100 protein-coding genes and 5 pseudogenes (1 of these 105 only partly in view) are annotated in these 113,479 nt (G+C 70.9%); 37 read left to right on the top strand and 68 right to left on the bottom strand.

Features of this window, described 5'->3' with window-relative positions; genetic code table 11:
* Positions 1-185 precede the first annotated feature (185 nt).
* From ACFYZJ_RS23030 to ACFYZJ_RS23050, 5 genes are all read left to right on the top strand, one after another.
* On the top strand, positions 186-1,535 hold the full coding sequence (locus ACFYZJ_RS23030; RefSeq protein WP_388570865.1) for a ferric reductase-like transmembrane domain-containing protein: 1,350 nt from the start codon (positions 186-188) through the stop codon (positions 1,533-1,535).
* 7 nt (positions 1,536-1,542) lie between these two features.
* Positions 1,543-2,058 (top strand): FMN-binding protein, encoded by a 516-nt coding sequence (locus tag ACFYZJ_RS23035; protein WP_388570867.1) that lies wholly within the window; start codon positions 1,543-1,545, stop codon positions 2,056-2,058.
* Positions 2,059-2,182: 124 nt separating this feature from the next.
* Positions 2,183-3,520: a ferric reductase-like transmembrane domain-containing protein gene (locus ACFYZJ_RS23040; protein WP_388571210.1), complete on the top strand. Its 1,338-nt coding sequence runs from the start codon at positions 2,183-2,185 to the stop codon at positions 3,518-3,520.
* A 30-nt stretch (positions 3,521-3,550) separates the two neighbouring features.
* Positions 3,551-4,354 carry an FMN-binding protein gene (locus ACFYZJ_RS23045; RefSeq protein WP_388570869.1) on the top strand — a complete coding sequence of 268 codons (804 nt, stop codon included), beginning with the start codon at positions 3,551-3,553 and terminating at the stop codon, positions 4,352-4,354.
* A gap of 60 nt (positions 4,355-4,414) precedes the next feature.
* The gene (locus ACFYZJ_RS23050; protein ID WP_388571211.1) at positions 4,415-5,152 is read left to right on the top strand and encodes an FAD:protein FMN transferase; all 738 of its coding nucleotides are present in this window, start codon (positions 4,415-4,417) and stop codon (positions 5,150-5,152) included.
* A gap of 165 nt (positions 5,153-5,317) precedes the next feature.
* On the opposite strand, the gene ACFYZJ_RS23055 is transcribed toward ACFYZJ_RS23050, so the two are convergent.
* The 8 genes from ACFYZJ_RS23055 to ACFYZJ_RS23090 all read right to left on the bottom strand — a co-directional run bounded on the left by ACFYZJ_RS23055 (position 5,318) and on the right by ACFYZJ_RS23090 (position 14,351).
* Positions 5,318-5,854 (bottom strand): arginine repressor, encoded by a 537-nt coding sequence (locus ACFYZJ_RS23055; protein ID WP_388570870.1) that lies wholly within the window; start codon positions 5,852-5,854, stop codon positions 5,318-5,320.
* Between the two features lie 7 nt (positions 5,855-5,861).
* Positions 5,862-7,058: an acetylornithine transaminase gene (locus tag ACFYZJ_RS23060; RefSeq protein WP_388570872.1), complete on the bottom strand. Its 1,197-nt coding sequence runs from the start codon at positions 7,056-7,058 to the stop codon at positions 5,862-5,864.
* Positions 7,055-7,990 carry an acetylglutamate kinase gene (gene argB / locus ACFYZJ_RS23065; protein WP_388570873.1) on the bottom strand — a complete coding sequence of 312 codons (936 nt, stop codon included), beginning with the start codon at positions 7,988-7,990 and terminating at the stop codon, positions 7,055-7,057. The genes ACFYZJ_RS23060 and argB overlap by 4 nt, the downstream gene beginning before the upstream one ends.
* A complete protein-coding gene (gene argJ / locus ACFYZJ_RS23070) occupies positions 7,987-9,138 on the bottom strand; it encodes a bifunctional glutamate N-acetyltransferase/amino-acid acetyltransferase ArgJ (protein ID WP_388570874.1) in 1,152 nt (383 codons plus the stop codon). The genes argB and argJ overlap by 4 nt, the downstream gene beginning before the upstream one ends.
* Complete coding sequence (gene argC, locus ACFYZJ_RS23075; RefSeq protein WP_388570876.1) at positions 9,135-10,163, bottom strand: N-acetyl-gamma-glutamyl-phosphate reductase; 1,029 nt, start codon at positions 10,161-10,163, stop codon at positions 9,135-9,137. The genes argJ and argC overlap by 4 nt, the downstream gene beginning before the upstream one ends.
* Positions 10,164-10,256: 93 nt before the next feature.
* Positions 10,257-10,661: a GtrA family protein gene (locus ACFYZJ_RS23080; protein ID WP_388570878.1), complete on the bottom strand. Its 405-nt coding sequence runs from the start codon at positions 10,659-10,661 to the stop codon at positions 10,257-10,259.
* Positions 10,661-11,638: a glycosyltransferase family 2 protein gene (locus ACFYZJ_RS23085; RefSeq protein WP_388570880.1), complete on the bottom strand. Its 978-nt coding sequence runs from the start codon at positions 11,636-11,638 to the stop codon at positions 10,661-10,663. Before ACFYZJ_RS23085 ends, ACFYZJ_RS23080 begins: the two co-directional genes overlap by 1 nt.
* A gap of 22 nt (positions 11,639-11,660) precedes the next feature.
* Complete coding sequence (locus tag ACFYZJ_RS23090; RefSeq protein ID WP_388570882.1) at positions 11,661-14,351, bottom strand: YfhO family protein; 2,691 nt, start codon at positions 14,349-14,351, stop codon at positions 11,661-11,663.
* 416 nt (positions 14,352-14,767) lie between these two features.
* On the opposite strand from ACFYZJ_RS23090, the gene ACFYZJ_RS23095 reads away from it, so the two are divergent.
* From ACFYZJ_RS23095 to ACFYZJ_RS23105, 3 genes are all read left to right on the top strand, one after another.
* On the top strand, positions 14,768-15,193 hold the full coding sequence (locus tag ACFYZJ_RS23095) for a MerR family transcriptional regulator (RefSeq protein ID WP_388570883.1): 426 nt from the start codon (positions 14,768-14,770) through the stop codon (positions 15,191-15,193).
* A complete protein-coding gene (locus tag ACFYZJ_RS23100) occupies positions 15,190-15,630 on the top strand; it encodes a carboxymuconolactone decarboxylase family protein (protein WP_388570885.1) in 441 nt (146 codons plus the stop codon). The genes ACFYZJ_RS23095 and ACFYZJ_RS23100 overlap by 4 nt, the downstream gene beginning before the upstream one ends.
* Positions 15,631-15,892: 262 nt before the next feature.
* Positions 15,893-16,366: a DUF6314 family protein gene (locus ACFYZJ_RS23105; RefSeq protein WP_388571213.1), complete on the top strand. Its 474-nt coding sequence runs from the start codon at positions 15,893-15,895 to the stop codon at positions 16,364-16,366.
* On the opposite strand, the gene ACFYZJ_RS23110 is transcribed toward ACFYZJ_RS23105, so the two are convergent.
* The 3 genes from ACFYZJ_RS23110 to ACFYZJ_RS23120 form a co-directional block, all read right to left on the bottom strand.
* Positions 16,349-16,936 carry a histidine phosphatase family protein gene (locus ACFYZJ_RS23110; protein WP_388570887.1) on the bottom strand — a complete coding sequence of 196 codons (588 nt, stop codon included), beginning with the start codon at positions 16,934-16,936 and terminating at the stop codon, positions 16,349-16,351. The genes ACFYZJ_RS23105 and ACFYZJ_RS23110 overlap by 18 nt on opposite strands.
* Before the next feature lie 73 nt (positions 16,937-17,009).
* Entirely contained in the window at positions 17,010-17,477 is a 468-nt protein-coding gene (locus ACFYZJ_RS23115; protein ID WP_388570889.1) for a GNAT family N-acetyltransferase, read from the bottom strand.
* A 61-nt stretch (positions 17,478-17,538) separates the two neighbouring features.
* Positions 17,539-18,981: a PLP-dependent aminotransferase family protein gene (locus ACFYZJ_RS23120; protein ID WP_388570890.1), complete on the bottom strand. Its 1,443-nt coding sequence runs from the start codon at positions 18,979-18,981 to the stop codon at positions 17,539-17,541.
* Between ACFYZJ_RS23120 and ACFYZJ_RS23125 the strand changes: the two genes are divergently transcribed.
* Complete coding sequence (locus ACFYZJ_RS23125) at positions 18,980-19,900, top strand: DMT family transporter (protein ID WP_388570891.1); 921 nt, start codon at positions 18,980-18,982, stop codon at positions 19,898-19,900. The genes ACFYZJ_RS23120 and ACFYZJ_RS23125 overlap by 2 nt on opposite strands.
* Before the next feature lie 115 nt (positions 19,901-20,015).
* Complete coding sequence (locus ACFYZJ_RS23130; protein ID WP_388570892.1) at positions 20,016-20,225, top strand: DUF1918 domain-containing protein; 210 nt, start codon at positions 20,016-20,018, stop codon at positions 20,223-20,225.
* Positions 20,226-20,233: 8 nt separating this feature from the next.
* Here ACFYZJ_RS23130 and ACFYZJ_RS23135 read toward each other — a convergent pair.
* Positions 20,234-20,548, bottom strand: a pseudogene (locus tag ACFYZJ_RS23135) (hypothetical protein); the annotation flags it as partial.
* Positions 20,549-20,578: 30 nt separating this feature from the next.
* On the opposite strand from ACFYZJ_RS23135, the pseudogene ACFYZJ_RS23140 reads away from it, so the two are divergent.
* Positions 20,579-20,729: pseudogene (locus ACFYZJ_RS23140) on the top strand (IS630 family transposase); the annotation flags it as partial.
* Positions 20,730-20,801: 72 nt separating this feature from the next.
* On the opposite strand, the gene ACFYZJ_RS23145 reads toward ACFYZJ_RS23140, so the two are convergent.
* The 4 genes from ACFYZJ_RS23145 to ACFYZJ_RS23160 form a co-directional block, all read right to left on the bottom strand.
* On the bottom strand, positions 20,802-21,179 hold the full coding sequence (locus ACFYZJ_RS23145; protein WP_388570893.1) for a nuclear transport factor 2 family protein: 378 nt from the start codon (positions 21,177-21,179) through the stop codon (positions 20,802-20,804).
* Positions 21,180-21,233: 54 nt separating this feature from the next.
* The gene (locus ACFYZJ_RS23150; protein WP_388571242.1) at positions 21,234-21,383 is read right to left on the bottom strand and encodes a hypothetical protein; all 150 of its coding nucleotides are present in this window, start codon (positions 21,381-21,383) and stop codon (positions 21,234-21,236) included.
* The gene (locus ACFYZJ_RS23155) at positions 21,359-21,580 is read right to left on the bottom strand and encodes a hypothetical protein (RefSeq protein WP_388570894.1); all 222 of its coding nucleotides are present in this window, start codon (positions 21,578-21,580) and stop codon (positions 21,359-21,361) included. Before ACFYZJ_RS23155 ends, ACFYZJ_RS23150 begins: the two co-directional genes overlap by 25 nt.
* A gap of 656 nt (positions 21,581-22,236) precedes the next feature.
* A complete protein-coding gene (locus ACFYZJ_RS23160; protein WP_388570895.1) occupies positions 22,237-23,493 on the bottom strand; it encodes a glycoside hydrolase family 10 protein in 1,257 nt (418 codons plus the stop codon).
* Positions 23,494-23,665: 172 nt separating this feature from the next.
* Between ACFYZJ_RS23160 and ACFYZJ_RS23165 the strand changes: the two genes are divergently transcribed.
* A complete protein-coding gene (locus ACFYZJ_RS23165; RefSeq protein WP_388570896.1) occupies positions 23,666-24,526 on the top strand; it encodes a 3-hydroxybutyryl-CoA dehydrogenase in 861 nt (286 codons plus the stop codon).
* A gap of 192 nt (positions 24,527-24,718) precedes the next feature.
* Complete coding sequence (locus tag ACFYZJ_RS23170; RefSeq protein ID WP_388570898.1) at positions 24,719-24,976, top strand: hypothetical protein; 258 nt, start codon at positions 24,719-24,721, stop codon at positions 24,974-24,976.
* Between the two features lie 20 nt (positions 24,977-24,996).
* On the opposite strand, the gene ACFYZJ_RS23175 is transcribed toward ACFYZJ_RS23170, so the two are convergent.
* The 9 genes from ACFYZJ_RS23175 to infC all read right to left on the bottom strand — a co-directional run bounded on the left by ACFYZJ_RS23175 (position 24,997) and on the right by infC (position 35,214).
* Positions 24,997-25,542, bottom strand: coding sequence for an NUDIX hydrolase (locus tag ACFYZJ_RS23175; RefSeq protein WP_388570899.1), 546 nt, complete (start codon positions 25,540-25,542; stop codon positions 24,997-24,999).
* A 151-nt stretch (positions 25,543-25,693) separates the two neighbouring features.
* Positions 25,694-27,034, bottom strand: a complete 1,341-nt coding sequence (locus tag ACFYZJ_RS23180; RefSeq protein WP_388570901.1) for a transcriptional regulator — start codon at positions 27,032-27,034, stop codon at positions 25,694-25,696.
* Positions 27,035-27,500: 466 nt separating this feature from the next.
* Complete coding sequence (gene pheT, locus ACFYZJ_RS23185; protein ID WP_388570902.1) at positions 27,501-30,014, bottom strand: phenylalanine--tRNA ligase subunit beta; 2,514 nt, start codon at positions 30,012-30,014, stop codon at positions 27,501-27,503.
* Entirely contained in the window at positions 30,014-31,135 is a 1,122-nt protein-coding gene (pheS, locus tag ACFYZJ_RS23190) for a phenylalanine--tRNA ligase subunit alpha (protein ID WP_388570903.1), read from the bottom strand. Before pheS ends, pheT begins: the two co-directional genes overlap by 1 nt.
* Before the next feature lie 140 nt (positions 31,136-31,275).
* Positions 31,276-32,412: an ATP-binding protein gene (locus ACFYZJ_RS23195; protein WP_388570905.1), complete on the bottom strand. Its 1,137-nt coding sequence runs from the start codon at positions 32,410-32,412 to the stop codon at positions 31,276-31,278.
* Positions 32,413-32,462: 50 nt separating this feature from the next.
* Entirely contained in the window at positions 32,463-33,323 is an 861-nt protein-coding gene (locus ACFYZJ_RS23200; RefSeq protein WP_388570906.1) for a TrmH family RNA methyltransferase, read from the bottom strand.
* A 366-nt stretch (positions 33,324-33,689) separates the two neighbouring features.
* The gene (rplT, locus tag ACFYZJ_RS23205) at positions 33,690-34,073 is read right to left on the bottom strand and encodes a 50S ribosomal protein L20 (RefSeq protein WP_388570908.1); all 384 of its coding nucleotides are present in this window, start codon (positions 34,071-34,073) and stop codon (positions 33,690-33,692) included.
* Between the two features lie 113 nt (positions 34,074-34,186).
* Positions 34,187-34,381 carry a 50S ribosomal protein L35 gene (gene rpmI / locus ACFYZJ_RS23210; RefSeq protein WP_103845027.1) on the bottom strand — a complete coding sequence of 65 codons (195 nt, stop codon included), beginning with the start codon at positions 34,379-34,381 and terminating at the stop codon, positions 34,187-34,189.
* A 185-nt stretch (positions 34,382-34,566) separates the two neighbouring features.
* Positions 34,567-35,214, bottom strand: a complete 648-nt coding sequence (gene infC / locus ACFYZJ_RS23215) for a translation initiation factor IF-3 (RefSeq protein WP_103845041.1) — start codon at positions 35,212-35,214, stop codon at positions 34,567-34,569.
* Between the two features lie 370 nt (positions 35,215-35,584).
* On the opposite strand from infC, the gene ACFYZJ_RS23220 reads away from it, so the two are divergent.
* A complete protein-coding gene (locus tag ACFYZJ_RS23220) occupies positions 35,585-35,980 on the top strand; it encodes a DUF1844 domain-containing protein (RefSeq protein WP_388570910.1) in 396 nt (131 codons plus the stop codon).
* A gap of 24 nt (positions 35,981-36,004) precedes the next feature.
* On the opposite strand, the gene ACFYZJ_RS23225 is transcribed toward ACFYZJ_RS23220, so the two are convergent.
* Entirely contained in the window at positions 36,005-36,736 is a 732-nt protein-coding gene (locus tag ACFYZJ_RS23225) for an SseB family protein (RefSeq protein ID WP_388570912.1), read from the bottom strand.
* Positions 36,737-36,887: 151 nt separating this feature from the next.
* On the opposite strand from ACFYZJ_RS23225, the pseudogene ACFYZJ_RS23230 reads away from it, so the two are divergent.
* Positions 36,888-37,833 (top strand): annotated as a pseudogene (locus ACFYZJ_RS23230) (serine hydrolase).
* 24 nt (positions 37,834-37,857) lie between these two features.
* Here the strand turns inward: ACFYZJ_RS23230 and mycP are convergent.
* A complete protein-coding gene (gene mycP / locus ACFYZJ_RS23235) occupies positions 37,858-39,024 on the bottom strand; it encodes a type VII secretion-associated serine protease mycosin (protein WP_388570914.1) in 1,167 nt (388 codons plus the stop codon).
* Positions 39,021-40,727 (bottom strand): hypothetical protein, encoded by a 1,707-nt coding sequence (locus ACFYZJ_RS23240; protein ID WP_388570915.1) that lies wholly within the window; start codon positions 40,725-40,727, stop codon positions 39,021-39,023. Before ACFYZJ_RS23240 ends, mycP begins: the two co-directional genes overlap by 4 nt.
* Positions 40,728-41,016: 289 nt before the next feature.
* Between ACFYZJ_RS23240 and ACFYZJ_RS23245 the strand changes: the two genes are divergently transcribed.
* Complete coding sequence (locus tag ACFYZJ_RS23245; RefSeq protein WP_388570917.1) at positions 41,017-42,219, top strand: amino acid deaminase/aldolase; 1,203 nt, start codon at positions 41,017-41,019, stop codon at positions 42,217-42,219.
* A gap of 30 nt (positions 42,220-42,249) precedes the next feature.
* On the opposite strand, the gene ACFYZJ_RS23250 is transcribed toward ACFYZJ_RS23245, so the two are convergent.
* Genes ACFYZJ_RS23250 through ACFYZJ_RS23260 form a run of 3 tightly spaced genes read right to left on the bottom strand, consistent with a single transcriptional unit; the run spans position 42,250 to position 45,829 of the window.
* Entirely contained in the window at positions 42,250-43,047 is a 798-nt protein-coding gene (locus ACFYZJ_RS23250; protein WP_388570919.1) for a 3-oxoacyl-ACP reductase, read from the bottom strand.
* Complete coding sequence (locus ACFYZJ_RS23255; RefSeq protein ID WP_388570920.1) at positions 43,044-44,447, bottom strand: aldehyde dehydrogenase family protein; 1,404 nt, start codon at positions 44,445-44,447, stop codon at positions 43,044-43,046. The genes ACFYZJ_RS23250 and ACFYZJ_RS23255 overlap by 4 nt, the downstream gene beginning before the upstream one ends.
* Before the next feature lie 11 nt (positions 44,448-44,458).
* The gene (locus tag ACFYZJ_RS23260; RefSeq protein WP_388570921.1) at positions 44,459-45,829 is read right to left on the bottom strand and encodes a glutamine synthetase family protein; all 1,371 of its coding nucleotides are present in this window, start codon (positions 45,827-45,829) and stop codon (positions 44,459-44,461) included.
* Positions 45,830-45,905: 76 nt separating this feature from the next.
* On the opposite strand from ACFYZJ_RS23260, the gene ACFYZJ_RS23265 reads away from it, so the two are divergent.
* Entirely contained in the window at positions 45,906-46,652 is a 747-nt protein-coding gene (locus tag ACFYZJ_RS23265; RefSeq protein WP_388570922.1) for a FadR/GntR family transcriptional regulator, read from the top strand.
* 54 nt (positions 46,653-46,706) lie between these two features.
* Positions 46,707-47,399, top strand: a complete 693-nt coding sequence (locus ACFYZJ_RS23270; protein WP_388570923.1) for a gamma-glutamyl-gamma-aminobutyrate hydrolase family protein — start codon at positions 46,707-46,709, stop codon at positions 47,397-47,399.
* 190 nt (positions 47,400-47,589) lie between these two features.
* Here ACFYZJ_RS23270 and ACFYZJ_RS23275 read toward each other — a convergent pair whose 3' ends face one another.
* A complete protein-coding gene (locus ACFYZJ_RS23275) occupies positions 47,590-48,525 on the bottom strand; it encodes a LysR family transcriptional regulator (RefSeq protein WP_388570925.1) in 936 nt (311 codons plus the stop codon).
* Between the two features lie 70 nt (positions 48,526-48,595).
* On the opposite strand from ACFYZJ_RS23275, the pseudogene ACFYZJ_RS23280 reads away from it, so the two are divergent.
* A pseudogene (locus ACFYZJ_RS23280) lies at positions 48,596-49,745 on the top strand (C4-dicarboxylate ABC transporter).
* Here the strand turns inward: ACFYZJ_RS23280 and ACFYZJ_RS23285 are convergent.
* The 4 genes from ACFYZJ_RS23285 to ACFYZJ_RS23300 all read right to left on the bottom strand — a co-directional run bounded on the left by ACFYZJ_RS23285 (position 49,672) and on the right by ACFYZJ_RS23300 (position 55,266).
* Entirely contained in the window at positions 49,672-50,394 is a 723-nt protein-coding gene (locus tag ACFYZJ_RS23285) for a helical backbone metal receptor (protein WP_388570927.1), read from the bottom strand. The pseudogene ACFYZJ_RS23280 and the gene ACFYZJ_RS23285 overlap by 74 nt on opposite strands.
* A 162-nt stretch (positions 50,395-50,556) precedes the next feature.
* The gene (locus ACFYZJ_RS23290; protein ID WP_388570929.1) at positions 50,557-51,135 is read right to left on the bottom strand and encodes a helix-turn-helix domain-containing protein; all 579 of its coding nucleotides are present in this window, start codon (positions 51,133-51,135) and stop codon (positions 50,557-50,559) included.
* 434 nt (positions 51,136-51,569) lie between these two features.
* On the bottom strand, positions 51,570-54,185 hold the full coding sequence (locus tag ACFYZJ_RS23295; protein ID WP_388570930.1) for an ABC transporter permease/substrate binding protein: 2,616 nt from the start codon (positions 54,183-54,185) through the stop codon (positions 51,570-51,572).
* A complete protein-coding gene (locus tag ACFYZJ_RS23300; protein WP_388570931.1) occupies positions 54,178-55,266 on the bottom strand; it encodes a glycine betaine/L-proline ABC transporter ATP-binding protein in 1,089 nt (362 codons plus the stop codon). The genes ACFYZJ_RS23295 and ACFYZJ_RS23300 overlap by 8 nt, the downstream gene beginning before the upstream one ends.
* A gap of 191 nt (positions 55,267-55,457) precedes the next feature.
* Between ACFYZJ_RS23300 and ACFYZJ_RS23305 the strand changes: the two genes are divergently transcribed.
* The 4 genes from ACFYZJ_RS23305 (at position 55,458) to ACFYZJ_RS23320 (ending at position 60,139) form a co-directional block, all read left to right on the top strand.
* The gene (locus ACFYZJ_RS23305; RefSeq protein ID WP_388571215.1) at positions 55,458-56,396 is read left to right on the top strand and encodes a 5'-3' exonuclease H3TH domain-containing protein; all 939 of its coding nucleotides are present in this window, start codon (positions 55,458-55,460) and stop codon (positions 56,394-56,396) included.
* Between the two features lie 113 nt (positions 56,397-56,509).
* On the top strand, positions 56,510-57,352 hold the full coding sequence (locus ACFYZJ_RS23310; protein WP_388570933.1) for a siderophore-interacting protein: 843 nt from the start codon (positions 56,510-56,512) through the stop codon (positions 57,350-57,352).
* Between the two features lie 228 nt (positions 57,353-57,580).
* The gene (locus ACFYZJ_RS23315) at positions 57,581-59,137 is read left to right on the top strand and encodes an amino acid permease (RefSeq protein ID WP_388570935.1); all 1,557 of its coding nucleotides are present in this window, start codon (positions 57,581-57,583) and stop codon (positions 59,135-59,137) included.
* 60 nt (positions 59,138-59,197) lie between these two features.
* The gene (locus ACFYZJ_RS23320) at positions 59,198-60,139 is read left to right on the top strand and encodes an RluA family pseudouridine synthase (protein ID WP_388570937.1); all 942 of its coding nucleotides are present in this window, start codon (positions 59,198-59,200) and stop codon (positions 60,137-60,139) included.
* Between the two features lie 4 nt (positions 60,140-60,143).
* Here ACFYZJ_RS23320 and ACFYZJ_RS23325 read toward each other — a convergent pair whose 3' ends face one another.
* The 6 genes from ACFYZJ_RS23325 to ACFYZJ_RS23350 form a co-directional block, all read right to left on the bottom strand.
* Positions 60,144-61,661: a cytochrome P450 gene (locus ACFYZJ_RS23325; RefSeq protein ID WP_388570938.1), complete on the bottom strand. Its 1,518-nt coding sequence runs from the start codon at positions 61,659-61,661 to the stop codon at positions 60,144-60,146.
* A 170-nt stretch (positions 61,662-61,831) separates the two neighbouring features.
* Positions 61,832-62,452: an ATP/GTP-binding protein gene (locus tag ACFYZJ_RS23330; RefSeq protein WP_388570940.1), complete on the bottom strand. Its 621-nt coding sequence runs from the start codon at positions 62,450-62,452 to the stop codon at positions 61,832-61,834.
* Positions 62,433-62,849 carry a DUF742 domain-containing protein gene (locus ACFYZJ_RS23335; RefSeq protein WP_388570942.1) on the bottom strand — a complete coding sequence of 139 codons (417 nt, stop codon included), beginning with the start codon at positions 62,847-62,849 and terminating at the stop codon, positions 62,433-62,435. Before ACFYZJ_RS23335 ends, ACFYZJ_RS23330 begins: the two co-directional genes overlap by 20 nt.
* Complete coding sequence (locus ACFYZJ_RS23340) at positions 62,846-63,253, bottom strand: roadblock/LC7 domain-containing protein (protein ID WP_388570944.1); 408 nt, start codon at positions 63,251-63,253, stop codon at positions 62,846-62,848. Before ACFYZJ_RS23340 ends, ACFYZJ_RS23335 begins: the two co-directional genes overlap by 4 nt.
* Positions 63,250-64,875 (bottom strand): sensor histidine kinase, encoded by a 1,626-nt coding sequence (locus ACFYZJ_RS23345; protein WP_388570945.1) that lies wholly within the window; start codon positions 64,873-64,875, stop codon positions 63,250-63,252. The genes ACFYZJ_RS23340 and ACFYZJ_RS23345 overlap by 4 nt, the downstream gene beginning before the upstream one ends.
* 364 nt (positions 64,876-65,239) lie before the next feature.
* Complete coding sequence (locus ACFYZJ_RS23350) at positions 65,240-65,866, bottom strand: TetR/AcrR family transcriptional regulator (protein WP_388570947.1); 627 nt, start codon at positions 65,864-65,866, stop codon at positions 65,240-65,242.
* Positions 65,867-66,121: 255 nt separating this feature from the next.
* Here ACFYZJ_RS23350 and ACFYZJ_RS23355 point away from each other — a divergent pair, with 255 nt between their 5' ends.
* From ACFYZJ_RS23355 to atzF, 4 genes are all read left to right on the top strand, one after another.
* Positions 66,122-66,946, top strand: a complete 825-nt coding sequence (locus tag ACFYZJ_RS23355) for an urea amidolyase associated protein UAAP1 (protein WP_388570948.1) — start codon at positions 66,122-66,124, stop codon at positions 66,944-66,946.
* A complete protein-coding gene (locus ACFYZJ_RS23360) occupies positions 66,943-67,560 on the top strand; it encodes an urea amidolyase associated protein UAAP2 (protein ID WP_388570949.1) in 618 nt (205 codons plus the stop codon). Before ACFYZJ_RS23355 ends, ACFYZJ_RS23360 begins: the two co-directional genes overlap by 4 nt.
* Positions 67,557-71,078 carry a 5-oxoprolinase/urea amidolyase family protein gene (locus tag ACFYZJ_RS23365; protein ID WP_388570950.1) on the top strand — a complete coding sequence of 1,174 codons (3,522 nt, stop codon included), beginning with the start codon at positions 67,557-67,559 and terminating at the stop codon, positions 71,076-71,078. Before ACFYZJ_RS23360 ends, ACFYZJ_RS23365 begins: the two co-directional genes overlap by 4 nt.
* 145 nt (positions 71,079-71,223) lie before the next feature.
* Positions 71,224-72,891 (top strand): allophanate hydrolase, encoded by a 1,668-nt coding sequence (atzF, locus tag ACFYZJ_RS23370; protein ID WP_388570952.1) that lies wholly within the window; start codon positions 71,224-71,226, stop codon positions 72,889-72,891.
* 95 nt (positions 72,892-72,986) lie between these two features.
* Here the strand turns inward: atzF and ACFYZJ_RS23375 are convergent, their stop codons facing one another.
* The 11 genes from ACFYZJ_RS23375 to ACFYZJ_RS23425 form a co-directional block, all read right to left on the bottom strand.
* The gene (locus ACFYZJ_RS23375) at positions 72,987-75,839 is read right to left on the bottom strand and encodes a DEAD/DEAH box helicase (RefSeq protein WP_388570954.1); all 2,853 of its coding nucleotides are present in this window, start codon (positions 75,837-75,839) and stop codon (positions 72,987-72,989) included.
* Between the two features lie 110 nt (positions 75,840-75,949).
* Positions 75,950-76,903: a twin-arginine translocase subunit TatC gene (gene tatC, locus ACFYZJ_RS23380; protein WP_388570956.1), complete on the bottom strand. Its 954-nt coding sequence runs from the start codon at positions 76,901-76,903 to the stop codon at positions 75,950-75,952.
* A gap of 47 nt (positions 76,904-76,950) precedes the next feature.
* The gene (gene tatA, locus ACFYZJ_RS23385) at positions 76,951-77,235 is read right to left on the bottom strand and encodes a Sec-independent protein translocase subunit TatA (protein WP_388570957.1); all 285 of its coding nucleotides are present in this window, start codon (positions 77,233-77,235) and stop codon (positions 76,951-76,953) included.
* Positions 77,236-77,529: 294 nt separating this feature from the next.
* Positions 77,530-77,724, bottom strand: coding sequence for a hypothetical protein (locus tag ACFYZJ_RS23390; protein WP_388570958.1), 195 nt, complete (start codon positions 77,722-77,724; stop codon positions 77,530-77,532).
* An 11-nt stretch (positions 77,725-77,735) separates the two neighbouring features.
* On the bottom strand, positions 77,736-77,996 hold the full coding sequence (locus ACFYZJ_RS23395; RefSeq protein ID WP_388570959.1) for a hypothetical protein: 261 nt from the start codon (positions 77,994-77,996) through the stop codon (positions 77,736-77,738).
* Positions 77,997-78,070: 74 nt separating this feature from the next.
* Positions 78,071-79,099: a helix-turn-helix transcriptional regulator gene (locus ACFYZJ_RS23400; protein ID WP_388570960.1), complete on the bottom strand. Its 1,029-nt coding sequence runs from the start codon at positions 79,097-79,099 to the stop codon at positions 78,071-78,073.
* An 18-nt stretch (positions 79,100-79,117) separates the two neighbouring features.
* On the bottom strand, positions 79,118-80,071 hold the full coding sequence (locus ACFYZJ_RS23405; RefSeq protein ID WP_388570961.1) for a helix-turn-helix transcriptional regulator: 954 nt from the start codon (positions 80,069-80,071) through the stop codon (positions 79,118-79,120).
* A gap of 348 nt (positions 80,072-80,419) precedes the next feature.
* Positions 80,420-80,791 carry an FKBP-type peptidyl-prolyl cis-trans isomerase gene (locus ACFYZJ_RS23410; RefSeq protein WP_388570962.1) on the bottom strand — a complete coding sequence of 124 codons (372 nt, stop codon included), beginning with the start codon at positions 80,789-80,791 and terminating at the stop codon, positions 80,420-80,422.
* A 70-nt stretch (positions 80,792-80,861) separates the two neighbouring features.
* Positions 80,862-81,866 (bottom strand): FKBP-type peptidyl-prolyl cis-trans isomerase, encoded by a 1,005-nt coding sequence (locus ACFYZJ_RS23415; protein WP_388570964.1) that lies wholly within the window; start codon positions 81,864-81,866, stop codon positions 80,862-80,864.
* Between the two features lie 140 nt (positions 81,867-82,006).
* Positions 82,007-83,368: a Pup--protein ligase gene (gene pafA, locus ACFYZJ_RS23420; protein ID WP_019754142.1), complete on the bottom strand. Its 1,362-nt coding sequence runs from the start codon at positions 83,366-83,368 to the stop codon at positions 82,007-82,009.
* A gap of 9 nt (positions 83,369-83,377) precedes the next feature.
* Positions 83,378-84,637 carry an MFS transporter gene (locus ACFYZJ_RS23425; RefSeq protein WP_388570966.1) on the bottom strand — a complete coding sequence of 420 codons (1,260 nt, stop codon included), beginning with the start codon at positions 84,635-84,637 and terminating at the stop codon, positions 83,378-83,380.
* Between the two features lie 193 nt (positions 84,638-84,830).
* On the opposite strand from ACFYZJ_RS23425, the gene ACFYZJ_RS23430 reads away from it, so the two are divergent.
* Together ACFYZJ_RS23430 and ACFYZJ_RS23435 are read left to right on the top strand one after the other, a co-directional pair.
* The gene (locus ACFYZJ_RS23430) at positions 84,831-85,844 is read left to right on the top strand and encodes a LacI family DNA-binding transcriptional regulator (protein ID WP_388570968.1); all 1,014 of its coding nucleotides are present in this window, start codon (positions 84,831-84,833) and stop codon (positions 85,842-85,844) included.
* 142 nt (positions 85,845-85,986) lie between these two features.
* Positions 85,987-86,187, top strand: a complete 201-nt coding sequence (locus ACFYZJ_RS23435; protein ID WP_388571243.1) for a hypothetical protein — start codon at positions 85,987-85,989, stop codon at positions 86,185-86,187.
* Between the two features lie 59 nt (positions 86,188-86,246).
* Here ACFYZJ_RS23435 and ACFYZJ_RS23440 read toward each other — a convergent pair whose 3' ends face one another.
* Positions 86,247-86,903, bottom strand: coding sequence for a hypothetical protein (locus ACFYZJ_RS23440; protein WP_388570970.1), 657 nt, complete (start codon positions 86,901-86,903; stop codon positions 86,247-86,249).
* Positions 86,900-87,721 (bottom strand): ATP-binding cassette domain-containing protein, encoded by an 822-nt coding sequence (locus ACFYZJ_RS23445; RefSeq protein ID WP_388570972.1) that lies wholly within the window; start codon positions 87,719-87,721, stop codon positions 86,900-86,902. Before ACFYZJ_RS23445 ends, ACFYZJ_RS23440 begins: the two co-directional genes overlap by 4 nt.
* 193 nt (positions 87,722-87,914) lie before the next feature.
* On the opposite strand from ACFYZJ_RS23445, the pseudogene ACFYZJ_RS23450 reads away from it, so the two are divergent.
* Positions 87,915-88,310: pseudogene (locus ACFYZJ_RS23450) on the top strand (transposase family protein); the annotation flags it as partial.
* A gap of 339 nt (positions 88,311-88,649) precedes the next feature.
* On the opposite strand, the gene prcA reads toward ACFYZJ_RS23450, so the two are convergent.
* From prcA to arc, 6 genes are all read right to left on the bottom strand, one after another.
* Positions 88,650-89,402 carry a proteasome subunit alpha gene (prcA, locus tag ACFYZJ_RS23455; RefSeq protein WP_388570974.1) on the bottom strand — a complete coding sequence of 251 codons (753 nt, stop codon included), beginning with the start codon at positions 89,400-89,402 and terminating at the stop codon, positions 88,650-88,652.
* 61 nt (positions 89,403-89,463) lie between these two features.
* Positions 89,464-90,309, bottom strand: a complete 846-nt coding sequence (prcB, locus tag ACFYZJ_RS23460) for a proteasome subunit beta (protein WP_388570975.1) — start codon at positions 90,307-90,309, stop codon at positions 89,464-89,466.
* Positions 90,261-90,512, bottom strand: coding sequence for an endonuclease VII domain-containing protein (locus ACFYZJ_RS23465; RefSeq protein WP_388571216.1), 252 nt, complete (start codon positions 90,510-90,512; stop codon positions 90,261-90,263). Before ACFYZJ_RS23465 ends, prcB begins: the two co-directional genes overlap by 49 nt.
* 381 nt (positions 90,513-90,893) lie before the next feature.
* Positions 90,894-91,112, bottom strand: coding sequence for a ubiquitin-like protein Pup (locus tag ACFYZJ_RS23470; protein WP_200421338.1), 219 nt, complete (start codon positions 91,110-91,112; stop codon positions 90,894-90,896).
* Positions 91,113-91,300: 188 nt separating this feature from the next.
* A complete protein-coding gene (gene dop / locus ACFYZJ_RS23475) occupies positions 91,301-92,812 on the bottom strand; it encodes a depupylase/deamidase Dop (RefSeq protein ID WP_388570977.1) in 1,512 nt (503 codons plus the stop codon).
* A 234-nt stretch (positions 92,813-93,046) separates the two neighbouring features.
* Positions 93,047-94,813 carry a proteasome ATPase gene (gene arc / locus ACFYZJ_RS23480; protein WP_388570978.1) on the bottom strand — a complete coding sequence of 589 codons (1,767 nt, stop codon included), beginning with the start codon at positions 94,811-94,813 and terminating at the stop codon, positions 93,047-93,049.
* Between the two features lie 243 nt (positions 94,814-95,056).
* Here arc and ACFYZJ_RS23485 point away from each other — a divergent pair, with 243 nt between their 5' ends.
* On the top strand, positions 95,057-95,362 hold the full coding sequence (locus ACFYZJ_RS23485; RefSeq protein ID WP_388570979.1) for a ferredoxin: 306 nt from the start codon (positions 95,057-95,059) through the stop codon (positions 95,360-95,362).
* Positions 95,363-95,441: 79 nt separating this feature from the next.
* On the opposite strand, the gene ACFYZJ_RS23490 is transcribed toward ACFYZJ_RS23485, so the two are convergent.
* From ACFYZJ_RS23490 to ACFYZJ_RS23500, 3 genes are all read right to left on the bottom strand, one after another.
* Positions 95,442-96,017, bottom strand: a complete 576-nt coding sequence (locus ACFYZJ_RS23490; RefSeq protein ID WP_388570981.1) for a hypothetical protein — start codon at positions 96,015-96,017, stop codon at positions 95,442-95,444.
* Between the two features lie 298 nt (positions 96,018-96,315).
* A complete protein-coding gene (locus ACFYZJ_RS23495) occupies positions 96,316-97,218 on the bottom strand; it encodes a tRNA (adenine-N1)-methyltransferase (RefSeq protein ID WP_103839091.1) in 903 nt (300 codons plus the stop codon).
* Between the two features lie 38 nt (positions 97,219-97,256).
* A complete protein-coding gene (locus ACFYZJ_RS23500) occupies positions 97,257-98,735 on the bottom strand; it encodes a site-2 protease family protein (protein WP_388570983.1) in 1,479 nt (492 codons plus the stop codon).
* Between the two features lie 273 nt (positions 98,736-99,008).
* Here ACFYZJ_RS23500 and ACFYZJ_RS23505 point away from each other — a divergent pair, with 273 nt between their 5' ends.
* Complete coding sequence (locus ACFYZJ_RS23505) at positions 99,009-99,995, top strand: RecB family exonuclease (protein ID WP_388570985.1); 987 nt, start codon at positions 99,009-99,011, stop codon at positions 99,993-99,995.
* Between the two features lie 15 nt (positions 99,996-100,010).
* Complete coding sequence (locus tag ACFYZJ_RS23510; RefSeq protein ID WP_058926326.1) at positions 100,011-100,682, top strand: response regulator transcription factor; 672 nt, start codon at positions 100,011-100,013, stop codon at positions 100,680-100,682.
* Between the two features lie 66 nt (positions 100,683-100,748).
* Here ACFYZJ_RS23510 and ACFYZJ_RS23515 read toward each other — a convergent pair whose 3' ends face one another.
* From ACFYZJ_RS23515 to metH, 4 genes are all read right to left on the bottom strand, one after another.
* Positions 100,749-102,332: an ABC transporter substrate-binding protein gene (locus ACFYZJ_RS23515; RefSeq protein ID WP_388571218.1), complete on the bottom strand. Its 1,584-nt coding sequence runs from the start codon at positions 102,330-102,332 to the stop codon at positions 100,749-100,751.
* A 167-nt stretch (positions 102,333-102,499) separates the two neighbouring features.
* Entirely contained in the window at positions 102,500-104,104 is a 1,605-nt protein-coding gene (locus ACFYZJ_RS23520) for an ABC transporter substrate-binding protein (protein ID WP_388570987.1), read from the bottom strand.
* Positions 104,105-104,524: 420 nt separating this feature from the next.
* A complete protein-coding gene (locus tag ACFYZJ_RS23525) occupies positions 104,525-105,226 on the bottom strand; it encodes an HAD family hydrolase (RefSeq protein ID WP_388570989.1) in 702 nt (233 codons plus the stop codon).
* A gap of 752 nt (positions 105,227-105,978) precedes the next feature.
* Complete coding sequence (gene metH, locus ACFYZJ_RS23530) at positions 105,979-109,503, bottom strand: methionine synthase (RefSeq protein ID WP_388570990.1); 3,525 nt, start codon at positions 109,501-109,503, stop codon at positions 105,979-105,981.
* A 282-nt stretch (positions 109,504-109,785) separates the two neighbouring features.
* Between metH and ACFYZJ_RS23535 the strand changes: the two genes are divergently transcribed.
* The 4 genes from ACFYZJ_RS23535 to ACFYZJ_RS23550 all read left to right on the top strand — a co-directional run.
* Complete coding sequence (locus ACFYZJ_RS23535) at positions 109,786-110,550, top strand: IclR family transcriptional regulator (RefSeq protein WP_388570992.1); 765 nt, start codon at positions 109,786-109,788, stop codon at positions 110,548-110,550.
* Positions 110,551-110,922: 372 nt separating this feature from the next.
* On the top strand, positions 110,923-111,717 hold the full coding sequence (locus ACFYZJ_RS23540) for an MIP/aquaporin family protein (protein WP_388570994.1): 795 nt from the start codon (positions 110,923-110,925) through the stop codon (positions 111,715-111,717).
* A gap of 86 nt (positions 111,718-111,803) precedes the next feature.
* Positions 111,804-113,342: a glycerol kinase GlpK gene (gene glpK, locus ACFYZJ_RS23545; protein WP_388570995.1), complete on the top strand. Its 1,539-nt coding sequence runs from the start codon at positions 111,804-111,806 to the stop codon at positions 113,340-113,342.
* Between the two features lie 6 nt (positions 113,343-113,348).
* On the top strand, positions 113,349-113,479 hold the 5' portion of the coding sequence (locus tag ACFYZJ_RS23550; protein WP_388570996.1) for an FAD-dependent oxidoreductase. Its footprint extends 1,477 nt past the window's final position; the window shows 131 of its 1,608 coding nt (coding positions 1-131); it begins with the start codon at positions 113,349-113,351; its stop codon lies off the right edge, out of view.

Here is a 113,479-nt window from a genome sequence, read left to right on the forward strand (position 1 = left end):
TCGGCGGCACCCCATGACGCGGGCCGCTCTGAGTTCCCTATGAGTGACGGGTCGCGGCCGCCGAGAGTTCCCTGACCAGGCCGCTTCTCCCCCACCACCTTCAGGACAGGCTCAGATTCCTCAGAGCCGCCTCAGAAGTTCCGCCTGCACAGTTGCCGGGTCGATACGCCCGAAAGGAACAGATCATGACCACGGTCCACCAGCAGCAGGCGCCACCCGTGTCGCCGGTCGTCCGGCGCTCCCCGGCGGCCCCGCTGCTGGCCCTGCTGTGGGCCGGGGCGGCCGCCGTGGTCGCCCTGTGGTGGCAGGACACCGGCTCGGTGGTGGGCACGGCGGGCTGGCTGACCGGGGCGGGGCGGATCGCGGGGCTGCTGTGCGGGTACTCCTGCGCGGTGCTCGTGGGCCTGATGGCCCGGGTGCCGCTGCTGGAACGGCGGATCGGCTCGGACCGGGTGGCGCGCTGGCACGCGATGGCCGGGCGGTACACAGTCTGTCTGCTGGTGGCGCACATCGTGCTGATCCTGACCGGGTACGCGGCCCAGGACCGGGCCTCGCTCGTGCACGAGACGGTCACGGTGGTCTTCGACTACCCGGAGATGATCAAGGCCACCCTCGGCACGATCATCCTGTTCGCCGTCGGGATCACCTCGGCGCGCGCCGTCCGCCGCAAGGTCAGCCACGAGTTCTGGTACTACGTGCACCTGCTGACGTACGCGGCCGTCTTCCTCGCCTTCGGCCACCAGCTCGCCCTGGGTGCGGAGTTCACCGGGAACACGGTCGCGCAGACTGCCTGGTACGTGCTCTATCTGGGCGTCGCGGCCCTGGTGGTGTGGTTCCGGATCCTCGCCCCGGTACGGCTGAACCTGCGCCACCGGCTGCGGGTGGAGGCGGTGTACGAGGAGGCGCCGGGCGTGTGGTCCGTCGTCGTCCGCGGCCGGCACCTGGACGAACTGGGCGCCGAGCCGGGGCAGTTCTTCCGGTGGCGGTTCCTCACGGACGGAATGCGCTGGACGTCCACGCCGTACTCGCTGTCGGCGCCGCCCCGCCCCCGCCGGCTGCGCATCACCGTCAAGGCACTCGGCGACCACAGCACGTCGGTGGCCATGCTGCGGCCGGGCACCCGGGTGTGGGCGGAGGGCCCGTACGGGTCGCTGACCGCCGACCGGCAGACCACCGGCAGGTCCCTGCTGATCGCGGGCGGCGTCGGCGTCACCCCGCTGCGCGCCCTGTTCGAGACGCTGCCGGGCGAGGTGACGCTGCTGTACCGGGCACGCTCGGCGCAGGACCTGGCGCTCGGCAGTGAGCTGGAGGCCATAGCCCGCTGGCGCGGCGCCAAGGTGCTGTACGCCCTCAACGACAACGACGGCTCGCGGCCCCGCCTCACCGCCGGCGCGCTGCACGGCGCGGTGCCCGAACTCGCCGACCACGACGTGTATCTGTGCGGCCCGCCCGGATTCGCGGAGGACATGTACGAGGCGCTGAAGGCGGCCGGGGTCCCCGACCACCGTATCCACCACGAGTCGTTCGAGCTGTGAGGCCGTCATGCACGCGTTGAAGAGGAAGAGCCCGCTGCGCCGGATCGTGCTGGCGAGCGCCGCGACCGTCTCCGGGATGGTGCTGCTGCTGTCGATGAAGCCGCACTCGTCGCCCGGTATCGCCGTGGCCGCGCCCGCGCCGTCGAGCAGTGCGAGCGCCTCGGTCGGGTCCGGGGGGTCCGCCGGTTCGGACGGGTCCGGTGGGTCGAGCGGTTCGAGCGGGTCCAGCGGGTCGACCACGACCGGCACCAAGACCGTCACGGGACAAGAGGCCCAGACCCGCTACGGCCCCGTCCAGGTCCGGATCACGGTGAAGAACGGCAAGCTCACCGACGTCACCGCCGTGGAGTACCCCCAGGACAACCCGCGGGACCAGGAGATCAACAGCTATGCCGTCCCGCAACTGAACCGGGAGGCGCTGGCGGCGCAGAGCGCGAACATCGACGTCGTCTCCGGCGCCACTTACACGAGCCAGGGTTACCAGCAGTCACTCCAGTCGGCGCTGGACTCCGTGAAGGGTTGAACGCGCGGCGGCTCCGCCACGTACCTCTGGGCCAAGGGGGCCACTGGCCTCACCCGTCCCATGGAGGAACACGGAGGAGACCGTGTCCACGATCGCCGGTGGCCGCGCCGCGCGGCGCCAGACGATGCGCGCCATCCGCCCACGCCGCTCCCCCGCCGTCCCGCTGCTGCTCGCCGTGTGGGCGGGCGCGGCGGGCGTCATCTGGCTGTGGTGGATGAACACGCCGTCCATCGCCGACAACAACAGCAGAATCCTCAACGCGGGGCGGATCACCGGCCTGCTCGCCGGCTATCTGATGGCCCTCGTGGTGCTGCAGATGGCCCGGGTGCCCGCGCTGGAGCGCCGGGTCGGCTCCGACCGGGTCGCCCGCTGGCACGCCATGACCGGCCGGTACACCATCTGCCTGGTCCTCGCTCACCTGTTCCTGACCATGTGGGGCTACGCCCTGCAGAGCGGCAAGGGGCTCGGTGGGATCGTCCAGCAGACCATCGACTCGATCAACCAGCTGCCGGACGTGGGCAAGGCCACCATCGGCACGGGTCTGCTGGTCCTGATCGGCCTGCTCTCGATCGGCCCGGTCCGGCGCAGGCTCTCCTACGACCTCTGGTACCACGTCCATCTGCTCACATACGCGGCCACCTATCTGTCGTTCTGGCACCAGCTGTCGACGGGCAACGAGTTCGCGGTGCAGCCGGAGGCGAAGACCGCCTGGTACGCGCTGTACGGGTCGGTGACCGCGCTGGTGATCTGGTACCGGATCCTCACGCCGATCCGGCTCAACCTGCGGCACCGGCTGCGGGTGGAGGCGGTCGTCGAGGAGACGCCCGGGGTGGTCTCGGTGCTGATGACCGGGCGGAAGCTGCACCGGATGGGCGCGGAGGCCGGGCAGTTCTTCCGCTGGCGGTTCCTCGCGCCCGGGATGCGGTTCAGCTCGCACCCGTACTCGCTGTCGGCGGCGCCCCGCCCCAACATGCTCCGGATCACGGTGAAGGCGATCGGTGACCACAGCTCCGCGCTGCGGGACCTCGAACCCGGGACGCGGGTGTGGGCGGAGGGCCCGTACGGGGCGCTGACCGCCGACCGGCGCAGCCGGGGCAAGGTCCTGCTGGTGGCCGGCGGTGTCGGCATCACGCCGATGCGGGCCCTGTTCGAGACGCTGCCGGGCGCCCCCGGCGACATCACCCTCCTCTACCGCGCCAACACCACCCAGGATCTCGCCCTGTGGGACGAGCTGGCGCAGATCGCGGAGGAGCGCGGCGCCCGGCTGATGTACGCGGTCAACAGCCCGGACGGGGAGCGGCCGGACATCTCGGCGGAGACCCTGAGCCGAAAGCTGCCGGACATCGACCGCCACGACGTGTTCATGTGCGGGCCGCCCGGCTTCGCGCAGCAGGTGTACGAAGCACTGCGCGGCGCGGGGGTCCCCGCCCGCCGCATCCATCACGAGTCGTTCGAGATGTGAGCGACGGGAAACCAGGAGCCTGGAAAGAAGATGAGGAAGAGCCACCCCGTGCGGCGTGTCGTGCTCGCCACCGCCGCCACCGTGTCCGGGATCGTGCTGCTGCTGTCCCTGAAGCCGGCCTCGGGTCCCGCCTCGGCCCAGGCGGCGGGCGGTGCCGCACCGCAGCAGACCGCCGCCTCCCAGGAGTCGCCGCAGGGCGGCAGCGGGCAGCAGGCCGGTACCCGGACCGTCACCGGCGAGGTCGCCAAGACGCAGTACGGCCCGGTCCAGGTGCGCCTGACCGTGAGCGGCGGGAAGATCACCAAGGCGGAGGCGGTGCAGGCGCCCAAGGGCGGGCTCAGCGACCAGAAGACCGCCATGGCCGTCCCCAGACTCAACCAGGAGGCGGTCGCCGCGCAGAGCGCGCGGATCGACGCGGTCTCCGGCGCGACGTACACCAGCGGCGGCTACAAGCAGTCCCTGCAGTCGGCGATCGACAAGGCGAAGGCCGCGTCCGGCGGCGCCGCGTCCGGGTCCGCGGGTGCCTCCGGGGCCTCGGGGTCGTCGGGGGCGGCGGCCCAGGCGCGCACGGTCACGGGTAACGTGGCGCAGACGCAGTACGGCCCCGTCCAGGTGCGCCTGACCGTGAGCGGCGGGAAGATCACCAAGGCGGAGGCGGTGCAGGCGCCCAAGGGCGGGCTCAGCGACCAGAAGACCGCCATGGCCGTCCCCAAACTCAACCAGGAGGCGGTGAGCGCACAGAGTGCGAACATCGACGCGGTCTCCGGCGCGACGTACACCAGCACCGGGTACAAGCAGTCCCTGCAGTCCGCCCTGGACAAGGCCGGTGGCTGAGTGGCGGACCAGGTGACCGACCCCGAGGCACCGCCTGTGCTGCGCCACGCCGAGGAGGTGATGGGCACCGTCTTCTCCTTCGACGTGCGCGGCGGCGAACCCGAGGCCGTACGGGCCGCGCTGGAGGAGGCGATCGCCCAGCTCCACCGGGTGGACGAGGTGTTCAGCCCCTACCGGGAGAACAGCCAGATATCGCGGCTCGCCCGCGGTGAGGTCGGCGTGGCGGACTGCGACCCGGAGGTGGCCGAGGTGCTCGCCCTGGGCGCGGAGGCGGAGCAGGTCAGCGACGGCTGGTTCAGCACCCGGTTCGAGGGCCGCATCGATCCGACCGGGATCGTGAAGGGCTGGGCGGTGGAACGCGCGGCCCGGCTTCTGGCGGCGGCCGGGGCGGGCGGGGTGAGCGTCAACGGCGGTGGCGACGTGCAGATGTACGGGATGCCGGAACCGCACCGGCCCTGGCGGGTCGGCGTGTCGGATCCGCTGCGGCCCGGCGGGCTCGCGGCGGTGGTCTCCGCGGCCGGCGCGGAGGAGCTGGCCGTGGCCACCTCGGGGACCGCGGAGCGCGGCGCGCACATCGTGGACCCGCGCACGGGGCGTTCCGCGGTGACCGATCTGCTGGCGGTGACGGTGGTGGGTCCCAGCCTGATCTGGGCGGACGCGTGGGCCACGGCGGCGTTCGCGATGGGGTCGCGGGCGGGGCTGACGTGGCTGGAGTCACTGCCGGAGGTGGAGGCGCTGCTGATCACCGCCGGTGACGAGGTGCGGTGCACGGGGGGTCTCGCCGCCCGGCTGGGGTGACCTGAGCTGCGGGCAGTCGTGCCTCCCCGAGAGTTTCAAAGGCGTTTCAACGGCCTGGGGGGACCCGCAGGGGCGGCACGGGTGGGCGCAGCGGCACCCCGTCAGCGCCGGGTGGCGCGCCCCACCCCGGCCCAGCCCCAGCGCCGGTGATGCTCCCGGCGTACCTCAGTGCCCGTTCTGCGCCAGCCGCAGCAAGTGGTCCGCCAGCGCCTGCCCTCCCGTCGGCTCCCTGCTGATCAGCAGCACCGTGTCGTCCCCCGCGATCGTCCCCAGGATGTCGTGCAGTTCCGCCTGGTCGATCGCCGACGCCAGGAACTGTGCCGCCCCCGGAGGGGTACGCAGGACCACGAGGTTCGCGGAAGCCTCCGCGGAGATCAACAGCTCCTGGGACAGGCGCCGCATCCGCTCCTCCTTGGCCGACTCCCCGAGCGGGGCCCGCGGGGTGCGGAAACCGCCCTCGCTCGGCACCGCGTAGATGAGGTCGCCGTCGGTGTTGCGGATCTTCACCGCGTTCAGCTCGTCCAGGTCCCGGGAGAGCGTCGCCTGAGTGACGCTCAGCCCGTCGTCGGCCAGGAGTTTCGCCAACTGGCTCTGGGAGCGCACCGGTTGCCGGTTGAGGATGTCCACGATCCGGCGGTGGCGTGCGGTGCGGGTCTGCGGCACGGCGGGCCCCGTGTGCTCGTGGTCCTGCGCGTGACTCATCGTCGTCTCATTCTCCGGATCGTCCGTCCCCGTTCACTGCCTCGAGGACACCGGGAAGCGCCCGGAGGAACGCCTGCACGTCGTCGTCGCCGAGGTTCAGCGGCGGCATCAGCCGTACGACGTTCGGGGCGGGCGCGTTCACCAGGAAGCCGGCGTCCTGAGCCGCCTGCTGCACCTGCGGCGCGAGCGGCTCGGTGAGCACGATACCCAGGAGCAGGCCCGCGCCCCGGACACGTTCGATCAATGGGTGGCCCAGCGACTCGATTCCGTCCCGCAGCTTCTCGCTCTGCCGCTTGACGTTCTCCAGCAGGCCCTCGGCCGCGATGGTGTCGAGCACGGCGAGACCGGCGGCGCACGCGACCGGGTTGCCGCCGAAGGTCGTGCCGTGCTGACCCGGCTGGAGCAGGTCGGCGGCGCGGCCGAAGGCGACGGTGGCGCCGAGCGGCAGTCCGCCGCCGAGGCCCTTGGCGAGGGTGACGACGTCCGGCAGGACGCCCTCGTGGGCCTGGTATTCGAACCAGTGCCCGGTACGGCCGACGCCGGTCTGCACCTCGTCGAGGACGAGCAGCGCCCCGGTGGCGGCGGTGATCGCGCGGGCCGCCTTCAGGTAGCCGACGGGCGGGACCACGACGCCGTTCTCGCCCTGGATCGGCTCGATGATGACCAGGGCGGTGTCCTCGGTGACCGCGGCGGCCAGGGCCTGCGCGTCGCCGTAGGGGACGTGGGTGACGTCGCCGGGCAGCGGCAGGAACGGCTCCTGCTTGCCGGGCTGGCCGGTGAGCGCGAGGGCACCCATGGTGCGGCCGTGGAAACCGCCCTCGGTGGCGACCATGTGCCGACGGCCCGTCAGCCGGCCGATCTTGAAGGCACCTTCGTTGGCCTCGGCGCCCGAGTTGCAGAAGAAGACCTTGCCGTCCCGGCCGAAGAGCTGGAGCAGCCGTTCCGCGAGGGCGACGGGCGGTTCCGCGATGAACAGGTTGGAGACGTGGCCGAGGGAGGCGATCTGGTCACTCACGGCCTGGACGACCGCCGGGTGGGCGTGGCCGAGCGCGTTGACCGCGATGCCGCCGACGAAGTCGAGGTACTGCTTGCCGTCGGCGTCCCACAGCTTGGTGCCCTCGCCGCGCACGAGGGGCAGCCGCGGGGTGCCGTAGTTGTTCATGAGCGCGCCCTGCCACCGCGCGGTCAGTTCCTGGTTGCTCACGACTCCCCCTGTTCGTCCGGCTTCTCGTCGGGCACGACCATCGTGCCGATGCCCTCGTCGGTGAAGATCTCCAGCAGGATCGAGTGCTGGACCCGGCCGTCGATGACGCGGGCGGTGTTCACGCCGTTGCGCACGGCGTGCAGGCAGCCCTCCATCTTCGGCACCATGCCCGAGGACAGCTCCGGCAGCAGCTTCTCCAGCTGGGAGGCGGTCAGGCGGCTGATCACCTCGTCGGAGTTCGGCCAGTCCTCGTAGAGCCCCTGGACATCGGTGAGGACCATGAGGGTTTCGGCGCCCAGTGCCGCAGCGAGTGCCGCAGCCGCCGTATCAGCATTGACGTTGTAGACATGTCCGTCGTCCTGACTGCGGGCGATGGAGGAGACGACCGGGATACGGCCGTCGGCGAGCAGGGCCTCGATCGCGCCCGTGTCGATCTGGGTGATCTCGCCCACCCGTCCGATGTCGACGGGCTCGCCGTCGATCTCGGGCGTGTGCTTGGTGGCGGTGATGGTGTGCGCGTCCTCGCCGGTGAGGCCGACGGCGAACGGGCCGTGCTGGTTGAGCAGCCCGACCAGTTCCCGCTGCACCTGCCCGGCGAGCACCATCCGTACGACGTCCATGGCGTCGTCGGTGGTGACCCTCAGGCCCGCCTTGAACTCGCTGGCGATGCCGTGCCGGTCGAGGGCGGCGCTGATCTGGGGACCGCCCCCGTGCACGACGACCGGCTTGAGGCCGGCGTGCCGCAGGAAGACGACGTCCTGCGCGAAAGCCGCCTTCAGCTCCTCGTTCACCATGGCGTTGCCGCCGAACTTGATGACGACGACCTTGCCGTGGTGCCGGGTCAGCCAGGGCAGCGCCTCGATGAGGATCTTGGCCTTGGGCAGCGCGGTGTGTTTACGCGTCGTGCCGGACTTGGAGGAAGTGTCGCTCATGACGAGTACGCGCTGTTCTCGTGGACGTAGTCGGCGGTGAGGTCGTTGGTCCAGATGGTGGCGGTCTCGGCACCGGCGGCCAGGTCCGCCACGATGTGGACCTCGCGGTAGCGCATGTCGACCAGTTCGCGGTCCTCGCCGACGGAGCCGTTCTTGCACACCCACACGCCGTTGATGGCGACGTTGAGCTGGTCCGGCTCGAAGGCGGCCCTGGTGGTGCCGATGGCGGACAGGACGCGGCCCCAGTTGGGGTCCTCGCCGTGGATCGCGCACTTCAGCAGGTTGTTGCGGGCGATGGAGCGGCCCACCTCGACGGCGTCCTTCTCACTCGCGGCGTTGATCACCTCGACCTTGATGTCCTTGCTGGCGCCCTCGGCGTCGCCGATGAGCTGCCGGCCGAGGTCGGCACAGACCTCCCGGACGGCCTCGGCGAACTCCTCGTACTCCGGGGCGATCCCGGACGCGCCGGAGGCGAGCAGCAGGACGGTGTCGTTGGTGGACATGCAGCCGTCGGAGTCGACGCGGTCGAAGGTGACCTTGGTGGCGGCGCGCAGGGCCTTGTCCAGGGTCTCGCTGTCGAGGTCGGCGTCGGTGGTGAGGACCACGAGCATGGTGGCGAGGCCCGGGGCGAGCATGCCGGCGCCCTTGGCCATGCCGCCGACGGTCCAGCCGTCCTTCGTCACGACGGACGTCTTGTGGACGGTGTCGGTGGTCTTGATGGCGATGGCGGCCTTCTCCCCGCCGTGCTCGGAGAGCTGGGCGGCGGCGGTCTCCACGCCGGGAAGCAGCTTGTCCATGGGCAGCAGCACGCCGATGAGGCCGGTGGAGCAGACGGCGACCTCGATGGCACCGCGGCCGAGGACCTCGGCGACCTTCTCCGCGGTGGCGTGGGTGTCCTGGAAACCCTGCGGGCCGGTGCAGGCGTTGGCACCGCCGGAGTTGAGGACGACCGCCGAGACCTGACCGCTCTTGAGGACCTGCTCGGACCACAGCACGGGTGCGGCCTTCACACGGTTGGAGGTGAAGACGCCCGCGGCGGCGCGGCGCGGCCCGGTGTTGACCACGAGGGCCAGGTCGGGGTTGCCGTTCTCCTTGATTCCGGCTGCGATGCCCGCGGCCTGGAACCCCTTGGCTGCCGTGACGCTCACGGTGCGACTCCGATCGTCGAAAGCCCGGTGGTCTCGTCGAGGCCGAGCGCGATGTTCATGCTCTGGACGGCACCGCCCGCGGTGCCCTTGGTCAGATTGTCGATGGCGCTGATCGCGATGATGCGGTGCGCGGCGGCGTCGTACGCGACCTGCACCTGAACGGCGTTGGAACCGTGGACGGAGGCGGTGGCCGGCCACTGCCCCTCGGGGAGCAGGTGCACGAAGGGCTCGTCGGCGAAGGCCTTGTCGTAGGCGGCGCGGAGCGACTCGGCGGTGACGCCGTCGCGGGCCTTGGCGGTGCAGGTGGCGAGGATGCCGCGGGGCATGGGCGCGAGGGTGGGCGTGAAGGAGACGGTGACCGGCTCACCGGCGGCCACGCTGAGGTTCTGGACCATCTCGGGGGTGTGCCGGTGGACGCCGCCGACGCCGTACGGCGACATGGACCCCATGACCTCGCTGCCCAGCAGGTGCGGCTTGGGCGCCTTGCCCGCGCCTGAGGTGCCGGAGGCGGCGACGATCACGGCCTCGTTCTCGGCGAGCCCGGCGGCGTACGCGGGGAACAGCGCGAGGGAGGCGGCCGTGGGGTAGCAACCGGGTACCGCGATGCGCTTGGACCCCTCGAGCGCAGCGCGGGCACCCGGCAGTTCGGGGAGGCCGTAGGGCCAGGTCCCGGCGTGCGGGGAACCGTAGAACCTCTCCCAGTCGGCCGGGTCCTGCAGCCGGAAGTCGGCGCCCATGTCGATGACGAGGACGTCGGGACCGAGCTGCTCGGCGACGGCGGCGGACTGCCCGTGGGGCAGGGCCAGGAAGACGACGTCGTGTCCGGCGAGGGCCTCGGGGGTGGTCTCGGCGAGCACCCGGTCGGCGAGCGGCAGCAGATGCGGCTGCAGCGCGCCGAGGCGCCGGCCCGCGTTGGAGTTGCCGGTCAGGGCCCCGATCTCCACCTCGGGGTGTGCGAGGAGCAGACGCAGCGCCTCTCCGCCCGCGTATCCGCTCGCACCGGCGACTGCGGCACGTACCGTCATGGAACCTCCTCCTGGATGGCATGACTATACGTACCGCCGCACGTTTATGCAATCCTGGAGATCGGCCCCACGACGAGCCGTGTGCCGACGCGCTCAGGCGGTTGTTCCCTCCCCCCTGGGGAGCATGATCGTGCGGGAGACGACGAAGGTCACCGGAACAGCCGCGGCGGAGGCGAGCAGCGGAGCGAACCGGCTTCCCGCGTGCAGCACGTCGACGATCACGTAGACGCCCACCGTGGTGATCAGGAAATTGGTGGCATTCGTCAGTGGGAACAGCAGGAATTTCCGCCAGGTCGGCCGCGTCCGATAGGTGAAGCGCGCGTTCAGGAAAAAGCTTCCGACCATGCTGAGGACGAACGCGAGAATATGTGCCGCAAGGTACGGCAAACGGGTGAGGAGCAGCAGGTAGAGGCCGTAATACGTCATGGTGTTGATCACACCGACCACCGCGAAGGTGACGACCTGCCCCATGACCGGGCGCGTGTGCGTGGTGGACATCAGCGAATGAGGTCCCTCGCGGTGTCGCGCCGGGCGCCGGCTTCCGTCCGCTCCACGTTGGTGGCCTTCACCAGGAAGTGCGGGCGGCCCTTCACCTCGTAGTAGATGCGGCCGGTGTACTCGCCGATGACCCCGAGCATGACCATCTGCACGCCGGCGAGCGCCGTCACGGCAGTGATCGTCGTGACGTAGCCGGGTGTCTGCACACCGTGGACGAGCGCGGCGACCACGATCCAGGCGGTGTACAGCCCCGCGCACAGCACCAGCCCCAGGCCCAGGTGGAGCGCGGCGCGCAGCGGCCTGTTGTTGAAGGAGAGCAGTCCGTCGAGCCCGTAGTTGAGCAGGGTCCGGAAGTTCCAGGAGCTGCGGCCGTGTTCGCGTACGGCGTTCTCGTACGCGAAGGTGGTGCTGGGGAAGCCCACCCACGCGAACAGGCCCTTGGAGAAGCGGTTGTACTCGGTGAGCGCGAGGACCGCGTCCACCACGCGCCGGGACAGCAGACGGAAGTCGCCGACGCCGTCCACGAGTTCCACGTCGACGAGACGGTTGATGAGCCGGTAGTAGAGGCGGGCGGTGACGGTGCGGGCGATCCGGTCACCGCTTCGGGTGCGCTTGGCGATGACCTGATCGTAGCCCTGCCCCCGCAGCTCCACCATCCGCTTGATCAGCTCCGGCGGGTGCTGCAGATCCGAGTCCATGACGACCACGCAGTCCCCCGAGGCGTGGCGCAGACCGGCGAGCAGGGCCGCCTCCTTGCCGAAGTTGCGGCTGAAGGAGACGTACCGCACCCGCGCGTCGCGCTCGCTCAGCTGCTTCAGGACGTCGAGAGTGCGGTCCCGGCTGCCGTCGTCGACGTACACGAACTCCATGTCGTGGCCGAGCGGAAGGAGTTCGTCCGCGACCTTCTGAACCACGTCGTGGAACCGTCCGATGACTTCTTCTTCGTTGTAGCACGGTGCGACGATCGAAATGAGCATGGTTTTCTTCCTGAGGACGCGGTCAGAGAGCGTGAGTCGTGCGCTCGAGCGGTCGGTTGGCCGTGGGCGGTGCGGGTCGGGCGGTGGCGCGCCGCCGGCGGACGGCGGTGAGGACGCCGAGCAGGACCAGGGCCAGCAGCGAGGTGGCCCCGACAGCCGTGCCCAGACGCAGCCCGGGCGGATGGAAGGTGCAGGTGAGGCTGGTCGAGGAGCCGTCGAGGGGCACGGCGATCAGCCCGTGGTGATCCCCCGCCGGTGCGGCCGGAGCATCCCCCGTCGCGCACCGCCAGCCGGCGATCCGGGGAGCCGCGACCACGGCGGTCCCCTTGCTGCCTGCGGGTATCCGAGCCCTGATGGTGCCGTCGGAGACCGTCACCCGGGTGGCACCCGTGGCCTTGAGCCCATCGACCGCGGTGCGCAGCCGGGTGGTGTCCAGGCAGCCGACCGCACCGTCCGCGACGACGCTCGTCCAGGCGGGGGACAGCTCGATCCGTACGCGGCCGGACGCCGGTGCCTCGCCGAGCCGCTGCATGGCGGCGATCCTGGTGACGGGGTGGTCGGACGTGAACCGCCCGATCGTGCCCGCCGGGGCCCCGGTCAGCCGTGCGGTGCCCGAGTAGTGCGGCGCCCACAGGTACACCTCGCTGCGCGCCGGGCACCGGGCCGTGATCACGGGCTTCCGTGCGGCGCTCCCGGCCGGCGGCGGGGCGACGACCAGGCCCGGCCGGTCGTCGTGGCTGCGGGCCGGCGTCTTGCCGTCGCCGGTGCGCACGGTCAGCGCGGGCACGGTGTAGACCCGGGTGCCGAGCAGGAGTTCCTGGTTGCGGTACGGCGACGGCCCGAAGGCGGAGACGCCCGTACGCGCCTGATCGAAGGTGCCGGACGGCCGGACCGTGACCAGCGGCGGCACGTCCTGCCGGGACACCGTCACCGGGCCGGGGTGCGGCGGGTTCCACCACTGATGCGGGTCCGGCGGGGAGTGCACCCGCGCGCCGACGGAGAAGATCACGTCCGTGACGGCGTTGTCCAGGCTCTGCAGGCTCCGGCCGCGCGAGGTCCAGCCACCGCCCAGGGCGGTGAGCATGCGGCTGAGGACGTCCGAGGTCAGGCTGCTGTAGTACTGGGCGCCCTGGCCGCCCACCAGCATCGGGTCGTTGGCGACGGTCTGCTCCCGGCCGGGGTCGGTGCGGTACCGGGGCCAGCCGTCGGCCTGAGCGATCGCCTGCGCCTGCTGCTGCCGGCGCGCCCCCCAGGGTGCGTAGTGGTCCAGATGCTCGAGCCGCTTCCGGCTGGCGTCGGCGGAGGTGGCGGCGGCCTCGCCGAACTGCGCGCCGAGGAGCAGTACCGCGGCGAACCCGGCCAGCACGGTGTGCCGCCGGTTGCCGCTCGTGGGGCGCCCGCCGTCCGTGCGGCCGAGCAGGGCCAGCCCGCCGAGCGCGCCCACGACGGCGCACGGCAGCACCCACCAGGTGGCGGACTGCACGAGAGCGCTTCGGCTCGCGACGGCGGTGATCAGTGCGAGCAGCACGCCCGCCGGGGCCAGCGCACGCCGGTCGGGCGCGCCGTACGAGAGCGAGTGCCACGCGGCGATCACCAGCAGCCCGCACAGGACGAAGGCCTGGCGGTACGAACTGCCCTGGGGTTCGGTGAAGGCGTGCCAGGCCAGTTGGGTCGGTCCCCACTGCATCGACAGCACCATCGCGACCACCAGGAGCGTCCAGCCGGTGCGTACCCGCCCGGGAACCTTCCGGTGGAACGGCAGGGCGAGGACGAGCAGCAGCGCCGTGGTGCCCACATAGACGGCCGGTGTGGAGAAGCTGTACGTGGCAGGCAGCAGCCGGGCCAGCAGGTCGCGGCTCGCCACCGGGGTGAAGTGCCCGAAGGTGCCGGGGTAGGCGTGTTCGGTGCCGAAGTACACGACCGTCACCAGGGGCGCGGCCAGGCCCATGCCGAGCGCGACGGTCAGGACGGCGCGGCCCAGCGCCCTCAGCGCCCGCCGGCGCGGAAGGCCGGCGAGCAGCAGCCGGAGCAGCAGCACCAGACCGGCGCCGAGGGTGGCCATGTACGCGGTGTAGAAGTTGGCGGTCCAGGCGAGCGCCACGATCAGCACAGCGAGGATGCGGTGCCGTCCGTTCAGGGCCCATTCGCCGACCAGGCAGAACAGCGGCAGGGCGATGAGCCCGTCGAGCCACATCGGGTTGTACACGGCGGACGCCACGCTCCAGCCGCACAGGGCGTGGGAGGTGCCCAGCAGCCCCGCGGCCCACCAGCGGCCGGGTCGCAGGGTGAGCAGCAGCCAGGCCATGGCGGCGCCGGCGGACGCCGTCTTCAGCACCGTGACGGCGTAGACCGCGAGGTCGATCTCGTCCCGCGGGAACACCGCCACGAGCAGGGCGAACGGGCTGCTGAGGTAAGTGCCGAGGTCGGGCAGGAAGCTGGAGCCGTACCCGGACTGCCAGTTGACGAGGAGTCCTCCGTCGCCCCTTCCGTGCAGCAGGTCCCACAGGTGCGCGTGGAACGGGATGTACTGGTTGCCCAGGTCGTTGACGCTTCGCGTACGGGGCCCGAACGGGTAGCTGCGGGCGACGGCGTCGGCGGCGCAGAACGCGGCGGTGGTGAGGACCGCCGCGAGCAGGGCGCCGGCCGGCCTGGGTCCGGTCGGCCGCGGCAGCCGGAGCCACGCACGGCGGTCGTGGTGAATGGAGACGTTCACACACTGTCCCTGTTCCATCGGCGCCTTGTGTTCCCTTGGGCGCTGTCACGTGCGCCGAGAGAGCCGACCGAGGGAAATACAGCGACTGTCCCGAATACCCGAGAAACGTCCGGCGAACACGCGATGAACAGGGTCGAACACATCATTCTCGGCAGGCTCCAGAAAATACGGACGCACGGCGTCCGACCCGGGAAATCGCTCCCGGGCGTCATCGATTCACCCATTGGACGGACAATGATTCCGGATGGTTGCCGCGCCACCGAAGGAATAAAGAATGAATTCGGAATCTCCTCAAGGTGTCGTACGGGAGTTCACCCGGCGCCGTCCGCGGGCCGCTGCGACGGCCTCAGCCGCGTCCGGGCGTGCCGATCGGGCAGCCTTGACCTGGAGCACGCTCCAGGTTCTACGGTCTTGTCATGACCAGCGGACAGCCCCTCCCGCGGGATCGGGAGCCGACCCTCACCATCGCCCAGGTCGCGGAGCGCACCGGCCTCTCGCACGACACCCTGCGCTACTACGAGAGGGCAGGCCTGATCCAGCGGGTCGGCCGGACCACCGGCAACCAGCGGCGCTACGACGCGGCCGACCTGGCATGGCTGGAGTTCCTGCTGCGGCTGCGGGAGACCGGCATGTCGATCGCGGACATGCAGTGCTTCGCGCAGCTGCGGGCGCGGGGGGATGCCACGGTCGCGGACCGGCTGGCGATGCTGCGGGAGCACCGCGCGGAGCTGGCGGAACGGATCCGCGCACTGCGCCGCAACGCGGCCGCGCTGGACGACAAGATCGATCACTACCAACGGCTGCTCGACGAGCGGCAGCCGGGAACGGATGAGGCGACATGAGCGAGAGCACCACCCGCGAGGAGCGTTTCACCCACGGCCTGGAGGTCCTGAAGCGGGTGGACGGCGAGGCCGGGCAGCGGGTCGTCGACTCGCTCGCCGACATCAGCCCCGAGCTGGGCCACCAGATCGTCTCCTGGGCCTTCGGGGAGATCTACGACCGGCCGGGCCTCGCCCCGCGCGACCGCCAGCTGGTGACGCTCGGCATGCTCACCGCGCTCGGCGGCTGCGAGGCCCAGTTGGACGTGCATGTGAACGCGGCGCTCAACGTGGGCCTCACCGCCGAGCAGATCGTCGAGGCCCTACTGCACTCGGCCGTGTACTGCGGCATACCGAAGGCGCTGAACGCGACCTTCGCCGCGAAGAAGGTCTTCGCCGACCGCGGGCTGCTGCCGCTGGGGCAGCAGCCCGCCGAGCAGGCGCCGACCACCTCTGCCTGATCCGCAGGAAGGTGATGGAGTTCGCCGGGAAGGTGTACGTGAACGCGCCGGCGACCCCGTCCAAGGTGGAGGTGACCGGGGTGACCGGGGTGACCGGGGTGACCGGGGTGACCGGCGTGTCCGACTCGGTGTTCACCGCGTCGGGCGCCGCTGCGAGCGTGGTCACCATCGAATATTGGTCAGCACTTCGAACGGCAAGATGGAGAGGAGGCATGATCGCGTCAATGGTGCGTGCGGGGACAGGAGGGCACAGGCGATGACGGTGGGCACCTTCTGGCCGGTCGAGGACGTGCTGGCCCATCTGACCGGGACTTGGCGCGTGGAACGCGCCGTGCGGGATCTCGCGAGCGGCGAGGAAGGCTGGTTCAGCGGGACGACGGTGTTCTCGCCGCGGGAGGGCGGCGGGCTGCTGCACCACGAGTCCGGCACGTTCGTGTGGCAGGGTGCGTCCCGCCCCGCCGAGCGGACGCTGCTGTTCCTGCCCGGGACCTCGCCGGGCACCTCGCACGTGCGGTTCGCGGACGGCCGCCCGTTCCACGACCTCGACCTCACGACCGGCCATCACATCGCCGAGCATCCGTGTGCGGCGGACCTCTACCGGGGCGAGTTCACGGTGTACGACGCGGACCGCTGGCGCACGGTGTGGCGGGTCGGCGGGCCCGCGAAGGACCTTGTCCTGACCACCGACTACACGCGCGAAGGCCCGCCCCCGGGAACGTCAGACCCGCTGATGTGACGCGACCTCGAGGCACAGGTTCCAACGCCCCCTGTGACCGGCGAGCGTGATGGTCGACAGGGGGCGGACGTCGATGTTCCAGTATGACGACGGCTGCGCCCTCAGCGCGTAGACCAGGGCTGCCCGCACCACCGAGGGCTCCGCCACCGCGACGATACGGCTGCCGTCCTCCACGGGGCGCGTGTCCAGCCAGCCGCCCACACGGGAGATGAACGCCAGCAGTGACTCACCGCCGTGCGGTGCGGAGCGCGGGTCCGCCAGCCAGAAGTCGACCGCCGAGGGCTCCCGGGCCATCGCCTCGCCCAGCGTGAACCCGCGCCAGCGGCCCATGTCGCAGTCCCGCAGCGCCGGTTGCACCAGCGGCGCGTAACCGAGCGCGTCCCCGGTCGCCCGGCTGCGCGGCGTGGGCGAGCAGTAGCGCAACTCGGCCGCCGCCAGCGGCACCAGGTCCGGGGCGACACGTTGCACCTCGTCCCAGCCGGCCTGGTCCAGCGGCCGGTCGTCCTCGAAGCGCTCCGCGAGCAGCGAGGAGCTGCGCGCGGCGGCGACGAACGTGACCCGAAGATGCATGCGGCGATCGTCGGGTGCGCAAGTGCGCAGGTCAAGAGGGATTACTCAGGAGTTACCAAGGGTGCGCTCGGCGTCACGCACGGACCTCGTTCGACTGTTCGAACCAGTGCACCATCCACTGGTCCGGCCGGTCGAGCGGCTCGAACCCGAGCTTGGCGTAGACCCCGTGCGCATCGTTCGTCGCCAGCAGGACGCGGCGCAGCCCGAGCGGGGCGAGGTGGTCGCGGACGGCGCCGACCAGGGCGGTGCCGATGCCCTTGCCGCGCACCGAACGGTCGACGTAGACATCGCAGAGCCAGGCGAAGGACGCCTCGTCGGTGACCACGCGCGCGTACGCCACCTGCTCGCCCGAAGCGGTGTTGTACACCCCGAAGTTGCGGGAGTTCGCGACCGCGCGCTCGTGTTTCTCCCGGGGCCGGTCCATCGCCCAGTACGCGTCGGTCGCGAGCCAGTGGTGGGTGCGGTCGATGTCGATCCGGGCCGGGTCCGCGGAGAACTCGTAGCCGTCCGGGAGGCGGGGCGCGTCGGTGCTGGCGGTCATGACGGCAGACTCGCAAATCGTCGGTGGTGCTGTCGAACCGTTTCGCTCGCGCGGCGTTGCGCTACCGGGTCCGGAACACCCCGTCGCAGGCCGTGCGCAGACGGCGCACGCCCTCGGTGATCTCCCCCTCACCCGCGGCGGCGGCGAAGCTCAACCGCAGGTGCGGGGCCGGGGGTTCGGCGCTGAAGTACGGGCGGCCGGGGGTGACCGCGACACCCGCGCGCAGTGCCCCCGCGGTGAGGGCGGACTCGTCGGTGCCCTCGGGCAGCCGCACCCACAGGTGGTAGCCCCCGGACGGGATGTGCGGCAGGGCGAGTTCGGGCAGGTGCAGACGCAGGGCCGCGGTCATCGTGTCGCGGCGGTGCTTCAACTCGGCGGCGACGGCGCGCAGATGCCGGGGCCAGGCGGGCGAGCCGACGAGTTCCAGCGCGGCTTCCTGGAGGGGGCGCGGCACGAAGAAGGTGTCGACGATCTGGATGGCGCGCAGCCGCTCCAGGACCGGGCCGCGGGCAGCCAGGGCGCCGACCCGGAAGCTGGGCGAGGTCGCCTTGGTGAGGGAGTTGACGTGCACGACGACACCGTCGGGGTCCTCTGCCGCGAGCGGGGGCGGCAGCGGACCGGCGTCCTCGTGCACCAGCCGGCGGACGAAGTCGTCCTCGATCACGAACGCTCCGGCGTCCCGCGCGATGCGCAGCACCTCGCCTCGGCGTTCCGGGGCGAGGACCGCACCGGTCGGGTTCTGGAACAGCGGCTGGCAGACGACGACACGGGCGCCGGTCGCCCGGAACGCGTCGGCGAGCAGGGCGGGCTTGACCCCGTCCGCGTCGACCGGCACGGGTACGGGCCTCGCGCCGGCCGCACGGGCGATGGCGAGCATGCCGGGATAGGTGGGTGACTCGACCAGGACCGGCGCGCCGGGCGGTGCCAGCGCCCGGAGCGCGGTGGTCAGCGCGGACTGGCCCCCCGCGGTGACCAGCACATCGGCGGCGGTCACCGCGCCGCCGATGCCCCGCGCGAACCACTCGCGCAACTCTGCGACACCCTCGACGGGCGGCCGGGCCCAGACGCCGGGGCGGCGGCCGGCCCGTGACAGGGCCGCGGCCATGGCCCGCTCGGGCTGCAGTGTGGGGTGCAGATAGCCGCCGGTGAACTCGATGACACCGGCGGGCGGGGCGGCCAGCGAGACGACGACTCCGGACGCGTCGACGCTGCGCGGAACGAGTTCGACGGCGGCGTCGGCGCTGAGCGCGACCTCCTGCCACGCGGTGTCCCCCACGGCCGGTGCCGCCGCCTGCGGCTCCGCCCGGAAGGCGCCGGCGCCGGGCCGTGTGATCACCAGCCCCTCGGCGGCCAGTTGGGCGAGCGCGCGCGACACGGTCACCGGACTCACCCGGAACCGCTCCACGAGCGCACGACTGGAGGGCAGCTTCTCCCCGGCAGAGTAGCGGATCAGCTCCCGCCGCAGCCGATTCGCCAGTTCTCCGACACTGCTACTCTCTTGCATGAGGACACAGGATAGCGCTACTGCTCCCACGTCGATAGCAGTCACCGAGGCGGACGCGGCCCGGCACCGTATCGGCACCCTCCAGGCCGCCCTCGGCGTCGTCGCCTTCTCGCTCACCTTTCCCGCCACCGCCTGGGGGCTCGAGGGATTCGGCGCCTGGTCGCTCGTGGCCGCGCGCAGTGTGCTCGCCGCGCTCATCGCCGGCGGGTGCCTGCTCGCACTCCGCGTCCCGGTGCCCGCGCGGGCCCACTGGGCGGGGCTCGCGGTGGTCGCGGCCGGGGTGGTGCTCGGCTTCCCCCTGCTGACCACCCTCGCCCTGAAGACCTCGACCACCGCGCACGCCGCCGTGGTCGTCGGGCTGCTCCCCCTGACCACCGCCCTCCTTTCCGCGCTGCGGGTCCGCACCCGGCCCTCCCGTACCTTCTGGCTCGCCGCCCTCGCCGGTGCCGCCGCCGTCATCGCGTTCACCGTGCAGCAGAGCGGCGGCGCGCTGACCGGCGCGGACGCCTACCTCTTCGGTGCCCTGCTGATCTGCGCCGCCGGCTACACCGAGGGCGGCCGACTGGCCCGGGTCATGCCCGGCTGGCAGGTCATCGGCTGGGCCCTGGTGCTGTGCCTGCCGCTCACCGTGCCCGCCGCTGTCGTGGCGCTGTCGTACGAGCCGGTCCACCTCACCGCACACACGGTGGCCGGGCTGCTGTGGGTGGCGGCCGGGTCGCAGTTCCTCGGGCTGGTCGTCTGGTACCGGGGCATGGCCGGGATCGGCATCCCCAAGGCCAGTCAGTTGCAGTTGGCCCAGCCCCTGCTCACACTGGTGTGGTCGGTACTGCTCCTCGGTGAGCACCTCACCCCGGCCGCACCGCTCACGGCCGCCGCGGTCCTCGTGTGCATCGCGGTCACCCAGCGGGCGCGGGGCTGACCGGGGCGAGGGACGGACCGGGACGTCCGGCGGCACCCGCCGCGGCTCGCGGCCACAGCGAGCCGCCCGAATAACGGACCGATACTCCCGCAACGCGACGAGGAGGGCCCAACAGATGCGCGCAACTGTGGGCGACAAGCTGGTGCAGCACGGCAGAATCGTCGGGCAGCACGACAAGGTCGGCGAGATCGTCGAAGTGATGGGCACGAACGGGAACCCGCCGTACCGCGTCCGCTTCGAGGACGGGCACGAGGGCGTGTGCTCACCCGGCCCGGACACCGAGATCCGCCACAAGGAGGATGCGCGCCGGCCGATGGGACATTAGGGACGGAGTCAGCGCGGAGGCTTCGCCGGCTGCCTGTAGTGATCGGCGACCACCCGCGTCATCGCGCCGGTCGGATCCTCGGCCACGTCCTTGGCGGCGAAGAAGACGTGCCCGCGGGCCTGCGGGTAACGCCTGGCCAGAGTGAGATGCAGGGAGAGTTCGGCCGGGTCCTGCCAGGCGCCGGGCTCGGCCGTGGCACCGGCCTTGTACAGCGCCTCACCCACGTACAGCTGTACGTCCGTGCCCTGGGCCACCGCCGCCCACCAGGGCACGAGTTGCGCGTGGTCGGCGGCGGCGTAGCCGATGTTCCAGTAGATCTTCGGTCAGGTGTACGCGAAGTGACAACGGCGCTACGCTCGCCGCACGCCCGCTACCTGCGCTGGCGCAATACCAATGCCCGCCACCCCGACGTACTCACCGCCCAACGCAAGGAACGCGCCCGCGCGCGTCCGCAGCGAGAAGGGCATCCGCTGGGGCGGACGCCCCCTCAACACCGCAGCCTGACCAACCGCGAACCGCAGCCCCCGAGCGCCGAAGGGGGCAAGTTCAGGAGATGGACAGCGACAGAAGGATGACTCAGGAGGTGGACGGTTCGATCTCCCCCGCAAAGACGATGACCTGGTCGATGAGGCTCCGCCGCAGATGGACGACGTCCGTTCCCGCCAGGCGGGGACCTCCATCCGGCGTGGTGAAGACCCACTGATACCGGGCCCACTCGTCAGGCATGTCCACCGCCGAGCAGCGCACCATCGTGCCGGTCCCCGCCGGGTGGCGCCGGATGTCCAGCACGAACCGCTCGACCGCCGCGATTCCTTCGCTGCGACCCAACGGCCCCCAGAAGACCACGTCTGAGGTCAGAGCCTGGGAGAGCAGGGCAGTCACATAGCTGTCGTCCGAGGCGTTGAACGCGGAGATGAACGTGTCGATCGCGGAGCGTGCAATCTCTTCCTGCATGCCCCAGTAATACCAGCCGTTTCGCGTGCGCTCGTCCCGCGAGCCGCCTTCCGATCACGGTGAACCATCCCGGTCACCGGACGCGGCAGTGACGCCCAGCACGAAGCCGCACGAGCCCGAGACCATGACGATCATCAGCGGACCCGTGAAGCGGGCCAACCAGTCGACTACGCCGCGCATCACGCGTGCCGCCAGGTACGCCACGGACGGGTGATGATCTCCCGGAAGGTGTGATGCGACGGATTCTTGCCGCAGTGCTCCAGTACCCAGCTCTGCCCGTCCGCGAAGTCCTCACTACCGTCCGAGGAGTCATCGCACACCGCGCACTCCATCGCGTACGTGGTCGGCTCCGCGTCCGGCTCACGGTCCGGCGTGAGCGTCCACGTCTCATGACGAATCACCGAGCGCACATTCACCGGCCCCGCACCGCACGTTGGCCGCCCTCACACCCGCGCTCAACCGTTCCTCAGGCGTGGCCGGGCGGATGCGAGCCGAGTCAGCCTCCCACTCACGACCGCCGCCCACCGGGCGCAGCAAGACGTACGGACCGGCCTTGTCCTGGTACTCCCCTACCTTGCGTGTCGCCGGGTCGTACACCAGTGCTCCGCGCTCAGGGACGGCCCTCTCTGTTGTTCTGCCTTGAGTCGCCATGCCAATGACGCTACGTAGCGACGGCAACACACCTCAATGGCATGTTGACGGGGTGTCAGGCGGAAGTGCCACACCGCGTCATGTCGGCACTCATGATTCGAGCGTACGGCGAAGGCAGGGCGGCCGGATATCCGTTCGTCCTTTGGTGGGGTCTCTCGTGCCCGCAAGAGGAGCCCAGGACGGCTTCAACCCTTGCCCCGTCTGACAACGACCTTGATGGAAGCTGCCCCAGACCTTCTCCGGGGCAGCGGAGTAACCTCCCCCGGTTCTGCCCGTTGCTGTCGGGGAACCGCCTCAGCTCCGAACAACGCCCCATATATGTGGGCCTGCTCCTGCTCGCTGTGCTGATCAAGGAACTCGGCAAGCAAGGCATAGGGACCGTGGAGTCCCGTACCGCTGCTGTCCGTCATCGCGGCGCCTTCGCTGGCCGCTGGTAGTGATCGGCAACCACGCGAGCCATCGCGCCGATCCGGTCCTCGGCCACGTCCTTGGCGGCGAAGAAGACGTGCCCGCGCACCTCGGGGTGAGCGTCGGCGAGCGTGAGGTGGCGGGCGAGTTCCGCCGGGTCCTGCCAGGCCGCAGGCTGCGCCGGGTCACCCGCCTTGTACAGAGCTTCGCCGATGTAGAGCAGGGTCCTCGTGCCCTTCGCCACCTCCGACCACCAGGGCACGAGGACTGAATAATTCGCCGGAACCTGCTGGTCAAGCGGTTGTGCCAACCAATACAGCTGAGGGCAGATGTAGTCCAGCCAGCCCGACCTCACCCAGGTCCGGGTGTCCGCGTACAGGTCGTCGTACGTCTGCACCCCCGCCCGGGTGTCCGAGCCGCGGGGGTCGGTACCGGCGTTGCGCCACACCCCGAAGGGGCTGATCCCGAAGCGGGCGGCCGGTCTGGTCTGCCGCACACGGCTCGCGGTCTCGCGCACCAGCAGGTCGATGTTGTCACGGCGCCAGTCGGCCCGGCTCGGGAAGTCGTCGCCGTACTCCTCGTACGCGTCCGCGTCGTCGAAGTCCTCCCCGGCGACGGGGTACGGGTAGAAGTAGTCGTCGAAGTGGACGCCGTCCACCGGGTAGCGGCGTACGGCGTCCAGAATCGCGTCCTCGACGAAGGCCCGGACCTCCGGCAGTCCGGGGTTGTAGTAGAGCTTGCCGCCGTAGGCCACGACCCAGTCGGGGTGCTCGCGGGCCGGGTGCCGGGCGGCGAGCCGGGACACGTCGGTGTGCAGGGCGATCCGGTACGGGTTGAACCAGGCGTGCAGTTGCAGGCCCCGCGCGTGCGCCTCCGTGACGGCCGTGCCGAGCGGGTCCCAGCCGGGGTCCCGCCCCTGGACGCCGGTCAGGTACTGGGACCACGGTTCGTACGGTGAGGGCCACAGGGCGTCGGCCGCGGGGCGCACCTGGAAGAACACCGTGTTCAGCCGGCGCCGAACGGCCGTGTCGAGCAGGGCGCACAGCTCGGCGCGCTGCGCCGACGCCGTCAGGCCGGGACGTGAGGGCCAGTCGCGGTTGGCCACGCAGGCCAGCCACATGCCCCGCATCTCCGCGGCCGCCATACCCCGCGTCTCCCCGGCCGCCGCGCCCCGCGCTGCCGCGGCGGCGCCCCGCGCAGTGACCAGGCTCGCCACCGCGGCCACGGTGAACGCCCGGCGTGACAACCGGCTCATCGGCACACCCCCGTACTCTGCGGACCCGCCTCGTCACGGATCGTTCCGGTGCCCCAGCATGCTCCCACCCGGACGATCGATCATCGATACTTGGGAGTAACGTGCACGATCGGAGCAGGCGACCGGAACCCGATCGGACCTGCCACAGCCGTAGATCAGCGAAAGGGACGATGTGACCGACATCGAACGCGTCGGAGTGGTGGGCTGCGGCCAGATGGGCGCGGGCATCGCCGAGGTGTGCGCCCGCGCCGGACTGGACGTGAAGGTCGCCGAGACCACCGGCGAGGCCCTGGAGATCGGCCGGACCCGCCTGTTCAACTCCCTGTCCAAGGCGGCCGAGCGCGGCAAGATCTCCGAGGAGGAACTGGAGGCGACGCAGGCGCGCCTCACCTTCACCACCGACCTCGGCGAGTTCGCGGACCGCGACCTGGTGATCGAGGCCGTCGTCGAGAACGAGCAGGTGAAGACCGAGATCTTCCAGGTGCTCGACCAGGTGGTGACCCGCCCGGACGCCATCCTCGCCTCCAACACCTCCTCGATCCCACTGGTGAAGCTGGCCGTGGCGACCTCGCGCCCGGACCAGGTGATCGGCATCCACTTCTTCAACCCTGCCCCGGTGCAGAAGCTCGTCGAGCTGATCCCGGCCCTCACCACCTCCGAGGGCACCCTGAGCCGGGCGCAGCTGTTCGCGGAGAAGCTCCTCGGCAAGCACGCCATCCGTGCTCAGGACCGCTCCGGCTTCGTCGTCAACGCACTGCTGGTGCCCTACCTGCTGTCCGCGATCCGGATGTTCGAGTCGGGCATCGCCGGGCGGGAGGACATCGACAACGGCATGGAGATGGGCTGTGCCCACCCGATGGGCCCGCTGAAGCTCGCCGACCTGATCGGTCTTGACACCGTCGTCTCGATCGCCAACTCGATGTACCAGGAGTACAAGGAACCCCTGTACGCCGCTCCCCCGCTGCTGCAGCGGATGGTGGAGGCGGGCCGACTCGGCCGGAAGACCGGCTCCGGCTTCTACACCTACTCCTGATCCCGAGCGTCGAACTTCCGGCTCACGCGGGCCCGGCACCGTCGAACGGTGCCGGGCCCGCGCCGTTCACACGGCGTGTGCGCGCCGTACCCGCATATGCCGCTCGCACACTCTCCTCACGCGCCCACCAGGCGAGTTGACTCAGCATGCGCATGCAAGGGATGTGAGACAACCACGGAAAGGAGCGGACTTGTGACCGCCGATCCCGAGCATCCCGTCGTCCATGGAGAACTCGCAGAGTTACGCCGCCGACTCGACGTGGCCTACGCCCGCGTCGAGGGTGGGCTGGCGCTGCTCAGCCATCGCACCGAGGAGACGGCCAAGGAACTGGACGAACTGCACACCCGCATCATCACGCTGGAACACGCACGTTGGCCACTGCCCGCCGTCGCCGCCCTCACGGCGGTGGGCGCGCTGGTGGTGGCCGTCTGGCAGGCTCTGGGCCACTAGCCCGCCGGCCCCACCCGGGGTCAGGGCAGCGCGTCCTGCCCGAGCCTGAGGTGGTGCAGGAGCAGTAACGCGGCCGCCATGTTGGCGGCCGGGACCTCCCCGCGGGCGACCATGTCGGGGACGAGCTTGAGGGGCACCCATTCCCGACGGTCCGACTCGAAGTCGTCCACGGGGTGCCCGACGTACTCTCCCTCGTCGGCCCAGTAGACATGGTGCCGGGCGTCGGTGAGTCCGTTGGAGGGCTCGACGCTCATGAGATGGCGCAGGGGTCCCGGCCGCCAGCCGGTCTCCTCCTCGAGTTCGCGGGCCGCCGCGTCGGCGATGTCCTCGCCGTCCTCGACGACGCCCGCCGCGAGTTCCCACCCCCAACTGTCGGTGATGAAGCGGTGCCGCCACAGCAGCAGCACCTCGTTGGCGTCGTTGACGACGGTGGCCACGGCGACGGGCCGCAGCCGTATCAGGAAGTGGTCGAGGTGCCGGCCGTCCGGCAACTCGACATCCGCCAAGTTGACGCTGAACCAGCGGTTTTCATACACAGTTTGCTCGTTCTGTTTCGTCCACTGCATGGTTCTGCCACCTTCCGCCGAGTAAGGGGCAATATCGCAGCAGGAGCCTCCTCTCAGCAGGCTCACGGCGGCGCACGTCCGGCGCAGCGGCGAGCGCGGTCGTCCGTGCCGGCGGACGGGGCGCGCCTGAAGGCGGTGGGTGGGGCGGTGACTACAGCGGTACGCGCAGGGCCCCGTCGATGAGTTCGGCGGCCTCGGCGGTTCCGGCGCAGCCGCTGCGGACGAGGTGTTCGCGTACCGCCCTGAGTCTGTCGCGCAGTCGCATGGACTCCATTCCGCGCGCCCGCTCGGCCATCTCGACCGCCGTGGCCACCGCCTTGTCGGCGTTGCCCTGGCGCAGTTCGATCTGGCTGAGGATGGCGAGCCGGTGCACCCGGCCCCGGTCGTGCGCGGGTGTGCCGACGGCGGCCGCGGCGTGCTCCCCGGCCGCGGCCAGGTCACCGAGGCTGAGCAGTGCCTCCGCGACCTGGACGTTGACGAGACCGGGCTGGACGTAGCCGGTCTCGTCCGGTTCGTGGCCGCGCCGGATGCGTTCGGCGGCCGACTCGGCCCGCCGGATGCAGGACAGCGCGCCCGAGGCGTCCCCGAGGTGCGCGTACGCCTTCGCCTGCATCGCGTACAGGTCGGAGGCGAGCGCCGGGGTGATCTGCTTGCCCGCGGCGCGCAGCGCGGCCTCGGCGAAGGCCACGGCCTGCCGGTACTCCTTCATGAACAGCGACTGGTTGACCAGCAGGGCTATGACATAAGCGCCGAGCCCCCGGTCGCCGCTGGCCTTCGCCAGGCGCAGGGCCTGGTGGAAGTAGCGCTGGGCGAGGCCGTGGGCGTCGGAGTCGTACGCGCAGATACCGGCGATCGCCACAAGTCCCCCGGTGGCGCGGTGCAGTTGGCGGCCCATCGCGTCGGTGTAGCCGCCGCGCAGCAGCGGTGCCGTCTCGGCGTTGAGGAAGCCGACGATGCGGGCACGGGTGGCTATGCCGCCCGCCTTGCGGTACATCTGCTCGTAGTGGGCGCGGGCGGCGCGCAGCATCTCGATGTCGGCCGGGGTGACCCGGTGGCGGCCGCCGCGGGAGACGTCCACGTCCTCGGGCGGGTTCTCCCACTCCCACACGGGCATCACGGCGGGGGTGCCGGTCACGGCGGGGGCGCCGAGGATGTGGGGGCGCTGCTGTTCGTCGGAGCGCCACAGGGCGGTGGCCCGCTCGACGAAGCCGGAGAGGCTGGAGCCGTGCGGGGTGGCCGGTTCGCCGGGGACGCCGAGGCCGATGTCGTCGAGGGTCACCGGGCGGTGCAGCCGGGCCGCGAGCACCTCGCAGATCAGGTCGGGCACCTGGCCGCGCGGGCGCTGGCCCTTCAACCACCGTGCCACTGCCGTGTGTTCGTATCGCAGCGCGAGGCCTCGCGCCCGCCCCGCCTGGTTGACGTGCGCGGCCAGTCCCGCGTGGGAGATTCCGGCCTCGTCGAGGATCGCGTCGAGCAGAGTGTTGGGCTGCATGGGTGCACTCCGGTGGCTCGGTTTCGCCAGGGTAGTGCGAACCGCTTCACACGGGGTGTGAACGGAGTGCGCGAATCCGCGCTGTGCGTGCGCTGTCGCGGAGAGTTTCCGGGCGCTTGACTTGAAAACCCTCGCAAGAGGCCGGCCGGGCCGTCGGCTCCCCCTCGTACAGTGCGGCGGCCCGCTCCACGCCGTCCGACCGGTTGCCTGCCCGACACTCCGCGGCCGGCGGACGGCGTGGCCGTGCCAGGCGCGTGGCTGGAAGCGCCGGGTGACAGCGGCTCGTGCGCCGGGTGCGGGCTCGTCGTGGTTTCTCGCGCACACGCGGCGGAACCGCATGATGTCGCGGCCCCGCGCCCGTGAAGAGCGCGGGGCCGTATCGATATGCGGCTCCGCCGCGTGAGCGACCGGCCACGGACGAGCCGCAGCCGGCGCATCACCCCCGTTCCCCGACGCTCCAGCGGAACTAACTCCGCAGCACCGCACCCGTGCGCTCAGCGGCCAGCGCGATCGCCGCGTCGCGCGCGGCGGACGCCTCGTCCACCGTGAGCGTCCGGTCGGCCGCGCGGAAGCGCAACGCGTACGCCAGCGACTTGCGGCCCTCGCCGAGCTGCTCGTCGTTCTCGTAGACGTCGAACAGCCGGATGGACTCGAGGAGTTCGCCGGCGCCCTCGCGCAGCGCGGCCTCGACCTCCGCCTGCGGCACCGGCTTGTCGACGACGAGCGCGACGTCCTGCGTGGCGACCGGGAAGGTGGAGATGCCGGGCGCCTGCGGGGTGCCGTCGCCGACCGCCTCCAGCGCGTCCAGGTTCAGCTCCATCGCACAGGTGCGCTCGGGCAGACCGAGCGCCTTCAGGACACGCGGGTGCAGCTCGCCCGCGTGACCCACGACCTGCTCCGCCCCGTCGGCGGCGATGACCAGCTCGGCGCAGCGGCCCGGGTGCCACGGCCCGTACCGGCCCTTGCGGACGATCAGCTCGACCCCGGCCTCATGGGCCACGGTCCGGGCGGCCTCCACCGCGTCGGCCCAGTCGGCCGGGCGGCCCTTGCCCCACCAGCCGTCCTGTTCCCGGGCGCCCGCGAGGACGACGGCCACATGGCGCGGCTGCTCGGGCAGCACCGCGTTCAGCGCGGCGATCTCCTCGTCGGTGGGACGCCGGTCGACCGGCAGATGGGCGGCCACACGACGCTCCTCACGCGGGTGGAACACCAGCCCGGTCTCGAACAGCGCCAGGTCGTGCGAGCCACGGCCGTCGTTGCGGCGCAGCGCACCCAGCAGCCCCGGCAGCAGCGTCGTGCGGAGCGCGGGCTCCTCGTCGCTGAGCGGGTTGACCAGCTTGACGACGCGGCGGGCCGGGTCGTCGGCCTCCAGAGCGAACTGGTCGAAGACCTGCTCGCTGAGGAACGGGTAGTTCGGCGCCTCGACATAGCCGGCCCCGGCCAGCGCCCGGCCGACGCGGCGGTGCAGCCGCTGCCGGCGGGTCAGCCCGCGCCCGGAGGGGGGCTTGGGCAGCGTGGAGGGCAGGTTCTCGTAGCCCTCCAGCCGGATGACCTCCTCGGCCAGGTCGTTCTGGGCGTCGAGGTCGGGCCGCCAGGACGGCACGGTGACGATCAGCTCGTCCTGCCCGTACACGTCGCAGCCGACCTCCTGGAGCCTGCGTACGACGGTCTCGCGGCCGTAGTGGACGCCCGCGACCTTTTCCGGGTGGTCGGCGGGCATGGCGATGGTGTGCGGCGCGGACGGCGCGATGATCTCGGTGACGCCCGCGTCGGCGGTACCGCCCGCGAGCAGCACCAGCAGGTCCACCGTGCGCTGCGCGGCGGCGGCCGCGGCCAGCGGGTCGACGCCGCGCTCGAAGCGGCGGGACGCCTCCGAGGAGAGCTTGTGCCGACGGGCCGTACGTGCGATGGACACCGCGTTGAAGTGCGCGGCCTCGATCACGATCTCGGTGGTGGCGTTCTCCACGTCGTCGTGGTCCGCGATCTCGGTGTTGGCGCCGCCCATGACACCGGCGAGGCCGATCGGGCCCCGGTCGTCGGTGATCACGAGGTCCTCGGCGTGCAGGGCGCGCGTCACGCCGTCGAGGGTGGTGAACTTCTCGCCCTCCTCGGCGCGGCGCACGCCGATGGTGCCCTGGACCAGCTTGCGGTCGTAGGCGTGCAGCGGCTGGCCGATCTCCATCATCACGTAGTTGGTGATGTCGACGGCGAGCGAGATCGGGCGCATGCCGACCTTCTGCAGTCGGCGCTGCAGCCAGATCGGGGAGCGGGCCTCGGGGTCGACTCCGGTCACCGTGCGGGCGGTGAAGCGGTCGCAGCCGAGCGGCTCGGAGATCTTCACCGGGTGGCCGAACGCGTTCGGGGCCGGTACGTCGAGCAGGGCCGGGTCGCGCAGCGGCAGGCCGTAGGCGATGGCGGTCTCGCGGGCTACACCGCGGATCGACAGGCAGTCGCCGCGGTTGGCGGTGACGGCGATGTCGAGCACCTCGTCGACGAGCTCGAGCAGCTCGATGGCGTCCTTGCCCACCTCGGTGGCGGGCGGCAGCACGATGATGCCCTTGGTGCCGTCGTCGCCCATGTTCAGCTCGTCGCTGGAGCAGATCATGCCGCGGGACATCCGGCCGTACGTCTTGCGCTCGGCGATCGCGAAGTCGCCGGGCAGCACGGCGCCGGGGAGGGCCACCACGACCTTGTCGCCGACGGCGAAGTTGCGGGCGCCGCAGACGATCTCCTGGGGCTCGCCGGTGCCGTTGGCCTGGCCGACGTCGACGGTGCAGTAGCGGATCGGCTTCTTGAAGCCCTCCAGTTCCTCGATGGTCAGCACCTGGCCCACGACCAGCGGACCCTTGAGGTCGGCGCCGAGCTGCTCGACGGTCTCGACCTCCAGGCCGGCCGAAATGAGCTTGGCCTGGACGTCGCGCCCGGTCTCAGTCGCCGGCAGGTCGACGTACTCCCGCAGCCAAGAAAGCGGGACCCGCATCAGATCTCCATCCCGAACGGCCGGGTGAACCGGACGTCACCTTCGACCATGTCTCGCATGTCCTCGACGTTGTGGCGGAACATAAGCATCCGCTCGATGCCGAACCCGAAGGCGAAGCCGCTGTACTTCTCCGGGTCGACGCCACAGGCAATGAGCACCCGCGGGTTGACCATGCCGCAGCCGCCGAGCTCGATCCAGCCCTCGGAGGAGCACGTACGGCAGGGCCGGTCGGGGTTGCCGACGGACTCGCCCTTGCAGACGTAGCAGAGCATGTCCATCTCGGCGGACGGCTCGGTGAAGGGGAAGAAGTTCGGCCGCAGCCGGGTCTTCATGCCCTCGCCGAACAGGGACTGGACCATGTGGTCCAGCGTGCCCTTGAGGTCCGCCATGGTCAGGCCCTCGTCGATGGCGAGCAGCTCGACCTGGTGAAAGACGGGGGTGTGGGTGGCGTCCAGCTCGTCGGTGCGGTACACGCGGCCGGGGCAGATCACGTAGACCGGCAGCTCACGGTCGAGCAGGGAGCGGATCTGCACGGGCGAGGTGTGGGTGCGCAGCACGACACCGGACTCGGAGCCGCCGTCGGGCGCCTGCACGAAGAAGGTGTCGGCCTCGCCTCGCGCCGGGTGGTCCGGGCCGATGTTGAGGGCGTCGAAGTTGAACCACTCGGCCTCGACCTCGGGGCCCTCGGCGACCTCGTAGCCCATGGCCACGAAGATGTCCTCGATGCGCTCCGAGAGCGTGGTCAGCGGGTGCCGGGCGCCGGCCGGGACGCGGTCGTGGGGCAGGGTGACGTCCACGTCCTCCTCGATGAGCACGCGGGCGTCCCGCTCGGCCTCCAGCTCGGCCTGGCGGGCGGTGAGGGCCTTGTTCACGGCGCCGCGGGCCTGTCCCACGCGCTTGCCGGCGTCGGCCTTGGCGTGCGGGGGCAGGGCGCCGATCTCGCGGTTGGCGAGGGCCAGCGGCGAGGTGGGGCCGGTGTGGGCGACCTTGGCCTCGTGGAGCGCGTCGAGGGAGTCCGCGGCGGCGAAGGCGGCGAGCGCCTCGTCCCGCATGCGCTCGATCTCTTCCGGTTTCAAGGCCTCGACCTCGACAGGGTCGTACGACTTATTGGGTGCCGACATCTCTTCCCGTGCTTCCGATTGGCTGGCTGACGGTCCCCGTCACCGACTCGTGGACGAGTCGTCTGTCGGATATTGGGACGCAAAGGTGCCAATGGCCGAGTCTAACGGGGCTGAGGAATGCGAATGCGCCCGTGGGTTGCTCAGGCCAGGCAGGCCGGTGCCCCCACGGGCAACGTAAATCGGAACTCGGCGCCGCCGCCGCGGGCGCGGCCGACCGTGATGGTGCCGCCGTGGGCCTCGACGATGCCCTTGACGATGTAGAGCCCGAGGCCCGTGCCGCCGCGCTTGCTGCCCCGCCAGAAGCGGGTGAAGACGCGGTTCATGGACTCCTCCGGGATGCCGGGGCCCTCGTCGCTCACCGTGACCGACGTGCCGGCGTCGTCCCCTTCCCGGGGCGACACCGAGGGCGTGATGTCGATCGTGACGGTTCCCTCGCCGTGGCGCACGGCATTTTCCAGGAGGTTGCTGAGCACCTGGTCGATCTTGTCGGGGTCGGCCCACAGGGCGGGCAGCGGCTGCTCGATGCGCAGCAGGAAGCGGTCGGCGGGCTGGCCCGCGGCGACGTACGCCTGGATGTGCCGTCCGACGGCCGCCCCTATGTCGACGGGCTGGCGGCGCACCTCCAGCCGCCCGGAGTCGATCCGGGAGATGTCGAGCAGTTCGGCGATCAGCCGTGTGACCCGGTCGGCGTCGGCGTCGACGGTCTCCAGCATGAGCCGCTTCTGGTCGTCGGTGAAGCGTTCCCACTTGGCGAGGAGGGTGGCGGTGAAGCCCTTCACGGAGGTGAGCGGTGAGCGCAGTTCGTGGGCCACGGTCGCGATCAGCTCGGCGTGGCTGCGTTCGGTACGGCGGCGGGCCTCGGTGTCGCGCAGGGTGACGACGACGCGGCGGATGGGCCCGGTGGGGTGGGTGCGCACATAACGCGCGGACACGAGGACCTCACGTCCCCCGGGCAGCAGGAGGTTGCGTTCCGGCTGCCGTACGCGGATCGCGAGCCCCCCGTAGGGGTCGGTCAGCTGCCACCAGCGCCGCCCCTCCAGGTCTTCCAACGGCAGGGCCTTGTCGAGCCGCTGTCCGAGAGCAGCGGCGGCGCGGACGGCGGTGATGCGTTCGGCGGCGGCGTTGAAGCAGATGACGCGCCCGTGTTCGTCGGCGACGACGAGTCCGTCGGGGAGTTCGTCCGGGTCGATGCCGAGCTCGACGAGATCGCCGCGCCGGGGCCCGGGGGCGCGGTCCGCGTCCCGTGCCTGCGGTGCTCTGCTCGTGCCGACCCTCATCCCCGTACCCCACCTCTCGTCAGGCCGTGGGCCCCGAGCCCGCCACCCTACTAGCCGTGAGTGACGGAGCGGCACCCTCCGGGGGCGCGCTGTGCACGGGCGGACGCATAGAGACATACGGCCGCGGCGGTCGCGAGGTTCAGGCTCTCGGCCCTTCCGTGGATGGGCACCCGGACGACGGCGTCGGCCAGCTCCCGCGTCTCCTCCGGAAGCCCCCAGGCCTCGTTGCCGAACACCCAGGCGGTGGGCACGCCCATGGTGCCCTTGTCGAGCTCCTCGTCGAGGTCGTGGTCGCCCGCGCCGTCGGCGGCGAGGATGCGTACGCCGGCGTCCTTGAGCCCGGCCACGGCCCGCTCCACGGGGACGCCGACGGCGACCGGCAGGTGGAAGAGCGAGCCGACGGAGGCGCGGACGGCCTTGGGGTTGTACAGGTCGACGGAGGCGTCGGTGAGCACGACGGCCTCGGCACCGGCGGCGTCGGCGCAGCGCAGGACGGTGCCGGCGTTGCCCGGGTCGCGCACATGGGCGAGCACGGCGACGAGGCGGGGGCGGGTCTTGAGGATCGCCTCGAAGTCGGTGTCCAGGAACCGGCAGATCCCGACCAGGCCCTGCGGGGTGACGGTGGTGGAGATGTCGGCGATCACCTGCTCGGTGGCGAGGTGGACGCGGGCGCCGGCGTCTCGGGCCGCCCCCACGATGTCTGCGTACCGCTCCGCGGCGTCCGGGGTGGCGAACAGCTCGACGAGGGTCGCCGTGCCCCCGCCCCGGTGCCCCGCGGCCTCCCGCACGGCCTGCGGCCCCTCCGCGAGAAACAGCCGCTCCTTGCCCCGGAAGTTCCGCTTCGCCAGCCGCCGCGCGGCGCTGACGCGGGGGGAACGGGGGGAGATGAGCTCGGGGGTGGCGGGGGCCATGCGGTTCACCTTCGGGGTCAAGGGGTGTGTGCAACCTCTATCCGCCACGGCGCTCAGCGGCAGCGACGGGTCTCGGCGGTGCCGAACTGTCCGTTGCGACGCGCAGCGTGTCGTGCCGTACCGCAGGGGGCTGTCGCTCACCGGCGCCGGCAGGGGTGCTTCCCCCGAGCTCTTCGAGCGGGGGGGCACCCCCGGCGCCCACCCGTGCCGCCCCAGCGGCACGGGTGGGCGCAGCTCGGCTGCGACCGGCTGCCGCGGCTGCGGCTGCGGCTGCGGCTGCGGCTGCGGCTGCGCAGACGCAACCGGACCCGCAGACCGTCCTAAGCCTGCGGGCCCGGTTCACATCCGGCTAGAGCCGGCGCAGCGTCACGCCGCCTTCGGCGCGTTCACGTCCGCCGGCAGCGCCTTCTGCGCGGCCTCGACGAGCGCGGCGAACGCGTTCGCGTCGTTGACCGCCAGCTCGGCCAGGATCTTGCGGTCGACCTCGATGTTCGCGGCCTTCAGACCCTGGATGAAGCGGTTGTAGGTGATGCCGTTGGCGCGGGCAGCGGCGTTGATGCGCTGGATCCACAGCTGACGGAAGTCGCCCTTGCGCTTCTTGCGGTCGTTGTAGTTGTAGACCAGCGAGTGGGTGACCTGCTCCTTGGCCTTGCGGTACAGGCGCGAACGCTGACCGCGGTAGCCGGAGGCCTGCTCGAGGATCGCCCGGCGCTTCTTGTGGGCGTTGACTGCCCGCTTGACGCGTGCCACTTGTTAACTCCTTGTAGCGGGGCCGTGGGGGTCGTCACACGGCCCGAAACGATTGGGTCCCGGTCCTGACGTACGTACGGCGCGGACTGATCAGAGGATCAGGCGCCGTGGCGTCACTTGCCGAGAAGCTTCTTGATCTTCTTGGTGTCACCCGGGGCCATCTCGGCGTTGCCGGTGAGGCGACGCGTCAGACGGGACGACTTGTGCTCGAGCAGGTGGCGCTTGCCGGCGCGCTCACGGAGCACCTTGCCGGAGCCGGTGACCTTGAAGCGCTTGCTGGCACCGCTGTGCGACTTGTTCTTCGGCATAGCGCCGTTCTCTCCTCGTCGGTGGCGCTCCGGTGCCCGGTCGCGAAACCGGGCACGTCGGAGCGTCGCTCTTGTATCGGTTTACATCCTGGGACTGGCGTCCCGGGTTTTCCGGGGTCCGTACGTCCACCCTGTGGCGGTCGTACGTCCGTACGTCCGGCTCCCCCGGGGCTCACGCCCCGGGATCAGGCCTCGGCGGATGCCTCAGCCGGGGCCTCGGCGGTCTCGGCGTCGGCGGGGTTCTGCGAGCGGCCGGGGTTGGCCTTCGCGGACGCCTTGCGGGCCTCCTGCGCCTGACGGGCCTCGGCCATCGCCTCGGTCTTCTTCTTGTGCGGACCGAGAACCATGATCATGTTGCGGCCGTCCTGCTTCGGGTTCGACTCGACGAAGCCGAGGTCCTGGACGTCCTCCGCGAGGCGCTGCAGCAGTCGGTAGCCCAGCTCGGGGCGGGACTGCTCGCGGCCACGGAACATGATCGTGATCTTGACCTTGTCGCCCTGCTTGAGGAACCGGACGACGTGACCCTTCTTGGTGTCATAGTCGTGCGGGTCGATCTTCGGCCGGAGCTTCATCTCCTTGATGACCGTGTGCGCCTGGTTCTTGCGCGCCTCACGGGCCTTCATGGCCGACTCGTACTTGAACTTCCCGTAGTCCATGAGCTTGCACACGGGCGGACGGGCGTTCGCCGCGACCTCGACCAGGTCCAGGTCGTACTCCTGCGCAAGCTCCAGGGCCTTGGCAAGCGGCACGATGCCGACCTGCTCGCCACTGGGACCGACAAGTCGCACCTCGGGAACGCGAATCCGGTCGTTGATGCGGGGCTCGGCGCTGATGGATCCTCCTCGGTAGCACCTACGGCCGCCTGGCGGACGGCCGCGTATATGTCTGGTTTGACACAAGGACCAACCATCGCGGCGCATGAAAAATGCCCCGGACGGGACACAGGCGGGACTCCGAACTTTCCGGAGCACCGCCGCGGTGTACCGCGGGGCGCGATTTCGGGCGACTCCACCGTCCGTACGGAACGGTGGTGGCCGCCTGACCGGTGACCCGCCGCCCCTCGGGGCGGCCAGGTGGGAGATCGGAGCCTCCACTTGTGGGCCGGGCAACCAGGTGTCCGGCCGGTCGTCACTCAAGGCTAGCAGCTTCGGTCGGCCAGGGCTAATTGAGGCCAACCCGCGTCCGGCACCTATCGTGTGGGGCATGAGTGACACCTCCCCCTCGGAATCCGAGGCTCCCACGGAATCCCCGGCTTCCGCCGAGCATGCCGACTTCGACGCCATGACCCGCGACATCGCGGAGGTGCCCGCGGTCGAGGTGATCGTGACGGTCGCCGTCAACCTGATGAGCGCCGCCGCCGTGAAGCTCGGTCTGACCGAGGAGGGCGACAAGTACAAGGACCTGGACGAGGCCCGCAAGCTGGTGCACGCCCTGGCCGGTCTGCTCGACGCGAGCGCGACGGAGATCAGCTCCTTCCACGCGGCGCCGCTGCGTGACGGCCTGAAGTCGCTGCAGCTCGCGTTCCGCGAGGCGTCGGTCGTCCCGGACGACCCGGGCCAGGGTCCGGGTGAGAAGTACACCGGGCCGGTCTACGGCTAGTCCGACTCACCCCCGCCCAGGAATTCACGAACGCACGAACAGGGGCTCGCCCGGGGGCGTCGCTCCGGCCGGCAGGACTGCCAGGTCGAGGCCGCGCACCAGGCGGGCCCTCAGTGTGTCGTCGCCGGCCATCCGCTCGGCCACCGCGCGCACGGCCTCGGCCGGGCTCGCCGCCGGGTCGAGGACGAGCGCGAGGATGCCGTCCGCCCGGCCCGGGCCCAGGTAGGCACACTGCACGGAGGGCTCGGCGGCCACGGCGTCCCGCACGGCTCCGGTCACGGCCGGGTCGGCGAGCGGGTCGGTCGTCGTACGGCCCTCGGCGAGGGCCAGCAGCGCGGGGCCCGTCAGCTCGAACGGCACCGGCCCGGACAGGTCCAGGACGATCGTGTCGGCCTTCTCGTGCGCGGCGGCCTGCAGGGCCTGGTGCAGCGGGACGGCGACCGGGCGGGCCGCCGGGTCCCAGCGGGCCAGCGAGTCCGTGGAGGTGAAGGCGGGCAGGGCGGTGCGGCCGCCGGCCTTCAGGGTCGGTACGGCCATCTCGCTGGTCTTCTCGCGGCGCAGCCCCCGCTCGTCCTCCTCGACCTCCCCGAGCACGGCCACCACGGGCACCAGCAGCCGTGCGCCCTTGAGCGCCTCCAGGACCGACCCCAGGGCACTGCGGTCCTCGGCCCAGGCGGCGAGCGCCGCGCTCAGCCGGGGGTCGGCCGAGCCGTCGTCGTCGGAGAAGCCGGAGTCGGGAATGTTCTTGTTCGCCACGGTCACCGACCCTATCGGGGGGTCTTCGCCGGGGTCGTGCCGCCCCTGAGACACCGCGGTCGCCGCTCTCCCGGGTTTCTCAGCGTGCCCTGACACAGGTCTGACGCGGGTCCCGCGGCATGCACCGGACAGGCCCCGAGCATCGGCGGCCATGGAATCCCCGGGAACCCGCCGTCGCCACCGCGCCCGCGCATCGCGGCGCCGGTCGGTCCTCTGTACGGCGCCGGCGGCGGCCGTCGTGGCCGACGGTACGGCCACGGGGACGGCGTACCGGGAGGGCGCGGGCGCACGCGGACGCCGTATCGTCGGCGTGGTCGGTGACGCCCTCGGCGCCGGCCTCGACGAGCCAGGAGGCATCGGTGGACCCTGCCGCGGAACCCTCGGTGGACCGGGACGCGCTGCTGCGGCGGGCGATGGCCTCGGTGGCCGTCGAGGACACGGCGGACGTGGCCGTGGCGGTGCTCTCGATGGGCTCCGGGGAGAGCGCCGTGTCCGGCGACGGCACCTTCGACACGGCGAGCATCGTCAAGGTCGACATCCTGGCGACGCTGCTGCTCCAGGCGCAGGACGCCGGCCGGCACCTGACCGCGCAGGAGAAGGCGTACGCCGCCGCCATGATCGAGAACAGCGACAACGCGTCCGCGTCGGCACTGTGGACCGCGATCGGGCGCGCCGACGGCCTGGACAGCGCGAACAAGCGCTTCGGTCTGACGGACACGGTCGGTGGTGACGGCGCGTTGTGGGGGCTCACGCAGACCACGGCGGCGGATCAAGTGACCCTGCTGCGGCAGGTGTTCGGGGGCGACTCGCAACTGAGCCCGGCATCGCGGTCCTTTCTGCGGGGGCTGATGGGCGACATCGCCGAGGATCAGCGGTGGGGGGTCTCCGCCGCTGCGGACGGCTCCGCGTGGGCGTTGAAGAACGGATGGCTGCCGCGGAGCACGACCGGGCTGTGGGACGTCAACAGCATCGGGCGGGTGACGGCCGGCGGGCGCGACTACCTGGTGGCGGCGTTGTCCGACGGGAACTCGACGAAGCAGCAGGGCATTTCGGTGGTGGAGGCCGCGTCGCGCGCGGCCGTGGCCGTGTTCGGCTGAGAGCGCCTGGGGACCGCGGGTCGCCTACGGGGCACTTCTGCGGCCCCTCCACAGCAGTACCGAAGCCACCAGCAGCGCCACGCCCAGGGTCCCTGCCAGGGGCGCCGCCCAGCCCGGGGAGTCCGAGGCGGCGTCGGCCGTGTCCGGGCCGGGGCCGAAGTACTCCTTGCCGTATGCCGTCGCGCGCAGGTTGTCCGGCCTGAGCCCGGTCGCCGCCTTGATGGCCGCCGCGGGGTCGATGAAGCCGAAGCCGCGGGAGTCGTCCCGGCCGCCGGTGGGGGCGTTGCGGGCCGTCTTCTCCAGGAGTTGCTTGATCTGGGCCGGGCTGAGTCCCGGACGGGCCGCCTTGATCAGCGCGACGGCGCCCGAGACGAAGGCGGAGGCCGCGCTCGTGCCCCACCCCTCGTAGTACCTGCGGTCCGGGTCGGCGATGACGACGTCGACGCCGGGGGCGCTGACGGTGGCGTACCAGCGGCGGGTGGAGAAGGAGGCGCGCGTGCCGTAGCGGTCGACGGCGGTGGCGGCGATGACACCCGGGTAGGCCGCCGGGTACGAGGTGTGGTCGCCTAGCTCGCCACCGTTGCCGGCCGAGGCGACGACGGCGACGCCCTTCTTCAGGGCGTACTGGATGGCCTCGTCCTCCGCCGCTTCCGGGTGCGCGGAGCTGGAGTCGTCGCCGAGGGAGAGGTTGATGACGTCGGCGCCGTGGTCGACGGCCCAGCGGATGCCTTCGGCGAGGGCGTTGCCGCGGGTGTTGCGGGCCTTCGTACGGGCGGGGTCGCCGTCCTCGAGGATGACGCGGACGGGAAGGATCTTCGCCTCGGGGGCGACGCCGATGACGCCGTCGGTGTCGTCGACGCCGTGGCCGTGTCCGGCGATGATGCCGGCCATCGCGGTGCCGTGCCGGGCCCAGGCGCGGTCGCCGCGCTGGGCGCCGAAGCCGACCAGGTCCTTGGCGGGGAGCACGTTGCCCGCGAGGTCGGGGTGGGTGTCGTCGACGCCGGTGTCGAGGACGGCGACGGTGATGCCCTTGCCCTTGGTCGTCTGCCAGGCCTCCCTCAGGTGCAGGGCGTCGAGGGCCCACTCCTGGGCACGGATGCCGTCGGCGTGGGCGGCGGTGGCGGGCAGCACGGCGAGGGCGCCGGCGAGGAGGAGGGTGAGCAGGCGCGCGCCGGTGGTGCGGGCGCTCATGAGGGCTTCTCCGTGGCCGAGGTGAAGGTCCTGCGCAGGGCCGCCTCGATGCGGTCGGCGAGGCCGGCCGCGTCGTTGCCGAGTCCCGCCTGGGCGGGGGCCGTGGTGGCGCCGTTCTTCATGGCGTCCTCGGCCGGCTGGGGTTCGGTGACGGTGCGGCCGTCGGCGAAGCCGGAGACGGCGTAGACGACGACGGGGGCGTCGGTGAGGACCGATATCGTCCAGGACGCGCGCTGGGCGTCGCCGAAGCCCGCCGCGACAGTGCCCCTGGCCGCGTACGGGCGGGGCATGAGGTCGGTGCGGCGGTCCAGGCCCTCGTCCTTGAAGCGGCTGGCGAGGGCGCCCATGGCGGCGGCGTCGGCCCGTGTGAACATCAGTCCGACGGTGGTGACCTGGCTGCGGGTCGCGTCGGTATAGGTGGCGCGCAGCAGCCGCAGACAGCCCACCGGGGCGAGGGCCTTGCGCAGAAGGGGGTCGAAGGCGTCCGTGCAGCCGCTGTCGGGGGCGACGGCTATACGGGTCCAGGTGCGGTCGGCGCCGCCGGGCCCGGCGCCCGGGCCGTCGACGGTGGGTGGGAAGAGCCGGTCGACGGGGACGTTGTGCCACAGGGTTCCGGCGACGGCGTACGCGCCCCGCGCCCCGTCCGGTGAGTCGTCACCGGTGAGCCAACTGCCGGTGGCGGCACCGCCGATGAGGCCCAGCCCGAGAACGAGGCAGGCGGCGGACGCGGCGACCCGGGGGCGGACGCGGGCGCCGAAGGGCCGCGGCCGGGAGGTGTCGACACCGCGGGTGTCGGGCTGGGCGAGGGTCACGAAGGGCCGTGCCGGTTCGACGGGGCGCAGCCGCGCGGTGGTCTCCACTATGCCGACGGGGTCCGCCGAGGGGGCGGTGCCGACGGTCGGGGGTGTGTCGGGGAAGCGCGCGGTGGCCGCCGGCGGGGGCGGGCCGGGGGCCTCGGCGTGCCGGTCGAGTCGGACGTCCGAGAGGCCGCGGGACTCGGGGGCGGGCCGCGCCGACGGTTCCCGGTCAGGACCGGACGCGCCCTCGGAGCCCCCCGCGGGCCGCTGGGGCGCGCCCGCGCGGAGCCTGAACGGCCGCGTGCCGGCACCGGTCCGGGCGGCTTCGCCGACCGCGCCGGGACCGGCCGGGGGACGGCTCGCGCCGGAGTGCCCGGGGGCGTCCACCGTGTCCGGCCGGCGGGGGCCGCCCTCCGCACCGGAACGCCCGAAGAACTCGTCGGCACCGGGCCGCACCGGGGCCCCGGCCGTGCCGGACCGGATCGTGGTCTGCGTCCGGGGCGGCTGCTCGGGGTGGGGCGGGGCAGGCGGGACGGACGTACGGGCGGGCGGCGTTCGCCGCGGTGCGGCTGGGGCCTGCGGACCGGACGGGGGTGCCGCGACGGGCGGCTGCTCCGGGTGGGGCGGGATCGTTCCGGCGGAGCCGTTGCGCTGCGTCGTCCGGGGCCGGCCGCCTCCGGCGGCGAAGGCGCCGTTCGCCCCCGCGGGCTGGACACCCGGCGGCGTCGACGGGCGCGGCGGAGGCACGGAGGCGTCGGAGCGGGTCGCCGGGCGGGGCGGGGTCGCCGGCTGGTCCGGTCCCGTCGCCGGACGACGCGCAGGCACGGGGTCGCCCGGCGGCGTGGCCGGGCGGGGCGGTGTCGAGGGGCGCGGAGGGATGGAGGCGCGGTGCGCTTCCGTGCTCATGCACCCCCCGTTTCGTTGTCGCCGGGCCTCCCGGGATGTCCCGGTTGTTCGACCGCCCGGGTGGACGGCCGGTGGGCGTGGTGCGGACGCCCGCCCGTCCTGGGCAGGCATACCCGCGCGAGCGGGCGCCCATCCCAGGCGTACGCGCCCGAGCGGATCAACCGCTTCCCCACGTGCGCGTCACTCTACGGGTTGATCCGCCTCGAACGGGAACCGGTCCATGTCACCGGCGGCATCTGCCCGGATCGTCCCCCTACCCCGCGGTAATCACATCTGGCAGGCTGCGTCCATGACTGCCCGCGCCGCAGACCGGGCCCGCTACGACCGGGCCACCGCTCATCTCGACGCCCCTGTCGCGATCGTGGACCTGGAGGCATTCGATTCGAACGCCGACGATCTGCTCCGCCGGGCCGGTGGCAAGCCGATCCGGGTCGCCAGCAAGTCCGTTCGCTGCCGCGCCCTGCTCGAACGGGTGCTCGCCCGGGAGGGTTTCGCCGGCATCATGTCCTTCACGCTCGCCGAGTCCCTGTGGCTGGCCCGCTCCGGCTTCGACGACGTCCTGCTCGCCTACCCGTCGGCGGACCGGCAGGGGTACGCCGAACTGACCGGCGATCCCAAGCTCGCCGCCGCCGTCACGGTGATGATCGACGACCCGGCCCAGCTCCGCCTCATCGACGACGCCCGTCGGGGCGGCACCGAAGAGGTGCGTGTCTGCCTGGAGTTGGACACCTCCCTGAAGCTGCTCGGCGGCCGGGTCCGCGTCGGTGCGCGCCGCTCGCCGCTGCACTCCCCCGAGCAGGTCGCCGAGATGGCCCGCACGGTGGTCCGCACGCCCGGTTTCCGGCTGGTGGGCATCATGGCGTACGAGGGCCATATAGCGGGTGTCGGCGACGCGGTGGCCGGGCGTCCGGTGCGGTCGCGGGCCATCCGGCTGATGCAGGCCACAGCGCGCAGGGAACTCGCCGGGCGGCGTGCCGAGGTGGTCCGCGCCGTCCGCGCCGTGGCGCCGGACCTGGAGTTCGTCAACGGCGGCGGCACCGGCAGCGTCCAGTACACGGCCGCCGAGGACGCGGTGACCGAGATAGGCGCGGGCTCGGGCCTGTACGTGCCGCGGCTGTTCGACAACTACACGTCGTTCCGCGGGCGTCCGGCCGCGCTGTTCGCCATGCCGGTGGTGCGCAGGCCGGGGGTCGGGGTGGTGACCGTGCTGGGCGGCGGCTACCCCGCGTCGGGCGCCGCGGGCCCCGACCGGCTGCCCGTGCCGTATCTGCCCGAGGGGCTGAGGTACGACCCGCAGGAGGGCCCCGGCGAGGTGCAGACGCCGCTGCTCGGCTCGGCCGCCGACGACCTGCTCATCGGCGACAAGGTGTGGTTCCGGCACGCCAAGGCGGGCGAGCTGTGCGAGCGTTTCGACTCGCTCCACCTGGTCGAGGGCGACCGGGTCACGGCGACCGTGCCGACGTACCGCGGCGAGGGGTACACCTTCCTCTGACCCGCCGGGGTCGAGTTCGCGGGCCCGTCCCTACAGGGGCGTCACGTACGCGCCCGAGATTCCGCCGTCCACGAGGAAGTCGGTGGCGTTCACGAAGGACGAGTCGTCGCTGGCGAGGAACGCGACCGCGGCGGCGATCTCCTCCGCCTCCGCGAACCGGCCGACCGGGATGTGCACCAGACGGCGCGCGGCCCGCTCGGGGTCCTTGGCGAACAGCTCCTGCAGCAGTGGGGTGTTGACCGGTCCGGGGCACAGCGCGTTGACCCGGATGCCCTCCCGCGCGAACTGCACGCCCAGCTCGCGGGACATGGCGAGGACGCCGCCCTTGGAGGCCGTGTACGAGATCTGCGAGGTGGCCGCACCCATCCGCGCCACAAACGACGCGGTGTTGATGATGGAGCCCCTGCCCTGGCGCCGCATGTAGGGGATCGCGGCCTTGCAGCACAGGTAGACGGAGGTCAGGTTGACCTCCTGGACCCGCTTCCAGGCCTCCAGGCCGGTCTCCAGGATGGAGTCGTCGTCGGGCGGCGAGATGCCCGCGTTGTTGAAGGCGACGTCGACGGACCCGTAGGTGTCGTGGGCCGCCTTGAACAGCGCCTCCACCTGGTCGGGGTCGGTGACGTCGACCTTCACGAACAGTCCGCCGACCTCCTCGGCGGCGGCCTTGCCGCGGGTCTCGTCGATGTCGCCGCAGACGACGTTCGCGCCCTCGGCGGCGAGCCTGCGCGCACTGGCCAGACCGATGCCGCTGCCGGCACCGGTGACGACGGCGGTACGGCCGACCAGGCGGCGGCAGATGATGTCAGAGGTCTGTGAGGTCTCTGTCACTGTGCGGGGCCCTCCGTGCTGATGAAGACGTTCTTGGTCTCGGTGAAGGCGGTCAGGGCGTCCGGGCCCAGTTCGCGGCCGATCCCCGACTGCTTGAAGCCGCCGAAGGGGGTCCAGTATCGGACGCTGGAGTGGGAGTTGACGGACAGGTTGCCCGCGCGGACGGCCTGGGAGACGCGCAGCGCGCGGCCGACGTCCCGGGTCCAGATGGAACCGGAGAGCCCGTACGGCGTGTCGTTGGCCAGGCGGATCGCGTCGGCCTCGTCCTCGAAGGGCAGGACGACGGCGACCGGCCCGAAGACCTCCTCGACGGCCACGCGCGCGTGCGGGTCGACGCCGGTGAGGACGGTCGGCGGGAACCAGAAGCCCGGTCCCTCGGGCGCCTTGCCGCGGATCCCTTCGGCGTCCGCGGGGACGTACGAACGGACGCGCTCCAGTTGTGGCCTGGAGATCAGCGGCCCCATCCGGGTGTTCTCGTCGGCCGGGTCACCGACGAGGACCGACTCGACGGCGGGGGCGAGGAGGTCGAGGAAGCGGTCGTGGGCGGAGCGCTGGATCAGGATGCGGGTACGGGCGCAGCAGTCCTGGCCGGAGTTGTCGAGGAACGACATGGGAGCGGCGGCCGCGGCGGCCTCGAGGTCGGCGTCGGCGAAGACGATGTTGGGGCTCTTGCCACCGAGTTCGAGGGTGACCCGCTTGAGGAGTGCCGAACCCTTCGCCAGCACCTGCTTGCCCACGGCTGTCGACCCGGTGAAAACGATCTTCGCCACGCCCGGGTGCTCGACGAGCGCGGCGCCCGCGACCGGGCCGTGGCCGGGCAGCACCTGGAACAGGCCCTCCGGCAGCCCGGCCTCCAGGGCCAGTTCGGCCAGGCGCAGGGCGGTGAGCGGGGTCGTCTCGGCGGGCTTGAGCAGCACCGCGTTGCCCGCCGCGAGGGCCGGGGCGGTGCCCCATGCGGCGATCGGCATCGGGAAGTTCCAGGGCGCGATGACGCCCACGACACCGAGCGGTTCGAGGATGGTGACGTCCAGGCCGCCGGGGACCGGGATCTGGCGCCCGGTCAGCCGCTCCACTCCCCCTGCCGAGTAGTCCAGCAGGTCACGGACGTTGCCGGCCTCCCAGCGGGCGTTTCCGATCGTGTGCCCCGCCTCGCGGACCTCCAACTGCGCGAGTTCCTCGATGTGTTCGTCGACGGCCCGGGCGAACCGGCGCAGCAGCCGGGCCCGGTCGCCGGGTGACAGCGTGGCCCACCGGGACTGAGCCCGCGCGGCCCGCAGGACGGCGGCGTCCACATCGGCCGCGGTGGCGGCGGGGACGGTGGCGAGGACCTCCTCGGTGGCCGGGTTGAGCACCTGCAGATCGGGCTCGTTCGACGCGAAGCTCGACTCGACGTTCGACACGAAAGAACCTCTCACATGCGTTCGAAGGAGCGGCGCAGCTCCCAGTCGGTCACCGCGGCGTCGAAGGCCGCCAGCTCGACGCGGGCCATGTTGAGGTAGTGCGCGACCACCTCGTCGCCGAAGGCGGCCTTGGCGAGGGCGCTGTTCTCCCAGAGTTCGGCGGCCTCGCGCAGGGTGGTGGGCACGTGCGCGTACTCGGCGGTGTAGGCGTTCCCGGGGCAGGGCTCGGGCAGTTCCAGCTTCTGCTCCATGCCGTACAGCCCGGCCGCGACCATCCCGGCGACGGCGAGGTGCGGATTGACGTCGCCGCCGGGGACCCGGTTCTCGAAGCGTGTGGAGCGGCCGTGGCCGACGACCCTGAGGGCGCAGGTGCGGTTGTCGTAACCCCAGGCGACCGCGGTCGGCGCGAAGGAACCCGGCTGGAAACGCTTGTAGGAGTTGATGCCCGGCGCGTACAGCAGCGAGAAGTCGCGCAGGGCGGCCAGCTGCCCGGCCAGGAAGTGACGCATGGTCTCGGACATCCCGCCGGGGTCGTCGGACGTCCCGGCCATGACGTTGCGGCCGTGCTCGTCGGCGAGCGAGAGGTGGATGTGGCAGGAGTTGCCCTCGCGCTCGTTGTACTTCGCCATGAAGGTGATCGAGACGCCCTCCTGGGCGGCGATCTCCTTGGCGCCGGTCTTGTAGATGGCGTGCTGGTCGCAGGTGACCAGGGCGTCGTCGTAGCGGAAGGCGATCTCGTGCTGGCCGGGGTTGCACTCGCCCTTGGCGGACTCGACGGTCATCCCCGCGCCGGCCATCTCGTTGCGGATGCGGCGCAGCAGGGGCTCGATGCGTCCGGTGCCGAGCACGCTGTAGTCGATGTTGTACTGGTTGGCCGGGGTCAGGCCCCGGTAGTTCGCGTCCCAGGCCTGCTCGTAGGTGTCCTTGAAGACGATGAACTCCAGCTCGGTGCCGACCTTGGCGGTGAGGCCGAGGACGGCCAGGCGCTCCAGCTGGCGACGCAGGATCTGGCGGGGGGCGGCGAGTACGGGTGAGCCGTCGTTCCAGGCGAGGTCGGCGATGACCATGGCCGTGCCCTCGTGCCAGGGCACCCGGCGCAGTGTGCTCAGGTCCGGGTGGAGGGCGAAGTCGCCGTAACCGCGGTCCCAGGAGGACATGTCGTAGCCGTCGACCGTGTTCATCTCGGTGTCGACGGCGAGGAGGTAGTTGCAGCCCTCGGTGCCGTGCTCCAGGACCTCGTCGAGGAAGAAGCGCGCGGCGAACCGTTTGCCCTGGAGGCGCCCTTGCATGTCGGGGAAGGCCAGGACGACGGTGTCGATCTCGCCGCCGGCGACGAGGGCGTGCAGCTCCTCCAGGCCGAGCGGGGATGTGCGGTCTGCCACAGGAGGTCTCCTTCGGATCCGCCGGGAGTCATAAGGTATGTGCGAGGACCATTGCTTGGGAAGGGGGCACGGCCAGATGTCGCAGGCTGAGGCCGACGGCGTCGTCGGCGGCGTACGGGACCGGTTGACGCCGGTGCTGCGGCCGGTGCGGGCGGGCAACGGCTTCGAGGAGGCGCTGGAGCAGATCCTCCAGGTGGTCCGCCTGGGGCTGGTGCCGGACGGCGAACGGCTGCCCGCGGAGCGTGAGCTGGCGGAACGGCTGGGGATCAGCCGGGTGACGCTGCGCGAGGTGCTCAAGGTTCTCCATGACCAGGGCCTGGTCGAGTCGCGGCGTGGGCGCTACGGCGGCACGTTCGTCCTGCCACGTGTCGACGCGGGCGGCGAGGAGGAGCTGCGCCGGCGCATCGAGAAGATCGACATCGAGGACGTGCTGCGGTTCCGGGAGGTGCTGGAGGTGGGGGCGGCGGGCCTGTGCGCGACGCACGGCCTCACGGACGAGCAGGCGGCACGGCTGCGGCAGGCCCTGGCCCGCACCCAGGACGCACCGCTGACGGAGTACCGGCGCCTGGACACGCTGCTGCACCTCACCCTGGCGGAGCTCGGCGGGTCACCGTCGCTGACGGCGCAGTACGCGGCCGTACGGGCGACGGTGAACGACCTGCTGGACTGCATCCCCCTGCTGGTGCGCAACCTGGAGCACTCGCAGCGGCAGCACGAGGCCCTGGTGGAGGCGGTGTTGGACGGGGACGCCGACGGGGCGCGGGAGATGATGCGGGAGCACTGCGCGGGGACGGCGGCGCTGCTGCGCGGGTTCCTCACCTGAGCACCGTCGCCACAAAGGTACGAAAGTCAACCATTGAAGCTCTGGGAGGCCCGTATGAGCGGACGGCCGCTGATCGGCGTGAGTACGTATCTGGAGGCCGGGACGCGGTGGGGCGCCTGGGAGCTGGAGGCGGCGCTGCTGCCGGTGGGCTACCCGCGGCTGGTGCAGCGGGCCGGCGGGCTCGCCGCGATGCTCCCGCCGGACGATCCGGCGCGGGCGGCGGCGACGGTGGCCCGGCTGGACGGTGTCGTGATCGCGGGTGGCCCGGACGTCGACCCGGCCCGCTACGGCGCGGAGCGCTCCCCGCGCACCGGGCCCCCGGCGCCGGAGCGGGACGCCTGGGAGCTGGCCCTGATCGGGGCCGCGCTGGACTCCGGCACACCGCTCCTCGGCATCTGCCGTGGGATGCAGTTGCTGAACGTCGCCCTGGGCGGCACGCTCGTGCAGCACCTCGACGGGCACGTGGGTCAGGTCGGCGTGTTCGGCGGGCACACGGTCAAGCCGGTGCCGGGCACGCGCTACGCGGAGGTGGCGCCGGAGTCGGTGTCGGTGCCGACCTACCACCACCAGGCCGTGGACCGCCTCGGGGACGGACTGGTGATCTCGGCGTACGCGGAGGACGGCACCCCGGAGGCGGTGGAACTGCCGGGTGCGGCCTGGGTGCTGGGTGTGCAGTGGCACCCCGAGATGGGCGACGACGACCGGGTGATGCGGGCACTGGTGGGGGCGGCGTCCGCCCGGGGCTAGCACCGCCCCTCAGCCCCGGTCCGTCCCCGTGTCAGTCCTACCCCGTCCCCGCCCCCATCTCCACCGGCACCATCCCCGCACCAGCCCCGACCCCGCACCCATCTCCACCGGCACCATCCCCGCACCAGCCCCGACCCCGCACCCATCTCCACCGGCGCCATCCCCGCGTCGACCCTGACGTCGTCCCCTGTCAGCCCTGGCCCTTGTGCCGGGTCAGGCCCAGCAGGTCCCGTGCCGGCCCCGTCGGCCGGTGGCCCGTGCGCCATACCGCTCGCAGCGCGCGGTCCAGGCGTATGCCCTCGACCGCGACGCCGACCAGGCGGCGGGCCGAGAGTTCCTCGCCCACGGCGAGTTCACTCAGGACCGCGGGGCCCGCGCCGCTCACCGCGGAGGCTTTCACCGCGGTGGTCGAGGACAGTTCGAGCAGGGGGCGGGCCAGGCCGCCCAGGGCCGCGTCCAGTACCTGGCGGGTGCCCGAGCCCTCCTCCCGCAGGATGAGCGGGGTCGAGGCCAGTTCCCCGGGCGTGACCGGTCGCCGGCGGCGCGCCCAGGGGTGGCCCGGGGCCGTCACCACGATCAGACGGTCGCGGGCGACGACGGCCGCGTCCAGGCCCGCGGGCACGGACACCCCCTCCACGAAGCCCAGGTCGGCCTCGTCCGCGAGCAGGCGTTCGGCGACCGCCGCGGAGTTCCCGGCGAGCAGCGACACCGCGGTGTCCGGTCGCTGCGCGCGCAGCGCGATCAGCCAGCCGGGCAGCAGGTACTCCGCGATGGTCATGCTCGCCGCCACCCGCAGCCGTGAGTCCCGTCGGCCCCGCAGTGCCTGCACTCCCGCGTCGAACGCCTCCGCGGCCTCCACGATCCGCCGCGCCCAGTCGGTGACCAGCGCTCCCGCGTCGGTCAGCCGGGAGCCCCTGGGCGAACGGTCCACCAGCGCCACCCCGAGCTGCCGCTCCATCGACCGGATCCGGCTGCTGGCCGCCGGCTGGGTGATCCCCACCTCCCGCGCCGCCCGCCCCAGGCTGCCCAGCCGGGCCACGGCGAGCAGCAGCTCCAGCGCCCCCAGGTCGGGCACCCGGTGCGCCAGTCCGGCCGCCGGATGCGCGCTCCCATCACCTTCTGCCATAAACACAGCTTATGCCCCGACAGAGACAAGGTCCCTGGGGCGGGCGTTCGCGCGGCGGGACCGTGGCCCCATGGTCACCGCAACCCCGCCCCTGGCCCTGCCGGCCCGCCCCCGGCGCGCCGTCGCCGTCCGGCACCTCGGTCCCAACTGGTACGCCTCCGTGATGGGCACCGCGATCGTGGCGACCGCCGGAGCCGGACTGCCCGGCGCCGCGCACGTGCCCGGGCTGCGGAGCGTCTGCGCGGCCGTGTGGGCACTGTCCCTCCTGCTGCTGGTGGCCCTGCTCGGCGCCCGGGTCCTGCACTGGCTCCACCACGGCGACCACTCCCGCGCCGACCTTCTCGAGCCCGCCATGGCCCCCTTCTACGGCTGCCCCGCCATGGCCCTGCTCGCCGTGGGCGGCGCCACCCTGGCCGTCGGCCGGGACTGGATCGGGGTGCGTTCCGCGCTCGCCGTGGACGCCGGACGCCGTCCTGTTCACCGCGGGCACCGTCGTCGGTCTCGTCGCCGCCGTCGCGGTGCCGTATCTGATGGTCGCCCGGCACCGCATCGAGCCGGACCAGGCGACCCCCGTCTGGCTGCTGCCCCTGGTCGCCCCGATGGTCTCGGCAGCCCAGGGCCCGCTGCTGGTCCCGCCCCGCGAGACCCTGCGGTTCGCCTCCCTGGCGCTGTTCGGTCTGAGTCTGCTGGCGACAGTCGTGACGCTGCCGCTGATCCCGGCCCGGCTCCTTGTCACGGGCCCGTTGCCGCTCCCCCTCACCCCGACCCTGTTCCTGGTGCTCGGCCCGCTCGGGCAGTCCACCACCGCCGTCGGCGCCTGCGCCGGTGTGGCCGCGGGTGCCGTACCGGCCCCGTGCGCCGGGGGCTTCGCCGTCCTCTCGGTGCTGTACGGCGTCCCGGTCATGGGCTTCGCCCTGCTGTGGCTGGCTCTCGCCACCGCGTTGGTCGTCCGCGCCCAGCGGCGCGGGATGGGCTTCGCGGTGACCTGGTGGGCGTTCACCTTCCCGGTGGGCACGTGTGTCACCGGGCCGGAGGCGCTGGGCCGGCGCACCGGGCTCGCCGCCTTCGACGGGCTCGCGATCGGTCTGTTCGCGCTGCTCGTCGCGGCCTGGGCCGTCGCCGCCGTCCGTACCGGCCGGGTTGTCGTCAGCGGCGAGCTGCTCGCAGCGCCTCGGCGAGAACCCGCGGCGCCTCGGTCGACGACGGCCCGTACCAGGTGAGGTGACGCCCGCTGACCAGCGCGCACGGCGTTCCGGCGAACGCCTCGGGACCGTCGTCGGCGGTGAAGCGGTACGGCTCGTCGGGCAGCACCACGAGCTCGGGGGCGGCCCTGCGCAGTTCCTCCACGGGAATCCTCGGATAGCGCTCGGCGTGGCTCGCGTAGACGTTGTCGACGCCGAGCCGGGCCAGGACGTCCCCGGCGAAGGTGTCCCGGCCCAGCACCATCCAGGGCCTGCGCCACACGGGGACGACCGCGGTCGTACGGGCGTTGGGCACCGGTAGCCGCGCCCACGCCTCCTCTGCCTCGTCCAGCCAGCGCGGCCGGGCGGGCGCGCCGCACGCGGCCACCACCCGGTCCAGCTCCCGGAAGGCCTGCGGCACGCTGCGCACCTCGGTGACCAAAACCGTCAGGCCGGCCTCACGGAGGGCGGCGAGGTCCGGTTCGCGGTTCTCCTCCTCGTTGGCGAGCACCAGATCGGGGGCGAGCCGGACGATCCGGTCGACCTTCGGGTTCTTGGTGCCGCCGATCCGCACGACGTCGAGATCCGCGGGGTGGGTGCACCAGTCGGTGGCGCCGACCAGGGCGCCGGGCACGGACGCGGCCACGGCCTCGGTGAGGGACGGCACCAGCGAGACGACCCGGGTCACGGCCGCCGGCTCCGGGTGGCGCAGAGGTCAGGCATGTCGGCAAGTATTCCAGCGCGGGACCCGGACGGGTGTCCCCCGAACGGATCGGCCGGAGAGCGCCGACCCGCCGAACAGGATCGGCCGCGGCCCGCAGGCCGGTGTGCGCTCGTCGAGCGGAGCAGGTCAGCGGCGGCGGTGCGCCGGGTCGTCGACCGCCTCGATGTGGTCCGCGACCGCGACCACGATCACCCGGGTGTCCGGCACGGTCGCCCGCCAGCGGTGCCGTACTCCCCCGCTCAGGTACAGCGTGTCCCCGCGCCCGAGCCGGTGTGCCCGGCCCTCCGCCTCCATCTCGACGGCACCCTCGACGACGTACATCAACTCGTCGTTGCGGTGCTGGAATTCGCGTCCCTCGTCGTGGTCCCCGATGAACTCCATCGCGTGCAGCTGGTGGTGCCCGCGCACCAGGGGGCGCACCCGGGCCTGCCCCGGCGGGACGTCTTCGTCGTCGGCGCGCAGCACGTCCACGCTGCACGCCGGGTCGGCCGCGGCCAGCAGGTCGACGGCCGTGGTGCGCAGGGCGTCGGCGATCCGCTCCAGTGAGGGCCGGCTGGGGCGCGCCCGCTCGTTCTCCACCTGGCTCAGGAAGGGCACCGACAGGCCGCTGCGCTCGGCCACGACGGCGAGGGTGAGCTCCAGCGCGCGGCGCCGCCGTCGTACGGCCGCGCCCACCCGAAGGGGCTGCTCTTTGTGGTCGCCCATCGCTCGGCTCCCTCCCTCGCTCGTCGGTCCACTGCTTCTTCTGAGGTGTCTGCACCTTACGCATGTTCGGCAAACCGTTTCATGCGCCCGTCACATCGGTGTCATATACAAGAGTGGTGAAGGCCAGGATTCGCGCCACCGGGCGAGCCGTCCCGCCTCCCCGCGCACGCCGCGCTCACCTGGGCGGAAACGGCTGACCACAGGGGCGGGACGGGTCGCGCGAGGTGCCCCAGGCAGCGCGGCCCGGCCGGGGAAGAGTGCCGCACCTGTCACGATCGGTCCATTGGGCCGTTGCGGGGTTGTCCGGTTTCTTCTCGTGCGGCTTTGGCACTGGGTTCGTACGGGAGTACGGAGCCGCCCGGCGCGGTGAGGGGCGCCGGGCGGCTCGCGGTCCGGGGAGAGTCCCCGGGCGTTGCCCCGGGGTGCTGGGCAGGCTACTGCGGAGTCATCCGCTGCACGATGTCCGGGTGCTGCCGCACCCAGGCGGCCACGGCGGCCTCCTCATGGCCCTGGCCGCGGTTCTTGATCTCGCTCTCCAGGCTGCCCAGCTCCGCCTCGCTCATCCTGAAGTTCCTGATCCACTCGGTGAGCTGCGGGTACCGGTCCGGGAACGTCCGGCTGGAGATGGTGCGGATCGTGTTGCCCGCGCCGAACAGCTTCTTGTCGTCCGCGAGCTTGGTGAGCCCGTACTCGCTGTAGGCCCAGTGCGGCGACCACAGGACGACGGCGACCGGCTTCCTCTGTGCATAGGCGCGCTTCAGCTCGGCGAGCATCGCGGGCGTCGAGCCGTCGACGACCTGGTATTCCTTGTCGAGGCCGTAGCCGGGCAGCACCTTCGTCTTGAGCAGGTTCATCTCGCCGGTGCCCGGCTCGATGCCGATGATCTTCCCGCCGAAGGTGCTCGCCTTGCCCTTGAGGTCCTCGAGGGACTTCACGTCCTTCACGTAGGAGGGCACGGCGATTTCCAGCGAAGTGGGCCGGTACCAGGTGCCCAGGTCCGTGAGCTTGTCCTTGGTCCTGTCCCAGTAGTTCTTCTGGGCGTACGGCAGCCAGGCGTCGAAGTTGAGATCGAGGTCGCCGCCCGCCAGGCCCGTGTACACGGGGCCGACGTCCATCTGTTTGAGGTTCAGCCGGTAGCCGCGCCGCTCGAGGACGTTCTTCCACAGGTACGTGACGGCGACGTCCTCGTCCCAGGGGAACCAGGCGACGTTCAACGGCCGCTCGGCCTCGGCCGGGTTGCCCGCCGAGGACTTCTTCACCGGGGCGAGCTTGTCGACGACGCCCGGGTAATTCTTCAGCCAGGCGCGCACGGCGTCCTGCTGCCTGCCCTTGCCGGTCTTGTTGATCTCGGCTTCCAGGCTGGTGAGCTGCTTCTCGTCCATCCGGAAGTTCTTCAGCCAGGTCCCGACGACCGGGTTGTCCTGCGCGAAGCCCTTGCGGGCGAGCGTGTGCACCGAGTCGCCCTTGCCCCAGGCGCCCTTGGGGTCCTTGAGCTTCTTCAGGTCGTAGTCGTTGTACGCCCAGTGCGGCGACCAGAGCGTGACGACGATCGGCTTCTTCTGCTCGTAGGCGCGCTTGAGCTCGGCGAGCATCGCGGGCGTGGAGCTGTCGACGACCTGGTACTCCTTGTCCAGGCCGTACCTCTTGAGGACGGTGCTCTTGAGCAGGCCCATCTCACCGGCGCTGGACTCGATGCCGGTGATCTTCCCGCCGAAGGCGGCGGCCTTGCCCTTGAGGTCCTCCAGCGAGTCGATGCCCTTCATGTACGAGGGCACGCTCAGCTCCAGCGACGTGGGGCCGTACCAGGAGCCCAGATCGTCGAGCCGACTGCCGTACTTCTTCCAGTACTGCTGGTGCGTCGTGGGCAGCCAGGAGTCGGTCTCGAAGTCGATGTCACCCTGGGCGAGCGAGGTGTAGAGCGGCCCGGCGTCGAACTGTTTGACGTCGACCTGGAAACCGCGCTGCTCCAGGACCTCCTTCCACAGGAACGTGGAGGCGACGCCCTCGTCCCACGGGAGGTAGCCGATGGTGATCTTCTTGCCCTCGCCGACGTTCTGCGCGTCGGCCACGGTGGCGGACTTGCCGCCGCCCGCGAAGACGCCCATCCCGCCGGCGACCAGCGCGAGCACGACCGCGCCGACCACGGCCACGGCGGGCCGGGGCCGGTAGGACCAGATCTTCAGGCCCTTCGCGGCGCGCAGCCGGGCGGCGGCGCGGCGGCCCAGCGGGGAGACCTGGGTGCCCAGGGCACTGGTCATGCGGTCGAGATAGATCGCCAGGATGACGATGGCGACACCGGCCTCGGAGCCGAGGCCCACGTTGAGCTGGCCGATGGCCTCGTTGACGTCGCCGCCGAGGCCGCCGGTGCCGACCATGCCGGCGATGGCCGCCATGGACAGGCCCAGCATGATCACCTGGTTGACGCCCGCCATGACGGTCGGCAGGGCGAGCGGCAGCTGGACGCGCAGCAGTGTGTTGCGCGGGGTGGTGCCGAACGCCTCCGCGGCCTCCACCAGCTCCTTGTCGACCTGGCGGATGCCCAGCTCGGTCATGCGGACACCGGGCGCGAGGGCGAAGATCAGGGTGGCGACGATACCGGCGGGGGCACCGGTGCCGAAGAACAGGATCGCCGGGATGAGGTAGATCATCGCGGGCAGCGTCTGCATGAAGTCGAGCACCGGCCGCACCAGAGAGCTGACCCGGCTGGAGCGGGCCGCCCAGATACCGACGGGCACCGAGACGACGAGCGCGATGAGCGTCGCCACCAGGACGAGCGACAGGGTCACCATCGCATCGCCCCACAGCTGCAGGGAGTCGATGAAGGCGAAGCCGGCGAAGGCGAGGACACCGGCGGCCGCGCCGCGCAGCCAGAACGCGATCACGGCGAGGATGCACGCGAGCAGCAGCGGCTCAGGGGCCTGCAGAACGGTGTTGATGCCGTCGAAGGCGCCCAGGAAGACGGTCTTGCAGAAGTCGAACAGCCACGCCATGTGGTGCAGCAGCCAGTCGACGGCGGAGTTGACCCAGTCACCGAACGGGATCCTAGGCACGCGCGACCACCTTCCCGCCCTCGGAGTCGCGCCGGTTGTCGCAGGGTGCGGGGTCGGCGGCCGCGTTGCCGAGGAAGCCCACCAGCCGCTCGCGCGCCACGACACCGATCAGCCGGTTCCCCTCGTCGACCACGCCGACGGGGTGGGAGAGGCGGGCGCTGATCGCGCACAGCTCGGTGAACGGCGTGTCGGGGGTCGCGGTCTCGCAGCCGCAACCCGGGGCATCGCCGGTGACGGAGGTGTCCATGACCGCGCCGGCGGTGAGCACCCGGGAGCGGTCGACGTCCTGGGTGAAGGAGGCGACGTAGTCGTCGGCGGGCCGCACCAGGATGTCCTCGGCGGTGCCGGTCTGCACGATGCGGCCGTCCCGCATCACGGCGATACGGTCGCCGAGGCGCATGGCCTCGTTGAGGTCGTGGGTGATGAAGACGATGGTCTTCTTCAGGGTCTGCTGCAGCTGCAGCAGCTGGTCCTGCATGTCGCGGCGGATCAGCGGGTCGAGCGCGCTGAACGACTCGTCCATCAGCAGCAGGTCGGCGTCCGTGGCGAGCGCCCGGGCGAGCCCCACTCGCTGCTGCATACCGCCGGACAGCTCATCGGGCCAGGACTTCTCCCAGCCGGCCAGACCGCACAGGGCGAGCGCCTCGTCGGCGCGCTTCAGGCGCTCGGCGCGGGGCACGCCCTGCACTTCCAGGCCGTACGCGGCGTTCTCACGGACACTGCGGTGCGGGAAGAGCGCGAAGTGCTGGAAGACCATGCTGATCTTCCGCGCGCGGACCTCGCGCAGTTCGCGAGGACCGAGCCCGGTGAGGTCCTGACCGTCGAAGCGGACATGTCCGGCGGTCGGCTCGAGCAGGCCGTTGAGCATGCGCAGCAGCGTGGACTTGCCGGATCCGGACAGGCCCATGACGACGAAGATCTGGCCCGGCTCCACCGTGAAGGAGGCGTCGATCACGGCGGCGGTGGCCCCGTCCGCGCGCAGTTCCTCACGGCCGGCCCCCTGCCGGAGCCGTTCCACCGCCAGATCCGGTCGTCTGCCGAACACCTTGTACAGGTGCTCGGCCTCAAGCCTGGAAGACACAGGTACCTCTCGTCTCGAAGCCTTCGAGCCGCTGCAAACGTTGAAACTGCAACCGACATCGCTTCGGGGCGCCCCTGCCCGCGATCGTCAAGGCCAAACGCAGGGGTGGTTCAGTTCACAAGGCGTTTACTTCTGCCACGGACCTGCACAGCACGCCCACGGAAGGGGCACTGTCGGAGCCGTACGGCATGATGCGGAACGTGACGCAGAGAACTCGACGGCTCATGCTCCTCGACACCGCCTCGCTGTACTTCCGCGCCTACTACGGCGTGCCGGAGTCCGTGAAGGCCCCCGACGGCACGCCCGTGAACGCCGTGCGCGGGCTGCTCGACTTCATCGACCGCCTGGTGAAGGACCACCGCCCCGACGACCTGGTGGCCTGCATGGACGCGGACTGGCGCCCGCACTGGCGGGTGGAGCTGATCCCCTCCTACAAGGCGCACCGCGTGGCCGAGACGCACGAGACGGAGCCGGACGTGGAGGAGGTGCCGGACACGCTGTCCCCGCAGGTGCCGGTGATCGAGGACGTCCTGGACGCGCTGGGCATCGCACGCGTGGGCGTCGCGGGATACGAGGCGGACGACGTGATCGGCACGTTCACGGCGCGCGCCGAGGGTCCGGTCGACATCGTCACCGGCGACCGCGACCTGTACCAGCTGGTCGACGACGCGCGCGGGGTGCGGGTGCTGTACCCGGTCAAGGGCGTCGGCACGCTGCAGCTCACCGACGAGGCGGCGCTGCGCGAGAAGTACGGCGTGGACGGGCGGGGCTACGCGGACCTGGCGCTGCTGCGCGGCGACCCCAGCGACGGGCTGCCGGGCGTCGCGGGCGTCGGCGAGAAGACGGCCGCGAAGCTGCTGGCCGAGTTCGGCGACCTGGCCGGGATCATGGCCGCGGTCGACGACCCGGCGTCGAGGCTCACACCGGCCCAGCGCAGGCGGCTCGCCGAGGCACGGCCGTATCTGGCGGTCGCGCCCTCGGTCGTCCGGGTCGCCGAGGACGTACCGCTGCCGGAGGTCGACCCGGCGCTGCCGCGTGCACCGCGCGACCCGGCCGCGCTGGATGCCCTGGAGGCCCGCTGGGGTCTGGGCGGCTCACTGCGGCGGCTGCTCACCACGCTCGGGGCGTGACGGCTGACGGAAGGGAGTGTCATCGCCCTGTGACGGGAGAGTCGGGAAAGAGGTGTTGACTGGCAGGAGATGCTAACTTAGGTGAACCTAACTCAGGGAACCGGGAGGCCGTCATGGCAGAGCGCCCCGCAGGCAAGGCGCGCAGGACCCACAGCGCGCAGGTCGTCCGCACGGAGCGGCTGACCCCGCACATGCAGCGGGTGGTGCTCGGGGGCGAGGGGCTGGCCGACTTCGCGACGGGCGGCTGCACCGACCACTATGTGAAGCTGCTCTTCCCCGCCGAGGGCGTCACCTACCCGGAACCCTTCGACCTGCAGCGCATCCGCGAGGAGTTCCCGCGCGAGCAGTGGCCGGTGACTCGGACGTACACCGTGCGTGCCTGGGATCCGGAACACCGCGAGCTGACCCTGGACTTCGTGATCCACGGCGACGAGGGGCTCGCCGGGCCGTGGGCGTTGCGGGTGCGGCCGGGCGAGACCGTGCGGTTCATGGGGCCGGGCGGCGCCTACGCCCCGGACGCGAGCGCCGACTGGCATCTGCTCGCCGGTGACGAGAGCGCGCTGCCCGCGATCGCGGCGGCCCTGGAGGCGCTGCCCGACGGCGCCCGGGCGCACGCTTTCGTGGAGGTCGCCGGGCCCGAGGAGCAGCAGAAGATCGACTCCGACGTGGAGGTGGTCTGGCTGCACCGCGGGGACCGGCCGATCGGCGAAGCGCTGATCGAGGCCGTACGGGCCCTTCCGTTTCCCGAGGGCCGGGTGCACGCGTTCGTGCACGGCGAGGCCGGTTTCGTGAAGGAACTGCGCCGGCTGCTCCGTGTCGAGCACCGGATCCCGCGCGAGGACCTCTCCCTCTCCGGCTACTGGCGCCTCGGGCACAACGAGGACGGCTGGCAGGCGTCGAAGCGGGAGTGGAACGCGCGCATAGAGGCGGAGCAGGAGAGCGCGTCCGCCGCGTAGGAGCCGCGGGCGGACACCACGCGAAGCGGCGGCACCCCGGGGATGACCGGGGTGCCGCCGCTCTGTCGTGCGGTGCAGGGGGCGCATCCGGCGTGAGGACTTGGGCCCGCACCCGACACCGCCGCGTGACGCCGGTGAAACAGGTGCTCCCTACGTTCGGTCGCCCGACAGCAATTTCTGTCACCCGACAGGAACTCTCGCGCCGCAGTGCGAAAGCAGGTTGCCGCCATGACGAGCACCGCCCCCACCGACGTCCGCACCGACCCGCCGGGCCCCGACGGGGCCGCCGACCTCGCCGGCTTCGGCTACCGCCAGGAACTGCACCGCAGCCTGGGCCGGTACGCCTCCTTCGCGGCCGGGTTCTCCTTCATCTCCGTCCTGACGACCGTCTTCCAGTTCTTCGCGTTCGGGTACGCGTTCGGCGGACCGGTGTTCTTCTGGACGTGGCCCGTGGTGATGGCGGGCCAGTTGCTGGTGGCCGCGTGCTTCGCCGAACTGGCCGCCCGTTACCCGATCTCCGGCGCCATCTACCAGTGGTCCTCCCGTCTGTCGAACGCCGGCTTCGGCTGGTTCGCCGGCTGGATCATGGTGATCGGGCAGATCGTGGTGGTCGCCGCGGCGGCGCTGGCCCTGCAGATGGTGATGCCACCGCTGTGGTCCGGCTTCCAGCTGGTCGGGGGCGACCCGTCAGCCACGTCGCCCACGGGTGCGGCGAACGCGGCGATCCTCGGCGTGATCCTGCTGGCGCTCACCACGCTGGTGAACGTCGTCGACAACCGGGTGATGTCCGCGATCAACCGGATCGGGGTCACCGCCGAGATCATCGGCGCCTGTCTGATCTTCGCGCTGCTCCTCACCCATTCCCGGCGCTCCCCCGGCATCACCTTCCACACCGGCTCCGGCACGGGCGGGCTGCTCGGCGCGCTGCTCGTCGGGTCGTTCACGGCGGCATACGTGATGATCGGCTTCGACAGCGCCGGAGAGATGAGCGAGGAGACCCACAACCCGCGCCGCACCGCACCCCGCACCATCCTCACCGCGCTCGGCGCGGCGGGCCTGCTCGGCGGGCTGATCGTCCTCGGCGGCATCCTCGCCGCGCCCAGCCTGGCGGACGGCCGGCTCGGCACCGACGGTCTCAGCTACGTCCTGACCAGCAGCCTCGGCGACGGGGTGGGCCGGGCGCTGCTCGCCGACGTGGTGGTGGCGATCGCGGTGGCGACGCTGGCGATCCAGACGGCGGCGTGCCGGATGCTGTTCTCCATGGCCCGCGACGACCGGCTGCCGTTCGCCCGGCGCCTGGCACGGGTCAACCCGCGCACGGGAATGCCGAGCGCGCCCGCCCTGGTGGTCGGCGTCCTCGCCGCCGCCCTCCTGCTGCTGAACTTCGCCTCGCCGGACGCCTTCCTGGCGATCGGCACCACCTGCATCGTGATGCTGTACCTGGCCTACGCGATGGTGACCGGACCCCTGCTGCTGCGGCGCCTGCGCGGCGGCTTCCCGGCCGGCGGCACGGACGAGACGCACGCCCCCCTGTTCTCCCTGGGCCGCTGGGGCATCCCCGTCAACGCCCTCGCTCTCCTCTACGGCCTCCTGATGACCGTCAACCTGGCCTGGCCCCGAGCCGCGGTGTACGACCCCACGGGCGGCCACTGGTACTTCCGGTGGTTCACGCTGCTGTTCCTCACGGCGACGCTGGCAGTCGGCGCGGCCTACCGGGCGTACCGGAGGCGTGCCCCCGCCACCGCGCCCGCACCGGAGCCGACGGTGCAGGAGGCGGCCGCCTAGGTTCTCGGCCGCTGCCCAGGTTTTCGGCCTGGTCCCGGCCGCCTCGTACGCTGGAGCCCCATGAGACGCCGACCCCGTACCCCGCCCTCTCCCCTGCCGCAGCGCCGCGGGGTCGATCCCGTGCGGGTGCGGTTGCCCTTCGACGGGGGCTGGGCCACCGTGCGGGAGCATCTCGTGGCCCGGCTGGCGGCCGGGGACGGAGTGATCGACGGCATGCTCAAGGCAGGGCTGGTCGTCGGGGCGGACGGGCGGCCCGTCGCCCCGGACGCGGCGTATGTGCCGGGCATGTATGTGTGGTTCCACCGGGAGCTGCCCGACGAGCCGCGTGTGCCCTGTCCGGTCGACGTGGTGTACCGGGACGAGCACATCGTGGTCGCCGACAAGCCGCACTTCCTCGCCACCACCCCGCGCGGCAGCCATGTGGCCGAGACCGCGCTCGCCCGGCTCCGACGCGACCTGGGTATCCCGACGCTGACCGCCGCGCACCGGCTGGACCGGCTCACCGCCGGGCTGGTGCTGTTCACCGTACGGCCCGAGGAGCGCGGCACCTACCAGTCGCTGTTCCGTGACCGGCGCGTCACCAAGGAGTACGAGGCAGTCGGCCCGTACGACCCCGCGGTCGCCCTGCCCCGCACCGTGCGCAGCCGGATCGTGAAGGAGCGCGGGGTGATGACGGCCCAGGAGGTGCCCGGCGAGCCCAACGCGGTCAGCCGGATCGAACTGCTGGAGCACCGCGCCGGGCTCGGTCGCTACCGGCTCCTGCCGTTCACCGGGCAGACCCATCAGCTGCGCGTGCACATGAACGCGCTGGGCCTGCCGATCCTCGGAGACCCGCTGTATCCGGTGGTGGCCGACCCCGCGCCGGCCGGTGACTTCCGGCGCCCGCTGCAACTGCTGGCGCGGGTGCTGGAGTTCACCGATCCGGTCACGGGGCGCGCGCACCGCTTCGTCAGCGAGCGGGTGCTCCAGGCCTGGTCCTCCTACGACATCTGGGCCGGGTAGCGGCTCAGCGGCGCCGCCACCGGCGCAGCACCCGGCACCACAGTCCCGGCCGGGGCCGCGGCTCGGCGACCGGTTCGGTGGGCGCCGGCACGACGGCCGGCGGCGGGGGCGGAGCCGGCAGCGGCTGCGGGTCGGCAGTCGAGGTCCGGGCAGCGGGCGCCGTCGTGATCTCCCAGTCGGAGCGCTGCGTCGGCACCGGTCGCGGCGAAGGCTGCTGCGTCACGTCCTGCGGTGGCTTCGGCTGGAACCGCACCGGGAGCTCCACCAGGTGCCGCGACGCGATGGACGCACTCCAGCGCAGTTCGTCCTCGTCGCAGTCGAGTTCGAGGTCCGGCAGCCGCGTCAGCAGCGCGTCGATGCCGGTGTCGGCGATGGCACGCCCGATGTCCTGGCCGGGGCACTCGTGCGGGCCGCCGCCGAAGGCGAGGTGGGAGCGGTTGCCCTGCATGTTGGCCGAGAGGTCGGGCCGCACCCGCGGGTCGACGTTGCCGGGTGCGATGGCGAAGAGCAGTCCGTCGCCCTTGCGGATGCGCTGCCCGCCCAGTTCCGTGTCCTGCTTGGCGAAGTAGCCGAGGATGCTGCTGAACGGCGGCTCGTCCCACAGGGACTGCTCGACCGCCTCGGGCACCGTCATCTGCCCGCCCCTCAGCTGCGCCCGGAACCGCGGATCGGTGAGGATCATCCGCAGCACGTTGGCGAGGAGGTTGGCGGTGGCCTCGTAGGCGGCGATGAGGACCACCCGCAGGTGCTCCCGGATCTCGTCGTCGGTGAGCCGGGCCGGGTGGTTGATGAGGTGGGTGGTGAAGTCGTCCTCGGGTTCGCTCCGGCGGCGGGCGACGAGCCGGCCGAGGGCGTCCACGATGTACTGGTTGCTGGCGATCGCGGTCTCGGTGCCCTTGAGCATGTCGCGGGCGGCGTGCACGATCCGGTCGTTGTACTCCTCGCCCATGCCGAGCACCTCGCACATCACCGCCATCGGAAGGTGGTCGGCGAACTGGCCGACGAGGTCGGCCCGGCCCTGTTCACAGAAGCGGTTGACGAGGTACTGCGTCGCCCGGTTGATGAACCGGCGCAGGCCCCGGTAGTCGATGGTCGACATGGCGCCGGTGACCGCACCGCGCAGCCGCAGGTGTTCGTCGCCCTCGGCGTGCGAACAGATGGGCTGCCAGGCGAAGTGCGGGGTGAGCGGGTGGTCGGGCTTGACCTCACCGCTCACCAGCGGGGCCCAGATGCGGCTGTCGCGGGTGAAGTGCGCGGGGCTGCGCACCATGTGCAGGTTCTCCGCGTGCCCGAGCACCACCCAGATCGGCACGTCGTCGTGGAGGAGCGCGGGCGCCACGGGGCCGTGCTCGGCGCGGAGTTTCTCGTACAGGGCTCCCAGGTCCTCCGCCTCGGGACCGTACAGCCGGCGCACTCCGCCGGGGCCGAGGCCGTGGGCCGGGCAGCCGGGCGGCGGGACGGCGGAGGAGGCGTCCGTACCGGTGTGGTCCCTGCCGGTCAGGGAGGGGGATTCAGGCGTCACGATGGTCGCTCCGGAACGTCAGGTCGAACCTGTGTCTTGGGATGGGGATGGGGATGGGGATGGGGCCTGGGACGGGGCCGGCAGACGGGGCCGGGGGGATGGGGATGGGGCCTGGGACGGGGCCGGGGGATGGGGATGGGGCCGAAACAGGGGACGGGGCGCGGGCGACCTCAGGCGGGGGCGCGGCGCATCGCCAGGGAGTGCAGGAAGCGCGTCAGCGTCATCAGGACCTCGCGGCTGGAGGCCCGGCGCCGGGCGTCACACTCCATGATCGGGATCTCGATCGGCAGGTCGAGTGCCCCGCGCAGTTCCTCGATGGGGTAACGGGGCGCGTCGGGGAAGGAGTTGACGGCGACCACGAAGGGCACGCCGCGCTCCTCCAGCCGACCGATGACATCGAAACTGACCTCGAGGCGGCGGGTGTCGAGGAGGACGACGGCGCCGAGTGCGCCCTCGAACAGGCCGTGCCACAGGAACCAGAAGCGTTCCTGGCCGGGGGTGCCGAACAGGTACAGCACCAGGTGCTCGGTGATGCTGATCCGGCCGAAGTCCATGGCCACGGTGGTGGCCGTCTTGCTGTCGGAGCCGTAGTTGTCATCGACTCCGATGCCCGCCTGGGTCATGGTCTCCTCGGTCGTCAGCGGCCTGATCTCGCTGACGGAACCGACCATGGTGGTCTTGCCGACTCCGAACCCGCCCACGATGACGATCTTGACGGCGGCCTGCGTGGTGTGCGGCAGGTGGTCCTCGGGGGGCGGCCCCGGGAGGGTGTCAGAGCTTTTGAAGTCCATGCATCACCGCTTCGAGGAGGGAACGGTCGGGCACCGCCTGCCGGACGATCGGGGCGCGTGCCTGGACCAGTTCGGCCGCCAGCAGTTCGGTGATCAGCATGGTCACCACACTGAACGGCAGACCGAGGTAGGCCGAGATCTCGGCCACGGACAAGGGGGTCTGGCAGAGCCGGAGCAGCGCCTGCTGCTCCGGCGTGGCGGCGGGCGGCGGGTCGGCGCTGGTCACGATCAGGGTGACCAGGTCGATGGGGGCCCGTTCGCCCCCGTCGGCCGCGCCGGCGAGGATGTACAGCCGCTCGGGCTGTCTGCCCTCACCCTCCGCCGTGCCGCCTTCGGTGACAGGCTCCGGGGGAGGCTGTTCCTGGGGATGGCGCCGGCGCCGTTGCGGAGGAGTCATACGGTCTGCCCGGTCCGTCGCGGCGGGCTCGTGAGGTGGTCGCCGATGCGGATGACGAGATCGCGCATGCGGTTGCTCATCAGGCCGGCCTCGGCGACCACGTCGGAGAGAACCGCCAGATAGGCGCCCGGACCGGCCTCCATCATGTAGAAGTAGCCGCCGTCGATCTCGATGATGACCATGCGCATCCGGCCGTCGCTGTCCGGCATCTCGGCCGCGACCGCCCCGGCCAGGCTCTGCAGTCCGGCGCAGGCCGCGGCGACGCGGTCGGCGGCGTCCGGGTCACCGCCGTGGCGGGCGATGCGCAGACCGTCGGCGGAGAGCACCACGATCTGGTGGATGCCCGGTACGCCGTCGGCGAGTTCCTTCAGCAACCAGTCCAGGTTGCCTCGCTGCTGGATCACTTCGGGTCCCCCTCGTCGTCGGCCGGGGCAGCGGCCGGCTCGTCGGTGCTGGCGGTTGCGTGCGGGTGGTCGTCCGGCGGTCCGGAGGAGAAGGCGTTCGGGTCGGGGTCGGCCTTGAGCCCGGCGAAGAACGCCTCCACCCACATGCCGGGGGGCGGCTCGTCCTTCTTCCTGCGTTCGGGCTCCGGCCGGACGGGGGCATGGCTCCTGGCCTGGATGGCCCGGGCGGCGGCTTCCGCGGCGGCGGCCTCGGCGATCTGCTGGCTCAGCGGGATCTTCACCCTGCTGCGGCGCTGCGGCAGACCGTTGGCCGTCCACTCGGTGACCACGGGGACGTCGTCCTCCAGGGACAGCCGCTCCCTGACCCGGGGCCCGGTGGTGGGGCGGCGGGGCTTCTCCTTGCGCTTGGGCCCCTCGACGCCGTCGTTGTCCAGGGTCGGAATGGAGGTGATGCCGATGCCGTGGGCCTGTCCTGGGGCGGGGTCGGTGGTCGTCATGTCGTTCGGGACGACGAGGATCGCGCGGACACCGCCGTACGCCGACTTCCGCAGCGAGACCTCCATGTTGAACATCGACGACAGGCGTCCGACGACGGCGAGGCCGAGGCGCGGGGCCTCGCCGAGCTGCTGGACGTCCACGTCGGCCTGGGCCTCGGCGAGCATCCTTTCGACCTTGGCGCGGTTCTCGCCGCTCAGGCTGACTCCGCCGTCCTCGATCTCGACGCAGACTCCGGTCTGCACCTCGGTGGCGGTGACGTGCACCTTGGTGTTGGGCGGCGAGTAGCGCGTGGCGTTGTCGAGGAGTTCGGCGGCGGCGTGGATGATCGGCTCGACCGACTCGCCCTTGATGTTGACCTTGGCGATGGAGTGCAGTTCGATGCGGCGGTACTCCAGGATCCGGCTCATCGCACCGCGCAGGCAGCTGTACAGCGGCACGGGCTGGGGCCACTTGCGGCCGGGGCGGCCACCGCCGATGACGGCGATGGAGTCGGCGAGGCGGCCGATCAGCGCGTTGCCGTGGTCGAGGCGCAGCAGGTCGTCGAAGACCTCCGGGGTCAGACCGTGGTCCTCCTCCATCTCCCGCAGTTCTTTGGCCTGTTGGTGGACGATGGCCTGGACGCGGCGGGCGATGTGGACGAAGGCACGCAGCGCGGAGTCGCGCCGGGCGATCTCACGGTCGATGACCTGCAGTACCGTCTTCAGCAACCGGCGCTGCGCGGCCGGCATCCCGCGGAACTCCGGGGTGCCGTCGACGAGTTGGGTGAGCACCTGTCCGGGCGAGATGGCTTCGCGCAGCTTGGCGACCGCCCTGGGCACGACCTCGGTGCGGAGGTAGTCGAGGTCGTCGTTCTGGGAGGCGATCCGGCGCTCCAGCAAGGCGGTGCGCTCGGCGCACTCGACGCGCAGGGCACGCAGGGCGCGTTCACGGTGGACGGCCACGGCCGCGACGGCGGTCACCAGGACCGTGGCGATGGCCCCGCACCAGCCGACGGCGGCCCGGGCGGGCCCGGTGAGCACGGCGACGGCGGCCCCCGTCGCCGCGGACATCAGTATCACCGGCACCAACAGCACGCGCGTGTAGGGAAGTTCGTGGCCCGCAGGAGGCGATTGAACACTCACCATGTATGCCCTCTGAGACGGAATCGGCTGGGTCGGGGGGTGCTTACGGGAAGAGGCGGGTAGGTACCGGATCGAAACGGGGTGACATCTGGATCTTCGTCATGTTTGGGAACAGGCGCACGAATACACCGCAACTCGGTGCGCCGCGGGCGAGCTTAGTCCGACCGGATCATCGCCATGTCATATTCAGCAAGCACCTGAAATGCCCATCGGATCAGGAGTACGCTCAGCACTTTTCACACAATGCGCTAGTGTTCGAACACGGACCGTTATCACGAACGGGTATGCGGAACGGATCGCCCGCGTAGGTGAATCCCCTGCGGCGCAGTCGACTTGGGGCTTGAGGAGCTGAGGACCTGAGGAAGCCTCAGACTCCGGCGATACGCAGCGCCGCGTCCGCCGTGGCCTCCGCGAAGGCGGAGACCGGACGCTCCGGGTCGGAGCGGTGGACCAGGATGACGCCCTCGATCAGCCCGAAGACCAGATCCGTCCGCAGATCCAGCTCACCCTTGGCGAGGGCCGAGCCCGCACGGGTGGCGGCGATCAACTGCCGGTAGGCGTCCTTGAGTTCCGCGCGCACGGCATGGAAGCCGGCGAACCGTTCGGAGCGCACCTCGGGCAGCAGGTAGAGACCGCCCAGGTTGTGCGGGCCTCCGCAGAGCAGTTCGACGTCGGTGCGGCACAGCTCCCACAGGCGGTCCTCGGCCGGGGCGGTGTCGACGGCGAGCAGGTCGCGCGCACAGGACAGCGAGGGCGTGACGGTGGACTCCAGCAGCTCGGCGAGCAGTTCCTCCTTGCCGGACACGTAGTGGTACATGGAGGCCTGCCGCATCCCGGCCCGCTCGGCCACGGCCCGGGTGGTGGTCGCGGCATACCCGCGGGTCGTGAACAGCTCGGCGGCGGCCGTGAGGAGCTCGTCGCGCGGCGACAGTCCACTGTCGGGGCGCCGCTCCGCCCGCGGCCTGCCGACCCGCCGCCCACCACCGGTTCCCATGCGGTCGATCCTCGCACATGACGCCGTACGACGATCTCGGCGCGGTACGACGAGGGCCCGCGCCGGCCATGGACCGCGGCGGGCGCCGCCGGGGCCAGAAACAGCACGCCGTACGACGAGGGCCCGCCCGGCGCCCGCCGTGAGGGACCGGAAACCGACCGGCAACACCCGGGACACGCCCGCGACCCCACCGGCGCCTAATTTCTGTCGGGCGACAGAAATCACCGCAGCAGTCAGACCCCGAAAGGTCCCGCGATGGCGACAGCGACCACCTACGGAGCACGCGACCACGCCCGGGCACAGGAGGGTGCCCGTACCGAGGCCATGCCCGTCGTCCCGGCGAGCGCCTGGCCCGCGCCGCCCTGCGAGGCGGGCCACCTGGTGTGGGCGGAGACCGTGGCGGGCGGCAACTACACGCACCGGGTGCTGGCCCGCGGCACCGAGCTGCGGCTGACGGACCTGCGGGGCGACGCTTGCGCCCATCTGCTGCTGTTCGTCGCCGACCGGCCGTGGGAGCGGCTGAACGTCGCCGACACGGTGAAGGTGCAGTGGAACGCGTACCTCGAGGAGGGGCGGCTGCTCCTGTCCGACCAGGGCCGCGTCCTCGCCTCGGTCGTCGCCGACACCTCCGGGCGGCACGACGCGCTGTGCGGTACCTCCACGCTCGCCCGCAACACCGAGCGCTACGGGGACGGCACCCCGCAGTCCGCGTCCCCCGCCGGACGGGAGCTGTTCAAGCTCGCCGCCGCCAAGAACGGCCTGGAGGCGCGCGACCTGCCGCCGTCGCTGTCGTTCTTCCAGGGCGTGGAGATCCGCGAGGACGGCGCCCTCGACTTCACGGGCTCCGTCGGCCCCGGCGGCAGCGTCACCCTGCGCACCGAGCAGGACGTCACGGTGCTCCTCGCGAATGTCCCCCACCCGGTCGATCCGCGCCCGGACTACGTGTGCACCCCGCTGGAGGTCCTCGCCTGGCGCTCGGAGGCGACGCGCCCGGGCGACCCGGTGTGGGAGGCCACACCGGAGGGCCGCCGCGCCTTTCTGAACACCGCCGAATTCCTCGCCGCGAGGGGGCTCGCATGAACACCGCGAAGACCGTCGTTCCGGCCCGCGCCGCCTGGTCGGCCGTCGTCCGCGCCGGGGAGCCGCTCACGATCACCGATCTGCACGGCAACCAGGCCGTCGACTTCCTCGTCTACGACGCACATGACACGTCCGTCCGCTACAGCGCCCCCGACACCGTCCACGCGCAGGGAAACATCTTCCTCACCACGGGCAGCGTGCTGCTGTCCAACGAGCACACCCCGCTGATGACGGTCGTCGCGGACGACGTGGGCCGGCACGACACGCTCGGCGGCGCCTGCTCCAAGGAGTCGAACACACTCCGGTACGGCCACCACACCTGGTCGCAGCACGCCTGCGTGGACAACTTCCTGGCGGAGGGCGCCAAGTACGGCCTCGGCAAGCGGGACCTGGTGTCCAACATCAACTGGTACATGAACGTTCCCGTCGAGAAGGACGGCACCCTCGGCATCGTCGACGGCATCTCGGCACCGGGCCTCTCGCTGACCCTGCGGGCGGAGCGGGACGTTCTCGTGCTCGTCTCCAACTGCCCCCAGATCAACAACCCGTGCAACGGCTTCGAGCCGACGGCGGTGGAGATGACGATCGGGGCCGGCCGGGGGGACGGCGCATGAGCTTCGATGCGCTCCTGGTCGCCAACCGCGGCGAGATAGCCGTCCGGATCCTGCGTACGGCCCGCGAGCTCGGCCTGCGCACGGTCGCGGTGTACTCCGACGCGGACCGCTCGGCACCCCACGTCCGACTCGCCGACCACGCGGTACGGCTGGGACCGGCGCCCGCGAGGGAGTCCTACCTCGATGCGGACCTGGTGCTGAGGGCCGCGAAGGACACGGGCGCGGGGGCGATCCACCCGGGCTACGGCTTCCTGTCCGAGGACGCGGCGTTCGCGCGCCGCTGCGAGGACGCCGGGATCGTGTTCGTGGGCCCGACCCCCGAACAGCTGGAGCTGTTCGGCACCAAGCACACCGCCCGCGCGGCAGCCCGGGCGGCGGGCGTACCGCTGGCCCCCGGCACGGGCCTGCTCGCCTCCCTGGACGAGGCACTGGAGCGAGCCGAAGAGATCGGCTATCCCGTGATGCTCAAGGCGACGGGCGGGGGCGGCGGCATCGGTATGTCGGCATGTCGCTCCGCCGGCGAACTGAGTGAGGCATGGGAGCGGGTGCAGCGGGTCGCCGCCGCCTCCTTCACCACTGCGGGCGTCTTCCTGGAGCGGCTCGTCGAGCACGCCCGCCATGTCGAGGTGCAGATCTTCGGCGACGGCGCGGGGAAGGTCGTCACCTTCGGCGACCGCGACTGCTCCCTGCAGCGCCGCAACCAGAAGGTCGTGGAGGAGGCACCGGCACCGGGGCTCCCGCCCCACGTACGACGGCAACTGGCCACCTCCGCGCGCGACCTGTGCGCCTCCGTCGGCTACCGGTCCGCCGGAACCGTCGAGTTCGTGTACGACGTGGCCCGTGAGGAGGCGTACTTCCTGGAGGTCAACACCCGCCTCCAGGTCGAGCACCCGGTCACCGAGGAGACGTACGGCGTCGACCTGGTCACCTGGATGCTGCGCCTGGCGCGCGGCGACCACGACGTCGTGCGGGACCCGGGGCCGCCCCGCGGCCACGCCGTCGAGGCCCGCCTCTATGCCGAGGACCCCTCCCGCGACCACCGCCCCGGCGCCGGACTGCTCACCCGGGTCGAGTTCCCGCAGGGGGTGCGCGTGGACGGCTGGATCGAGACGGGCACGGAGGTCACCACCTCCTACGATCCCCTGCTCGCCAAGGTGATCGCCTACGGCCCGGACCGGGACCACGCGTTGCGGCGGCTGGACGAGGCCCTGTCCCGCACCCGGGTGGACGGCATCGAGACCAACCTGGGCCAGATCCGGGCGGCCCTCGCGGCCGGTGCCTTCCGGTCGGCCACGCACTGCACGGCGACCCTCGCCGACGTCACGGACCCGACCCCGCGCATCGAGGTGCTGTCCGCCGGGACACTGACCACCGTGCAGGACTGGCCGGGCCGCACCGGCTACTGGCAGGTGGGCGTGCCGCCGTGCGGCCCGATGGACGACCTGTCCTTCCGGCTCGGCAACCGGGCGCTCGGCAACCCGGAGGGCGCGCCCGGCCTGGAGTGCACGCTCCAGGGGCCGACGCTGCGCTTCACGCACGCCACCACCGTGTGCGTCACGGGCGCCCCGGCGCCGGTCAGGCTGGACGGAGCGCCTCTCGCGCAGTGGGAGCCGGTGACGGTGCCGGCGGGCGCGGTCCTGGAGGTGGGGACGCCGTCCGAACACGGACTGCGGACCTACGTCCTGTTCGCGGGCGGCGGCCTGGACGTGCCCGCCTTCCTCGGCAGCGCGGCCACCTTCACGCTGGGCCGGTTCGGCGGCCACGGCGGTCGGGCGCTGCGCACAGGTGACGTCCTGCACGGCGGCACGGTGACGACGGGCACCCCGGTGCCGGCCGCCGATCGCCCGGCCTTCACCTCGTCGTGGCTGCTGGGAGCCCTGGAAGGTCCTCACGCGGCACCGGAGTTCTTCACCGAGGACGACATCCACGACTTCTACGCCGCCGAGTGGAAGGTCCACTTCAACTCGGCCCGCACCGGAGTACGCCTGGTCGGCCCCAAGCCGCGCTGGGCTCGCCCGGACGGCGGCGAGGCGGGCCTGCACCCGTCCAACATCCACGACACGCCGTACTCGGTCGGCGCCGTCGACTACACGGGCGACATGCCGGTGCTGCTCGGCCCGGACGGCCCGTCGCTCGGCGGCTTCGTCTGCCCGGCGACCGTGCCCACCCGGGAACGCTGGAAACTCGGCCAACTCCGCCCCGGCGACACCGTCCGCTTCGCACCGCTGGCCGACGACGGCGCGCCGCGGCCCGCCATCGTGGACGGCGGGATCCTGGCCCGGGACGGCGACGTGACGTACCGGCGCAGCGGCGACGACAACCTGCTGGTCGAGTTCGGTCCGATGCGGCTGGACCTGGCCCTGCGGATGCGGGTGCACGCGCTGATGGAGGCGGTGTCGCAGGCGTGCCTGGACGGAGTCACCGACCTCACCCCCGGAATCCGCTCCCTCCAGATCCAGACCGACCCGCGCAGGCTCGCCCAGCCCGACCTGCTCGCACTCGTCCGCGAGATGGTCGCGACCCTGCCTCCCACCGACGAACTGGTCGTCCCGTCCCGCACCGTCCACCTCCCGCTGTCCTGGGACGACCCGGCCACCCGTGAGGCCATCGCCCGCTACATGGCGGGCGTCCGCGACGACGCGCCCTGGTGCCCGTGGAACATCGAGTTCATCCGCCGCGTCAACGGCCTGGACTCGGTAGAGGACGTGTACCGCACGGTCTTCGACGCCGAGTACCTGGTCCTGGGCCTCGGCGACGTGTACCTGGGCGCACCCGTGGCCACCCCCCTCGACCCGCGCCACCGCCTGGTGACCACGAAGTACAACCCGGCCCGCACCTGGACCGCCGAGAACTCGGTCGGCATCGGCGGCGCCTATCTGTGCGTCTACGGCATGGAGGGCCCTGGCGGCTACCAGTTCGTGGGGCGTACGACGCAGGTGTGGTCCGGGTGGCAGCAGCGGGGCGCGTTCGAGCCGGGCTCCCCATGGCTGCTCCGCTTCTTCGACCGCATCAAGTGGTACCCGGTGAGCGCCGAGGAACTGCTCGAACTCCGCGCGGACATCGTCTCGGGCCGCTTCGTGCCGCGTATCGAGGAGGGGGTGTTCTCCCTGGCGGAGCACGAGGCGTTCGTCACCGAGAACTCCGCGGCGATCGCCGAGTTCAGGTCCCGGCAGCAGGCCGCCTTCGCCGGGGAGCGTGCCGCGTGGGAGGCGGCGGGCGAGTTCACCCGGCAGGAGACGGCGACCGCTCCCGCGGTGCAGTCCGATGTGGTGGTTCCGCCTGGTGGCCGGCTCGTGGAGGCGGAGTTCACCGCGTCCGTGTGGCAGGTGAACGTCGAGCCGGGCGACGAGGTGACGGCAGGACAGCCGCTGCTGGCCCTGGAGGCGATGAAGATGGAGTCGAGGGTGCGTGCGCCGGTCGACGGCGTGGTGACGGAGATCCTGACCAGGCCTGGCGCACAGGTGGATGCGGGCACGGCCTTGGTGGTCCTTGGCCCCCCGCAGCCCACGGTGACGTGAAGGCAGCCAGGTGGTGTGTAGGCAGCCGTTCCTCCCCCAAGCTCTCGGCTTCGCTCGAGCAGGCGATGCCCCAGGGGCGGAACGGGTGGGCACACACCACCCACCGGCGGCCGGCCGACGAACCCACCCCAGCCCAGGAGCACAGATGTCCACACTGACCCGAGTCCGCCGGACATACGCCCGCATCCAGACCGTCAACCGCCCCGAAATCTGGATCGACCTGCGCAACCAGGCGGACGTGGAAGCCGAAGCAAGGACCGTCGACGCACGAGTGGCCGCGGGCGAACACCTCCCCCTGGCCGGCAGGCTCTTCGCCGCGAAGGGAAACATCGACGTCAAGGGCCTGCCCACCACGGCAGGCTGCCCGGCCTACGCGTACGCACCCGAAGAGGACGCTCCGGTCGTCGCCCGCCTCCGCGCAGCCGGCGCGGTGGCGCTGGGCACCACGAACCTGGACCAGTTCGCCACCGGCCTGGTCGGCACCCGCTCCCCCTACGGCGCCGTACGCAACGCCCACGACCCGTCCCGCATCAGCGGCGGCTCCAGCTCCGGCTCGGCCGTGGCGGTGGCGCTCGGCATCGTCGACTTCGCCCTCGGCACCGACACCGCGGGCTCGGGCCGCGTCCCGGCCGCCTTCAACGGCATCGTCGGCCTGAAGCCGACCCGTGGCCTCGTCCCCACGACCGGTGTCGTGCCCGCCTGCGCCTCGATCGACTGCGTCACGGTGTTCGCCCGTACGCTCCCGGAGGCCGAGCAGGCGCTGGCCCATATGGCGTCGCCGCCCGGCGGCGCGCTCCCGGCTCTCCCTCAGCGGGCGGCGGGCCCGTGGCGCATCGCGGTCCCGCCGCTCGCCCAGCTCGGCGAGATGGACGAGGGCTGGGCGGAGGCGTACGAGGCCGCGGTCGGCCGGCTCGCGGGCGCGGGCGCCGAGGTGCGGAGCATCGACCTCGCTCCGTTCACGGAGGCGGCAGCGATGCTGTACGAGGGCGCGTTCGTGGCGGAGCGCTATACGGCGGTAGGGAGCTTTGTCGACAAGTTGATCGCCGAGGGTGGCGGGGGCCTGGACCCCACGGTCGCCGGCATCATCACCCGCGCCCGCGACATCCCGGCCCATCAGCTCTTCGCCGACCAGGCCCGACTGGCCCTCCTGCGCGCCCGCGCCCTGGCGGAACTGGCCGACGCGGACGCGCTGCTGCTGCCCACCGCCCCGGGACACCCCACCCTCGCCGAGGTCGCCGCGGACCCCCTGGGCGCCAACGCCCGTCTGGGCCGCTTCACCAACTCGACGAACCTCTTCGACCTGGCGGCGGTGGCCGTCCCGGCGGGCGAGGTGAACGGGCTGCCGTTCGGCGTGATGCTGGTCGGTCCGTCGTTCACGGACGAACGGCTGGCCCGGATCGCCCGAGTGCTGGAACCGGAGACGTACGTCGCCGTGGTGGGCGCACACCTGTCGGGCCAGCCCCTGAACCCGCAACTCCTGGCGTTGGGCGCCCAACTGGACCGTACGACCACCACGGCCCCGCTCTACCGCCTGCACGCCCTGCGCACCGACCCGCCGAAGCCGGGCCTGGTGCACGTCGGCGAGGGCGGCGCGGCGATCGAGACGGAGGTCTGGCGGCTGCCCGCGGAGGGCCTGGGCCGTCTACTGGCGGCTCTGCCCCGCCCGATGACGCTGGGCAGCGTGGAACTGGCCGACGGTAGGCGAGTCCCCGGCTTCCTGTGCGAACCCGGTGCCCTGGCCGACAGCGAGGACATCACACGGTACGGAAGCTGGCGGGCGTATCTGACTCGGGGGCAGGGACAACAGGCCTGAACGGGCGCGGGGCCGGGTCGCGCTACGGCTCCGCCGCGTGGGTGCGAGCAACCACAACGCAGCCACACCCGCACCCGCACCCGCCGAGACGGCCGTCACCCCACCGACGAGTAGGCCACAACCCCCCGCAGCAACTGATCAACCGCCTTACGCGCAGCCTTGCCCACGGTCGAGTCCTCCGCAGGGGCAGCCGCCGCGATCTGTCCCAGCACGTCGATCACCTGCTTGCACCACCGCACGAAGTCACCGGCCGGCATCTCCGCCTCGTTCAGGACCTCGTCCAGCCCCTTCCCGCCGGCCCACATGTACGCGGCCCAGGCGAACCCGAGGTCGGGTTCGCGCTGGCCGACGCCCTCGGTCTGGTTGATGCGGAACTCCTCCTCCAGGGCGTCCAGACGCCCCCAGATCCGCACCATCTCGCCGAGCGCGGCCTTGGCCTTGCCCGAGGGCAGCTTCGGTGCCATCGCGTCGTCGCCGACCCGGGCCTCGTAGACCAACGCCGAGACACATGCCGCCAGTTCGGCCGGGGAGAGCCCCTCCCAGACCCGCTCGCGCAGGCATTCGCTGGCGAGCAGGTCGAGTTCGCCGTAGAGCCGGGCGAGCCGCTTGCCGTGCTCGGTCACCTCGTTGCCGCGCAGGTAGTCCAGTTCCGTCAGCAGTGCCACGATCCGGTCAAACGTACGCGCGATCGTGTTCGTGCGGCCCTCGATGCGATGCTCCAGCTGCTTGGTGTCGCGCAGCAGCCGGTGGTAGCGCTCGGCCCAACGGGCGTGGTCCTCGCGGTCGTTGCACCCGTGGCAGGGGTGGGCGCGCAGCGCGGCGCGCAGCCTCGCGATCTCGCGGTCGTCGGCCGCCTGGGAGCGTCGCTTGCGGTGCCGCTCCGGCGGAATGTGCCCGGCCTTGGTGCGCAGCGCGGAGGCGAGGTCGCGGCGGGACTGCGGGGAGCGCGGGTTGAAGGACTTCGGGATCCGCATCCGCTCCAGCGGTTCGACCGGCACCGGGAAGTCCATCGTGGCCAGCCGCTTGACCTGCCGCTCGGCGGTGAGGACGAGCGGGCGCGGGCCGTCCTGGTACTCCAGCCCCCGGTGGCCGTCGGAGCGGCCGGCGGGCAGGCCGGGGTCGAGGACGAGTGCCAGGCCCGCGTACTTCCCCGTGGGCACATGGATGACGTCCCCGGGCTTGAGCTTTTCCAACGCGACGGCGGCCTCGGCGCGGCGCTGGGCGGCGCCCTGCCGGGCGATCTCGGTCTCGCGGTCCTTCAGTTGGCGGCGCAGCCGGGCGTACTCCTCGAAGTCGCCGAGGTGGCAGGTCATGGCCTCCCGGTAACCGGCGAGGCCTTCTTCGTTGCGCTGCACCTGGCGGGAGATGCCGACGACCGACTTGTCGGCCTGGAACTGCGCGAAGGACGTCTCGAGGAGTTCGCGGGAGCGGTGCCGGCCGAACTGCTCGACCAGGTTGACCGCCATGTTGTACGACGGCTTGAAACTGGAGCGCAGCGGGTAGGTGCGGGTGCCGGCGAGGCCCGCGAGGTGCTCGGGGCTCATGCCACGCTGCCACAGCACCACGGCATGGCCCTCGACGTCGATCCCGCGGCGGCCCGCACGACCGGTCAACTGGGTGTACTCGCCGGGGGTGATGTCGGCGTGCTGTTCGCCGTTCCACTTCACGAGCTTTTCCAGCACCACCGAGCGGGCGGGCATGTTGATGCCGAGCGCGAGGGTCTCGGTCGCGAACACGGCCTTCACCAGGCCGCGGACGAAGAGTTCCTCGACGACCTCCTTGAAGGTCGGCAGCATTCCCGCGTGGTGGGCCGCTATGCCGCGCTCGAGGCCTTCCAGCCACTCGTAGTAGCCGAGGACGTGCAGGTCCTCGGGCGCGATGTGGGCGGTGCGCTCCTCGACGAGGGCACGCACGGTTTCCCGCGCCTCCTCGTCGTTGAGCCTGAGGCCTGCGTAGAGGCACTGCTGGACGGCGGCCTCGCAGGCGGCGCGGCTGAAGATGAACGTGATCGCGGGCAGCAGGCCCTCGGCGTCGAGCCGCTCGATGACCTCGGGCCGGCTCGGCGTCCACACCCGGGCGCGCTGTCTGCGCTCCCGCTCGCGGTCCGCCTCACGCATGGCGCGGCCCCGCCGGCGGTCCTGGAACATGGGACGGCTGGCCTCCATGCGGGCGAGTCGCATCAGGTCGGGGTTGACGGCCTTGCGGTGGCCCTCGCCCTCCTCGAACAGGTCGTACATCCGGCGGCCGGCCAGCACGTGCTGGAACAGCGGCACGGGACGGTGCTCGGAGACGATCACCTCGGTGTCGCCGCGGACGGTGTCGAGCCAGTCGCCGAACTCCTCCGCGTTGGACACGGTCGCCGACAGCGACACGAGCGTCACCGACTCGGGCAGATGGATGATCACTTCTTCCCAGACGGCGCCGCGGAAGCGGTCGGAGAGGTAGTGCACCTCGTCCATGACGACGTAGCCGAGACCGAGGAGCGTCTGCGAGCCCGCGTACAGCATGTTCCGCAGGACCTCGGTGGTCATCACGACGATCGGGGCGTCGGAGTTGACGCTGTTGTCGCCGGTGAGGAGGCCGACCTTCGGTGCGCCGTAGCGGCGGCACAGGTCGTTGTACTTCTGGTTCGACAGCGCCTTGATGGGTGTCGTGTAGAAGCACTTCTTGCCCTGTTCGAGGGCGAGGTGGACGGCGAACTCGCCGACGATCGTCTTGCCGGAGCCGGTGGGCGCGGCGACCAGCACACCCTTGCCGGCCTCGAGTGCCTGACAGGCCTCGATCTGGAAGGGGTCGAGGCCGAAGTCGTACATCTCGCGGAAGGAGGCGAGCGCGGTGGCCTGCTCGGCAGCGCGCCTACGGGCTGCCGCGTACCGCTCGGCCGGGGAGAGGTCCTCTGTCATCGTGCTTTCGAGCGTACCGGGCGCCACTGACAACGGGACGATCATTATCCGGATCCCGGTCGTCCGCCGGGGCGCCGACGGCGTGGGGCCCCGCCGATGTCCTCGGCGGGGCCCCACGGCGATCGGTCAGCACACCACGTGCCGCATCCGCGCACTCACGTCACGTCGTCGTAGCCGTTGATGCGTTCATGGTCCGAACCGGTTCCCTCCGACAGTGCGTTCGGCACCCGCACCGGCTCGACCTCGCCGATGTCCTCGGGGGTGAGGTCGAGGTCGGACGCCTCGTCGTCGGCGAGGCCCTGGCCCTCGCGCCGGGCCCGGCGGCGGTCGTTGAGCAGCGAGAAGCCCACGGCGATGAAGAACAGCGCCCAGATCGGCGCCGCCAGCGCCAGCATCGACATCGGGTCGGCGCCGGGCGTGGCCACGGCCGCGAAGCCCGCGATGCCGACGACCATGCCGCGCCACCAGCCGAGCATGCGCTGGCCGGACAGGATGCCGGTGAGGTTGAGCATGACCAGCAGCAGCGGCATCTCGAAGGAGAGGCCGAAGACCACCACCATGCGCGTGACCAGGTCGAGCAGCTTGTCCAGCGGCAGCAGGTTCTCAGCGCCCTTGGGCGTGAGGCCGATCATCACCTTGGCCGTGGTGGGCAGCACGTTGTAGGCGAGGTAGCCGCCGCCGAGGAAGAGCGGGAAGCCGAACCCGACGAACGCGTAGGCGTACTTCTTCTCGTGGCGGTGCAGGCCGGGCGCGACGAACGCCCACAACTGGTACAGCCAGATCGGTGCCGCCAGCACGACACCGGCGGTCAACGAGGCCTTCAGCGCCAGTGTGAACGGCGTCAGCAGGCCGCTGACCGTGATGTGCGCGCAGTGGACGTTGTCCTTCGTCTTCGCCATCTGTCCGAAGGACTGCGCGCAGCCGACCGAGTCCAGCAGCGGCTTGGTGATGAAGTTGATGATGTCCTGATAGAAGAAGGCGGCCACGATCGTGACGACGACGATCGCCAGGACACCCTTCGCGAGCCGGTTGCGCAGCTCACGCAAGTGATCCGCGAGCGGCATCCGCCCCTCGGGATCCCTCTCCTTCTTGCGGGCAGACTTGAGCAACCCACATCCTCATCTCGTGCAGTGGACCGGAGTACCCGGTCCGCGCGTCAGCGCTGGGTCGTCGTGTCCGTCGGCTCGTTGACCGGCCGGGCGCTGGTCACGTCGCCGGGAGCGGCCTGGATCGTGCGCTGGGCCGGGGACTGCTCCTCCGGCTGCTGGGCGGGGGCGGACGGCTTGCCGTCGTCCTTCATCGCCTTGGCCTCGCTCTTGAGGATGCGAGCGGACTTCCCGAGTGAACGCGCCATGTCCGGAAGCTTCTTCGAGCCGAACACGAGGACGATCACCAGAACCAGGAGCACCAGGTGCCACGGCTCGAGTGCGTTGCGGAACATAAGTCTTCACCTTCTCACTGAGGCGGGGCAGCGGGGCCTGTCCGGCCGGTCGGACAAGTGTCCGACAGATCGGGCTGGCACCGATCGTATCGCCCGGGGATGAACTCGGGACCATCCCTGTGCGTACTCCTGCTCTACGGGCCGCGTCTCGTTCTCCGGGCCGCGATCAGCAGAGTACCTGCCCTCGACGGAAAGAAGACAGGGCGAAGCAGCTCATCACGGTCGGTAGCGGCCACTCGCGTCGGATTCACAGGGCAGGGCAGAGGCGCCGGGCGCGCCCCTTTATGGCGCAATTCATATCCGGTCCGCGGCCCGCGCGGTCGCCACGGCCGCCCGCTCCAGGTCCTCCGCGGCCCGGTTGATCCGGCGCGCGGAGTCGGCGACCTGCCGCCCGAGGCGCTCGGCCTCCAGGAAGACCCGGACGGCGAGCACACCCAGTACGGCGAGCCCCAGGAACCCCAGGGCGATCGCGAGCATCGGCCAGAACATGACGTCAGAGCCTAGAGGGTCGAGTGGAGGCGCAGGGTCCGCACCCCGCCGCCGGTGAGCAGTTCGACGATGCGCTCCCCGGCCGGCTTGCGGACGGCGGCTCCGCACTCGGGGCATGTGAACGAGTAGAACGTGGTCCTGCTGGTCGCGCCGATGGCCAGCCGGAGGGCGCTCGCCCCCAGCTCGAAACGGGCCCGGCAGTCCGGGCAGCCGGCCCGGAACACCACATCGGCCACCCGTCTCATCCCGGCGAACGCCGTGCGCACCGACATCTCACCCGGCCCGGGTCCCTGCGCTCCCTGGGCCGACCCCGGCCGCCCCGACGCACCAGACATCGCCGACGTGCTCACAGCCCCTGCTCCTGCCTGTCGTACAGCCCGTCCTGAACCGCATCCGGCCCGTCGTACGCCGCGAGCGCCTCACGGGCCGCCTGCCGGGCGCTGTCCGCGAGATCCATGGGCGACACGATCCGGCCGTCCCGTCCGAGCCGCAGCGCCAGCCGCCTGAGCGACGCCGGGTCGGGGGTCCGCAAGGTGATACGCAGCCCGCCGTCCGGCAGCTCATCCGCGCTGTCGTGCGGGTAGTACTCGGCGACCCAGCGGCCGCCCGGTCCGACCTCGACGACCACCTCGGGGTCCTCGGCGGCGGGCTGGACCAGCCCCTCGGACAGGTCCCGCAGCTCGACCTCCGGGGGCGCCGACGGCTCGTCGAGGATCTTGATCTCGGCGACCCGGTCGAGCCGGAAGGTGCGGCGCGCCTCGGAGCGGCGGCACCAGGCTTCCACATACGTGTGGCCGACGCTGACCAGGCGGATCGGGTCGATCTCACGCTCCGTGACCTCGTCGCGGGCCGGCGAGTAGTAGCGGATCCACAAGCGGCGCCGCTCGGAGATGGCCCGGTCGACGTCGGCGAAGACACCGCCCTCGGACTCGAAGGTCACCGACAGGCGGGAGCTGGCGCCCGCGGCCTCGCCGGCGGCGGTCTCCACCTTGGCGGTGGCGCGCAGCAGCGCCTGCCGGTCGCTCTCCCGCAGCCCCGGCAGGGTGGCCACGGCCCGCGCGGCCACCAGCAGCGCGGTCGCCTCGTCGGCCGCCAGCCGCAGGGGCTCGGCCGCCTCCGCGCCGAGTGCTGCCGGGTTGTGCCACCAGATGCGCTCGCCGTCGGTGTCGATGTCGAGGAGGTCGCCGCCGCGGAAGCTGGTACCGCACATGGGCAGCACGTCGAGGTCCGAGACCAGCTCCTCCTCGGTGATCCCGAACGCCCGGGCGACGTCCTCGACGCGCGCGCCGGGGCGCTCGCGCAGATATGTCACCAGGGACAGCATCCGCCGGGTCTGGTCGATGGCGTTCGCCGGCCTGGCCGGTTTGCCTGCCACGGTCGTACGTCTCCCCCCTCAGCCCTTGGCCACGGCACGCAGCCGGTCCACCACGTCGGCCCGCAGCTCCGCCGGCTCCAGGACCACCACATCGGGCCCGAACTCCACCAGCCAGGCGTCGAGGCCGTGCCCGTACGGAATCTCCAACTCGTCCCAGCCGTCACCGAGTTCCCGGACGAAGGTGGCCCTCGCCCGAAGGGGGTACCCCGCGTCCTTGCGCAGCCGGATCCGCGCCGAACGGTCGGCGGTCTCCCCCGCCCAGCTCGCCACGGTCTCACGGACGGTGACCACGTCGGGTACCGCGGCGGTGAAGGCACCACCGCGGCTGCGCACCTTGCCGGTGATCCTCGAGAGCCGGAAGACCCGCTCGGCGCCCCGGTCGCGGTCCCAGCCCGCCAGGTACCAGTGGCCGCGCCAGCACTCCAGCGCCCACGGTTCGACGTGGCGCTGTTCGGGGTGGGCCGCGGTGGCCTTGCGGTAGTCGAAGACGACGGGGCGGCGGTCGCGGCAGGCCAGCATCAGCGGCTCGAAGGCGGCCTCGTGCACGGGGATGCGGGGTTCGAGGGCGCCGTGGGCCTCGTACGGGTCGACGTCCTCGGGCAGGCCGGCGGCGCGCAGCTTCTGCAGGGCGCCGCTCGCGGCACCGGCGAGCCGGGCCTGCTGCCACACCTTGGCGGCCAGGCCCAGCGCGGCGGCCTCCTCGGCATCGAGGGTGATGGGCGGAAGGCGGTTGCTGTCGCGGCGGGCCAGGTAGCCGACCTCGCCGTCGAGGTTCTCGACCGTCTCGATGACGAGTCCCAGCTCACGCAGGTCGTCCTTGTCCCGCTCGAACATGCGGTTGAAGGAGTCGTCGGACCCTGCTTCCAGATAGGCCTCGATGGACTCGCGCAGCTCACGCTTGCTGAGCGGCCGCCGCGTCCCGAGCAGACACAGCGCCAGGTTCATCAGCCGCTCGGCCTTGGCAATGGCCATCGACGCCCTTCGCCTCCCCATGGTGCTTACGACGGACGACCGTACCGCCCGCGAGCACCCCGGCAAAAGCCGAGGGCCCCTGCGCGCACAGGCCTGGACTCAGCTGATCGTTTCCGGTCGCCTCCAGGCACGCCCCCACCGCCCCCGACCCTCCGCGGCGGGCCCGGCGCGGCAGCCCCGAACAACGCGAGGCCCGGCCCCGGCAACCACCCGCCGGGACCGAGCCCGCTGCGTACGCGGTGCCGCCGCACAGCGGCTGCGGCGACCCACGGAGGTACCGCCACCGGGCCCCGGCCCGGCGGCGGTCGGTGGCTGTCGCCTCGGTCAGACCCGTGGCTTTCGCCTCGGTCAGACGGCGACCAGGTCGCAGACGAAGATCAGCGTCTCGCCCGGCTTGATCCGGGCGCCCGCGCCACGGTCGCCGTAGGCCAGGTGCGGGGGAATCGTCAGCTGACGGCGGCCGCCGACCTTCATGCCCTGCACGCCCTGGTCCCAGCCCTTGATGACCTGGCCGACACCCAGCTGGAACCGCAGCGGCGTACCCCGGTTCCAGGACGCGTCGAACTCCTCACCGGAGGAGAAGGCCACGCCCACGTAGTGCACGGAGACGGTGTCGCCCGCCTTGGCCTCCGGGCCGTCACCCTCCCAGATGTCCTTGATCTCGAGGTCGGCCGGGGGCTCGCCGCCCGGGAAGTCGATCTCGGGCTTCTCGATGCTCACGTCAAAAGCTCCTGCTGTTTCGTGTTGAGGCCATTGCGGCAACACCGACACTCTCACATCCCCGCAGGGCTTACATCTTCGCCAGGATGTCCACGGAGAAGACCAGCGTGGAGTCCTTCTTGATGCTGCTGCCGCTCGGCGGGTTGTCCCCGTACCCCAGCTTCGGCGGGATGACGACGAGCACACGGCTGCCCACCTTCTTCCCGGTCAGCCCCTGCGCCCAGCCCTTGACGACCTGCTGAAGCGAGAACGACGCCAGCTGGCCACGGCCGTACGTGGAGTCGAACTCCTTGCCCGTGTCCCACACCACGCCCTTGTACTGCACCAGGACGGTGTTGTCCGCCTTGACCTCGTCGCCGTCACCCTCGATGACGTACTTCGCGACCAGCCCCGTCGGCGCCTTCACCTTCGGTACGTCGATGGACGGTGCCTTGCCGTCCGTGTTCGTGCCCACCTTCGGCAGGTCGGCGTCGCGCTGCGCCGGCGCCTTGCCCTTGGCGGAGCTCTTCGCGTTGAACGTGTTCTGGACGTCCACCACGAACACCAGCGTGTCGGTGCCCTTGATCCCCGCCTGCGCGTTGCCCTGCGTGCCATACCCCCAGGTCGGTGGCACGGCCATCAGCACCCGGCTGCCGACCTTCTTCCCCGCCAGCGCATACCGCCAGCCGTCGATGATGCCGCCCGCGGCGAGCTGGATCACCAGCGGCGTCTTGCGGTCGTAGGAGTTGTCGAAGACCTTCGCCGTGTCCCAGATCTGGCCCAGGTAGTTCGCCTGGACGTAGTCGTTCTCCGCGACCGTCTGCCCACCGCCCGCGATCACCGTCTTCACCGCCAGGTCCTTCGACGGAGAGCCGGACCCCTTCGCCACGGTGGGCTTCTGGTCGAACTTCGTCCCGGCGGTGATGGCCGGCAGCGGCCCCTCGACGATCTTCGGCGGTGGGGCGGCCGACGTGGCCGAGGGCGCGGGGGACGAACTGGTACCGCCCGCGCCCTTGCCGGACTTGCCGTCACCGCATCCGGCGACGGTGACCAGCCCGGCAGGCACAGCGGCAAGAAGAAGAGAGCGTCGGCGCACGATGAGGGCCTCAATCGGTCGATCTTGATGGATGGCGTGCGCGCAACTCTACGGCGTGAGAAGGGCGCCGTACGGCAAACGTACGGCGCCCGTGTGGCGTTCCGGTGATACGCGCGAAACGCGCATCTCACCATCCGGTCTCACATTCCGGCGATCAGCTTCTCCACCCGGTCGTCCACCGAACGGAACGGGTCCTTGCACAACACCGTCCGCTGCGCCTGGTCGTTGAGTTTCAGATGCACCCAGTCGACCGTGAAATCACGCCGCTGTTCCTGCGCCCGCCGGATGAAGTCGCCACGCAGCCGCGCCCGAGTCGTCTGCGGCGGAACCGACTTGCCCTCGAAGATCTTCAAATCATTGCAGATCCGGGCCGCTTGCCCCTTCTTCTCCAGCAGGTAGTACAGGCCGCGACGGCGGTGGATGTCGTGGTAGGCGAGGTCTATCTGCGCCACCCGCGGATGCGACATCGTCATGTTGTGCTTCGCCCGGTACCGCTCGATGAGCTTGTACTTCATCACCCAGTCGATTTCGGTACCGATCCGGTCGAGATCCTCCGACTCGATCGCGTCCAGCGTACGGCCCCACAGCTCCAGCACCTGCTCGACCGTGCCCGTCCGGATACCGCGGCGCTCACAGAAGTCCACGGCCTTCTCGTAGTACTCCCGCTGCACCTCCAGCGCCGAGGCCTCCCGGCCGCTCGCCAGACGCACCTTGCGGCGGCCCGTGATGTCATGGCTGACCTCGCGGATCGCCCGGATCGGGTTCTCCAGGGTCAGGTCACGCATCACCGTCCCCGCCTCGATCATGCGCAGTACCAGATCGGTCGCGCCGACCTTCAGCAGCATCGTCGTCTCGGACATGTTCGAATCACCGACGATGACATGCAGACGGCGGTAACGCTCGGCGTCCGCGTGCGGCTCGTCCCGCGTGTTGATGATCGGCCGCGAACGCGTCGTCGCGGAGCTGACGCCCTCCCAGATGTGCTCGGCCCGCTGACTCACGCAGTACACCGCACCACGCGGCGTCTGCAGCACCTTGCCGGCACCGCACAGCAGCTGCCGCGTGACCAGGAACGGAATCAGGATGTCCGCGAGCCGCGAGAACTCCCCGTGCCGCGCCACCAGGTAGTTCTCGTGACAGCCGTAGGAGTTGCCCGCCGAGTCCGTGTTGTTCTTGAACAGGTAGACGTCGCCCGCGATTCCCTCCTCGTGCAGGCGGCGTTCGGCGTCGACCAGCAGTCCCTCGAGAATGCGCTCGCCGGCCTTGTCGTGGGTGACCAGTTCGATCACATTGTCACATTCGGGTGTCGCGTATTCCGGATGCGAGCCCACATCGAGATAGAGGCGGGCCCCGTTGCGCAGAAACACATTGCTGCTACGGCCCCATGACACGACACGGCGGAAGAGGTACCGCGCCACCTCGTCAGGCGACAGGCGGCGCTGTCCCCTGAACGTGCACGTGACACCGTACTCGTTCTCCAGCCCGAAAATGCGGCGGTCCATGACTGAACATTACGCCCGATCCCGCGAGCTGAAACGGGGTTCGACAGCACGGTTTGGATCATTTTCCGGTGAAGCCGCAACCACCCCGCCCCCAGCCGGAGCTGCGAGGACCCGCCCCGCGACCACCAGGACCAGCAGCGACACCGCCCCCGCGGCCCCCGGCACCGCGAAACCCCACAGCGCGCCACCCGCCTGCACCACCGGCCCCGCAACGCCCGTCCCGACCGACGCACCCACCGTGAACGTCGTCACCAGCCACGAGAACGCCTCCGTCACCGTGCCCCTCGGCGCATGCCGATCCACCAGCACGAACGCACACGCGATACACGGCGCCAGGAACAGCCCCGCCACCACGGCGAGCAGCACCATAGCCACCGCACCCGGCATCAGCACCAGCGGCAGATAACACAACGCCAAAAGCCCCACCAGCACACGCAGCCGACGCTCCGGCGCACCCGGCCACCGCCGCGCCCCGTACACCGTGCCCCCGACCAGAGCGCCGAGCCCGATCGCCGCCATCAGCCAGCCGTACACCCCGTCGCCACCATGGCCATCGGCGTACGACACCGCCGCCACCGTGATCGAACCCAGCGCCATCCCCACGAACAGGAACGCACCGAGCAGCACCCCCAGCCCCGGCGAGCGCAACGCCCCCAGCCAGTGCGCCTCCCGCGGCGCCGACCGCCACCCACGCGACGGCGGCGAGACGACCACCGACAGCGCACCCAGCACCCCGACGACGTTCAGCACCACCACCGCCACCCGCGCCGACCACAGCGACGCACACAAAGTCACCAGCAGCGGGCCGACCGTGAACATCACCTCCTGCGCCACCGCGTCCATCGCATACGCCGTGTGCACCTGCTCCTCCCGGCGCAGGACCGTCGGCCACAGCGCCCGCAGACCGCCCTCCAGCGGCGGCGTGAACAGCCCCGCCACCACCATCGCGGCATACGCCACGGCGAGCGGCTCCAGCCCCGTCAACGCGAACACCGTCATGGCGGCTGCGGACACCACCGCCGCAGGCAGCTGCACCCGCGGCTGCCCGTACAGATCGACCAGCCGCCCGAGCACCGGCTGCCCCACCGCGTTGGCCACCCCGTACACCGCGGCCAGCGCCCCCGCCAGGCTGTACGTGCCGCCCTCGGCCCGCACGAACAGCACCACCGCGATCGCCGCGACCGCGTTCGGCAACCGGCCCACCAGCGTCCCCACCAGCAGGCGGGCGGCATGCCTCGCCCTGAGGATCTCCGCATATCCCGCGGCCATGCGCACCCCTTCCGCCGGCCCCACCCCGCTTCCCGTTACCCGCGAAGGGTGAAGTTTTACGTATAACGTCGTCTGCCATACGTACCATGAGCGCTGACCGGAGTCCACACGACTCCGCCCACGAGCCCGGACGACGCCGCGCACCGATCCGGACGACACGCCCCACCGGTCCACACAAAGGAGCACGCCCACCGTGCCACGAGGTAGCACGCGACCCACCAGCCGCGATGTCGCCCAGGCCGCCGGCGTCTCCCAGGCCGCCGTCTCCCTCGTCCTCGGCGACAAATGGCGTGGACGCGTCTCCGCACCCGTCGCCGAGCGAGTCCGCCAGGCCGCGCGAGAACTCGGATACCGGCCCAACCTGGCGGCACGCAACCTCCGCCTCGGCCACACCCGCACCGTCCTGCTGGTGGTACCCGCCCTCACCACCGAATTCTTCGCCGGCGTCTACACCGGCGCCGCCCGCATCGCCGCCGACCACGGCTTCGGCGTCGTCCTCTACCCCTCCCCCGAAGGCGTCGGCCCCGCCAAAGACCCCTTCCACTCCGCACAAGCCGCCCTCGACGGCGTCATCGCCTCCTCCATGGCCGCCGATGCCCTCACCGCCATCCACGGCGACCAACTCCCCCTCGTCATGCTCGACAGCGACCCCCACGGCAGCCCCGGCGCCGCAACCGTCAACCTCGACATCACCGACGGCGTACGCCAAGTAGCCGAACACCTCCTGGACCTCGGCCACCGGCACTTCCTCCACCTCGCCGCCGACGTCCCCTCCTGGACCTTCCGCATACGCGCCGAGGAACTCGCGGCACGCATCGGCACCGTCCCCGGCACCACCCTCCGCACCACCCACGCCCCCATCTCCATCGAAGGCGCCCTCACCGCCGCCGCAACCGCCCTCGCCGCCCCAGGGCCCCGCCCCACCGCCCTCGTCTGCGACGACGACAAACTCGCCGCCGGCGCCTACAAAGCCGCCCGCCGCATCGGCCTGCGCGTCCCCGACGACCTCTCCGTCACCGGCCTCGACGACCTCGCCCTCGCCACCGCCATCGACCCCGAACTGACGACCGTACGACTGGACGCCGAACTCTTCGGAGAACGCGGCATGCACGCCCTCCTGGCCGTCCTGGAAGGCCGCACACCCGAGCAGGGCGACATCCCGGTGCACCTCGTCATCCGCGGCTCCACCGCACCACCACCCCACTGAACCCCTGCCCCCGCAACAGCACAACGCCGCGCGCCCCGCCCGTTCCGGGATGCTGTTGGTTAATTCGGCGCCCGCGTGACGTCGGTCTCCAAGACCGGTTGTGGTTTTTGGAGACCGACGTTGCTGTAGGGGGAGGCTGTCGATGTCGATGCGGCCGGTGGCGCCGGGGGAGGTCCCGGGAAAGACCGCACGAGTGGCGAGGGCTGCCTTTCCCAAGGGCAGCCTGGCGATCCGGGTCCGGGACGAGTTAGGCCCGCTGTTCACCGACGACCAGTTCTCCGGCTTGTTTCCGTCACAAGCCGACCGCGAAGCCGCCGACACCGCTACGCAGGGCGCTGCCTGACCAGGCACTGAGCCTTTTCCAACCTGGCCTGCGCTGATTCAGGCACACCGTCGCAGAGCTCATGCCTTTCTGAGGGTGATCGCCTGTGTGACAGCCGCGCCGACCACCAAGAAGCCTGCGGCGGCGGCGAGCAGGCCACCCGTGGGCACCAGGGCATCCGTCGAGTCCGAGGCGTTCTGCAGGTGGGTGAGCATGATGTTGACCGGGGAAACGCCTTTGCCCAGCAGCACGGCCAGCAGGAGCCCCAGGGCGAGGACGAGCGCGTAGCCCTGCCGCCGAAACACCAGCCGTGAGCAGACCAGTCCGATGGCTATGCCGGTGAAAGCGCAGGTGAGTTGGGCCTCGGTCCCCAGCGCCAAGTCCGCTGGGCCGGGTGTGTGGGTTGCGAACATCAGCGGCAGCACCAGACCGGCAGCCGTCAGCAGCAGGCACCACACGGCGGCCGTCCCGACCGTCGCGAGCAGTACGCGTAGATGGCTGCCGGTGCTGACGACGACGATTGAGCGGTGCGGCTGATCCTCGAGACCGATCACTGCCATGGTCAGCCAGACCGAGCACAGCAGCATGGCCCCGGCCACCGAGGCGTAGGTTGCTGTGAGCGGGCCGGCGTCGCTGCTGGTCAGCACGGCCACCAGACCAAGGAACAGCAGTAGCGGCGCCAGGTAGCGCTGGGAGAGCAGCAGCACCGTGCACATGTAGCGGACCAGGGCGATCACCGGGCGGCCCTCCTCACATCGAACCGGTGATCATGTTCACCCACAGTCCCGGTGAGGCCCGCCACCGACCACCGGTGTTGCAGCGCCGTCAGCAGTACGGCGTCCGAGTGCTCCCGCGCCACTCGCAGGACGACATCCCCGCCGCGCCGGGCGGAGTCCACCACACCCGGCAGCGCGGACCAGGTCACCTCCACCGGCATGACGCCAGTGGGCGGCACCGTCAGGACCAATTCGACCACCGAGGCCCGACCCCCGGCGTGCCGGCCGCCGTGCAAAATGACCCGGCCGTCGCTGATGACGTAGACGCCGCTGGCGTGTGTCTCGGAGATCGCCTCGCGATGGTCGGTGAAGACCACCGCCCCGCCCTGTGCGGCCACTTCGTCGATGAACTCGGCGAGGACCCTGTGGGCCGAGGCGTCCAGACCTGACCAGGGCTCGTCAAGGACCAGCAGGTCGGGCTGGACGAGCAGTGCCTGAGCGAGCGCCACCTTCTGCGCGTTGCCCTTCGATAGCGTGCGCAGCGATGCGTCCCGCCCGCCCACCAAGGACAGCCGCTCCAGCAGGTGATTGCCTCGGGTACGGGCGACGGAGGCCGACAGGCCGCGAATACGCCCCATGTGGGTGAGGTAAGAGATCGCCGAGATGCGGTCGTGGGCGGTGAAGCGGTCCGGTACGTAACCGATGTGCGGCGGTCGGCCCGACACGCTTCCGGAGGTGGGCTGGGACAGTCCGGCGAGGATCCTCAGCAAGGTCGACTTCCCTGAACCGTTGCTGCCCACCACCGCGAGAACGTCACCGGCCGAGACTTTCATGTCCACGTCACGGAGGATCCACCGTCCTCTGCCGTAACGTTTGCCAACCGCCTCACAACGTAACAACCCGTTCCTCCCTGTGGCCTACGCGCTGGCCCTTCCAGCCTGGCGGGCGAGCTTGATAGTTAAGCTGACAGGCAGGTGAAGCCCCTGGTAGATGGCTTTCGACCAAGAGAACCGTCTCCACCAGAGGCTTCGCGTGCTTGTTTACCCGTCGGGTGTCGACGTGTCCAGCTCTTCCCTTCGCTTCCTGTCCGCCCGCCTGCAAGCGCGTCGCCGCGCTCTTGGTACCCGATGGCGGCGGCTGAGCGCGGGTCGACAGGCTCTGCTCGCTCTCGCCCACTTCCGCAACGGACACACCTACGCCCAGCTCGCAGCTGGCTTCGGCGTCGGCACCACCACCGCCTACCGCTACATCACCGAGGCCGTCGAGCTTCTGGCCTCCCTGGCACCCACACTCGCCGAAGCCGTACGGGCCGCGTCGATGAAGGCGTATCTGATCCTAGACGGCACGCTTCTGCCCATCGACCGGATCGCCACCGACCGGCCCTTCTACTCGGGCAAACACAAGAAGCACGGCATGAACGTGCAGCTACGTAACTCGTCCCGGACCCGGATCGCCAGGCTGCCCTTGGAAGACGCAGCCGAACGCGGCCGGCCAGACACCGGTGAACATCCTGCTGATCGGCTCCGCCAGCCGTAACTCCGACGAGAACGTCGCGCTGGGCGGCGGCAGGGACAACCGTGGCAACCCGCCGCCTCCCCCGGCGCCACCGGCCGCATCGACATCGACATCCTCCCCCTACAGCAACGTCGGTCTCCAAAAACCACAACCGGGTCTTGGAGACCGACGTCACGCGGGCGCCGAATTAACCAACAGCATCCCGGAACGGGCGGGGCGCGCGGCGTCACACAGCCATACGACCGAGCCGGCCTACTCCTCCGACTCGTCCGCGTCCGCCTCGGCCTCCGCCGCCGTCGACGCACCGTCCGCCTGCAGCAGACGCGACAGCTGACGCCCGGTGATCCGCCTGAACTTGCGCTTCTGCGGTCGCGTACGGTCCAGCACCGCGACCTCCAGACGCTCCGCCGGAATCTCCCGCTCACTGCCGTTCGTATCCCGCGACAACGCCTGCACGGCCAGCTTCAGCGCCTCCGCCAACGTCATCCCGTCACGATGACGCTGATCCAGAAAACTGCTGATCTGCTCCGCATTGCCACCGACCGCCACCGAACCGTGCTCATCCACGATCGACCCGTCATGCGGCAGCCGGTAGATCTGGTCACCCTCCGGGGTCTCCCCCACCTCGGCGACCACCAACTCCACCTCGTAGGGCTTCTCCGCCGCACTCGAGAAGATCGTGCCCAACGTCTGGGCGTACACATTCGCCAGACCACGGGCGGTGACATCATCACGGTCGTACGTGTAACCGCGGAGGTCGGCGTAGCGCACACCACCGATCCGCAGGTTCTCGTACTCGTTGTACTTACCGGCCGCCGCGAAACCGATCCGGTCGTAGATCTCACTGAACTTGTGCAGCGCACGGGACGGGTTCTCACCGACGAACACGATGCCGTCGGCGTACTGCATCACGACCAGACTGCGGCCGCGCGCGATGCCCTTACGGGCGTACTCCGCCCGGTCGGCCATGGCCTGCTGGGGGGAGACATAGAACGGCGTCGACACCGGTTATCCGTCCCTTTCTGTCGAAGTCACGCGATCACCTTGATAACAACCCGGTCCGCCGTCAGAGCAGCGCGGCCCGCGGACCGTCGGGCTGCTCCAGACGCCGCTCCAGAATCGAACGGGCGATCCCGGACGACTCGTCCTCGGTCAGTCGGCGGAAGCCGTCCTCGGTGATCACGGTGACGATCGGATAAATCCGGCGAGCGACATCGGGACCACCGGTCGCCGAGTCGTCGTCCGCCGCGTCATAGAGGGCCTGGACCACCAGGGTCGTGGCCTCCTCCTCGCTCAGATCCTCACGGTAGAGCTTCTTCATCGCACCGCGCGCGAAGATCGAGCCGGAACCCGTGGCCGCGAAGCCGTGCTCCTCCGAGCGGCCACCGGTCACGTCGTAGGAGAAGATACGGCCCTTGCCACGGTCCAGGTCATAGCCGGCGAAAAGAGGGACCACGGCAAGGCCCTGCATGGCCATGCCCAGATTGGAACGGATCATGGTCGACAGGCGGTTCGCCTTGCCCTCCAGGGACAGCTGCGTGCCCTCGACCTTCTCGAAATGCTCCAGCTCCAGCTGGAACAGCTTCACCATCTCGACCGCGAGACCCGCCGTACCGGCGATACCGACGGCCGAGTACTCATCGGCCGGGAACACCTTCTCGATGTCCCGCTGCGCGATCACATTGCCCATGGTCGCCCGACGGTCACCCGCGAGCACGACGCCCCCCGGGAACGTCGTGGCCACGATGGTGGTGCCGTGCGGCGCCTCGATCACGCCCTGGGTGGGCGGCAGCTGCCGGTTGCCCGGCAGCAGCTCGGGCTGGTGCTCCGACAGGAAGTCCATGAAGGACGACGAGCCAGGCGTCAGGAAGGCAGCTGGTAGACGCCCGGTGCTACGAGGATTGGCTTCCACGTCTTTCCTTCCAAGTAGGCGACAGCACGACGGCCGATGTCGGGGTCGTCATCCAACTTGCCGATGGCCGAATTGCAGTTGAAGCACAGTACGCCACGGACCTTACCCGTCTTGTGGCAGTGATCCACATGTACGGCGGGAGCCTTTAGGCAGATCACACAGAGCCCCATTTGAGAGGCCACCATCTCGTCACGCTCGGCCACAGTCAGGCCGTACTGCCGCTTGAGATGGTTCGCACGCCCCTTCGCCGCACGGCAAGCCTTGCAACTCGTCGAGAGACCGTCCGAAGCCGTTGCGTTGCGGTGCCGTTCACTGTGCGGCTTCACCTCGCCGCAGCTGCGACAGAACTTGTGACCATCTGGCGTCTGCACCCGTGACCGGACGTGCTTCCCCCTGGCCAACTGGCGGGCTTGGTGATACTCCGCCCAGCACTCCCGACAGTAGGCCTGCAGCCCGTCGCGGGCTGCCTTACTGCTGGCGAAGGCCGCCCGCGGCTTGTACTCCTTGCACCGCGAGCAGCGCTTCGCTTCGTCGCTGCCAATCAACCGGATCCCCCACCCGCCACCTTCGATTCGAAGGTTAAATCACTCTCCACCCTTCTGAACGAAGGAGCGCACGAAGTCCTCGGCATTCTCCTCGAGGACATCGTCAATCTCGTCCAGGACGGAGTCCACGTCGTCGCTCAGCTTCTCGTGCCGCTCCTTGAGATCCCCCGAAGCCTGAGCCTCCTGCTCCTGCTCCTCGATCTCCTCGGTGGAGCGCGTGGCCTTCTGCTGGCCGCCGCCGGTGTCCTTGGTCGCCATAACCCTCACCCCGCTCAGTTCGCCCGACATGGTCGACAGGTCGGCTTTCCTGCCGATCGGTGGTGATCAGACCCTACTAGCCGGGTCCGACAATGGCCCCGCAGTTACTCCAACGTGCGGGGACCACCTCGATGATTCCCGGCCGCCGGGATTTACACCCCGGGCGGCCGGGCTCGTCCGAGTACCCCTCAGCCGCCTGACAGGACCCTGACCAGGTCCTCGGCCGTGCGGCAGCGGTCCAGGAGCTCCTTGACGTGATTACGCGTTCCGCGTAGCGGTTCGAGGGTTGGAACGCGCTGGAGGGAGTCCCGGCCCGGGAGGTCGAAGATGACCGAATCCCAGGAGGCGGCCGCGACGTCGTCCGCGTACTGCTCGAGGCAGCGGCCGCGGAAGTAGGCGCGGGTGTCCTCCGGTGGCTTCGTGCGGGCCCGTTCGACGTCGGCCTCGTCCAGGAGGCGCTTCATGCGGCCGCGGGCCGCCAGGCGGTTGTACAGGCCCTTCTCGGGGCGTACGTCGGCGTACTGGAGGTCGACGAGGTGGAGGCGGGCGGCGTCCCAGTCGAGGCCGTCGCGGCGTCGGTAGCCCTCCATGAGTTCGCGTTTGGCGACCCAGTCCAGCTCTCCGGCGAGGCTCATCGGGTCGCGTTCGAGGCGGTTGAGGGTGTCCTCCCAGCGGGAGAGGACGTCCTTGGTCTGTTCGTCGGCGTCCGCCCCGTACCGCTCCTCGATGTATTTGCGGGAGAGCTCGTAGTACTCCATCTGGAGCTGGACGGCGGTGAGTGTGCGGCCGCTGCGCAGTGTGATGAGGCGCTTGAGCGACGGGTCGTGGGAGACCTGGTGCAGGGTCCGTACGGGCTGGTCGACGGCCAGGTCCACGGCGATGAAGCCGTCCTCGATCATCGACAGGACCAGGGCGGTCGTGCCCAGCTTGAGGTACGTCGAGATTTCCGACAGGTTCGCGTCGCCGATGATCACGTGGAGGCGGCGGTATTTCTCCGCGTCCGCGTGGGGTTCGTCGCGCGTGTTGATGATGGGGCGCTTGAGGGTCGTCTCCAGGCCGACCTCGACTTCGAAGTAGTCGGCGCGCTGGCTGAGCTGGAAGCCGTGTTCGTGGCCGTCCTGGCCGATGCCGACGCGGCCGGCTCCGGTGACGACCTGGCGGGAGACGAAGAAGGGGGTGAGGTGGCGCACGATGTCGGAGAAGGGGGTTTCCCGCTTCATGAGGTAGTTCTCGTGCGTGCCGTAGCTGGCGCCCTTGTTGTCGGTGTTGTTCTTGTAGAGGTGGATGGGTTGGGCGCCGGGGAGCTGGGCGGCTCGTTCCGCGGCTTCCGCCATGATGCGTTCGCCGGCCTTGTCCCAGAGGACGGCGTCGCGGGGATTGGTGACCTCGGGGGCGCTGTATTCGGGGTGTGCGTGGTCGACGTAGAGCCGTGCGCCGTTGGTGAGGATGACGTTGGCGAGGCCGATGTCCTCGTCGGTGAGCTGGCTGGCGTCGGCGGCCTCGCGGGCGAGGTCGAAGCCTCGGGCGTCCCGCAGCGGGTTCTCTTCCTCGAAGTCCCAGCGGGCCCGGCGGGCCCGGTGCATCGCCGCTGCGTAGGCGTTGACGATCTGGGATGAGGTGAGCATGGCATTGGCGTTGGGGTGGCCGGGGACGGAGATGCCGTACTCCGTCTCGATACCCATTACTCGCCGTACGGTCATGCGGCCCTCCTTGCCCGGCGGCGCCCTCGGTCGGGGGCGGCGCTCAGATACCGCTGGTGCTCCGGTGCGCGTGCGGTGCCCGTCCCCGCACGGCGCGACGCGGCGGTAACAAAGAGCCTAGAACGCCTTTGCGCTGGTGGGGAGATCATTTGCGTCATTGCTGTGCTCCAGCCGTGGCCCGAAAAGCAGTGGGCTGCGGGTACCCGTTGGGGGCACCCGCAGCCGCCCTTGCTTTTACAGGTACTGACCGGTGTTTGCCACCGTGTCGATGGAGCGCCCGGTGTCTGCGCCTTGCTTTCCGGTGATGAGGGTGCGGATGTAGACGATCCGTTCGCCCTTCTTTCCGGAGATTCGGGCCCAGTCGTCGGGGTTGGTGGTGTTGGGCAGGTCCTCGTTCTCCTTGAACTCGTCCACGCACGCCTGGAGGAGGTGGGAGACGCGGAGGCCTTTCTGGTTGTGTTCGAGGAAGTCCTTGATCGCCATCTTCTTGGCGCGGCCGACGATGTTTTCGATCATGGCGCCGGAGTTGAAGTCCTTGAAGTAGAGGACTTCCTTGTCGCCGTTGGCGTAGGTGACCTCCAGGAAGCGGTTCTCGTCGGACTCGGCGTACATCTGTTCCACGGCGGTCTGGATCATGGCCTGGACAGTGGCGGCCTTGTCGCCTCCGTGTTCGCTGACGTCGTCGGCGTGCAGGGGGAGGTTTTCGGTGAGGTACTTTCCGAAGATGTCCTTGGCTGCTTCGGCGTCCGGACGTTCGATCTTGATCTTCACGTCGAGGCGGCCGGGGCGCAGGATCGCGGGGTCGATCATGTCCTCGCGGTTGGAGGCACCGATGACCACGACGTTCTGCAGGCCTTCCACACCGTCGATCTCGGCGAGGAGCTGGGGGACGATGGTGTTCTCCACGTCCGAGCTGACGCCGGAGCCGCGGGTGCGGAAGAGGGATTCCATCTCGTCGAAGAAGACGATGACGGGGGTGCCCTCGCTGGCCTTTTCGCGGGCTCGCTGGAAGACGAGGCGGATCTGTCGTTCGGTTTCGCCGACGTACTTGTTGAGGAGCTCGGGGCCCTTGATGTTGAGGAAGAAGCTCTTGCCGGCGGCCTGGCCGGTCACTTCGGCGACCTTCTTGGCGAGGGAGTTCGCCACGGCCTTGGCGATGAGGGTCTTGCCGCATCCGGGGGGTCCGTAGAGGAGGACTCCCTTGGGCGGGCGCAGCTCGTGCTCCTTGAAGAGGTCGGGGTAGAGGTACGGGAGCTCGACCGCGTCGCGGATGGCCTCGATCTGGCCGGCGAGGCCGCCGATCGCCTCGTAGCCGATGTCGGGTACCTCTTCGAGGACGAGTTCTTCGACCTCGCTCTTGGGGACGACCTCGTAGACGTAGCCGGAGCGGGGTTCGAGCAGGAGGGCGTCGCCGGGGCGGATGGTGACGTCCAGCAGCGGCTCGGCGAGCCGTACCACCCGTTCCTCGTCGGTGTGCCCGAGCACCAGGGCGCGCTCGCCGTCCTCGAGGACTTCCTTGAGGGTGACGATGTCCCCGACGCGCTCGAACTCCATGGCTTCGACCACGTTGAGCGCTTCGTTGAGCATCACTTCCTGGCCGCGGCGGAGCTCGTCGAGGTCCACGCTGGGGCTGACGTTCACGCGGAGTTTGCGGCCTCCGGTGAAGATGTCGGCGGTGCCGTCCTCGTTCGCCTGCAGGAAGACACCGAAGCCGGCCGGTGGCTGTGCGAGCCGGTCGACTTCTTCCTTGAGGGCCACGATCTGGTCGCGGGCCTCACGGAGCGTGTTGGCGAGCCGCTCGTTCTGCGCGGACACGCCGGCCAGGTTGGTCTGCAGCTCGACGATCCGCTCTTCGAGAATTCTCGTGTGTCGCGGAGAGTCGGCGAGCTTGCGTCGCAGGACGGCGATCTCCTGCTCAAGGTAGGCGATCTGCCCGGCAGGGTCGTCGGACCCTCGTCCCGGGCGGATGCCGCGGTTCATGTCGTCGTCGTGGGCTGCCACGGTCCTCACCTCCTCCAAGGGGAGCTGGACGCTTCCAGACCCTACCTGGGTGGGTGTCGATTGAAACCCCTAGATCACAAAGACTGTCGGGGTGTGTCCGATCTTCACCCTTGCGCTCACCCTCACGCCAGGGGAATACCCACCGAACATGATTGGGAAGCCGCCGAAGGTAGGGTCGAGATGTTCAACACCCGTCAGAGCTGGCCGGATTCCCGGGGCTCTGCGCAGTAGACGGCAGGGGAGATGACCGTGCGGCAGGAGTCCGGTGTCGGTGACGAGCAGCTGGAGGTCTGGATCGACCAGGACCTGTGTACCGGTGACGGTATCTGCGCTCAGTACGCGCCGGAGGTCTTCGAGCTGGACATTGACGGTCTGGCCTATGTGAAGGGACCGGACGAGGAGCTTCTGCAGGTCAGGGGGGCTGCGACGCGGGTGCCGTTGCCGCTGGTGGGGGATGTGGTGGACTCGGCGCGGGAGTGTCCTGGCGAGTGCATCCATGTGCGTCGGGTTTCGGACAGGGTCGAGGTGTACGGCCCGGACGCTGAGTGATCGCACGGCCACCCGGCGTCAGTCGTGTCTCTTTTCTCACATTCTCGGGGCTGTGCGTGACCCTGTCCGGGTCGGGCGGTCAGACGTCGCGGCTGCCGTTGGGGGTGGTGCGGAGGAACGCGCCGTTCTTCCACTGCCATTCGGCGTTGGTTCTGACGTCGGGGCAGCAACTCGGTACATCGGGCGTGGAGTAGCCGAGGAGGGTGGCGGTGACGACGGCGTCGCGAACGGCGAAGTCGGTGACGGTGATGCGGTCCTTGGGGTTGACGAGGGTGGCGACGACGCGGGGTCTGGTGGTGCCCGCCGCCTGGGTGAGGACGTAGAGGCCGTCGGGTGGGGTGCCCATGCCGGCGTCGCAGTGGACGACGGCGATGGTTTCGGGGCGGCCGTCGCCGTCGAGGTCGCCGGTGGCCTTCTTCACGATGAGGAGTTTGGTGGGGCCGCAGTCGAGCGGGAAGTCGGCCTTGGCGGGGTCGGGGGGTGCGGTGGCGGCGGGGGCGGCCTTGGTCTCTGCGTGGGGTTGGGCCGCCGTGGCGGCGCCGGGTTGCAGCACGGAGGACAGGGCGATCACGCCGGAGACCGCGGTGGCGGTGGCGACCCAGTGGATGGGCCGGGTGGTGGTGTGAGCGAGTTCCGGGACGGCGGAGTGCTGCACGGGGGAGGTGTCTCCTGTGAGGGCTGTGCCGGTGGGGGTGCCCCGCATCGTGCCACAGGTCACACGGCGGGGGAACGGCGGGGTCGGCACTGCTGGTGGCGCGTCAGTTTCCGTGTGCGCCGGGAGTGGAGGGGCTGGACGCGTCGGTGGGTGGGTGTGTGTGCGTGTGTGCGTTTCGGCGGTGGAGGCGTGTGGGTGTGTGTGCGCTTGAACACACCAGCGCCGTGGCCGAGTTCCGCGAAATGTGCGGGAACTCGGCCACGGCGCTGGTGTGTTGCGGGCGGTGCCGGGGCCGGGGTCAGCGGCCGGTGCCTCCGTCGGCGTTGGGGCCGGTGTAGTCCTCGCCGTAGGCGCCCTTGGCGGGGCGGCGGCGGCGCATGGGCGGCTCGACGCCGTCGGCGAGGCGGCGGGCGGTGAGGAGGAAGCCGGTGTGGCCGATCATGCGGTGGTCGGGGCGGACGGCGAGGCCCTCGATGTGCCAGTTGCGGATCATGGTTTCCCAGGCGGTCGGCTCGTTGAAGCAGCCGATCTCGCGGATGGACTCGACGGTCCGGGCGAGCTGGGTGGTGGTGGCGACGTAGCAGCAGACGATGCCGCCGGGGACGAGTGCCTTGGAGACGGCCTCGAGGCACTCCCAGGGGGCGAGCATGTCGAGGATGACGCGGTCGACGTCGGTGTCGGACAGGTTGTCCTGGAGGTCGCCGACGGTGAGCTGCCAGGCGGGGTGGGGGCCGCCGAAGTAGCGTTCCACGTTGGCCTGGGCGATCTCGGCGAAGTCGGCGCGGCGCTCGTAGCTGTGCAGCATGCCCTGGTCGCCGATGGCGCGCAGCAGGAAGGTGCTGAGCGAGCCGGAGCCGACGCCGGCCTCCACGACGCGTGCGCCGGGGAAGATGTCGGCGAAGGCGAGGATCTGCCCCGCGTCCTTGGGGTAGACGACGGCTGCCCCGCGGGGCATGGACAGGACGTAGTCGGGGAGCAGGGGGCGCAACGCGAGGTAGGCGACGTTCCCGGTGGTGCGGACAACGCTGCCCTCGGGTGCGCCGATCAGTTCGTCGTGCGGGAAGGACCCCTTGTGGGTGTGGAAGTTCTTTCCCGCTTCGAGTGTGAACGTGTAGTGGCGGCCCTTGGGGTCGGTCAGCTGTACCTGGTCCCCGACCTTGAAGGGCCCGCGACGGCGGGCGGCACCGGTCGGTTCGGACATGTGACCAGCCTACCGGCAGCTGAGGGGGCCGTGGACCACTAGGCGGTCGGACGGGCCATGGCCTTGACGAAGGCGCGTTCGACGTCGGCGGCGGAGAGGACGCCGTAGATCTCGCCGGTCTCCTCGACGACGAGGTATTCGGTGGCGGGGGTGGCGCGCAGGGCGTCGAGGAGGTCTTCGCCGGCGAGTTCGGCGGAGACGCGCATGCCGTCGGTGAGGTCCTGGGCGAGGCCGCTGACGGGGACCCAGGGGCGGCGGTGTTCGGGTACGCCGACGATGGCGGCTTCGCGGACGAGGGAGAGGGGCCGGCCGTGGGCGTCGACGACGACGAGGGCGCGGGCGCCGACTTCGTTGGCGCGGCGCAGGGCTTCGGAGAGGGGGGTGTCGGTCTGGACGGGGACGGCGCGGCGGGTGAGGGTGCGGGCGCGCAGTTCGGGGAGGTGTTCGCGCAGGCGGGCCATGCGGAGGCTGTTGCCGGCGCCGGTCCAGATGATCGCGGCGAGGATGGCGGCGAGCAGGGCGTCGGTGACGGTGTCCATGCCGACGTTGTCCTCGGCGGTGGAGCCGAGGGCGCCGGACTGGGTGAGCAGGGGCAGTCCGATGAGCACGGCGATGGCGAGGGCGCGGCCGACCCAGGCGGCGGCGATGGTGCCGCTCATGGGACGGCCGGTGATCTTCCAGACGACGGCACGGAGCATGCGGCCGCCGTCGAGGGGCAGGCCGGGGAGCAGGTTGAAGGCGGCGACGATGAGGTTGGAGACCATGAGGCCGGCGAGGAGGACGCCGGGGACGGTGCCGGGTTCGACGGGCTGCAGGGCGAGGTAGAAGATCGCGGCGAGGACGAGGGAGAGCAACGGGCCGACGAAGGCGAGGACGAATTCGCGGCCGGGGGTCTCGGCTTCTTTCTCGATCTCGGAGGCGCCGCCGAAGAACTGCAGCTGGATGCGGCGTACCGGGAGTTTGAAGCGGAGGGCGGCGACGGTGTGGGCGAGTTCGTGGACGAGGACGGAGGCGTAGAAGGCGACGGCGAAGAAGAGGGAGACGAGGTAGCGGGCGGCGCCGAGTTCGGGGAGCACGCGGTCGAGTTGTCCGCCGAAGACCCAGGTGATGAGGGCGGCGACGAGGAACCAGCTGGGGGCGACGTAGACGGGCACGCCGAAGGGGCGGCCCATGAGGATGCCGCCGCCGGGGTCCTTGGGGCGCTGCGGGGGGCGTCCTTGGCCGGAGTGGGCGGGTGTGCGGGTGGGGGTGGCGCTGTGCTCGGGGGTGGTTGGGCCGTTGGAGTGAGGAGGCGCCGACGGGGGTGCGGGCTGCTTGTCCGGCGGGGTGTCGGCGTCGCCGGTCGCAGGGGGCTGGGGGGTGCTCGGGTCGTGCGCGTCGGGCCCCGGGGTCGCGGCGGTGGGTGCCGCGGGCTCGGTGGGGAGCTGCTCGGGACTCGGTGATTGCTCGCGGGGCGTGTCGTCGGGCGCCCCGTTGTTGCCGGGGCGCGGCTGTGCGCTCCCGCCGCTCTCGTCCACGCTGTCCCCTCGATCGATGCGTCTCCCCGGCCCCGGTCGTGCCGGGTGGGAGGGTCCGGTGTCGATGGTATGCGGCCGTCGCGCGGTGTTCCGCCCCGGCACCCTTCGGTTTCTCCTCGGCCGGGTGTTCCCCGGTCCGTGGGTGGGTGCTGGGCCCGGGTCGTGGCTGGGTCGGAAGACAGCCCAGCAGGGCGTCAGTCGGTGGCAGAGCCACGACCACGGGAACCTGAGTATCAGCATCGATGTCAGTGGCGGGCCGTATGGTCTGTGGTCATGGAAACCAGCACCGACGGCGCCGCCGTGCCGTCCGCCGTGGCCGCCGCGCCCCCGGATTCGCTGTCGCCGTCGCGCGCCGGCGATTTCATGCAGTGCCCGCTGCTGTACCGGTTCCGGGTGATCGACAAGCTGCCCGAGAAGCCGAGTGAGGCGGCGACGAGGGGCACGCTGGTGCACGCGGTTCTCGAGCGGCTGTTCGACGCGCCGGCCGCTGAGCGGACCGCTCCGCGTGCCAAGGCGCTGCTGCCCGGCCAGTGGGACCGGCTGCGGGAGAGCAGGCCGGAGGTGGTGGAGCTGTTCGCGGACGATCCGGACGGTGAGCGGTTGGCGCGTTGGCTGGGTGAGGCGGAGCGGCTGATCGAGCGCTGGTTCACGCTGGAGGATCCGACGCGTCTGGAGCCCGCCGAGCGTGAGCTGTTCGTGGAGGCGGAGCTGGAGTCGGGGCTGAGGCTGCGCGGGATCATCGACCGCGTCGACGTGGCGCCGACGGGTGAGGTGCGGATCGTCGACTACAAGACGGGCAAGGCGCCCCGGCCCGAGTACGCCGAGGGCGCGCTGTTCCAGATGAAGTTCTACGCCCTGGTGGTGTGGCGGCTGAAGAAGGTCGTCCCGCGGCGGCTTCAGCTGGTGTATCTGGGCAGTGGGGAGGTGCTGACGTATGACCCCGTCCTTGCCGACCTGGAGCGTGTGGAGCGCAAGCTGCTCGCACTGTGGGAGGCGATCCGGGTGGCGACGGAGACGGGTGACTGGCGGCCGCGCCGCAGCAAGCTGTGCGGCTGGTGCGACCACCAGGACGTGTGCCCGGAGTTCGGGGGCACTCCCCCGCCGTATCCGCTGCCGGTCCGTCCGGCCGCCGGTGTCCCGTCGGGGCAGCAGTCGCTGCCCGGTCAGCGGGCGGACGGCTCCTCGGGCCCGGAGGTGTCCGCGTCGGTCGGGGTGCCGGAATCGGGCGGTGACGCGCAGGGCAGAATGGGGCCGGACTAGCGAAGGGGGACTTACGTGGCCATCCGCGTCCTACTGGTCGACGACCAGCCGCTGCTGCGTACGGGCTTTCGGATGATTCTGGAGGCGGAGCAGGATCTCGCGGTCGTCGGCGAGGCCGGAGACGGCCTGCAGGCGCTTGACCAGGTGCGTGCCCTGCAGCCCGATGTGGTTCTGATGGACATCCGTATGCCCCGTATGGACGGCGTGGAGGCGACCCGGCAGATCACCGGGCCGGGGCGGGACGGCCCGGCGAAGGTGCTGGTGCTGACGACGTTCGATCTGGACGAGTACGTGGTGGAGGCGCTGCGCGCCGGTGCGAGCGGGTTCCTGCTGAAGGACGCGCCCGCCAACGAGTTGGTGCAGGCGATCCGGGTGGTCGCGGCGGGGGAGGCGATGCTCGCACCGAGCATCACCCGGCGGCTGCTCGACAAGTACGCCACGCATCTGCCGTCCGGGGACGAGCCGGTGCCGGACACCCTGCACACCCTCACCGAGCGTGAGGTGGAGGTGCTGAAGCTGGTGGCGCGCGGGTTGTCCAACGCGGAGATCGCCGCGGATCTGTTCGTCAGTGAGACCACGGTCAAGACGCACGTCGGTCATGTCCTGACGAAGCTGGGGCTGCGGGACCGGGTGCAGGCGGCGGTGTACGCGTACGAGAGCGGGCTGGTGCGTCCGGGCGCCCAGTAGGCGGGGAGAGGGTGACGGTGAGGGCGCCCCTGCCGCAGGGGCGCCCTTCGTGCGTGTGGGGGCGGCTCAGCCCTTGCTGATCTCCCAGAACCGGAACACGGTGGAGGCGTCCAGGCAGTACTCGAGTCCGTACACGTCGTCCCGTGTGACGGCGTACTGCTTGCCCTGCCAGATCGGGATGACCGGGACGTCCTCGGCGACGATGTGCTGGAGCCTGCGGTACTCGTCGTCGGTGGCGGAGCGGTCGCTCTGGGCGGCCGTCTTCGGGATGAGTTCGCCGGTGATGGTGCTGTTGGCGTAGTGGTTGTCCAGCACGTTGCCCTTGCCGAAGAAGGGCGCGGTGAAGTTGTCCGGGTCGGGGTAGTCGGGCACCCAGCCCTTGACGTAGACGCCGTACTTGCCGGCCGTGATGTCCTTCTCGTACTGGTCGAAGGGGACGGACTTGACGGTCGCTTCGAACAGTCCGCTGTCGTTCAGCTGCTGGGCGATGGTCTTCAGTTCCTCGTCGGTGGCGGGCCCGTACCGGGACGGGGTCGACCACAGGGTCAGTGTGACCTTGCCGGTGATGCCCGCGGCGCGCAGTGCGGCGGCGGCGTTGGTCCTGGAGGGCCGGGCGCCGTAGGTGTCGAAGAAGGACGTGTCGTGGCCGGTGATGCCGGCCGGGATGATCGAGTACAGGGGCGTCGCGGTGTTGTTGTAGACCTTGTTGACGAGGGCGTCGCGGTCGAGGAGGTAGGCGATGGCCTTGCGGACGCCGAGCTTGCCGGCCACCGGGTCGTCCATGTTGAAGACGAGGTGCTGCACTTCGGCGCTGGAGCCCTCGACGACCTTGATGCCCTTGCCGGTGGAGGTGCCGTTGTCGATGTCGGCGATGTCGGCGGCGGCCAGGCCCCGGTAGGCGAGGTCGATCTTCCGGTTCAGGAGGGCGTTCTTCAGGGCGGACTGGTCGCCGTGGAAGAACGTCAGGGTGACGCCGGAGTTGTGCACCTTGGCGGCGCCCTGGTACCGGGAGTTGACGGAGAAGACTGCCTTGTCCTTGCCGAAGGAGTCGAGCTTGTAGGGGCCGGAGCCGACCGCCTTGCCGTCGGTGCGCAGTTTGTCGGCGGGGTAGGCGTTGTGGTCGACGATGGAGCCGGCGCCGGAGGCTATCTTGCTGGGGAAGGTGGCGTCGGCGTACTTCAGTTTGAAGACGACGGTCTTGGTGTCCGGGGTCTCGACCGAGTCGAGCATGGGGAACATGATGGCGGGGCCGGCCGAGTCGTTGATCTTCAGCATGCGGTCGAAGGAGAACTTGACGTCCTTCGAGGTGAGCGGGTCACCGTTGCTGAACTTCAGGCCGTCCCTCAGGGTGCAGGAGTAGACCTTGGTCTGCGTGTCCGTGAAGGCGCACTCCCGGGCGGCTTCCGGCTCTGGCTCCGTGCCGCCCTTGGGGAAGGCGAGCAGGGACTGGAAGACGTTGTTGAACAGCAGCCAGGATCCCGGGTCGTAGCCGGAGGCCGGGTCGGTGGCCAGGACGTCGTCGGACATCCCCACCACCACGGAGGAGCCGGTGCCCGAGGAGTCGTCGCTCGAGGAGCCACATCCGGTGAGCAGGCCGGCGGCCAGCCCTGTCGCGATGGACAGAACCGGCCACTGGGTGCGCAAGTTCACGTGCATGTGCCTTGTCTTCGGTTGTCGTTCGCCCCGGACTCCGCGCGTTCCGGGCGTGCGGAAGTTCCCGGATCGTACCGCGTACGAGGCGAGACCCCCGGAGGTGTCCCCGGGGGTCCGAAGAACCGCTGGTCACATGGCCGGTGTGAAACCGGGCTGCTGACCGGTCAGCTGCCGACGCCGCGACCGAGCTCCCACAGCTGCAGCGTGGAGGAGGAGTTCATCACGTACTCGCTGCCGGTGATGTCGTCACGGGTGGCGACGTACTGCTTGCCCTGCCACAGCGGCAGGATCGGCACGTCCTCGGCGACGATGTCCTGCATGTCGGTGAGGCTCTTGGACGCGGTGAGGCGGTCGGCCTCGCGGCGGGACTGCGGGATCAGGGTGTTGATGATCTCGGGGTTGGCGTACGGGGAGCCGAGGGTGTTGTCCTTGTCGAGGAACGGCGCCAGGTAGTTGTCGGCGTCCGGGAAGTCCGGGAACCAGCCCATGCCGTAGACGTCGTACTGGCCCTTCTTCTCGGCCGGGCGGAACTTCTCCCAGGGGGTGCCCTGGACGGTGACGTCGAACAGGCCGCTGTCGTTGAGCTGCTGCTTGAGCAGCTCGAACTCCTTGGCGGTGGCCGGTCCGTAGTGGTCGGTCGTGTAGTGCAGCGTCAGCTTCACCGGGGTGGAGACGCCCACCCTGGAGAGCAGGGCGCGGGCCTTGTCCACGCTGGGGTTGCCGTACTTGTTGAAGAACGAGTTGGAGTGGCCGGTGATGGTGGCGGGGACCAGCGAGAACAGGGGCTCGGCCTCCGTGCCGTACACCTTGGAGACCAGCTCGCCGCGGTTGATGACCTGTGCCATGGCCTGGCGGACGGCCTTGTTCTTCACCGTGGGGGCGTCGGTGTTGAAGGCCAGGTAGCGGATCTCGAGGCCCGGCATCTCCACGAGGTTGACGTTGCCGTGGGTGGCGTTCTGGAGCTTGCGGATCTGGTCCGGGTCCATCGTGCGGGTCATGACGTCGATGTCGCCCTTGTCGAGGGCGGTGCCCATCGCGCCGGCGTCGTCGAACGACTCGAGGACGACCTTGTCGTTCTTCGGCGTCAGCAGGCCCCGGTAGTTGGGGTTCTTGGTGAAGGTGGCCTTGACCAGCTCGTTGTTCTTGACCTCGGCCTGCATCGTGTACGGCCCGGAGCCGTCGATGTCGAAGCCGTCGCGGAGCTTGTTCTTCTCGTAGTCCTTGGGGTCGACGATGCCGGCGACCGGCGTCGACAGCTTGAACGGGAAGGTGGCGTCCGCGGTCTTGAGGTGGAAGATGACTTCGTTGTCACCCTGCGTCTCGACGGTGTCGATGGTGGACAGCAGGGCGAAGACACCGCTGTCGGCCTTGATGGCGCGGGCGCGGTCGATGGAGTACTTCACGTCGGCCGCGGTCACCGGGTCGCCGTTCGCGAACTTCAGGTCCTTGCGCAGCTTGCAGGCGTAGCGCTCGTTGCCGGTGTCGGTGAAGCCGCAGCTCTCCGCGGCCTCGGGCTGCGGCTCGCCGTCGCCGCGGGGCTGCACCATCAGCGTCTGCACGGTCTGCCGGAGGATGTTCCAGGTGCCGACGTCGTAGGCGTACGCGGGGTCGAGGGGCGCGGGGGCGTCACTGGAGGCGGTGAACCGGTCGGTGGTGCCGACGACGATGGCGTCACCGCTCTTGCCCCCGCTGCTGGACCCGCCGCAGGCAGCGAGGACGGGGGTGAGCAGACCGGCGACGGCCGGCAGCACCAAAGTCTTGCGGTTCATGCTCGAGTTTCTCCAGAGCTGTCGGGTCCGTGTATCCGGCATGCATGGGTGGTGCGGCGGATCACGGGGAAGCGGTGATGTTCTCGCGCTGAGATTAGTCCGCACCTGCACGAGGGCTGACAGCCACCGGAGTTGAGTTCCCATCACGCTGTGAAACCGGCTGTGAACGGACCGGAAAACCGGTCGGGGAAGGATTCGTGCAGCGTTTCACCAATCGGGACACAAGGGCGCGTCGGGGGCGCCCGAGTGGAGGCGGGCAGCACACGCCGGGCCTGCTGTCGACCCCCGCGAGCGTGGGGAACGTCACATAATGAACAGGCGCTCCGCACCCCGGAATTCGCTCGGTTGAGCCGGTATTAATTCATTCGGTTGGACAGCCGGGAGTAATCCGTCCATTCGCTCTGCACGCTGGGTGAAGGCTCAACGCATTTGCGTCATCAAACGCTGCAGAAATGGCAGGTCGACCTCTTCGAGCGAGGTGACGACGGTGCGCCCGGCGGCCGGTTCGATGGGGGCGACCGAGGGCACGGCCACCACCCGGCAGCCCGCGGCCTCGGCGGCCGTGACTCCGGTCACCGTGTCCTCGATGACCGCGCACCGCGCGGGGTCGGCGCCGAGACCGGCGGCGGCCCGCAGATACGGGTCGGGGAACGGCTTGGTGCGCTCGACCTCGTCGCCGGCGACGGTCAGGGTGAAGTACTGCGGGCCGACGGAGGCCAGGATGCGGTCGATGATGCGCCGGTGGGAGGCGGAGACCAGGGCGGTGGGGATGTTGTGCGCCGCCAGTTCGGCCAGCAGCCGTGCGGCACCCGGCATCAGGGGCAGTCTGCGGTCGATTCGGTTCTCGAACCCGTCGTTGAGCAGGACGGTGAGCTCGTCGAGGGTGATGTCGGCGCCGGTGGCCTCGATCAGGAATCCCGCGCTGCGCGTCATGGGACCGCCGACCACGACATGGCGCCATGACTCGTCGAGGGCGTGGCCGAGGCCGGCGAAGACCTCGACCTCGACGTCCCACCAGAATCCCTCGGTGTCCACGAGGGTGCCGTCCATGTCGAGGAGCACGGCCTGCAGGGCGGAGCCTTCGGCCGTACGGGTTCCGAGTGCGGGAACCGTAGTGGTCATCCGGCGTACCTCCTTCAAGGGACGACCAGGCCGGTTCCCAGCAAGGGAACCGGCCTGCGGTGGATCGACCAGTGTACGACGCGCGTGGGAAAAGTGCCTCTCGGTACGGGAGCGCCACGCCGCCGTGCGGGCCCAGGGGGACCTGGGCAGGTCCGCGGATGGCGCCCGCACCGTCGTGGGGACATCGGGCCGCACAGCTTCCGCCGGAGCGCAGAGGGGCGCCCCGCCGCCCGCACCTGGGCCTCGGTCGGCCGTTCGGGCGCGGAGCGCGAGGGCGCGCCGACCACACCCGGCCGGCGCCGGAGGGCGGGCCGGAGGGCGCGTCGGGAAGGGTCCCCCCAGGGCGCCCGGCCGGCTCGCGCGGGAGACGGGCCGACGGGGCCGCCAAGCCGCACGCATACGGACGGGCCAGGGCCGCGCCCAGGCGGCCCCGCCCGGGGAGCGCGGCTGCGCCCTGCCGTCCGGGGCCCGAGACGTGGTTGCGCCCCGCCGTCGGCCCGAGGACACGGCCGTCCCCCACCACCGACCCGAAGACACGACCGTCCCCCACCGCCGACCCGAAGACACGGCCGTCCCCCACCGCCGACCCGAAGACACGGCCGTCCCCCACCGCCGACCCGAAGACACGGCCGTCCCCCACCGCCGACCCGAAGACACGACCGTCCCCCACCACCGACCCGAAGACACGACCGTCCCCCACCGGCCAAGCCCGAGGGCCGTCGGCGGGGATCTGCGGCGGCGGGGGACGGACGCTACCGCGCGTTGAAGTACTTGGCCTCCGGGTGGTGGATCACGATGGCGTCCGTGGACTGCTCCGGGTGCAGCTGGAACTCCTCGGACAGGTGGACGCCGATCCGCTCCGGCTCCAGGAGCTGGGCGATCTTCGCGCGGTCCTCAAGATCGGGGCAGGCGCCGTAGCCGAGGGAGAAGCGGGCGCCGCGGTACTTCAGGGCGAACATGTCTTCGATGTCGGCGGGGTCCTCACCGGCGAACCCGAGCTCGGCGCGCACGCGCGCGTGCCAGTACTCCGCGAGGGCCTCCGCCAACTGCACGGACAGCCCGTGCAGTTCGAGGTAGTCGCGGTAGGAGTTCGACTCGAACAGCCGCGCGGTTTCCTCGCCGATCCTCGAGCCGACGGTGACGACCTGGAAGCCGACGACGTCCCGCTCCCCCGACTCCTCCGGACGGAAGAAGTCGGCCAGGCACAGCCGGCGGCCGCGGCGCTGGCGCGGGAAGGTGAAGCGGGTGCGCTCGTTGCCCTCCTCGTCCAGGATGATCAGGTCGTCGTCCTTGGACACGCACGGGAAGTAGCCGTAGACGACGGCCGCTTCGAGGAGGTTGTCGGTCTGCAGCCGGTCGAGCAGGCCGCGCAGCCGGGGCCGGCCCTCGGTCTCGACCAGTTCCTCGTACGACGGCCCCTCGCCGGTGCGGGCCTGCTTCAGGCCCCACTGGCCCTTGAACAGTGCGCCCTCGTCCAGCCAGGAGGCGTAGTCCTTGAGCGGGATGCCCTTGACGATGCGGGTGCCCCAGAACGGGGGTGTGGGCACGGGGTTGTCGGTGGCGACGTCCGAGCGGACGTGCCCCTCCTCGGGCCGTTCCTCGATCTCGACGGTGGCCGCGCGCACCCGGCGCTGCCGCAGTTCGGGCAGCTTCGCCCCGGGCACGCCCCGCTTGACTCCGATCAGGGCGTCCATCAGCCGCAGTCCCTCGAACGCGTCGCGGGCGTAGCGGACCTCGCCCTCGTACAGCTCGTGCAGGTCCTGCTCGACGTAGGCCCGGGTGAGCGCGGCGCCGCCGAGGATGACCGGGTAGGTGGCGGCCAGGCCCCGCTGGTTGAGCTCCTCCAGGTTCTCCTTCATGATCACCGTGGACTTGACCAGGAGCCCGGACATGCCGATGACGTCGGCCTTGTGCTCCTCGGCTGCCTCCAGGATCGCGGAGACGGGCTGCTTGATGCCGAGGTTGACGACGTTGTAGCCGTTGTTGGACAGGATGATGTCGACGAGGTTCTTGCCGATGTCGTGCACGTCGCCGCGCACGGTGGCGAGCACGATGGTGCCCTTGCCCGCCTCGTCGGTCTTCTCCATGTGCGGTTCGAGGTGGGCCACGGCGGCCTTCATCACCTCGGCGGACTGCAGCACGAACGGCAGCTGCATCTGGCCGGAGCCGAACAGCTCACCGACGACCTTCATGCCGTCCAGCAGGGTCTCGTTGACGATGTCGAGGGCCGGACGCTCCTCGAGCGCCTCGTCCAGGTCGGCCTCCAGGCCGTTGCGCTCGCCGTCGATGATCCGCCGCTTCAGGCGCTCCTCGAGCGGCAGCGCGGCCAGTTCCTCCGCCTTGCCGGCCTTCAGGGACTTGGCGGTGGCGCCCTCGAACAGCGCCATCAGCTTCTGCAGCGGGTCGTAGTCCGCGGAGCGCCGGTCGTGGATCAGGTCCAGCGCGGTGGTCACCTGCTCCTCGTCGAAGCGTGCGATCGGCAGGATCTTGGAGGCGTGCACGATCGCCGAGTCCAGCCCGGCCTTGACGCACTCGTCGAGGAAGACGGAGTTGAGCAGGATGCGGGCGGCCGGGTTGAGGCCGAAGGAGATGTTCGACAGGCCCAGCGTGGTCTGCACCTTCGGGTGGCGCCTCTTCAGCTCGCGGATCGCCTCGATGGTGGCGAGGCCGTCCTTGCGGGACTCCTCCTGGCCGGTGCAGATGGTGAAGGTCAGACAGTCGATGAGGATGTCGTCCTCACGGATACCCCAGTTGCCGGTCAGGTCGGCGATCAGCCGCTCGGCGATCTCCACCTTCTTCTCGGCGGTACGGGCCTGGCCCTCCTCGTCGATGGTCAGTGCGATCAGCGCGGCGCCGTGTTCCCTGGCGAGCTGGGTGACCTTGGCGAAGCGGGACTCGGGGCCGTCGCCGTCCTCGTAGTTGACCGAGTTGATGACCGCCCGGCCGCCGAGCTTCTCCAAACCGGCTCGCAGGACGTCGACCTCGGTGGAGTCCAGGACGATCGGCAGGGTGGAGGCGGTGGCGAATCGGCCGGCCAGCTCCTCCATGTCGGCGACGCCGTCACGGCCCACGTAGTCGACGCACAGGTCGAGCATGTGGGCGCCCTCGCGGATCTGCTCCCGGGCCATCTCCACACAGTCGTCCCAGCGGCCCTCCAGCATGGCCTCCCGGAACTTCTTCGACCCGTTGGCGTTCGTCCGCTCGCCGATCGCCAGGTAGGAGGTGTCCTGGCGGAACGGCACGCTCTGGTAGAGGGAGGCCGCGCCCGGCTCGGGCTGCGGGTGCCGCTCGGGCGGGGTCAGACCGCGGACGCGCTCGACGACCTGGCGCAGGTGCTCCGGCGTCGTACCGCAGCAGCCGCCGACGAGGGACAGGCCGTACTCGGAGACGAACGTCTCCTGCGCGTCGGCCAGCTGGGCGGCGGTCAGCGGGTAGTACGCGCCGTCCTTGGTCAGCTCGGGCAGGCCGGCGTTCGGCATGCACGACAGCGGGATACGGGAGTGGCGGGCGAGGTAGCGCAGGTGCTCGCTCATCTCGGCCGGACCGGTGGCGCAGTTCAGGCCGATCATGTCGATGCCGAGCGGCTCCAGCGCCGTCAGCGCGGCGCCGATCTCGGAGCCGAGGAGCATCGTGCCGGTGGTCTCGACGGTCACCGACACGATCAGCGGGACCTCGTACCCGGCGCTCTCCATCGCGCGGCGGGCGGCGATCACGGAGGCCTTGGTCTGCAGCAGGTCCTGGGTGGTCTCCACCAACAGGGCGTCGGCACCGCCGGCGAGCAGGCCCTCGGCGTTGCGCTGGTAGGCGTCGCGGATGCCGGTGAAGGTGGTGTGGCCGAGGGTGGGCAGCTTGGTGCCGGGGCCCATGGAGCCCAGCACCCACCGCGGGCGCCCGTCGCGCGCGGTGAACTCGTCGGCCGTCTCGCGGGCGATGCGGGCGCCGGCCTCGGACAGTTCGGCGACGCGCTCGGCGATGTCGTACTCGCCCAGGGCGGTGAGGTTGGCGCCGAAGGTGTTGGTCTCGACGCAGTCGACGCCCGCGTCGAAGTAGGCGGCGTGCACGGTGCGGACGATGTCCGGTCGGGTGACGTTCAGAATCTCGTTGCAGCCCTCGAGGCCCTGGAAGTCCTCCAGCGTCGGGTCCTGGGCCTGGAGCATCGTGCCCATGGCGCCGTCGGCCACCACGACACGGGTGGCTAGGGCTTCCCGGAGGGCTCCGGATCGGGTCCGGCTGTCGGTGGAGGCGGACGAAAGGGACGGGTTCGGCAACGAGGCCATGGAAGATGCTCCCTGGAGTGCGACGGCTGTCGGCTTTGCGTCCCCTGGACCTTCCCACGGAGGACGCACGCCGTCAGGGTAGCCCGGAGCGCGCCGTACGGTCAGGGGCGTCCACGGGGCGGGACGGACTGAACGCCGGATGACCCGCGCGGGGGCTTCCGCAGAACGGATGACGGCCGCCCATTAGCGGGAGGTCGGCAACGACCGGTAGTGTTCGGCATTGCCGAACGGCGGTATACGAACACCAGCCGACGGTCGAAGTGGACGGAGGGCAGGACGGCGATGGCACGGAACATCCAGTCGCTCGAACGGGCGGCCGCGATGCTGCGGCTGCTCGCGGGTGGCGAGCGACGGCTCGGCCTGTCGGACATCGCCTCGTCGCTGGGCCTCGCCAAGGGCACGGCCCACGGGATACTCCGCACGCTCCAGCAGGAGGGGTTCGTCGAGCAGGACACGGCCTCCGGCCGCTATCAGCTCGGGGCGGAGCTGCTGCGCCTGGGGACCACCTACCTGGACGTGCACGAGCTGCGGGCGCGCGCCCTGGTGTGGACGGACGACCTGGCACGTTCCAGCGGGGAGAGCGTCTACCTGGGTGTCCTGCACCAGCAGGGGGTGCTGATCGTGCACCACGTCTTCCGCCCGGACGACAGCCGGCAGGTCCTGGAGATCGGGGCCATGCAGCCGCTGCACTGCACGGCCCTGGGCAAGGTGCTGTCGGCGTACGACCCGGTCGCGCACAGCGAGGCGCTGGAGGCCGACCGGAAGGCTTTCACCGACCGGACCGTGTGCGACCTGGACGACTTCGAGCAGGTCCTGGACCTCACCCGGGCGCGTGGGTACGCGGCCGACGTGGAGGAGACGTGGACCGGGGTGGCCTCGGTCGCCGCCCCCATCCACGACCGGCGGCGGATGCCGGTGGGTGCCGTGGGGATCACCGGCGCCGTGGAGCGCGTGTGCCGGGACGGGGAACTTCGTCCGGAGCTGATCGCGGCGGTGCGCGACTGCGCCCGCGCGGTGTCACGGGACCTGGGCGCCGGACGGTTCTGAGCCCCGGTCACCACGGGGTCTCGCACTCCCGCCAAGCCGGTACGGCACTGCCGTACCGGCCGCTTCGCGTGCCCCGCGCCGGGGGCTGCGAGCACGAAACGTGCCTGTTCGCACGCGATACGCCACCCATCGAAGCAAGGTGCGCGGATAGCGATCAGTAACGATCCCGCTTCGTGTCACAGGAGTCTTGACGAGCCTGCGAACAGGCAGCAAGACTCCCGTCCATCGGTCGGCATTGTCGAACACCTAACGGCAATACGCGCTAGAGTGTGACAACGCCAAGGGCCGGCATCGCTCTCACCCCCGAGGGCGCGGACCACCGGAGGGACCCGGGGTTCGCCTTCCCCTGGACGAAGGACAAAGGAGTCGCGGGTGTCCAGCTCCGACATCTTCATCGGCGAGACCATAGGTACCGCCCTGCTCATCCTCCTCGGCGGCGGAGTGTGCGCCGCCGTGACACTGAAGTTCTCCAAGGCCCGTAACGCCGGGTGGCTCGCCATCACGTTCGGCTGGGGTTTCGCCGTTCTGACGGCGGTCTACACCTCGGCACCGCTCTCCGGTGCCCACCTCAACCCGGCCGTGACGCTCGCGCTCGCCATCAAGACCGGCGACTGGAGCAACGTCCCGATCTACTGGGCGGGACAGCTGCTCGGTGCGATGATCGGTGCGACCCTGGTGTGGGTCGCCTACGCCGGCCAGTTCCAGGCCCACCTCACCGACAAGGAGATCGTGGGCGGGCCGGGCGCGCAGGCCACCACCGCCAAGGCGGTCGAGGCCCAGGAAAAGGGCGCCGGCCCCGTGCTCGGCATCTTCTCCACCGGCCCGGAGATCCGGCACACGGTGCAGAACCTCGCCACGGAGATCATCGGCACGATCGTGCTGGTGCTCGCGGTCCTCACGCAGGGCCTCAATGACAAGGGCAACGGTCTGGGCACCCTGGGCGCCCTGATCACCTCGCTGGTCGTGGTCTCGATCGGCCTCTCCCTGGGCGGCCCGACGGGCTACGCGATCAACCCGGCCCGTGACCTCGGTCCGCGTATCGTGCACGCCCTTCTGCCCCTGCCCAACAAGGGCGGCTCCGACTGGGGCTACGCCTGGATCCCGGTCGTCGGCCCACTGGTCGGCGCGGCGATCGCCGCAGGCATCTACAACGTCGCTTTTGCTTGAGATTGAGTGAGCCGTAGAAGGCTCCGCACGTAAGCACCGCGCCGTAAAGACAGCCCCTTTTAACCATGGAACTCCAGGAGCACACCGTGACCGACGCACACACCGCCGGCCCCTTCATCGCCGCCATCGACCAGGGCACGACCTCCTCGCGCTGCATCATCTTCGACCGGGACGGCCGGATCGTCTCCGTCGACCAGAAGGAGCACGAGCAGATCTTCCCGAAGCCCGGCTGGGTGGAGCACAACGCGACCGAGATCTGGACGAACGTCCAGGAGGTCGTGGCCGGAGCCGTCGAGAAGGCCGGCATCACCAGAGACGACATCAAGGCCATCGGTATCACCAACCAGCGCGAGACCACCGTGCTGTGGGACAGGAACACCGGTGAGCCCGTCCACAACGCCATCGTCTGGCAGGACACCCGCACCGACGCCCTGTGCAAGGAGCTCGGCCGCAACGTGGGCCAGGACCGCTTCCGCCGCGAGACCGGCCTGCCGCTGGCCTCGTACTTCGCCGGTCCCAAGGCCCGCTGGCTGCTCGACAACGTCGAGGGCCTGCGCGAGCGCGCCGAGGCGGGCGACATCCTCTTCGGCACCATGGACACCTGGGTCATCTGGAACCTGACCGGTGGTGTCAACGGCGGGCGGCACGTCACCGACGTGACCAACGCCTCCCGCACCCTGCTGATGAACCTGCACACCATGCAGTGGGACGACAAGATCGCCGAGTCCATCGGCGTCCCGCTCGCGATGCTGCCGGAGATCCGCTCCTCCGCCGAGGTCTACGGCGAGATCAAGGGCGGACGCCTCGGCGACCTGCTCGGCGGCATCCCGGTGGCCTCCGCGCTCGGCGACCAGCAGGCGGCCCTGTTCGGCCAGACCTGCTTCTCCGAGGGCGAGACCAAGTCGACCTACGGCACCGGCACCTTCATGGTGATGAACACCGGTGACAAGATCATCAACTCCTACTCGGGCCTGCTGACCACGGTCGGCTACCAGATCGGTGACGACAAGCCGGTCTACGCCCTGGAGGGTTCCATCGCGGTCACCGGCTCCCTGGTGCAGTGGATGCGGGACCAGATGGGGCTGATCAAGACCGCCGCCGAGATCGAGACCCTCGCGCTCTCGGTCGAGGACAACGGCGGCGCCTACTTCGTGCCGGCCTTCTCCGGCCTGTTCGCCCCGTACTGGCGCTCCGACGCCCGCGGTGTGATCGCCGGTCTGACCCGGTACGTCACCAAGGCGCACCTCGCGCGCGCCGTCCTGGAGGCCACCGCCTGGCAGACGCGGGAGATCGCCGACGCCATGACCAAGGACTCGGGTGTCGAGCTGGCGACCCTGAAGGTCGACGGCGGCATGACCTCCAACAACCTGCTGATGCAGACGCTCTCGGACGTCCTGGACGCGCCGGTGGTGCGCCCGATGGTCGCCGAGACCACCTGCCTCGGCGCCGCCTACGCCGCCGGCCTGGCCGTCGGCTTCTGGACCAGCACCGACGACCTGCGCGCCAACTGGCGGCGGGCCGCCGAGTGGACGCCCCACATGGACGCGGAGACCCGCGACCGTGAGTACAAGAACTGGCTCAAGGCCGTCGAGCGGACCATGGGCTGGATCGAGCACGAGGAGTAATTCACGATGACCACCCTGCAGAGTGTTCCGGCTCTGGGGACCCACCCGGCCTACGGCTCCAACCCGAGCCGTGCCGAGACCCGCGAGCAGTTGTCCAGGGCGACGTACGACCTCCTGGTGATCGGCGGCGGGATCCT

The sequence above is a fragment of the Streptomyces sp. NPDC001848 genome, assembly GCF_042891915.1.
In the GTDB taxonomy this organism is placed as follows: domain Bacteria; phylum Actinomycetota; class Actinomycetes; order Streptomycetales; family Streptomycetaceae; genus Streptomyces.

What these genes read in the sequence shown, in the direction of transcription:
- ACFYZJ_RS23030 (WP_388570865.1), top strand. Translation starts at nt 186, where the DNA reads ATGACCACGGTCCACCAGCAGCAGGCGCCACCCGTGTCGCCGGTCGTC.
- ACFYZJ_RS23035 (WP_388570867.1), top strand. Translation starts at nt 1,543, where the DNA reads ATGCACGCGTTGAAGAGGAAGAGCCCGCTGCGCCGGATCGTGCTGGCG.
- ACFYZJ_RS23040 (WP_388571210.1), top strand. Translation starts at nt 2,183, where the DNA reads ATGCGCGCCATCCGCCCACGCCGCTCCCCCGCCGTCCCGCTGCTGCTC.
- ACFYZJ_RS23045 (WP_388570869.1), top strand. Translation starts at nt 3,551, where the DNA reads ATGAGGAAGAGCCACCCCGTGCGGCGTGTCGTGCTCGCCACCGCCGCC.
- ACFYZJ_RS23050 (WP_388571211.1), top strand. Translation starts at nt 4,415, where the DNA reads ATGGGCACCGTCTTCTCCTTCGACGTGCGCGGCGGCGAACCCGAGGCC.
- ACFYZJ_RS23055 (WP_388570870.1), bottom strand. Translation starts at nt 5,854, where the DNA reads ATGAGTCACGCGCAGGACCACGAGCACACGGGGCCCGCCGTGCCGCAG.
- argB (WP_388570873.1), bottom strand. Translation starts at nt 7,990, where the DNA reads ATGAGCGACACTTCCTCCAAGTCCGGCACGACGCGTAAACACACCGCG.
- argC (WP_388570876.1), bottom strand. Translation starts at nt 10,163, where the DNA reads ATGACGGTACGTGCCGCAGTCGCCGGTGCGAGCGGATACGCGGGCGGA.
- ACFYZJ_RS23080 (WP_388570878.1), bottom strand. Translation starts at nt 10,661, where the DNA reads ATGTCCACCACGCACACGCGCCCGGTCATGGGGCAGGTCGTCACCTTC.
- ACFYZJ_RS23085 (WP_388570880.1), bottom strand. Translation starts at nt 11,638, where the DNA reads ATGCTCATTTCGATCGTCGCACCGTGCTACAACGAAGAAGAAGTCATC.
- ACFYZJ_RS23095 (WP_388570883.1), top strand. Translation starts at nt 14,768, where the DNA reads ATGACCAGCGGACAGCCCCTCCCGCGGGATCGGGAGCCGACCCTCACC.
- ACFYZJ_RS23100 (WP_388570885.1), top strand. Translation starts at nt 15,190, where the DNA reads ATGAGCGAGAGCACCACCCGCGAGGAGCGTTTCACCCACGGCCTGGAG.
- ACFYZJ_RS23110 (WP_388570887.1), bottom strand. Translation starts at nt 16,936, where the DNA reads ATGCATCTTCGGGTCACGTTCGTCGCCGCCGCGCGCAGCTCCTCGCTG.
- ACFYZJ_RS23115 (WP_388570889.1), bottom strand. Translation starts at nt 17,477, where the DNA reads ATGACCGCCAGCACCGACGCGCCCCGCCTCCCGGACGGCTACGAGTTC.
- ACFYZJ_RS23125 (WP_388570891.1), top strand. Translation starts at nt 18,980, where the DNA reads ATGAGGACACAGGATAGCGCTACTGCTCCCACGTCGATAGCAGTCACC.
- ACFYZJ_RS23120 (WP_388570890.1), bottom strand. Translation starts at nt 18,981, where the DNA reads ATGCAAGAGAGTAGCAGTGTCGGAGAACTGGCGAATCGGCTGCGGCGG.
- ACFYZJ_RS23130 (WP_388570892.1), top strand. Translation starts at nt 20,016, where the DNA reads ATGCGCGCAACTGTGGGCGACAAGCTGGTGCAGCACGGCAGAATCGTC.
- ACFYZJ_RS23145 (WP_388570893.1), bottom strand. Translation starts at nt 21,179, where the DNA reads ATGCAGGAAGAGATTGCACGCTCCGCGATCGACACGTTCATCTCCGCG.
- ACFYZJ_RS23160 (WP_388570895.1), bottom strand. Translation starts at nt 23,493, where the DNA reads ATGAGCCGGTTGTCACGCCGGGCGTTCACCGTGGCCGCGGTGGCGAGC.
- ACFYZJ_RS23175 (WP_388570899.1), bottom strand. Translation starts at nt 25,542, where the DNA reads ATGCAGTGGACGAAACAGAACGAGCAAACTGTGTATGAAAACCGCTGG.
- ACFYZJ_RS23180 (WP_388570901.1), bottom strand. Translation starts at nt 27,034, where the DNA reads ATGCAGCCCAACACTCTGCTCGACGCGATCCTCGACGAGGCCGGAATC.
- pheT (WP_388570902.1), bottom strand. Translation starts at nt 30,014, where the DNA reads ATGCGGGTCCCGCTTTCTTGGCTGCGGGAGTACGTCGACCTGCCGGCG.
- pheS (WP_388570903.1), bottom strand. Translation starts at nt 31,135, where the DNA reads ATGTCGGCACCCAATAAGTCGTACGACCCTGTCGAGGTCGAGGCCTTG.
- ACFYZJ_RS23195 (WP_388570905.1), bottom strand. Translation starts at nt 32,412, where the DNA reads ATGAGGGTCGGCACGAGCAGAGCACCGCAGGCACGGGACGCGGACCGC.
- ACFYZJ_RS23200 (WP_388570906.1), bottom strand. Translation starts at nt 33,323, where the DNA reads ATGGCCCCCGCCACCCCCGAGCTCATCTCCCCCCGTTCCCCCCGCGTC.
- rpmI (WP_103845027.1), bottom strand. Translation starts at nt 34,381, where the DNA reads ATGCCGAAGAACAAGTCGCACAGCGGTGCCAGCAAGCGCTTCAAGGTC.
- ACFYZJ_RS23220 (WP_388570910.1), top strand. Translation starts at nt 35,585, where the DNA reads ATGAGTGACACCTCCCCCTCGGAATCCGAGGCTCCCACGGAATCCCCG.
- mycP (WP_388570914.1), bottom strand. Translation starts at nt 39,024, where the DNA reads ATGAGCGCCCGCACCACCGGCGCGCGCCTGCTCACCCTCCTCCTCGCC.
- ACFYZJ_RS23240 (WP_388570915.1), bottom strand. Translation starts at nt 40,727, where the DNA reads ATGAGCACGGAAGCGCACCGCGCCTCCATCCCTCCGCGCCCCTCGACA.
- ACFYZJ_RS23245 (WP_388570917.1), top strand. Translation starts at nt 41,017, where the DNA reads ATGACTGCCCGCGCCGCAGACCGGGCCCGCTACGACCGGGCCACCGCT.
- ACFYZJ_RS23265 (WP_388570922.1), top strand. Translation starts at nt 45,906, where the DNA reads ATGTCGCAGGCTGAGGCCGACGGCGTCGTCGGCGGCGTACGGGACCGG.
- ACFYZJ_RS23270 (WP_388570923.1), top strand. Translation starts at nt 46,707, where the DNA reads ATGAGCGGACGGCCGCTGATCGGCGTGAGTACGTATCTGGAGGCCGGG.
- ACFYZJ_RS23275 (WP_388570925.1), bottom strand. Translation starts at nt 48,525, where the DNA reads ATGGCAGAAGGTGATGGGAGCGCGCATCCGGCGGCCGGACTGGCGCAC.
- ACFYZJ_RS23290 (WP_388570929.1), bottom strand. Translation starts at nt 51,135, where the DNA reads ATGGGCGACCACAAAGAGCAGCCCCTTCGGGTGGGCGCGGCCGTACGA.
- ACFYZJ_RS23305 (WP_388571215.1), top strand. Translation starts at nt 55,458, where the DNA reads ATGCGGAACGTGACGCAGAGAACTCGACGGCTCATGCTCCTCGACACC.
- ACFYZJ_RS23310 (WP_388570933.1), top strand. Translation starts at nt 56,510, where the DNA reads ATGGCAGAGCGCCCCGCAGGCAAGGCGCGCAGGACCCACAGCGCGCAG.
- ACFYZJ_RS23315 (WP_388570935.1), top strand. Translation starts at nt 57,581, where the DNA reads ATGACGAGCACCGCCCCCACCGACGTCCGCACCGACCCGCCGGGCCCC.
- ACFYZJ_RS23320 (WP_388570937.1), top strand. Translation starts at nt 59,198, where the DNA reads ATGAGACGCCGACCCCGTACCCCGCCCTCTCCCCTGCCGCAGCGCCGC.
- ACFYZJ_RS23330 (WP_388570940.1), bottom strand. Translation starts at nt 62,452, where the DNA reads ATGGACTTCAAAAGCTCTGACACCCTCCCGGGGCCGCCCCCCGAGGAC.
- ACFYZJ_RS23335 (WP_388570942.1), bottom strand. Translation starts at nt 62,849, where the DNA reads ATGACTCCTCCGCAACGGCGCCGGCGCCATCCCCAGGAACAGCCTCCC.
- ACFYZJ_RS23345 (WP_388570945.1), bottom strand. Translation starts at nt 64,875, where the DNA reads ATGGTGAGTGTTCAATCGCCTCCTGCGGGCCACGAACTTCCCTACACG.
- ACFYZJ_RS23350 (WP_388570947.1), bottom strand. Translation starts at nt 65,866, where the DNA reads ATGGGAACCGGTGGTGGGCGGCGGGTCGGCAGGCCGCGGGCGGAGCGG.
- ACFYZJ_RS23355 (WP_388570948.1), top strand. Translation starts at nt 66,122, where the DNA reads ATGGCGACAGCGACCACCTACGGAGCACGCGACCACGCCCGGGCACAG.
- ACFYZJ_RS23360 (WP_388570949.1), top strand. Translation starts at nt 66,943, where the DNA reads ATGAACACCGCGAAGACCGTCGTTCCGGCCCGCGCCGCCTGGTCGGCC.
- ACFYZJ_RS23365 (WP_388570950.1), top strand. Translation starts at nt 67,557, where the DNA reads ATGAGCTTCGATGCGCTCCTGGTCGCCAACCGCGGCGAGATAGCCGTC.
- atzF (WP_388570952.1), top strand. Translation starts at nt 71,224, where the DNA reads ATGTCCACACTGACCCGAGTCCGCCGGACATACGCCCGCATCCAGACC.
- ACFYZJ_RS23375 (WP_388570954.1), bottom strand. Translation starts at nt 75,839, where the DNA reads ATGATCGTCCCGTTGTCAGTGGCGCCCGGTACGCTCGAAAGCACGATG.
- tatA (WP_388570957.1), bottom strand. Translation starts at nt 77,235, where the DNA reads ATGTTCCGCAACGCACTCGAGCCGTGGCACCTGGTGCTCCTGGTTCTG.
- ACFYZJ_RS23390 (WP_388570958.1), bottom strand. Translation starts at nt 77,724, where the DNA reads ATGTTCTGGCCGATGCTCGCGATCGCCCTGGGGTTCCTGGGGCTCGCC.
- ACFYZJ_RS23395 (WP_388570959.1), bottom strand. Translation starts at nt 77,996, where the DNA reads ATGTCGGTGCGCACGGCGTTCGCCGGGATGAGACGGGTGGCCGATGTG.
- ACFYZJ_RS23405 (WP_388570961.1), bottom strand. Translation starts at nt 80,071, where the DNA reads ATGGCCATTGCCAAGGCCGAGCGGCTGATGAACCTGGCGCTGTGTCTG.
- pafA (WP_019754142.1), bottom strand. Translation starts at nt 83,368, where the DNA reads ATGGACCGCCGCATTTTCGGGCTGGAGAACGAGTACGGTGTCACGTGC.
- ACFYZJ_RS23425 (WP_388570966.1), bottom strand. Translation starts at nt 84,637, where the DNA reads ATGGCCGCGGGATATGCGGAGATCCTCAGGGCGAGGCATGCCGCCCGC.
- ACFYZJ_RS23435 (WP_388571243.1), top strand. Translation starts at nt 85,987, where the DNA reads ATGTCGATGCGGCCGGTGGCGCCGGGGGAGGTCCCGGGAAAGACCGCA.
- ACFYZJ_RS23470 (WP_200421338.1), bottom strand. Translation starts at nt 91,112, where the DNA reads ATGGCGACCAAGGACACCGGCGGCGGCCAGCAGAAGGCCACGCGCTCC.
- dop (WP_388570977.1), bottom strand. Translation starts at nt 92,812, where the DNA reads ATGACCGTACGGCGAGTAATGGGTATCGAGACGGAGTACGGCATCTCC.
- ACFYZJ_RS23485 (WP_388570979.1), top strand. Translation starts at nt 95,057, where the DNA reads ATGACCGTGCGGCAGGAGTCCGGTGTCGGTGACGAGCAGCTGGAGGTC.
- ACFYZJ_RS23495 (WP_103839091.1), bottom strand. Translation starts at nt 97,218, where the DNA reads ATGTCCGAACCGACCGGTGCCGCCCGCCGTCGCGGGCCCTTCAAGGTC.
- ACFYZJ_RS23505 (WP_388570985.1), top strand. Translation starts at nt 99,009, where the DNA reads ATGGAAACCAGCACCGACGGCGCCGCCGTGCCGTCCGCCGTGGCCGCC.
- ACFYZJ_RS23520 (WP_388570987.1), bottom strand. Translation starts at nt 104,104, where the DNA reads ATGAACCGCAAGACTTTGGTGCTGCCGGCCGTCGCCGGTCTGCTCACC.
- ACFYZJ_RS23525 (WP_388570989.1), bottom strand. Translation starts at nt 105,226, where the DNA reads ATGACCACTACGGTTCCCGCACTCGGAACCCGTACGGCCGAAGGCTCC.
- metH (WP_388570990.1), bottom strand. Translation starts at nt 109,503, where the DNA reads ATGGCCTCGTTGCCGAACCCGTCCCTTTCGTCCGCCTCCACCGACAGC.
- ACFYZJ_RS23535 (WP_388570992.1), top strand. Translation starts at nt 109,786, where the DNA reads ATGGCACGGAACATCCAGTCGCTCGAACGGGCGGCCGCGATGCTGCGG.